This is a genomic window from Pseudomonas sp. MPB26 (genome assembly GCF_046605355.1).
Lineage (GTDB): Bacteria > Pseudomonadota > Gammaproteobacteria > Pseudomonadales > Pseudomonadaceae > Aquipseudomonas > Aquipseudomonas cedrina.
In genome coordinates this window covers 3,354,250-3,467,462 of the sequence record NZ_CP176793.1, presented here as the reverse complement: position 1 = coordinate 3,467,462, position 113,213 = coordinate 3,354,250, and the positions used below count along the sequence as shown (strand labels likewise).

The window sequence follows — 113,213 nt, the reverse complement described above, 5'->3', positions numbered from 1 at the left end:
CAGGCACAAACGGTAAATCGAGGCTGACCAATAGAGGGTAAGGACATTAATCATATGGAGACACCCTCATGAAAAATTCCAAGTTTGCCGCCCTCGCCCTCACGGGTCTGTTGTCTGCCGCGTCGCTGAGCGCCTTTGCTGCCAGCTCGACCACGGGCCCAACCGACCCAGTCGGTACCCCTCCGAGCCCTGCCACGCAGGAATCTCAGGATTCGATGGGCACCGGTCTCGACACCAATGGTGGTGCTATTATCGATAACGGTGCCGACCCACGTACCAAGGGCAATGACACCCAGCGCCAGGCACCCTCCGCTGTCGGCAACGGCAAGATGGGCCCAGGCGTCAACCAGCCTGGCATCAACAAAGGTGACGACTCCAACGTCCCGGGCGCGCCAAAACAACCTGCGCCTTGAACCCTCCAACGCAAGACGAACGCCCGATCATTTACTAATGAAGAGGTACGCATGAACGTCGATAGAAACCTTGAAAAAGAAGTCCTCACCCGCCTGCTGCACGCTCATCCGCAAGGCCTGGGCAAGGAGGTGCTGGACAACTACCGCGGTGAAAAAGAGGTCGCCAGTGTCTTGGCGTTCCTGCAGGACCGCGGGCTGATCAGGGACGGGAATGTGGCCACTGACGATGCCGGTGAATACTCGTTGAACTTGCCCATCAAGCTGACCGCGTCCGGAGTGGATGAGGCGCGCAAGCTAGAGGGCGAAAGCGCTCATTAATTCATTTGTCAGGTCTGGCCCCGTTGTCCGGGGCCGGAAGGAGTATCGCGATGCCTCGTGGAAGCAAAGCCAAATACACCGCCGAGCAGAAACGCAAGGCCGCTCATATCGAAGACAGCTATGAGCATAAAGGTGTGCCCAGCGAAGAGGCCGAGGCGCGTGCCTGGGCCACCGTGAACAAGCAGTCCGGCGGAGGCGAAAAGGCCGGTGGCTCGGGCCAGCGCAAGGCTCCCGCCAGCAAAGCCACGGACAGGCATGAATCGGCCAAGCGCGCCGCCGCCAGCCGTGAGGGAAAACCACGCAGCAGCCGTGCTTCGCTGGGCACCCAGACCAAGGAGAGTCTGCTTAAGGAAGCGAGGGCGAAGGATATTCCGGGGCGCTCGACGATGCGCAAGGACGAGCTCATCGAAGCACTGAAAAAAGCCGGGTAACCACCAATCCAATGTGGGAGCGGGCTTGCTCGCGAAAGCGGAGTGTCAGGCAACAAATCTTGCACTGATACACCGCTTTCGCGAGCAAGCCCGCTCCCACATTTTGATCTCGGTTTAGCCAGTGATTAATGCATCGACTTCAGCGGCGCCCGGCGAAGTCGCAGGCCCCCAGCGTGTCACCGCCAAGGCCGCCGCCGCATTTGCGCGCCGTGCAGCAGCGGTAGGACTCAAGCCACTGGCCAAGCCCGCCACAAACACGCCCGCATGCGCATCCCCCGCACCATTGCTGTCCACCGCCTGCACCTTGAAGCCGGGCACATGCTCAACCGCACCCGCACGCCCTACCCAGCAGCCATTGGGCCCATCGCGAACCACCAGCAAGGTCTCGGCGGCAAGATGTCGGCCCAGTTCGGGCAGCGCGCTGGCGATATCCCCAGCGCCAGTAAATGCCAGGGCTTCGGGGCCATTGCTGGTCCAGATGTCGATACGTGGCAGTAACGCGCGCATCAAGGCCGAGTCCGGCGCCTTCACCAGCGGGCCGGGGTCGAACACCACCACGATCTCCCGCGGCAGCGCCAGCAGCCAATCGATCAGGGGCTGCGCCTTGCCCTCCAGCAGCAAGCTGTAGCCGCTGACATACACATAATCGTCAACTTGTGGCGACACGGTGGCCAAGTCCTCGGCACTCAACTCACCCTCGGCGCCGATGTGGGAGATGAAGGTGCGCTCGGTGCTGGCTTCGGTCAGGGACACACACAAACCGGTGTCCTTGCCATCGCTCGCCGCCAGCGCCATTTCAATGCTCTCCGCCTGAATCGCCGCACGCGCCAGGTCGCCGAAGCGGCCGTTGCCGTGACGGCCCAGATAAACCACCGGCAGGCCATTGCGTCGCGCGGCCGCCATCACATTGAAGCCACCGCCGGTTTCGAAGTTGGCCGATCGCGCCAGCACGTCGCCGCCCGTCGCGGGCAAGGTATCGAGGGCCATGACCAGATCGACGATGACCTGGCCGGTGTGCAGCAATCTAGACATTAGCGCGCTCAACCACGGCCGGGCGACGGTCCGAAGCGCCGCCCAACACTGCATAAATCCCGCCGGCCACCAGGAACGTGACAATCCAGCCCAGGCCATTGTGGCCCAGCCAGGAGTCGGACAACGGCCCGGCGAACCAGATGTTCTCGGCGGTGGTGCCGATGGTGGTGAAGCTGAACCCCAGCACGATCGCCAGCGCCCAGGCGCCGAATGCACGCCACTCCACGCCACCGCGATACCAATAGGCGCTGCTCGGGCTTACGTCCAGCAAGTCCTTGGGGCTGTAGTAGTGACGATGCATCAGGTCGACCACAAAGATGCCGACCCACGCCGTGATCGGTACCGCCAGCAACGAGATGAAGGTGATGAACGGGCCGTAAAAACTGTCGGCGATCAGCATGAAGTAAATCGAGCCGGCGAAGATCGCCACGATGTCGACGATCACCGCATGCACGCGCTTGACCTTCAAGCCGAGGGTCAAGGTGGTGAGGCCGGCCGAATACACCGACAGGTTGTTGGACAACAGCAACCCGCCAAAGGCGGTGATCAGGTACGGCACCGCCATCCAGGTCGGCAGCATGTCGCGGATCGCGATGATCGGGTCGGTGGCCGAGGCCAGGTCGTTATTGCCCACCGACAGCAGGCCGCCGAGGGTGATCAGCAACACCAGCGGAATGCCCGCGCCAAACGCAGCGGACGCCACCAGGCGCGCCGCCTTGACACTGCGGTGCTGGTAGCGCGACATGTCGGCACCGGCATTGGCCCAGCCGATACCGGTGCCGGCGGCCATGGTGCCAACGCCGATGATCATCGCACTCAGCGGTGCCGGCGTGGCGTTGAACACGGCGCTCCAGTCGATGGTGGCGCAGAGAAAGCCCCCTACCAGAATGTTCAACGCGCCAAACACGTAGGTCGCCCACTTCTGGATCACCAGCAGGGTGGCATGGCCCAGGCCCGAAACGGCCAGGGTCAGCAACACGAAAATGGCGATGAACAGCAGCGTGAGCCCCGGTGCGCTTTTGGCCTCGATCGCCGTACCGAACAGGATCGAACACAGCGACAGCAGCACAAAGGCCGCCGTGGTGGTGTTGACGGTTTCCCACCCCAGGCGCGACATCAACGACACCAGCGTGGGGCCGATATTGCCGCGCACGCCGAAGATCGCGCGCGACAGCGTCAGGCTCGGCGCGCGGCCGCGACGACCCGCGATGGAGATGATGCCCACCACCGCAAAGGAGCCGGCGGCGCCAAGAATCGCCACGATGACCGCCTGCCAGATCGCCAGCCCGCGAAACGCGACCAGTGTCGCCCCGAGCGGCAAGCCGAGGATGCTGATATTAGCGGCGAACCACACCCAGAACAGTTGCAGTGGATGGCCGTTGCACTCGCCTTCCGGAACCGGTTCAATGCCGCGTGTTTCCAATTGCCCGGCGCTTTGGCCGGAAGAGGTGCTGCTCATGTGGGAGTGCTCCTGGTGCCTGTATTGTTGTGGTTGTGGCAAATACTTCCTGACTCAACTCGGTCAGAGCTGTGGCGCTTATCGAAGTGTGAGCAGGCGCTGAACCAGCGGCGCAAGATCCAAACCATTGACCTGCTTGACCTGCTCGATCATCCCCTGCGGCCAGCACTGCATGCCCAGACACGCCCCCAGCATCGCGCCGAGAATGGCAGCAATGGTGTCGGTGTCACCGCCCAGGCTGGCGGCCACGCACAACGCTTCAAACGCATCCATCTCGCCCACCGCTACTTGCTGGGCCAGGGCGAACGACACCACCACCGATTCCTGAGAAGCCACGGAGGTGCCGATCAATTCGTACAGCAGGTCCACGAACAGGGCTTTGTCACCGCTGCCGACGCTCAAGGTCCGTGCCCAACTGATACGCGTGGAAATTCGCCCGCCAGCTATCCAATGGCCATAGCCTTCCGCCTGTTGGGCAAGCTGGGTACCGATGTTCAGCGCTTCGCCCAGGTCGACGCCGTTAATGCCGGCCGACACTACCGCCGCCACCGCCGCCGCGCTGGAGATGCCCAGCGAGGTGTTATGGGTGACCTGACAGGCCTGGATTACCGCCTGAATAAACCGCACCGGGTCGCTGACATCGGCCGCGATCCCCACCGGCGTGATACGCATCGCTGCGCCATTGGTGGTGCCATAGCGGCCGGACTCTTCCGGCGTATGGCCAGCAAGGATCATGTCGATCGCACGCTTGGTGGAAGGGCCGAGCAAATCCTGCGAGCCCCTGGCGCGCATCACTGCTTCCCAGTCGATAAGGCGCTGGGCCAGCACCGCGGGGTCGATCTTGCCCCGGCCTTCGACCAGCAACTCGCCCACCAGGATCGCCTGCTCGGTGTCATCGGTGATGGAGCCGGCGGGCATATTCGGCGCAATGGGCTGGTCGGCGTCGGCGGCTTCCAGGCCAGTGATGGCACCGAAACGTGCCCGCACCTGCTCGCGGCTCAAGGATTGGGTGGGCATGCCCAGGGCATCGCCCAGGGCCAGGCCGTAGAAGGCGCCGAGGGCGCGATCGTGGGAAGTCATTTCGAATGTCCAAATTGAAGGTGCAGGCGAAAATGCAGAGGGTCGAGCAAGCTTTCGACGTATTCCATGAAACGCTCGCGCCGGTCGTAGGTGGTGCGCGATGCCTTGAGAAACACCGTGCCCGCCGGACGACCCAGCAGCTCGGCGTCTTCATCGCTGAGGGGCTCGGCGCCGATCCATTGGTCGCCTTCGGCGCCTATGTAACCGTAGGCCGCCAGGGTGATGGTCAGCGAGTTATCGATCAGGCCTACGTTCGGCAAGCTCTCCAGGCCGCCGGAGGCCGGCATCAGCGAGCGTTCCAGGGACACTGCGGTGCCGTCGGCGTTGCGGCGATGGCGATCGAGGGCGATGAATTGGTCGCTGCCGAAACGACTGAACAGGTCCGGTCGAGTGACCGCCTCCAGGCGCAGGACATCGGTGTTCACCCGCGCGCCCGTGTCGGCCAGCGCCTGGGCCCAGCCGCTGCGCTGGTCGAGCACCATGCCGTCAAAGGTGACGATGGAGCCGACGCCGCTTTGGGTCGCGATGTAGTGGCGTCGCTTGAGTTCAGCCAGGGCTTCACGCAGGGTGCCACGGCTGACCTCGAACTCTTGCGCCAACTGGTGCTCGCCCGGCAGCAGGAAGCCATCGGCCATTACCCCACCCTCGATACGGCGGATGAGTTCGTCGACGACGCGTTTTTTCTTATCAAATCGCACATGTCTAATCATGTACAAATTGATAACCGAAAGCATCCATTGCCAGCAAGCGAATATTTCAGGGAAATGAAAAAACCGACCTCAGGGCTCCAGGCCGATACGGAAAAACTCTCCGGCGCTCCAAACGCCCAGCCAGTTCTGACCGTTGATCGGTCGGCTCACCGCCAGTTCCACCAATTGATAGAACACGTTGCGATGTACCAGGGCCTCAAGGTTGGTGCGTACCCGAAGGTACGGCGAAGGTTCCTGGGTGACTGGATCGATCACCACCCGTAACGGGTGTTCGATGTCGGCGTCGACCTGTTCGTCGACATTGGTGGTAAAGCGCAGCACCTGGCTTTCGCCCTGCCCTACGGCCTCCAGGGTGACCGCCACGAACGGCGCGTCATCGACGCGAATGCCGACCTTTTCCACCGGTGTGATCAGGAAATAATCATTGCCATCGCGGCGGATGATGTTGGAGAACAGCTTGACCATCGGCTTGCGCCCGATCGGCGTGCCTTGGTAGAACCAGGTGCCGTCTCGGGCAATGCGCATGTCGATGTCGCCGCAGAAATCCGGGTTCCACAGGTGCACCGGTGCCGGTCCCTTGCCTTTGGGCAGTTGGGCCAGCAGGTCGTTGGCCTTGGCGGAATCGGTCATGGGCTTCTCCGTTCTTTACTGATTACTCATGCCCAGCAAGCCTCGGGCGTATTGGGCCAGGGGACGCGCAATCAGGTCTTCTGGCTTGTTGTCGTGGAACGTCAGTAAACCGCCACGACTGCGAATACGTGCGGTATCAATTAAATACTGGGTGCTGGTCTCGATCAACATGATCTGGATAACGCCGTTGTCCAGGCCGAGCCGGTCCAGCGCCTCCTGATCGGCCCATTCATCCGCATTGCCGATACGGTCATCGGCCTTGGCGAAGCGGCAGTACAGCAGGTAGTGAGCGCCGGCTGCGCGGGCCTCGGACATCGCCTGCTCCAGGCTTTGCGGCTGACGGGCGCGGCGTACCATGGGGAAATATTCGACGAAGCCGTTAAAGGCTTCTTCAGCCACCACGTTCGGGCGTGGATAGGCACTGCCCGGTGGCACGAAGGCGCCTTGGGCGATGAAGATAAAGGAGTCCGGCTGTACGCGAATCGAGGCGGTACGACGGGTGTCGCTGTGGTCCAGCAACCCGGCATCGCTCATCTGATAGCGGGTGCCTTCGGCCATATCGCTGACGGTCATGCAACCACTCAGCGTCAACGACGCCAGCAACAAAACCAGACTACGCATCCTAATCCTCCAGAGGCCGGTGACGGAAAACCGGCGAATGGGCGTGAGATGCAGAATCCGCGCCATTCAGCGACGCCGCCAATCAAATGTGGGAGCGGGCTTGCTCGCGAAAGCGGTGTATCAGTGAAAGATGTGTTGCCTGACACTCCGCTTTCGCGAGCAAGCCCGCTCCCACAGGGGGATTGTGTTGGGTCGGGGATTGGTGTCAGCCGCCGATGATTTTCATGATGGTGGCGCCGCCAGAGAACGCCACTTCCTGCTTGTCGCCCAAGGCTTTCATCAACAGGCCTTGCAGCGCCGGCAGTGCCTGATGGCGCGGCTTGTCCAGCAAATCGCCGACGTAGTGACGATTGCTCGACGACAGGCAGCCATGCAACCAGCCGGTGGACGACAAGCGCAACCGTGAGCAGGTACGGCAGAACGGCACGCTCTCGTTGGCGATCACGCCGAAGAAGCCCTTGCCCGGCACTTCGTAGCGCACCGCGGTGGCGTCCACGGGGGCATTGGCCTGCAGGTATTCATGCTGTTCGCCGATCAGGCCCAGCAGCTGCTGCAGGCTGACGAATTGTTGCAGGAACGCGTTGGAATCCTTGGCCAGGTGGCCCATGCGCATCAGCTCGATAAAACGCAACTCGTAGCCACGTTCCAGGCAGTAATCGAGCAGCGGCATGACCTGGTCGAGGTTCTGGCCACGCAACGGCACCATGTTGACCTTGATCTTGATCCCCGTGGCGCGGGCCTGGTCCATGCCATCGAGCACGGTCGCCAGGTCGCCGCCACGGGCGATGCTGCGGAAGGCGTCGGGGTTCAGGGTGTCGAGGGAGACGTTGATGCGCTTGATCCCGGCCTCCACCAGCAACGGCAGTTTGCGCGCCAACAGCTGGCCGTTGGTGGTCAGGCTGATGTCACTGAGGCCCATCTGCCCGACGGCGCCCATGAAGGCTTCCAGCTTGGGGCTGACCAGCGGCTCACCGCCGGTGATACGCAGGCGATCTATGCCTGCGGCCTCAATTAGGTACGCCACACCACGCGCCATGGCCTCGGCCGAGAGTTCGTCCTGGGCAGCCACCAGCCGCTTGCCGTTAGGCACGCAATAGGTACACGCGTAGTTGCAGGCTGAGGTCAGGCTGATCCGCAAATTGCGAAAACGCCTGCCTTGACGATCAACGATCATGAATCACTCCGGCAGAGGATAAAACGGGACGCACTAAAAGCTGACTGAATCCGATACTGTAGGAGCGAGTTTACTCGCGAAAAACGTCAACGGTAACGCATGCATCTTGGATAAACGCGGTGCCTGTGAGTTCTTCGCGAGCAAGCTCGCTCCTACACGTGGCAGCAAATCATTACGTGGAGGGCGATTCGACGGCCGGCGTTTCGGAGCTGTGCTTGCGCTTGTTGCCCATGCGCACGCCAATATCCATCAGGAATTGGAAGAAACCTTCCTGATCTTCCAGCACATTGCTCCAGAACGGCGAGTGGTACAGCGCCACGGCGCCGTGTACCAGGGCCCAGGCGGCGCAATAGTGGAAATACGGCGGCACGTCTTCGAGCTTGCCTTCGCTGATGCGGCCCTTGATCAGCAAGGTCAGGCGTTCGAAGTTCGAGGCGCGGATCTTGTGCAACTCCTCGACCATTTCCGGCACTTGATGGCCCTTGACCACCTTTTCTTCCAGGCGGTCGAACAGGCGGTAGCGCTGCGGATCGCGCATGCGGAACTCGAAATAGGCGCGGGACAGGGCTTCCTTGTCCTTGTCCACATCCGCCGAATGCAGCAGTTCGTTCAAGTCGCGCTCGTAGTCGAGCATCAGGCGCAGGTAGATCTCGGCCTTGGACTTGAAGTGCTTGTAGATCGTGCCTTTGCCGATACCCACGGCATCCGCGATCATCTCGACGGTGACGCTGTCTTCACCTTGTTCGAGGAACAGCTTGAGCGCGGTGTCGAGAATTTCCTGCTCACGGCGGCGAAACTCACGGACCTTACGGGGTTCTTTGTGCATGAGGAAGAGGTCTGCAAAGGTCGAAATAGGAAGGGTTGCGCAGGCCACGGACACGCGGCGATACGATTTACCCGCTGCGAGGGATTATCCCGACTGAACGGTCGTTGGGCAATGTCTATGTGAACCCGCAACCCACTTTACTTTCAACACGCCAACGTTTTCGCTGATATCAGTCAGAAATAATACGCAACAACCGCACCTGTGTACCTGCCTGATGAGAACTCAAGGGAAGTACCCGTATTCCAAATCTGTTTAAAAAACGACCAATTGCGACTGGACTGAACCGGATACTGATCAATACTTCAAAGGTCGGCGTGACATCTCCCCCAAGTGAAGCGCCGACCTGGGTACCAACGGACCGCGTGCCCTTGTTTTACTCCTAATGGTCTTAACCCGGATTCACCCCCCAGAACCCGGGTTTTTTTTGCCTGCGATTTGCTCGCGTCAGCCAGCTACATGCGCCAGCGGGAACAGGCGCTTGAAGTTCTGCGTGGTCTGTTCGGCAAAACGCTCGTAGGACTCACCGCGCAGCATCGCCAGGTAATCCGCCACATCGCGCACATACTCCGGCAGGTTCGGCTTGCCGCGATGGGGAATGGGCGCCAGGTACGGAGAATCGGTTTCCACCAGCAGGCGATCGGCCGGCACCTGGCGCGCGACGTCGCGCAGAGCGTCGGCGTTGCGGAAGGTGACGATGCCCGACAGGGAAATGTAGAACCCCAGGTCCAGAGCCGCCCTGGCCATGTCCCAGTCCTCGGTGAAGCAGTGCAACACGCCGGCCTGGGGCAACGCGGCTTCACGCAGCAGGGTCAGGGTGTCGGCGCGGGCGCCACGGGTGTGGACGATCACCGGTTTGCCGGTCTGCCGGGCGGCTTGCAGGTGCAGGCGGAAGGAAGCCTGCTGCAGCTCGGCGGCTTCGGGTTCGTAGTGGTAATCCAGGCCGGTTTCGCCGATAGCCACCACGCGCGGGTGGTTGAGTTCGGCCAGCAGCCAATCCAGGGCTGGGGCCTCACCCGGCTTGAGGTCAAGCGGGTGGATGCCCACCGAACAATCCACATCGGCATAGCGATCAGCCAGGGCTTTGACGTCGGCCGCGTTTTCGGCACTGACACCAATGCACAGGAAGTGCCCTACCCCGCGTTGACGCGCAGCGTCGAGGGCAGCGTCAAGGGAACCGCCGTGCCGGGCAAGGTCGAGGCGATCAAGATGGCAATGGGAATCTACGAGCATAGGGGTCTTCAATCACAAAAATGTCTGGCCAACGATACACCCGTCGGCCACGGAATTTAACGCCGGCCGAGCAAGCCAACCCACTGCACCAGCAGCGCTTCAAGTAACAGCACGCGGTTGAGGTTGGCCTTGCCGAGCACCTTCTGGCGTTGGGCGAGGATCCAGTCCTGGATAGTCAGCACCTTGTCCTGGGCGCTCTTTTGCGCGAGGTACTGCACCACTTTGCGCATGTCCGGCAGGCCCAGGCCGTTTTCATCCTGAGTCAGCTGGTAGCGCAGGATCAAGCTCGACCAGTCACAGAACCAGTCGAACAGCAGCAACAGGGGAATGTCCTTCCAGGCGCTTTCAGCCAACTGGGTGGCGGAGACTTCCTGCTTGATCAATTTCTTTACGCCATCCACTACCAGCGCCCGCTGCTCGCGCACGCCCTGGGCGTGCAGCTTGACCGCAGCCAGCGGCGAGCCCGCCGCCAGTGTCAGCAACTCGACCCGTTCTTCCTGGCCGCACTCCGGCAACGCCTGCGCCAACCACTCAAGGCTCATGGCCTCGCTCGGCAATGGGCACGCCTGTTGTACGCAGCGGCTGCGGATGGTTGGCAACAAACGGCTGGACTGGTGGCTGACCAGCAGCAACACGGTATCGCCGGACGGCTCCTCCAGGCTCTTGAGCAAGGCGTTGGCGGCGTTGATGTTCATTGCCTCCACCGGCTCGATCAACACCACCTTGCGCCCGCCCATTTGCGCGGTCTGCACCACGAAGCTGACGAGGTCACGCACCTGGTCGACCTTGATCGCCTTGTCGGCTTCCTCGGGTTCGAGCAGGTAGTTATCCGGGTGGCTGCCGGCCTTGAGCAACAGGCAGGATTTGCATTCGCCGCAGGCTTCCAGATTGACAGGGTGCCGGCACAACAGGCTGGCCATCAAGCGCTCGGCGAGCGCGCGCTTGCCGATGCCGATCGGGCCATGCAGCAAATAGGCGTGGGCGTGCTGGGCACGCCCGGCCAGTTGTTGCCACAGGCTGTCTTGCCAGGGGTAGGCTTCAGCCACGGGCGCGCTCCAGCAGGTCCGGCAACAGCGCATCGATGGCGTGCTGCACATGGGCCAGCGGTTGGGCGGCGTCCAGCAGGAAATAACGCGCAGGCTCGGCGGCGGCACGCTTGAGGAACGCCGTGCGTACGGCGTCGAAGAAGGCCTGGCCTTCCAGTTCGAAACGGTCGAGACGACCTCGGGCGCTGGCGCGAGCCAGGCCCACTTCCACCGGCAGGTCGAATACCAATGTCAGATCTGGACGCAGGTCGCCCTGGACGAAGGTTTCCAAGGCAGCGATGCGCGCCAGGGACAGGCCTCGCCCCCCGCCCTGGTAGGCGTAGGTGGAGTCGGTAAACCGGTCGCAGATCACCACGGCACCGCGCGCCAGGGCCGGGCGAATCACCTCGGCCAGGTGCTGGGCACGGGCGGCGAACACCAACAGCAACTCGGTGTCCGGGTTCATCTGCTCTTCCCCCGGCGTCAGCAGCACTTCGCGGATACGCTCGGCCAGCGGCGTGCCACCGGGCTCGCGGGTCAACACCACTTCGATGCCTTGGGTGCGCAAGCGCTCGGCCAGGTAATCGCGGTTGGTGCTTTTGCCGGCGCCTTCGGGGCCTTCCAGGGTTATAAACAAGCCAGTCACGGGCAGTCCTTAGTCAATTATTGCGAGCTTTGCGGCGCGGCGGTGTCCGGCACAGGTTCGACCTGCGTCTCAGCTGGCACAGGTTCGGCTGGCGGCGTGGGTTCTTCCAAGGGCTTCACCACCGGTGCCGGGCTGGAGCGGTAATCGGCGCGGCGCTTGAGCTGGAACTCGCGCACGGCGGCATTATGCGCATCCAGGTCGTCGGAGAAAATATGGCTGCCGTCGCCCCGGGCAACAAAATACAGGCTGCTGCCCGCGACCGGGTTCAGCGCGGCGTGGATCGCCTCGCGGCCGACCATGGCGATGGGTGTCGGCGGCAGCCCTGCAACCATGTAGGTGTTGTAGGGGTTGGCTTCCTTGAGGTGGGCACGGGTCAACTTGCCGTTGTAGCGCTCGCCGAGGCCGTAGATGACGGTCGGGTCGGTCTGCAACAGCATGCCAACCTTCAAGCGCCGCACGAATACCCCGGCGATCTGCCCGCGCTCTTCGGGCACGCCGGTCTCTTTCTCGACCAGGGAGGCCATGATCAGCGCTTGATAAGCGTCGGTGTACGGCACATCGGCGGCGCGCTTGCTCCACTCTTGGGCGAGTACATCGTCCAGGCGGCTGTAGGCTTTTTTCAGGAACTCGACATCGGTCATGCCACGCACGAAGCGGTAGGTATCCGGAAAGAACCGACCCTCGGGGAACACACCGGGATGACCGAGCCTGTCCATCACTTCGCTGTCGCTCAGGCCCGAGAGGGTCTGCACGATCTTTTCATGCTTGGCCAGCGCTGAGCGCACCTGGCGAAAATTCCAGCCTTCGACCAGGGTCAGGCTGTATTGCACCACTTCGCCACGCTGCCACAGACCGATCAGGCCCTGCGCGGTCATGCCGGGGGTCATGCGGTATTCGCCGCTGTGCAAGGGCTGGCCGTCGAGGTTGAAGCGCCAGTACAGGCGCAACCAGAAGGCGCCTTCCAGCACCCCGTCCGCTTCCAGGCGATTGAAGGTGCCGGTCGGGGTCGCCCCGGCCGGAACATCGAGCAATTGCTCCTGGGTCAGGTTCAAGGGCTGCTTCAAGGCAGAATCGACCTTCCAGGCGCCGTAGCCCAACAGCAACGCCGCCGAGAACAGACCGATCAGCAGCAGTACAACCAGTTTTCGTATCAACTCAAATATCCAATAGCGCGCGAACAATGCCCTGCAGTTTACGGGTGAGCGGGCCAACCGGCCAGCTCATCGCAGCGTACCCGCGCACCGGCCAAATGCCATACACACTGTTGCAGACGAAGACTTCGTCGGCCTGCTGCAGCTGTTCAAGACTGATGTCGGCCACGGCCACCGGGAGGCTCAACGTTTGGGCCTGGGCCAGGATCTCGGCACGCATCACCCCGGCAACGCCGCAACGCGTCAGATCAGCGGTTAGTAACAAGCCGTTGCGCACCAGGAACAGGTTGCTGAATACACCCTCGATGACGCGTCCGGACAGATCCAGCATCAAGCCTTCGGCATGCTCAGCGTCCTGCCACTCGGCGCGGGCGATCACCTGCTCCAGGCGATTGAGGTGCTTGAGGCCGGCCAGCAGCGGCTGCTCGGCCAAACGGGTAGCGCATGGAAACAAGCGGATGCCGTCGGTTCCATGGGCGTTGGGATAGGTAGCAGGCGGATTGCCCTGCAAGAGACGGCGCACCGGCGCGCCGGGGTTGACGCCATACCCGCGCAGGCTGTCGCCGCGGGTGAGGATCAACTTGAGAACACCGTCGCCCAGGGCGGCGGCATAGGCCAGCACTTCGCTGCGGACCAGCACGTGATCCACCACCAGTGCGAGCCGCCTGCAACCCTCTTCGAGGCGCTGCAGGTGACGGTCGAGCAGCAGCGGCTGCCCGGCCTTGACGGCGAGGGTCTCGAACAGCCCATCGCCGTACGCCAGGCCACGGTCTTTCAGGGGCACGCTGTCCGCTGGCTGACCGTTGACCCAGCTCTCCATCACTCGGCGAACCGGCGGAACACCAGGGAACCGTTGGTACCGCCAAAACCGAACGAGTTGGAGATCACCACGTCGATCGGCATCGGCTGCGCTTCGTGAGGCACGAAGTTCAGGTCGCAGCCTTCGTCCGGCTCATCGAGGTTGATGGTCGGCGGAGCGACCTGATCCTTGATCGCCATGACGCTGAAAATCGCCTCGACCGCGCCCGCAGCACCCAGCAAATGGCCGGTCATGGACTTGGTGGAGCTGACCGCCAGCTTGTAGGCATGCTCGCCGAACACCGACTTGATGGCTTCGGCTTCCGCCAAATCGCCGGTCGGGGTCGATGTGCCATGGGCGTTGATGTACTGCACCTGGTCCGCATTGACCTTCGCATCACGCAAGGCGTTGGTGATGCAGCGCGCGGCACCGGCACCGTCGGACGGTGGCGAGGTCATGTGGTAGGCGTCGCCGCTCATGCCAAAGCCGATCAGCTCGGCGTAGATGGTGGCGCCACGCGCCTTGGCGTGCTCCAGCTCTTCCAGCACCAGGGCACCGGCGCCGTCGGACAGTACGAAGCCATCACGGCCCTTGTCCCAGGGACGGCTGGCACGGGTCGGCTCGTCGTTGCGGGTCGACAGCGCACGAGATGCGCCGAAGCCGCCCATGCCAAGCCCGCAGGCCGCCATTTCGGCGCCGCCGGCGATCATCACGTCGGCTTCGTCATAGGCGATGTTGCGCGCCGCCATGCCGATGCAGTGCGTGCCGGTGGTGCAGGCCGTGGCAATCGCGTAGTTGGGCCCCTGTGCGCCCAAGTGGATGGACAGGAAACCGGAAATCATGTTGATGATCGAGCCCGGCACGAAGAACGGTGAAATTCGACGGGGGCCGGAATCGTGCAACGTGCGGCTGGTTTCTTCGATATTGGTCAAACCGCCAATACCCGACCCCATGGCCACACCGATGCGCTCACGGTTGGCGTCGGTGACTTCCAGGCCGGCGTTACGTACCGCCTGGAAACCGGCCGCCAGGCCGTATTGAATGAACAGGTCGAGCTTGCGGGACTCCTTGATCGAGAGATATTCCTCGACATTGAAGCCCTTTACCGAGCCGCCAAAACGGGTGGAATAGGCAGAAAGGTCCGTGTGTTCGATCAGACCAATACCACTGCGGCCAGCCAGAATGCCCTGCCAACTGCTTGGCACATCCGTGCCCAGTGGCGACAACATACCCATACCGGTGACTACGACGCGTCTACGCGACACAGCACTCTCCTTTTTCTTGATGACGACACTGTGCATCAGAACCGACTTTTCATCAGTGCTTAAAGAAAAAACCGCACGCCGTTACAGCAGTGCGGTTTTTCCCTGACAGCAAGCGACGACTACAAACTATTACGCCTGGTGGGCGGTAACGTAGTCGATAGCAGCTTGAACAGTAGTGATTTTTTCAGCTTCTTCGTCCGGGATTTCGGTCTCGAATTCCTCTTCCAGAGCCATCACCAGCTCAACGGTGTCAAGGGAATCGGCACCCAGGTCTTCTACGAAGGAAGCCGTGTTGACCACTTCTTCTTCCTTAACGCCCAATTGCTCGGCGACGATTTTCTTGACGCGCTCTTCGATGGTGCTCATACCTTGTTTAACTCCTAATGGACAAATTCAGGCAGCTGGCCAGTGGGTAAGTGTATAGAAAGCCATTTCAGCTTTTCAACTGAAAGCTTTACCCTGTACCCGGTCGGCCACCTGCCTATAAATTAAGTTGCAGCTTTATAACGGATTTTAGACAGCTCGTATGACATTTTTTTGAAGCGATCCGTCACAATTTAACTCATATACATCCCGCCGTTCACCGGGATTGTAGCCCCAGTCACGTATGCCGCACCGTCGGATGCCAGGAAAGTGACCACATTCGCGATCTCTTGAGCCTGGCCCAGGCGGCCCAGCGGAATCTGCGCCAGCAAGGCGTCACGCTGTGCTGACGGCAGTTCACGGGTCATATCGGTGTCGATGAACCCTGGGGCCACCGAATTGACCGTAATCGCCCGCGAACCGACTTCACGCGCCAATGCACGGCTGAAACCTTCCAGACCGGCCTTGGCGGATGCGTAGTTTACTTGGCCTGCGTTGCCCATGGCACCCACTACGGAGCCAATATTGATAATTCGACCCCAACGCGCCTTGGTCATGCCACGCAAAACGCCCTTGGACAGGCGAAACAGACTGTTCAAGTTGGTATCGACCACGTCGTACCATTCGTCGTCTTTCATGCGCATCACCAGGTTATCGCGGGTGATACCGGCGTTATTCACCAGAATGGCCGGCGCGCCGAACTGTGCAGTGATCGCGGCCAGTACCGCGGCCACGGACTCATCGCTGGTCACGTTCAGTTCAAGGCCGGTGCCTTGTACGCCGTTTTCCTTCAGGGTCGCGGCGATACGCTCGGCGCCTGAGGCGGAGGTGGCGGTGCCGATCACCACGGCACCCTGACGGCCCAGCTCCAGGGCGATCGCCTGGCCAATGCCACGGCTGGCGCCGGTAACCAGTGCAACTTTACCTTGCAGACTCATGCAGGCTTCTCCTAAGTTCGGAAATTAAGGCTCAGGCCAGGGCTGCACGAGCGGCAGCAAAGGCGTCAGGTGTATTGAGGTTGGCCGTCGACACGCCGTCGGCGCAGCGCTTGTTCAAGCCGGCCAGGACCTTGCCCGGGCCGCACTCGACCAATTCAGTGGCGCCATTGGCGGCCAGGGTCTGCACCGATTCAACCCAGCGTACGGGCTTGTAGAGCTGCTCCAGCAGGTCGCGCTTGAGGGTGTCGAGGTCGGCGGCCACGGCAGCGCTGACGTTCTGCACCAGCGGAATCTGCGGCGCCTGCCAGTTGATGGCGGCGATGGACTCGGCAAACCGCTCGGCCGCCGGGCGCATCAGCTCGCAGTGGGACGGCACGCTTACCGGCAACGGCAAGGCACGCTTGGCACCACGCGCCTTGCAGCCTTCGATGGCGCGCTCGACCGCCGCCTTGGCACCGGCGATGACCACCTGGCCAGGGGAATTGAAATTCACCGCGCTGACCACTTCACCCTGCGCCGCTTCGGCACAGGCCTCAATGACTACGGCGTCGTCCAGGCCCAGGATAGCGGCCATGCCGCCCTGCCCGGCCGGAACGGCTTCCTGCATCAATTGGCCACGACGCTCGACCAGCTTGACCGCCTCACCGAGGGTCAGGCTGCCCGCCGCCACCAGGGCGCTGTACTCGCCCAGGCTGTGACCGGCCACGAATGCCGGGCGCGCGCCGCCTTCAGCCAGCCACAAGCGCCACAGGGCGATCGAGGCGGTCAGGATGGCCGGCTGGGTTTTATCGGTTTGATTGAGCTGCTCTTCCGGCCCCTGCTGAGTCAGCGCCCACAGGTCGTAACCCAGGGCGTCGGAAGCTTCCTTGAAGGTGTCCAGGATCAGCGGGTATTGCGCGCCCAGCTCGGCCAACATACCGAGGGACTGCGAACCCTGCCCTGGGAAGACGAATGCGAGGGATGTAGACATGTAACAAGCCCCTAATGATCTGGTCGTCAAAAATGCGCACGCCTACGGTGGGCGCGCACGAAACTGACAGATTGGATGGTCAATTGAACTGGCCGGTCACATTTAAGCACTCCCGGGCCGATTCGCCTAAGGCAACAGGTCCTCGAGACGGCCACGCAAGCGTTGCGGCAAGTTTTCCTGAATCTCGATCACGGCCCGCGCAATCGCGCTCTGAAAGCCTTCGACGCCTGCCGAGCCATGGCTTTTTACAACAATGCCCTGCAACCCCAGAAAACTCGCGCCATTGTGCCGCGCCGGGGCCAGGTCGGCCTGCAGGCGGCGCATCAACGGCAGCGCCAGGGCGCCGACCGCACGCGAGATCAGGTTCTGCTTGAACAGGGCCTCGATACGCGTGGCAATCATGGTCGCCAGGCCTTCGCTGGACTTGAGCAGGATGTTGCCGACAAACCCGTCGCACACCACCACATCGGCTTCGCCCCGGTACAAACCATCACCTTCGACAAAACCGATGTAGTTCAAGCCCCGCGCGCCCTGCAACAACGCAGCGGCGAGCTTGACCTGCTGATTACCCTTGATGTCTTCGGTGCCGATGTTCAACAAGGCCACCCGCGGACGGGCCACGCCCAGTGCTTCGGCGGCCACGGAGCCCATCACGGCGAACTGGTACAGGTGCTCGGCACTGCAATCGACGTTCGCACCCAGGTCCAGCAACTGGCAGTAGCCTTTCTGCGTCGGAATCGCCGCCACCATCGCCGGCCGGTCAATGCCGGGCAAGGTCTTGAGCACAAACCGAGACAATGCCATCAAGGCCCCGGTATTGCCGGCGCTGACACAGGCCTGCACCTTGCCGTCGCGCAACAGCTCCAGGGCCACCCGCATCGAAGAGTCAGGCTTGCCGCGCAGGGCTGCCGCCGGCTTTTCATCCATGGTGATGGTTTCGCTGGCCGGCGTAATCGTCAGGCGCGCGCGATCCACCGCCGGATGGCTGGCAATCAATGATTCAAGTAAGGAGGGTTGACCGACGAGGGTCAGGTGCAGCGAAGGTGTTGCAGCCAGGCTGGCAATGCAGGCCTGAACAATGCTGCGGGGACCGAAGTCCCCGCCCATTGCGTCTATCGCGATGACTAGAGCAGACAAGTGATTACTCGTCAGCGCCCTTGTCGATCACTTTACGGCCACGGTATACGCCTTCTGGCGATACGTGGTGACGCAGGTGAACTTCACCGGTGGTCTTTTCCACGGACAGGGTGCTAGCCTCGAGAGCGTCGTGCGAACGGCGCATGTCACGGGCGGAGCGGGATTTTTTGTTCTGCTGAACAGCCATAATTGATTAACTCCTAAACGTTTGGGTCACGCTTTAACTGCGCCAATACACTGAACGGGTTGGACCGCGTTACCTCGTCCTCGCTCGGTTCGGGCTCGTCATCGAGGCCCGCCGGCTGCTGGCATTCTTCCGGATGATGAGCAGGCACAATGGGCAAGGCGAGCAAAAGCTCCTCCTCGATCAGTGCATGCAGATCCAAAGGATCTTCGCCCAGTTCCAGCACGTCATAACCTTTCGGCAACGACTGGGTATTCGCACCCTCCTTCACCACGGCATAACTGCACTCGCTGTGGATCGGCAGGGTGACCAGCTCAAGACAACGCTGGCAAACCATTTTGACTTCGGTGTCGATAAGGCTGTGGATCACCACAGATTTACGTTCATCTCGTTCAAAAACGAATTTGGCCTGGACCGCACCGACAGTGTCGGAAAGCGAGTCGCAGAGTCTCTCCAAATCGGCCAGCGGCAATTCACCTTGAAGGGAAGTGCCACGATCAGCCAATTTGCGCGGGTCAACGTGAGGTGGAATCGGGTCATTCAACATAGGCGCAGCATTATAGGGATGCACCCGGCCATGTCAAAGGAAATTCAGCCCTGTGCGTCAGCCGGTCGCCCCGCTAGAATCCGTGGCCGCCCAGAGGAGACGCCCATGCTGCCTTTATTACTCGCATCCAGCTCGGTTTATCGCCGGGAATTGCTCAGCCGCCTGCACCTGCCATTCATCTGCAGCTCGCCGGATATCGACGAAAGCCATCGCGAAAATGAATCCGCTGAGGAGCTGGTCAAGCGCCTGGCCGAACAGAAGGCGCGGGCATTGGCTGCCAGTCATCCAGGGCACCTGATCATCGGTTCGGATCAAGTCGCCGCGCTGGACGGTCGCATTATCGGCAAGCCCCACACCTTCGAGAACGCCCGTGAACAGCTGCTGGCCGCCAGCGGCAAGCGCGTGAGCTTCCTCACCGGGTTAGCGCTGCTGAACAGCGAGACAGGGCACTGCCAGGTCGATTGCGTTTCTTTTACCGTGCACATGCGCGAGCTGGATGCAAAGCGCATCGAACGCTACCTGCGGATCGAGCAACCGTACGACTGCGCGGGCAGTTTCAAGGCTGAAGGACTGGGGGTGAGCCTGTTTCAGAGTACCGAAGGGCCTGACGCTACCAGCCTGGTCGGCCTGCCGCTGATTCGCTTGGTGGACATGCTCCTGGCCGAAGGCGTACAAATCCCCTAAGAACACCACAAAACCAATGTGGGAGCGGGCTTGCTCGCGAATGCGTTGAATCAGTCGCTATAAATGTCGACTGGTAGACCGCTTTCGCGAGCAAGTCGAATCGTCGCACCGCCGCTCCCACATTTTGAACGGCGTCAGCGCTGAAATATCAGCGCAGCGTCGGGCCCTGGAAGCCCATGTACAACGCCAGCTTTTCAGCCACGCTCGAACCAAGCTTCTTGGAGAACCGATCAAACGGCGATTCCTCAACCGTGAAATCCACCAACTCCTTCTCGCCAACCACATCCCGCGCCACCGAACTGGCACTGCCCAAAGCGTCGACCAAGCCCAGCGGCAACGCCTGCTCGCCGGTCCAGACCAGCCCGGAGAACAATTCCGGATGGTCTTTATCCTTCAACCGATCACCGCGCCCCTGCTTCACGCTGGCAATGAACTGGCGATGGGTGGTGTCGAGCACGCCCTGCCAGAACTGGGTTTCATCGGCCTTCTGCGGCTGGAACGGGTCAAGGAACGCCTTGTGCTCGCCCGAGGTGTAGATGCGCCGTTCCACGCCCAGCTTCTCCATGGTGCCGACAAAACCGTAACCGGCCGCCGTCACGCCAATGGAACCCACCAGGCTGGCCTTGTCGGCGTAGATCTGGTCCGCGGCGCTGGCAATGTAATAGGCACCCGAGGCGCCCAGGTCGGCAATCACCGCGTACAGCTTGATCTCCGGGTGCAGGCCGCGCAGGCGGCGAATTTCGTCGTACACATAACCCGACTGCACCGGACTGCCGCCCGGGCTGTTGATGCGCAGGATCACGCCCTTGACCTTGGGGTCTTCAAACGCCGCCCGCAAGCTGCTGACGATATTGTCGGCACTGGCAGGCTCCTTGTCGGCGATCACACCGCGCACTTCGATCAACGCGGTATAACCGGCGCCACGGGTCGCGCTTTTTTCCATGTCCATCAGCGGACTGAACAGCACCAGCATGGCGATCAGCCAAGTAAACGTCAGCAGCTTGAAGAAAATCCCCCAACGCCGCGCGCGGCGCTGCTCCTGGACACTGGCCAGGAGGGTTTTCTCCAGCAGCTTCCAGCTCTTGTCATCACCGCTTTCAGCCTTTTCGGGCGCTTTCCACTCGTCACTCATGCCATCAACCCCAGCAAAGACTTATAGAGCCCGGCTGAGCCAGGCCTGCAATTCGGAAAAATGATCAATCGTCAGCCTGGGCTCATAGCGCTGCAAGGCCTCGGCAGACTGGGCGCCATAGCTGACCGCCACGCTGTCCATGCCTGCATTGCGCGCCATCATCAGGTCAAAGGAAGCATCGCCCACCATCAAGGCCTGGCGCGGCGATACACCGCAGTGCGCCAGGATCTGCTCCAGCATCAGAGGGTGAGGCTTGCTGGCAGTTTCATCGGCGGCACGGGTGATATCGAAATAATCCTCCCACCCATGGGCCTTGAGCACTCGATCCAGCCCGCGACGGGCCTTGCCGGTGGCGATTGCCAGGTGATAGCCCTCGGCACGGAACGCCTCCAGGGATTGCACCACACCCTCGAACAGCGGCGAGGGCTCAGCTTCCAGGGCAATGTAATGTTCGGCGTAGTGCTCACGGAACACGACCAGCTCGGTGTCGCTGATCTCAGGATACAAGCTGCGAATCGCCTCAGGCAGTCCAAGGCCGATGATGCCCTTGACCGCGAAGTCGCTGCACAGGTCGAAACCCGAGCGGGTCGAGGCCACGTGCATCGATTCGACGATACGCCCGATGGAGTTGGCCAGTGTTCCGTCCCAGTCGAAAATCAGCAGTTTGTAATCAAGGTGCGACACTCAAGCGCTCCACGGTCTTGGCCCACATATCATCGACCGGCGCCTGCAACTTCAATTCGCCGCCATCGGGCAGCGGCACGGTAAGCATGTAGGCATGCAGGAACAGGCGCTTGCCGCCCAGGTCGCGGATCTCCCTGGAGAAATCCTCGTCGCCGTATTTGGTATCGCCCGCAATGCTGTGGCCCGCGTGCAGGGTGTGCACGCGAATCTGGTGGGTGCGCCCCGTGACCGGCTTGGCCTCCACCATCGTGGCGAAGTCACCGAAACGACGCAGCACCTTGAACAGGGTCAGGGCCTCCTTGCCCTCCTCGTCCACTTCGACCATGCGCTCGCCGGAACGCAGGTTGCTCTTCTGCAACGGCGCGCGGACGCTTTTGATCGAGCTGGCCCAGTTGCCGCGCACCAGCGCCATGTAGCGCTTGTCGACGCCATCGCCGCGCAGGGCGGTGTGCAGATGGCGCAACATGCTGCGTTTCTTGGCGATCATCAGCAGGCCGGATGTGTCGCGGTCCAGACGATGGACCAGCTCCAGCTCCTTGGCATCAGGGCGCAACTGCCGAAAGGCTTCGATCACGCCGAACGTCAGGCCGCTGCCGCCGTGAACCGCAATGCCGCAGGGCTTGTTGATCACGATGAGTTTGTTATCTTCGAACACGATCGACGCTTCCAGGCGCTGCAACAGGCCCTGGGCCAATGGCACGGGCTCGTCGCGCTCAGGCACGCGCACCGGCGGCACACGGACGATATCGCCCGCCTGCAGCTTGTACTCGGGCTTGATGCGGCCCTTGTTCACCCGCACTTCACCTTTACGCAAGATGCGGTAGATCAAGGTCTTGGGCACGCCTTTGAGCCTGGCCAGGAGAAAATTATCGATGCGTTGGCCGGCATATTCCGGCGAGACCTCGAGCAGCTGGACGCTGGGGGTCTGGGGGGCGGTAGTGGTCATGGCGGCGATGATAACAATTTTTTATGGAATTGAAGCACTTAATCATTGCTGCTATAGTCGCGAACGCCGCCAAAAGCGGCCTGGACAGAGGACTTGCGGCAAACTGCCGGCCCTGACCATCGCAATTCATCAGGACGCGAGGCCGTCCTACGGGGTGTTCGCCACCTTGGAAGGCTCAGGATTGTAACGAGCGCAGGTGACATGAGGCCTGAAGCGAGTGCGATACGCAGGGTGAATACTCGCGTGTTGCGCCGATATTTACGGCCAGTTCACAAAGTGCAGTCAGTCTTGGACCAGACCATGGCGAATGCTTCGGAAACAACGCCTGTTAAGAGCCGGGTGAGAGCGCAATCGCCCACACCCGGTCTTGTTTAGCCATGAGCGTGGACTCCCCATTGGAGAACACGGTAAATGCCAACCCGCTGCGGATTCTGCGCGCGGCAGCACCCGAATTATCAGGGATACGTGTAGGGTGGAGATGCACAACCGTCGGACCGTGTAGCACTAGGCTTATATTTAGACGCTTCATCTCGTCCACAGTCGCCGGTTGATTCCTCCTCCTGACCTTAGCTTTTGTTGAAGTGGTGCCTTTGTCACCACCGCTAACAAGCAGGACGCGTCCGTCGCGATACCGGCCCAATTGGCCTGTTATTGCTGGACACTGGAGTGGCCAACCACTCTTGACGCACCTGACACCGACCGTGAGAAGTCGTGTGTGCCGAACGCCGTTTCCGGCAGCCCGGAAACCGACGGTACAACATGAAAAGAATGCTGATTAACGCAACTCAACCCGAAGAGTTGCGTGTTGCGCTGGTAGATGGCCAACGCCTCTACGACCTGGACATCGAGTCCGGTGCACGCGAGCAAAAGAAGGCCAACATCTATAAAGGCCGGATTACTCGCATCGAACCAAGCCTTGAGGCTGCCTTTGTCGATTTCGGCTCCGAGCGCCACGGCTTCCTGCCCCTCAAAGAAATCTCCCGCGAGTACTTCAAGAAAGCCCCTGAAGGCCGCGTCAACATCAAGGACGTCCTGAGCGAAGGCCAGGAAGTCATCGTCCAGGTCGAAAAAGAAGAACGTGGCAACAAGGGCGCTGCCCTGACCACCTTCATCAGCCTCGCCGGCCGCTACCTGGTCCTGATGCCGAACAACCCACGTGCCGGCGGTATTTCCCGCCGCATCGAAGGCGAAGAGCGCAATGAACTGCGCGAAGCGCTGAACGGCCTGGTCGCCCCCGCCGACATGGGCCTGATCGTTCGCACTGCCGGCCTTGGCCGCAGCAGCGAAGAAATGCAGTGGGACCTCGATTACCTGCTGCAACTGTGGACCGCCATCAAGGAAGCGTCCCTGGATCGTTCCGCGCCGTTCCTGATCTACCAGGAAAGCAACGTGATCATCCGCGCGATCCGCGATTACCTGCGCCAGGACATCGGCGAAGTGCTGATCGACAGCGTTGAAGCCCAGGACGAAGCCCTGACCTTCATCCGCCAGGTGATGCCGCAGTACGCCAGCAAGATCAAGCTGTACGAAGACAGCGTTCCGCTGTTCAACCGTTTCCAGATCGAAAGCCAGATCGAGACCGCCTTCCAGCGCGTGGTCGAACTGCCTTCCGGCGGCTCCATCGTGATCGACCCGACCGAAGCCCTGGTGTCCATCGACATCAACTCGGCGCGTGCGACCAAAGGCAGCGACATCGAAGAAACCGCCCTGCAGACCAACCTGGAAGCGGCTGAAGAAATCGCCCGCCAGCTGCGCCTGCGTGACATCGGCGGCCTGATCGTGATCGACTTCATCGACATGACCCCCGCCAAGAACCAGCGCGCCGTGGAAGAAAAAGTCCGCGAATGCCTGGAAGCCGACCGTGCCCGCGTGCAAGTCGGCCGTATCTCGCGCTTCGGCCTGCTGGAAATGTCCCGCCAGCGCCTGCGTCCATCCCTGGGCGAAAGCAGCGGCATCGTCTGCCCGCGTTGCAACGGCACCGGCATCATCCGTGACGTTGAATCGCTGTCGCTCGCGATCCTGCGCCTGATCGAAGAAGAAGCCCTGAAAGACCGCACCGCCGAAGTCCGCGCGCAAGTGCCGATCCCGGTTGCTGCGTTCCTGCTCAACGAAAAACGCAATTCCATTACCAAGATCGAACTGCGCACCCGTGCCCGTATCGTCATCCTGCCGAACGATCACCTCGAAACGCCGCACTTCGAAGTGCAGCGCCTGCGCGATGACAGCCCGGAAGCCCACAGCGGCCAGTCCAGCTACGAAATCGCCGCTGCCGCCGCCGAAGTGGAAGAAGTGCAGCCGGCCGCCGCGACCCGCACCCTGGTTCGCCAGGAAGCTGCCGTGAAGACCGCGCCGGCCCGTGCCAACGCGCCAATGCCGGTTGAAGCCGCCGCTCCGGTTGCCGCACCGGCCGCGATGCCTGAGCCAAGCCTGTTCAAGGGCCTGGTGAAGTCCCTGGTCAGCCTGTTCGCCACCAAGGAAGAGCCCGCCGCTCCGGTCGTGGTTGAAAAACCTGCCGCCGAGCGTCCGGCGCGCAACGAAGAGCGTCGCAACGGCCGCCAGCAGAGCCGCAACCGCAACGGCCGTCGTGACGAAGAGCGCAAGCCGCGCGAAGAACGTGCGCCGCGTGAAGAGCGCGTCCCACGTGAAGAACGCGCACCTCGCGAAGCCCGTGAAGAAACGCCAGCCGCAGCCCGCGAAGAACGTGCACCACGTGAAGAGCGCGCACCACGTGCCCCACGCGCTCCGCGTGAAGACCGCAAGCCACGTGGCGAGCGTGAAGAGCGCGTGCGCGAACTGCGCGAGCCGCTGGACGCCGCCCCAGCCGTTGCCGGTGGCGCCGTTGCTGCAGAAGAACGTCCGGCTCGCCAGCCGCGGGAAGAACGTGCGCCACGTGAAGAACGTCAACCTCGCGCTCCGCGTGAAGAGCGTCAACCACGTGCCGAACAAACCACCGCGGCCAGCGAAGAAGAAGAGCTGTTGGCCGGCGAAGAGCAACTGCAGGAAGACGGTCAGGACAACGCCGAAGGCGATCGTCCACGCCGCCGCTCCCGTGGCCAGCGTCGTCGCAGCAACCGTCGTGAGCGCCAGCGTGATGCCAATGGCAACGTGATCGAAGGCTCCGAAGAAGCCGGCGAACACGCAGAAGCAACCAGCAACGAACCGACTGGCGCCGAACTGGCTGCCGGCCTGGCCGTTACCCCTGCCGTTGCCAGCACGGTCATCAGCGCACCGGCTGAAGCCCAGGCTCACGAACAGGCTGAACGCGCTACCGCGGCTATTGAAGAAACCGCGGTTGTGCAAGCACCTGCTGCCGACACACCTGCTGCTGACACCCCAGTGGCTGAAACGCTGGCTGTTGAAGCGCCTGCCGTTGAAGCTCCAGTGGTTGAAGCACCGGTTGTCGAAGCGACTACCCCGATCGAAGCGCCAGTCGTTCCGGAAGTGGAAGTTGCACAGGCGCCGCACGCCCAGCCGGAAGTTGAAGTGGCCGCTGCAGAACCCGCCACCGTGGTTGAGCCTGAGCCAGTGGTTGAAGCACCGGTAGTCGAAGCCGTCCCAGAAGTGCGTCACGCTTTTGAAGAAAAGCGCGAAGAACAGACCGCCTTCCAATGGACTGCCGAGCCTGCCGCTGCGGTTGAAGCGCCCGCCCCTGCCCCGGTGGTAGAGGAAGCGCCGGCACCGGTTGCCGAGGTCGAGGTTGTCGAGCCTGCCCCGGCGGTTGAGCCCGCTCCGTTCGTAGAACCTGCGCCCGTTGTCGAAGCGCCGGTGGAAGCCGAAGTGGTTGCGCCAGTGGTTGAGGCCGCACCGGCCAGCGCCCTGACCGAAAACGGCCGTGCGCCGAACGATCCACGTGAAGTGCGTCGTCGTCGCAAGGAAGCTGAGGCAGCTGCTGCTGCGGCGGCGGCACGGGAAGCAGAGCACGAGACCAAACCGCTCGCCTGATTCCAACCGCTGTAAAAAAGCCCCGCCTGAGTGATCAGGCGGGGCTTTTTTATGCCAGTCTTGAAGCTGGTGGAATTCAAGTGTAGGAGCGGGCTTGCTCGCTCCCACAGTTGGATCATCTGAAATTCAACAAATGTGGCACGTCCACATCCCACAACACACCGGGATCATCTACCAGCACCTGCGTCACCGCAGCCTGGGCAAACAGAGACTTGGCCCCACGATCCCCCGTCAACCCCATCAAGCCCGGCCCACACGCTCGGCCAAACGCCACAGGATGACCATACCGACCCTCCTGCACCGGTACGCTGATGCCATCGTCCTCCAGCCCATCGATCACCCGCTCAATGCTCGATGGCTGAATAAACGGCATATCCCCGAGTACAACCAGCCAACCGTCCACAGAGCCGCTGGCGGCCACCGCTGCCGCAATACTCTCGCCCATACCGGCCGAGCGCAGCAGCAGCACTTCGCAGCCATACGCTTGGGCCAATCGAATGACTTCCGTTCGCTGCGGTGATGTCACCACCCAGCGCCTTGCGATACACCCGGGCAGGTTCACCAGCACCTGCTCGATCACCGGCCGAGTCACGCCATCCAGGCCGACACAATCAGCCAACAACTTATCCCGATCTGCCCCCGCTGCGGCGCGGAAACGACTGCCCTGCCCCGCCGCCAGTACAATCGCCGTCACTGTCACTCGGCTACCACCGGCAACGGTTTCTTCTGCATCGGCGCCACGCCGTTCTTGATCGCGACGATTTCCGCCATCAGCGATAATGCGATTTCCGACGGGGTGTGGCTGCCGATATGCAAACCGATCGGCCCGTGCAGACGCGCAATCGCCTGCGCCGACAGCCCCAGTACCGCGAGGTTTTCCCGGCGTTTCTGGCTGTTGACCCTGGAACCGAGCGCACCGATGTAGAACGCGCTGGAATTGAGCGCCGTCAGCAGCGCCATATCGTCCAGGCGCGGGTCATGGGTGAGGCAGACAATGGCCGTGCGCTCATCGGTCTGAATGTTAAGCACCGCTTCATCGGGCATGCCTGGTACAAAACGGCCGTGCTGTTCTTCCCAGCCGTAGACGAACTCTTCGCGTGGGTCGCAGATCAGCACTTCGAAATCCAGCAAGCGTGCCATTTCGGCCACGTAGCGCGACAGTTGCCCGGCACCGATCAGCAGCAGGCGCCAGCGTGGGCCGTAGATCGCACGCAGGCGTTCGCCATCAAAGCTCACCACGTCGGTCTTGCTCGCGCTGCTCAAGGTGACTTGGCCGCTGGCCAGGTCCAGCTCACGTGCGACGATCTGATGATCTTCACAGCGCGCCAGCAACTCCGCGACCCACGCCCACTCATCCACACGCTCCTCGGTCAGGCGCAGCGTACCGCCACACGGCAGGCCAAAACGCGCAGCCTCATCACGGGTGACCCCGTAGGTCACCAACTGCACCGGCGGCCCGTCTTCAGGCAATCGGCCATCCTGCAGTCGCGCGATCAAGTCATCCTCGATGCAACCACCCGACACCGAGCCAATCACCACCCCGTCGCCACGCAACGCCAGCATTGCCCCCGGCGGGCGCGGCGCGCTGCCCCAGGTCTGCACCACGCTGTACAACACCACGCGATGCCCGGCGCGACGCCATTCGAGCACGCTACGCAGGACATTCAGATCCACACTGTCCACACAACCTCCTGCAAGCGTTTCAACCGATTCACTTACTGTAAAACAAAAGCCACTGACGTGATGTGCCGGAAACGCAAAAGCCCCGAACCAGTCGGGGCGTTTGTGTGTTGCTGACGGCGTTAGTTCACGCCATCTGCCACTTACTTGACCACAGGTGCCGGGCCTTCGGCCACACCCAGGTCATCGATTTCGCGGGTTTCCGAGATACCGGTACCGCCGGACGCCAGCTCGCTCTGCAGCTTGTCGGTGTCCAGTTCCTTGACCCACTTGGCCACAACGAGGGTGGCAACGGCGTTACCCACCAGGTTGGTCAATGCGCGGGCTTCGGACATGAAGCGGTCGATACCCAGGATCAGCGCCAAGCCGGCAACCGGCAGGTGACCAACGGCGGACAGGGTTGCAGCCAGTACGATGAAACCACTACCGGTCACGCCTGCAGCGCCTTTGGAGGACAGCAACAGCACCAGCAGAAGGGTGATCTGGTGGGTGATATCCATGTGGGTGTCGGTCGCCTGGGCGATGAACACGGCCGCCATGGTCAGGTAGATCGATGTACCGTCCAGGTTGAACGAGTAGCCGGTCGGGATCACCAGGCCAACCACGGATTTCTTCGCGCCCAGACGCTCCATCTTGATCAGCATGCGCGGCAGTGCCGACTCGGAAGACGAAGTACCCAGCACGATCAGCAGCTCTTCACGGATGTAGCGGATCAGTTTGATCACGCTGAAGCCGTGGGCGCGGCAGATACCGCCCAGCACCACCAGCACGAACAGCAGGCAGGTGATGTAGAAGCAGATCATCAACTGGCCCAGTTGCACCAGCGAACCCACACCGTAGGCACCGATGGTGAACGCCATGGCGCCCAGGGCACCGATAGGCGCGAGCTTCATGATCATGTTGATGATGTTGAACATCACGTGGGCGAAGCGATCGATGAAGTCCAGCACCGGCTTGCCATAGGCACCCAGGCGATGCAGGGCGAAACCGAAGATCACCGAGAACATCAGCACTTGCAGGATGTCGCCGTTGGCGAAGGCGCCGACGATGGTGTTCGGGATGACGTTGAGGATAAAGCCGACGATGCTCTGGTCCTTACCGGCGGTGACGTAGGCCGCTACTTTGGAAGCGTCCAGCGTCGCTACGTCGATGTGCATGCCGGCGCCCGGTTGCACGACGTTGACCACGATCAGGCCGATCAGCAGCGCAATGGTGGAAACGACTTCGAAGTACAGCAGCGCGTAGCCGCCGGTCTTGCCGACCGATTTCATGCTTTGCATGCCAGCGATGCCGCTGACAACGGTGCAGAAGATGATCGGGGCGATGACCATTTTGATCAGTTTGATGAACCCGTCACCCAGTGGCTTGAGGGCCACGCCGGTCTGCGGGTAGAAGTGACCGAGCAAAATGCCGATTACGATTGCAACGATCACCTGGAAATACAGGGATTTATAGATTGGCTGACGAGTCGTCATTGCAAAGTTCCTCAATCGTCCCGTGTGGCAAATATCCGCCATTGCCCACGACACTTGAATTGCGAACCCTCCTGCACTGGAGGGATTTGTTGTTTGCGAGACCGGAAGGGCCAGGCCTGCGCTGTAGTCCTTATCGCAAACGCCGTGCCACTTTGCTGAAAAAGGTTGGAGGCCTTTGGACATCAGGGCTTCGACCGTTCATGCCCCCTCACCAGCGCCGATTCAAGTGGCGGTTTTCCGCCGGACTGTCCGATCCCATCCTACAATTTGGCGGATATCCGCCTTGTGATTCTATCGGGGAGGTGTGCTGCCTCTACTGGCGCTTTCGCGAACAAGCCCGTTCCCACATTTGGAATGTATTCACCATTTTAAGTGTGGGAACCCGGTCAAATGTGGGAGCGGGCTTGCTCGCGAAGAGGCCTGCACCGCCAATGGAGATCACAAGGCCGGAAAATGAATCTTGAACGCCGCCCCGCCCAACGGTGAATCGACCAAAGTCAGCCGCGCGCCGTAGCTTTCAATGATGTCCTTGACCACCGCCAGCCCGATCCCCTGCCCCGGATGCTGGCGGTCCAGCCGTTCGCCCCGCTGCAGGATCCGCGCACGCTGGTCCGGCGGTACACCCGGCCCATCATCTTCTATACACAGCTCACTGCCTTCCTCGCTCTGCACCAGGCTGATACGCACTTGGCTCAAGCACAGGCGATAGGCGTTTTCCAGCAGGTTGCCGAGCAATTCGAGCAAGGCGCCCTTCTCGATGGGCACGTCGCAGTCTTCCGGCAGCTCGTAGGACACCGTAACGCGCTTGTCGCGGTAGACCTTGTCCAGCGTGTCGCACAGGCTTTGCAGCACCGGGGCCAGGCGCACCTGGTGGCGCACCAGGCCGCTTTTGCGCAGGCTGGCGCGTTGCAACTGGTAGCTGATCTGCTGGCTCATGCGCTCGATCTGTGACTGCAGCACCCAAGCCTGCTCGCGGTCTTCGGGGCGCTGGGCCATGTCTTCGCTCACGCCCTGCAGCACCGCCAGCGGGGTTTTCAGGCTGTGGGCCAGGTCGTCGAGAGAGTCACGGTAACGCGCACGTTGTTCGCGCTCGCTGTACAGCAAACGGTTGAGGGAGCCGGTGAGGCGCAGCAGTTCGCGCGGGTGTTGTTCGGAAAGACTCTCGCGGGTACCGCCTTCGATCTGGTCGAGTTCCTGGCTCAGCCGGCGCAGGGCTTGCAGGCCCCAGGTCAAGCCCAGCCAGAGCAGGGTCAGCAACACGAGCAGCGCCGCGCCGAAGCCCAGGTAAAGGTTTTCGCGCAGGCCTTCGAGGGTCAACTGGTATTCGCGCACCGGTTGCAGGGCCACGATGCTGAACGCGGCACTCTTGCCGCCCAGCAGCCTGACCTCGACGTCATACACGAAGAATTCCTGGCCATCGGCCTCGCGAATCCGTGCAAACTCATTGCCGCGCCCGTCGTAGCGCGGCTTGTAGTTGATGTTTTCTTCCTTGGTCGCCCGCGAGCGCCAGACCAGGTGGCCTTCGCGGTCATAGATGTAGCCGAGCAGCCGGCTGTCGGTGAGGTTGAAGCGTTCGTCCGGTAGCTGCGCGGGCATTTGCAGGTGGTTGTTCTCCACCCGTGCGGCGGAAATCAGCGTGGTGACGTCCGACGCCAGGCGCTGCTCGATGGAATCCTGCAACGCCAGGCTGAAAGCCCCCTGCATGGCGGGCAACAAGCCCAGCATGAACAGCACGGCCAGGGTGGCGGCCGCCAGCATCAAGCGCACGCGTAGCGAGCGAATCAACGGCAGCGCTCATTGAACAGATAGCCCAGGCCACGCACGGTGTCGATCGGCTTGAACCCGGCCGGGCCTTCCAGCTTGCGGCGCAGGCGCCCGACCAACACTTCGATGACATTCGGATCGCGCTCGTCGTCATCGGGGTAGAGCTGTTCCATCAAGCGGTCCTTGGGGACCACCTGCTGGTGATGGCGCATCAGGTATTCAAGGATGCGGTATTCATAGGCCGTCAACGCCAGCGGTTGTTCGTCGAGGGACGCCTGCTTGCGGTTGAGGTCCAGCAATAAGGGCCCAGCGACGATGGTCGACTGGGTAAAGCCACTGGAGCGGCGCAGCAAGGCGTTCATTCGCGCCTCCAGCTCTTCGAACTGGAACGGCTTGACCACGTAGTCGTCGGCGCCGGCGGCCAGGCCTTCGACCTTATCCTGCCAGTTGCCACGAGCCGTGAGGATCAGGATCGGGAAGGTCTTGGCCAGGGTGCGCAGCTGGCGGATCAGGTCAAGGCCGCCCATGCCGGGCAGGCCCAGGTCGATGATCGCCAGGTCGTGGTTGAACTGGCCGGTCTGGTACAGCGCCTCTTCGGCATTGGCCACGGCTTCGACCACATGGCCGCTGTCGGTCAGGCGGGTAAACAGGTGATGACGCAACAGCGCCTCATCTTCCACCACCAGCAATTTCATAAGGCTCTCCAAGGCAAATCAACTGTCCGACAGAGGGATATCATAGCGGCCCTGCAGGTCTTGCGGGCGCAGTTTAATGCCATTGAACTGGCCGCTCAGGTGTTCATAGCCGGCGCGGTAACCCGGCTGCGCGGTTGCCAGGCCCAGGGACTGGCCCCAGGGCGTCGCTTGGCTGCCAACGTTTTCAAAGCTCACACGCTGGATCAGGCTGCTGGTTTTCCTGGTTTTTTCCCTGCCGAACTCGGCGAACCCACCTTCAGCGGCCTGGGCTCCGGCGGTGGCACTGAGCAGGGTCAAGGCCAGTATCAGCTTTTTGATCGCAGTCATGGTGTGTTACCTCATACGCGTTTTGGCTGTTGCGCTCAGCCTACGCAAACGCCGCTGAACTGCCCCTGAACAAGCGCCGAACCGCTGCAGGCTATGCGCGGCAAACGCAACTGTGCAAAATACCGCCCATGAATCCCCTACCTGCTTGCTGCACCCCGCTTGACACCCACTGGCCGCTGCCCGAACCCTTGCCCGGCACGGTGTTTTTCAGCACGCGTTTTGACCCGGCCCTGTTAGCGGCGGGCGATTTCCAGCGCAGTGCCGTGCCGCCGCCGGCCAGCATCCAGCGCTCGGTGGCCAAGCGCCAGGCCGAGTTTCTGGCCGGCCGGCTCTGCGCGCGCGCTGCGCTGCAACAGCTCGATTACCTCGACTGCATCCCCGCCATCGGCAAAGACCGCGCGCCGGTGTGGCCTGTCCCTATCAGTGGTTCGATCACCCACAGTACCGGGCATGCCGCGGCGATTGTCGGGCGCAAGGCGCAATGGCGCGGGCTGGGGATGGACCTGGAGAATCTGCTGTCACCGGAGCGGGCCGAGCGCTTGGCCGGGGAAATTCTGACCGCGGATGAATTGCAGCGCATGGGTGCGCTGGACCGCGAACAGATCGCCTTGGTGGTGACATTGACGTTTTCGACCAAGGAGAGCCTGTTCAAGGCGCTGTATCCGATCGTGGGCAAGCGCTTTTACTTTGAGCATGCCGAGGTGTTGGAGTGGTCAGGGGCCGGGTATATAAGGCTGCGGTTGCTGACGGACCTGTCCAGCGAATGGTGCCATGGCAAGGAACTGGTGGGGCAGTTTGCGGTGGATGGGGGGCAGTTGTTGAGCCTGGTGGCTGTCGGCGCCTGATAGATCGCTATCGCAGGCAAGCCAGCTCCCACCTTGGAATGCACTTTAACCTATGGGAGTCGGGCTTGCCCGCGATGGCGATGTCAGGGTTTTCCCTGCTCCCTGGGCCAGCTCAGGCTGAAGCACGCCCCACCCAGATTATTGCTCTTGCCGATCAGCGCCCGCCCGCCGTGCCAGTAGATGATCCGCCGCACGATCGACAACCCCAGGCCATGCCCACCCGAGGCGCGGGTGCGGCTGTCGTCCAGGCGCAGGAACGGCGTGAAGATGCGCTCCCAAGCGCTTTGCGGCACGCCCGGGCCGTCGTCTTCCACATCGATGCGGCAACGCACCTGGCCCACCTGATAACTGATCAGGACCCGACCCTGGGCGTGACGCATGGCATTGCTCACCAGATTCTGCAGGGCACGGTGCAGGTAACGCGGTTCGGCGTCGACCCAGGCGTCGTCCCAATGCGCCGAAGACAGGCAGATACCTCGTGCCACCTCTATCTGCGCACGCAATGGCGATAATTCGCCGATCACCTGATCAAGCAGCGCATTGAGGTCGACCCGCTGGAAATTCAGTGCCGGCGAGCCTTGTTCCAGGCGTGCGTAAGTGAGCATTTCGTCAACCAGGCCATCGAGGTCCTGGATATCGCTGTCCATGCCGTCCAGGTATTTACGCCGCGCCTCGGCGGTGGTGGCATCGCCGACCATCTCCAGGCCGAAACGCAGGCGCGCCACCGGAGTGCGCAGTTCGTGGGACACCGCGCGCACCAGTTCGCGCTGGATCGCCAGCAACTGCTGCAGGTGCTCGGCCATGCCGTTGAACGCTGCGGCCAGGCGCCCTACCGAGTCGGCGCCGCGAGCCGGTACGCGGACCTCCAGATTGCCCTGGGCGATGCGGGTGGCGGCGGCTTCCAGGCCCTTCAAGCGGCGCTCCAACTGACGCACCAACAGATAGACGATCAACCCGATCAGGGTCAACCCGATCAAGGCAATCAGGATCAGCCAGTGTGCCGGGTAAGGGTTCATCTGATACAGCGGGCCGATTTCCAGCACCCACGGCGTACCGACCATGCCGGCAAACACACGGATGGAATCGCCGCCCTTGCCCAGAGCCATCACCGTATCGCCCTCCGATACACGGCGGCGCTGGTCTTCGTCCATATCGGCCTGGTCGAGCCTTATCAGGTGCATATCGAAGCCAAACCCCTTGGCCTCTTTTATATCCGCCAGCCGCTGTGGCTGCTCGGCCACCGGGAAGCGCACCAGTTCGTCAGCGAGCAGGTAGATCGTCGCGCGCGCCAACTGTTCGCTGATTTGCTGCACTTCGCCTTCGAGCACAAGCGGCTCCTGGCCACCGACCCAGCGCAGTACCCGCGCCGCATGAGGGCCGGTCTGCTCCACCAGCACCTGGCCGCGTTGCAGGCGATTGCGCTGGCTCAGGTCCAGCGGCGTATCGGCGAGGGCGCGCAATGCCAGCGGAATTCCCAGCAACCGCTCCCACACCGCCAGGGCACGCTGGCGTTCGATGGGGCTCATGGGCTGCAAGTTGTCGCCCATCAAGGCAAAGGTGCCGTGGGCCAGGCGCTCGCGGTATTGGCCGCTGCGCACTTCGTTGAGCAGGTGCAATGCCAGCACGCCGAGCAGCGCCACGAGAATCAACGCGGCACACATGCCGCCGTAGATACGCAGGAAGATCGAGTTCACAACGGCGTGTCGGCGCAGGCTTCGGGGACGAACAGGTAGCCTTTGCTGCGGATGGTCTTGATCAGGCGCGGGTGGATCGGGTCATCGCCGATTTTCGGGCGAATCCGTGAGATGCGCACGTCGATGGAGCGGTCCTGGCCGTCATAGCCGATGCCGCGCAGGGCGATGAAGATCTCTTCGCGGGACAGGATTCGCCCGGCATTCGCCACCAGCAGCCACAGCAGGTCGAATTCGGCGCTGGTCAGTTCGATACCTGCAGTATTCAGCCAGGCCTCGCGCAGGGCGTTGTCCACCACCAAGGGGCCGAACTGCAGACGGCGCTGATTCTCCACGGCCACAGGTTCCGCCGGTTCGCTGCGCCGCAGCAAGGCCTGGATGCGTGCCAGCAGCAAACGCGGGCGCACGGGTTTGTACACATAGTCGTCGGCGCCCATGTCCAGGCCCAGCACTTGGTCCATGTCGTCGGTGCGCGCGGTGAGCATCAGGATCACACCGTCATAGCGCTCGCGCACTTTGCGGCAAATGCTCAAGCCGTCTTCGCCGGGCAGCATCAAGTCGAGAATCACCAGGTCCGGCTGCTCGGCAATGATGCGCGTCGCCGCCAGCGCGCCGTCGCCTTCCACCGAGACCCGCAGGCCATGGCTCTGCAGGTATTCGCGGGTCAGTTCGGCCAGCCGCTGGTCGTCCTCGACTATCAGTATTTGCCAGGCTTCCTGCTCCATGCGCTACCTCATTGTTATTGGATTTTTTGGCTGGCGCGGTCGAATGTGGGAGCGGGCTTGCTCGCGAAAGCGGTGGATCAGTCAACTTATCTATGATTGACACAACGCCTTCGCGAGCAAGCCCGCTCCCACATTTGGATCTTCGCCACGCGCACACCTAATTTGTCATGTTTGGAGGGCATAACGGGGGTCGATTGTAGCCATGCTCCAACCCTCAAGCACAAGCCGGGAAATGCATTCGGTGAACGCGTTTTTTTGTGATAGGGTTCGCGCCCTTCGAAAATGGCCGGGTTGTTTTTGGTTCGAAACATTTAATGACAAACGGTGCAATACCGCTGCAATGCGGCCTACACGCCCGTTTGACCTTTCTTACACATTTTACCCACAGCGTTATCCACAGGTTACTCCGTTGCTAACCCCTCGAAAACGCATTATCTTGTACCTCGGCGCTCAAGTAGACCCTACATGTAGGGTTTTCAACTAAAGCGCCCAACCACACAAGTGGCTCGAAACTCAAGCGTTTTATTGCTTGCGCAGCGTTGAACAAACAGATTTTCAGTAGACCAAACCGCTCACGCGGATGGCAGCTGTTCTCCATCCCGACATGGAAAACGGTACGGGTGTTGCAGGAAAAACCTGACACTCGCAATCAAATATAGAACGTGGAGACAACCCCCCATGCAAACCGACACAACTCGCGAGAACCCGCAAGGCTCCGTGCCGCAGGCTGCTGATTCGAACCAGGATCTGGCCGCCACCGCACCTGGCCAATTGCGCGTGATCAAGCGTAACGGCACTGTCGTTCCTTACACCGATGACAAAATTACCGTCGCCATCACCAAAGCGTTCCTTGCAGTTGAAGGCGGCACCGCTGCCGCTTCGTCGCGCATCCACGACACCGTTGCCCGCCTGACCGAACAAGTCACCGCCACCTTCAAGCGTCGCATGCCTTCGGGCGGCACCATCCACATCGAAGAAATCCAGGACCAGGTCGAACTGGCCCTGATGCGTGCCGGCGAACAGAAAGTCGCCCGCGACTACGTGATCTACCGTGATTCACGCGCCAAGGAGCGTGCCGTGCGCACCCCGGCCGAAGAGGCTGCCGTACAGGCTCACCCGTCGATCCGCATCACCCTGGCCGACGGCAGCTTCGCGCCGCTGGACCTGGGCCGCCTGAACACCATCATCACCGAGGCCTGCGAAGGCCTGGAAGAAGTCGACGGCGACCTGATCCAGCGCGAAACCCTGAAAAACCTGTACGACGGCGTGGCCCTCACCGACGTCAACACTGCCCTGGTGATGACCGCCCGTACCCTGGTTGAACGCGAGCCGAACTACTCGTTCGTGACCGCGCGCCTGCTGATGGACACCCTGCGCGCCGAAGGCCTGGGCTTCCTGGGCGTGGCCGACAGCGCCACCCACCACGAGATGGCCGACCTGTACGCCAAGGCCCTGCCTGCCTACATCGCCAAGGGTATCGAATTCGAATTGCTCAACCCGATCCTGGCCACCTTCGACCTGGAAAAACTCGGCAAGGCGATCAACCACGAGCGTGACCAGCAGTTCACTTACCTGGGCCTGCAAACCCTGTACGACCGTTACTTCATCCACAAGGACGGGATCCGCTTCGAACTGCCGCAAGTGTTCTTCATGCGCGTGGCCATGGGCCTGGCGATTGAAGAGAAGCACAAGGAAGACCGTGCGATCGAGTTCTACAACCTGTTGTCGTCCTTCGACTACATGTCGTCGACCCCGACCCTGTTCAACGCCGGCACCTTGCGTCCACAGCTGTCGAGCTGCTACCTGACCACCGTGCCGGATGACCTGTCGGGCATCTACCACGCGATCCACGACAACGCCATGTTGTCCAAATTCGCCGGTGGCCTGGGCAACGACTGGACCCCGGTGCGTGCACTGGGTTCGTACATCAAGGGCACCAATGGTAAATCCCAGGGCGTTGTACCGTTCCTGAAAGTGGTGAACGACACCGCCGTAGCCGTGAACCAGGGTGGCAAGCGCAAGGGCGCCGTGTGTGCCTACCTGGAAACCTGGCACATGGACATTGAAGAGTTCATCGAGCTGCGCAAGAACACCGGTGATGACCGTCGTCGTACCCACGACATGAACACCGCCAACTGGATCCCCGACCTGTTCATGAAGCGCGTCTTCGATGACGGCCAGTGGACCCTGTTCTCGCCGTCCGAAGTACCGGACCTGCACGACCTGACCGGCAAAGCCTTCGAGGAACGCTACGAGTACTACGAAGCCCTGGCCCAGTACCCTGGCAAGATCAAGCTGTCCAAGACCATCCAGGCCAAAGACCTGTGGCGTAAGATGCTCTCGATGCTGTTCGAAACCGGCCACCCATGGCTGACCTTCAAGGACCCGTGCAACCTGCGCAGCCCGCAGCAGCACGTGGGCGTGGTCCACAGCTCGAACCTGTGCACCGAGATCACCTTGAACACCAACAAGGACGAGATCGCCGTTTGCAACCTGGGCTCGATCAACCTGCCGAACCACATCGTCAACGGCAAGTTGGATACCGCCAAGTTGGAACGTACCGTCAACACCGCCGTACGCATGCTCGATAACGTGATCGACATCAACTACTACTCGGTGCCACAGGCGCAGAACTCCAACTTCAAGCACCGTCCGGTCGGCCTGGGCATCATGGGCTTCCAGGACGCGTTGTACCTGCAGCACATTCCTTACGGTTCGGATGCGGCCGTCGAGTTCGCCGACAAGTCCATGGAAGCGGTCAGCTACTACGCGATCCAGGCTTCCTGCGACCTGGCCGACGAGCGCGGCGCCTACGAGACGTTCCAGGGTTCGCTGTGGTCCAAGGGCATCCTGCCGCTGGACTCGCAACAGATCCTGATCGAACAGCGTGGCCAGAAGTACATCGACGTTGACCTGAACGAGTCCCTGGACTGGGCACCGGTACGTGCCCGCGTGCAGAAAGGTATTCGTAACTCCAACATCATGGCCATCGCACCGACCGCGACCATCGCCAACATCACCGGCGTATCGCAGTCGATCGAACCGACCTACCAGAACCTGTATGTGAAATCGAACCTGTCGGGCGAATTCACCGTGATCAACCCGTACCTGGTTCGCGACCTCAAGGCCCGCGGCCTGTGGGACTCGGTCATGATCAACGACCTGAAGTACTACGACGGTTCGGTGCAGCAGATCGAGCGCATCCCGCAGGAGCTCAAAGAGCTCTACGCGACCGCCTTCGAAGTGGACACCAAGTGGATCGTTGACGCGGCCAGCCGTCGTCAGAAGTGGATCGACCAGGCGCAGTCGCTGAACCTCTACATCGCCGGCGCTTCGGGCAAGAAGCTCGACGTGACCTACCGCATGGCCTGGTACCGTGGCCTGAAAACCACCTACTACCTCCGTGCCCTGGCCGCGACCAGCACCGAGAAGTCGACCATCAACACCGGCAAGCTGAACGCTGTGTCCAGCGGCGGCAACCACGGTGATGATTCGGTACTCGCCGCTCCAGCCGGCCCGGCACCCGTGCCTAAGGCTTGTGCGATCGATGAGCCGGATTGCGAAGCTTGCCAATAAGCTGAGCGGGTTTCGGGCTTAGCTGCCCGCGACTTGAAAACCGATCAACCCTGCACAGCTGGGTTGATCGGTTTTTTTTGCCTGTAATTCAGGTAAGAACGGTGATGATGCCTTGGCTGTGAGCCGTATTATTTCCCCTCTGGCCCCACAGCTCCAGACGATTGGTAATAACCGCCATGGAGTGTCCGCCGTACTCCCACGTACCCACGGCACCGTTGCGTAGATCGGCTTCGAAGCCTGGCATGTGGTGGTTTTTCAGACCCAGCCGGTCCAACCCTTCCCGCGAATGCTCACCGTCGTTCAGACTTTTCAGTGCGTCGGTAAAACTACGACGGGCATTGTGGTCGTTCTCGTCCCAGCCACCCGCGTTGCCTTCCATTTGCGCCCGTTTCGCGCTGGCCGCATACATGAAATTGGCATCGGTCATCATCGCCGGATCATCTCCCTGGAACCTCGCATTCTCGGCAGCTTGCTTCACTTCATCCTTGGATACATGCAACTTGAAACCATCGCGCATCGTCACGTCATAGCCATCGCCAGATTCCTTTACGTCCTTGAAAACATCGGTCGGCTTCTGGCCAAAACGCATCATCGCGGCCTTGATCGACGAAACAGTGACGCAATTACCATCCTCTCCCTGCTTGAAACCACTCCAGATGTTGCCGGGCTCATTACCGGTGCCTGGTTTTTTCCCTGGGTTAGAGAGGTCAGGTTTGTAGTTATAGTGGTTGGCCCCCTCGGTAAATGGCTTGGTGTTCATCGGTTGGCTGGGGCCAAAATCACTCGGATTGACAGGCCTCCCACCGCCCCCACCGCCGCGCTGCATAGGCGGCGCCGGTGGTGTCGGCGTCTCATCATCCATCTCCGGAAACAGACTTTTCATCAGACGCCGCAGAAATTCCATCCAGGATGAATCTGCCTGCTCCATCAGCGCCTTCATGATCTCCTTGAATTTTTCATCGCCCAGTTCTTCGCGCTTCTTATCCAGCTTGTCGCGAAGATCCTGAACGGTCTGGTTCTTGGAGGTTTTTTCAGCGTCCAGCAACTGTGCCAGCAATTGCCTGATTGACTCAGTGTCGGCGCGCGTGTCGCCCTTGCCGGAGTCCTCCAGGGTTTGCCGCCCTTGCAATCCGGCATACATCGTTGCGTCATAACGGCTGCTGGTTGCCGCACGCCCTTCCCACACTGCATAACCTGACATATTCACCTCATTCGCAATCGTTGGACGATCGACGTCCGCTGAAGCGTCTGTGGCGACTGGAGAATAATGCGTTCCAGCGCGATGCCTCTTCCAAACAGAACCATCACGAACGAAACGACAGATCAAAAAAAACCCCTCGAGATGAGGGGCCTTTCAAGACAGCGCTGAAGCATCAGCGTCGTTATCAGGTCATCTGAATGATGGTCTGCATGATGGTGCTCTGGGTGGAGATGGTCTTGGCGTTCGCCTGGTAGTTGCTCTGGGCCTTGATCAGGTCCACCAGCTCGTTGGTCAGGTTGACGTTGGAGTTCTCCAGGGAGTTGGCCACGATCGAGCCGAGGGTACCGGCTTGCGGGGTGTCGTAACCCGGCTGGCCCGAGGCGAAGGTCTCTCTCCAGGCGGTGCCGCCCGATGGCTGCAGGCCTTGCTCGTTGTTGAAGCTGGCCAGGGAGATCTGGCCGATGGCCTTGCTCTGCTGGTTGCTGAACGTTGCGAACAGTACGCCGCTGCCGTCGATTTTCAAACCGGTGATCTGGCCGGTGGCGTAGCCATCGGTGACCGGTGGGTTGCGGTAGCTGGCCGAATTGTACTGGGTGATATTGGACATGTTGACGGCAATACCACCTGGGTTGGCGGCAGCGCCGTTATCTGCCCAAACCCCATTGACCATGGCACCCGGCTTCCAGTCAGCGATGGTCAGGGTGGTGTTGGAGACGGTAGCCGGCGGCGTTGTGATCGTCGAAAGCGTGCCTGCGGTATCAAATGTCAGCAGCTTTCCTACAGGCGGCGTGGCGGCCAGCGTCGATCCATCCGGGTTGCGCCCGTCGATCGTGGTGTAGGACATCCACTTGTTGGAATCGGTCTTCACCATGTACTGGACCATCGAGTGCGCGTTGCCCTGGGTATCGTACAAGGTGGTGCTGTATTGCGTGGTAAAGGTGCTGGTGTCGGACGGATCGAACGGCTTGGTGGTCTGGTTGATCGCCGGTTCCGAAGAGTTCAGGTTGCTGGTGGAATCCACCTTGCTGGACGCCTTCGGCGGCAGGTTCGACAGATTCAGCTGCAGGTCGACGAGGCCGCCCTTGGTGACCTTGCCGTTCTCATCCGCCGCGTAGCCTTGCAGGCGCGAGGTCCCGGTGTTGTTGGTGATGTAGCCGTCCTTGTCGGCACGGAAAGCGCCGCTGCGGGTGTATTCCAGCGAACCGTCGCTGCCCTTCTGTACGAAGAAGCCGCCGCCCTGGATCGCCATGTCCAGCACGCCGCCGCTGCCATTGACGTCACCCTGGGTGAACTGCTGGGACACGGCCGCCAGGTTCACACCGTTGCCGATGCTGTTCTGGCCGGTACCCAACTTGGACGCGGCGTAGATGTCGGCGAATTCCGCGCGGGACGACTTGAAGCCAGTGGTCGCGACGTTGGCAATGTTGTTGCCGGTCACGTCCAGTTGTTTGTTGGCCGCATAGAGGCCGCTAAGGCCGATGTTAAAAGACATGTTTCTCTCCCTCTGCCGTAGTTAGCCGGCTCTATGTACCGATAGTCTGAATTTGCGACAGCTTGACGCTGCCCATGCCGCCTGCAAGGTTCAACAGCATTTCGCCGCCGGTCTTGCTCAGGGTCACGCTCGTTACCGTCGCCGGCAGCGAAGTGGCCAGGGCAACGGCGTCGCCCTTGTCGTTCTTGGTGGTGGCCGTGAAGGTGTAGGTGCCCGCGGGAGCGACCTCGCCCTTTTCGTTCTTGCCGTCCCAGATAAAGTCGGAAGTGCCCGCGCTCTGGGCGCCCGTATCGATAGTGCGCACCACATTGCCGTCTTTGTCGGTGATCTTGATGGACACGTTGCCCGTGGCCGCCGTGACGGCCACCGAGCCGGTCATGCTCTTGCTGGTATCGACCAGCGCCTTGTCGGTCTGGGTGATGATCGAACGTCCTACCAGCGACGACGCCTGCAGCGCTTGCGAAGAACTGAAGTTGCTCGAGATGTTATTCACCGAGTCGTTCAGGGTGTTGATGCCTTCCAGGCTGCTGAACTGCGCCAGCTGGGCCACGAACGCGCCGTTGTCCTGTGGCGACAGCGGGTTCTGGTTTTTCAGCTGGGTCACGAGCAGTTGCAGGAACGCGTCCTTGCCCAGCGACTGGCTGCCCGTCGCCGTCTTGGTGGCGTCGCCGACGCCGCTGTTATTCGTGGCAGTCTTGACCTTGTTGTTGAAAAGGTCCTGGACTGCCGTATTGTTTGAAGTATCAACGATGGCCATTATTTGGCGCCCCTTATCACTGACCCAGGGTCAGGACCTTCTGCATCATGGTTTTGGCGGTGTTCATCATTTCCGCGTTGGTCTGGAACGAGCGGCTGGCGGAAATCATGTCGGCCATTTCCTCGACCACGTTGACGTTGGGGTAGTAGACGTAACCCTTTTCGTTCGCGGCGGGATGGTTGGGTTCGTAGCGGGCTTCGAGGTTACTCTGGTCTTCAACCACGCCGAGTACCTGCACGCCGGAGCCTGCGGCGCCCTGGTCCTGGAACAGCGAATCGCTGCCGCCGTTCTGGCCGCCCTGGAACATGGTGGCAAACACCGGGTGACGGGCGCGGTAGGTCTGGTCAATGCTCGAAGACACGGTCTCGGCGTTGGCGATGTTACTGGCGACGGTGTTCAAGCGCGTGGTCTGCGCGCTCATGCCACTGCCGGCAATATTGAAAACACTGGACAGGGACATGGCTTATTCTCCACGCAGGGCTGACATCAGCCCTTTGAATTTGCTGTTGAGCAGGGTAAAGCTGGCCTGGAAGTTCACCGAGTTCTCGGCGTAGGCCGATTGCTCCAGCTGGGCGTCGACGGTGTTCTGGTCGATCGACGGCTGCATCGGCGTGCGATACAGCAGCGACTCGTCACCACTGCTCAGGCCTTGCGCTTCGATATGACGGTTGTTGGTCATGTTCAAGGCGAAGGTGCCGTTCTTGGTCTTGTCCTGCTGTGCGGCGAGCACGGCGGAGAAGTCCAGGTCCCGAGCCTTGTAGTTCGGGGTGTCGGCGTTGGCAATGTTGTTGGCCAGGACTTCAGCGCGCTGGGCGCGGAAGCCCAGGGCTTGTTCGTGGATACCGAGCGCTTTATCGAAGCTGATGCTCATGGCGGAAACCTTTAGGCTGACCTGCTGTTCGTTAACAGGGTTATAGCAAGGTGCATGCCAATTCTGAAAAAGCCCGTATTCCGGGGCTTTGCGGGCAGGTTGCCGGCGGCGATGCCAGAAAAGCGGCAAGGGGTTTCCGCGTGGCGCCAGTAAAGCGGCAATGGGGTGTTGCCGCTATTGGAAGGATTGCCGCAAAAAAAAGTGGGAGCTGGCTCCCACACAAAGCCTGGCTCCCACTTTTTTGACCTGCGAATTACTTGGCCTGGTAAATGATCCCAGGGCTGCACTGCACCATCTGGTAATGGTCCGGCAAACCGTTCAGCGCTTCGGAAGCACCGAGGAACAGATAGCCGCCACGCTTGAGCGTGCCGTGGATGCGCAGCAGGATGTCTTTCTTCACCTCGGCCGAGAAGTAGATCAGCACGTTGCGGCAGAACACCATGTCGAACTTGCCCAGGCTGGCGTAGCTGTCGAGCAGGTTGAAGGAGCGAAACTCCACACGGCTCTTGATCGGCGCCTTGATCGCCCAGCGCCCCGCCCCTTTCGGGTCGAAGTAACGCTGCAGGCGCTCCTGGGATAAACCGCGGCCCAAGGCCAGGCTGTCGTACTCACCGGTCTTGCAGTTGGTGAGCATGGTGCCGGACAGGTCGGTGGCGACGATTTGCGCCCCGGCCTTCAACTGGCCCATGTTGGTTCGCTCGAACTCGTCGATTGACATGGAAATCGAGTACGGCTCCTGCCCCGAGGAACACGCGGCCGACCAGATGCGCAGGCGCTGGCCCGGGCTGGCCTTGATGGCTTCCGGCAGCACTTTGCTTTTGAGCACCTCAAAGGGGTAGGTGTCGCGAAACCACAAGGTTTCGTTGGTGGTCATGGCATCGACCACCATTTCCTTGAGACCACTGCGTGGCTGGCCCTGGATCCGCTGAACCAATTCGCTGAGGGACTTGATGCCCTGCTGCTCCATCAGTTTATTGAGACGGCTGGAAACCAGGTATTGCTTGTTTTCACCGAGCAATATGCCACAGGCTTTTTCCAGGAATACCCGGAACTGTTCAAAATCCAAATTACCTGTAGACACTGATACCGCCTCTAAAAAAACGTATGACCGCCGGGGAAAAAACCCTAGCTGTGATCTGCTGCCTTGATCCGCTCAACGACCCGGGATGCCAGGTCATCAGGACGGAATTTGGCCAGAAAGTCATCGGCACCGACCTTCTTGACCATCGCCTGGTTGAATACACCCGACAATGAAGTATGCAGGATGATATGCAATTTTTGCATGCGCGGGTCGCTGCGTATCTCGGCCGTGAGGGTGTAGCCGTCCATTTCCGGCATCTCGATGTCGGAGATCATCATCAAGAATTCTTCTTCTGGCTTCTTGCCTTCATCGACCAATTTGCGCAGGTAATCCAGCGCCTGACGGCCATCATTGAGGGCCACCACCTCCACGCCGACCGTTTGCAGGCAACGCGTCACCTGCTTACGCGCCACCGAGGAGTCGTCCACCGTCAGTACGCGCAGGGAGATTGCCTTGTGCGCCGTGTCGGCATCGACCACACCGACCGAGATCGTTTCGGACGTCGGCGCCACTTCGGCAAGAATTTTCTCGACGTCGATGATTTCCACCAACTGGTTATCAACCCGCGTCACTGCCGTGAGGTAGTGATCGCGGCCAGTGCCCTTGGGTGGCGGATGGATCTCTTCCCAGTTCATGTTGACGATGCGTTCCACCGAGCGCACCAGGAAACCCTGGGTCTTGGTGTTGTACTCGGTAATGATCACGAACGGGTTCTCGCGGTCCTGCAAACCCGCCGAACCGGTGGCCAGGGCCAGGTCAAGAATCGGGATGGTGGCGCCACGGATATTGGCAACGCCACACACCACCGGACTGGACTTGGGCATGATCGTCAGCTTGGGGCATTGCAACACTTCCCGCACCTTGAACACGTTAATGCCATATAGCTGCTTGCCATCCAGGCGAAAAAGCAACAACTCGAGGCGATTCTGCCCTACCAGCTGTGTGCGCTGGTTTACTGAATCCATTACTCCTGCCATGCCCAGACTCCTACGCTAAAACCTTTGGGGGTGCGACGCGCACCCAACACGAAACGGCACGAGCTTTGCTATTTACTAGATCATGGATATTAAAACGACGGTTTCCCGACGCCCCACCCTGACACGGTTTTGCAGATGCCTCTGCGTACCGCTGGCGCTGCTTGCCTTGGGCCTGGGCGCCACGGCCCGCGCTGATAACGTCACACTGCCTGATGTACTTATCGGCGTCACTCAGGGCTTTCTTGAGTTCACTGTAGAAGATTATCTGGCGACCACACAGACACCGGGGCGTTATGAAATCCAGGTCAACCAGTTGGACCCGCGCCTGCGCATGCCAATGTGCGACAAGGAATTGACAGCCACCCTGGAAAGTCCGGCCCAGCCCATCGGCCGCGTGACGGTCAAGGTGCGCTGCGAAGGCGCCTCGCCCTGGACCGTGTTTGTGCCCGCCCAGGTCAAGCTGTTCCGCGATGTTGTGGTGGTTGCCCGCCCGCTCAAGCGCACCGGCATCATCGGTTTTGAGGACGTCGTGTTGCGCGAGCGGGACATCAGCATGATCAGCCAGGGCTACCTGACCTCTATCGATCAGGCCGTCGGACAGAAACTGACCCGACCAGTGGTCACCGACCAGGTGATTACCTTGGTACATCTTGAGCAGGCCGAAGTGATTCGCAAAGGTGACCAGGTGGTGATTTCCGCCAGCAGTGGCGGGTTAAACGTAAAAATGCCTGGGGAAGCGCTGGCCAACGGTGGCATGAGCGAGCAGATCCGGGTCAAGAACCTCAACTCAAACCGCGTGATCAAGGCGCGGGTTACAGCCCCAGGGCAAGTGGAGGTCGCTTTATAGATCACTGGTACAGGACGCCGGCATTTCCTACACTGTGCACGAGAAGTCCCGTGTGGAGATTTATTGTCATTCGCGCCTAAAGTTTGTTTGGGTATGGCCGAAAACATGGCAAGCGTCCAAATACCCAGAGGTTTTTTGATCATGGTCATCGATTTCAGCCGTTTGAATAACACCCCGACGACGTCAGGCACTGCGCGTACTACCGGCAAGGAAAACGTAGAAGCCAAGGCACCACCACTGCCCGCCAAGGCAGAACAGGCGAGCGCCAGCCAGAGCGGGGAGTCCGTACACCTGAGCAATGAGGCTCAACAGTTGCAGAAGGTCACTGACTCGCTGCGCGATCAACCGGTGGTCAATAAAGCCCGTGTGGCCGAATTGAAACAGGCAATCGCCGATGGCAGCTATAAAGTCGACAGCAACCGTGTAGCCAGCAAGCTGCTCAATTTCGAAGCCGAGCGCTAGGCAAAGGCCTGCGCCGGGCTTTTGGACGCTTAAACCCCAAGGCCAGCCATGCATCACGACGAAAATCTGCTTCAACTGATCCTTGATGATCTTGAGCCGACGCAACAGCTGCTCGAGCTGCTCAAGGAAGAATCCCTGGCCCTCTACGGCCGGGACATGCCGCTGCTGGAAGAAATTCTGGCGCGCAAGCAGTCGCTGATTGTCCTGCTGGAACAGCACGGCAAAAAACGCAGCCAGATCCTAATCAGCCTGGGCCTGCCGGCTGACCATGACGGCCTGGCGCAACTGGCCAGCCACTCCTCGGTCGGCGATCAATTGCTCGCCCAGAGTAAAGAACTCAATCAACTGCTCAGCCAGTGCCAGGAAGCCAACCTGCTCAACGGCCAGTCGATCCAGCTTCAACAAGCTACGACCGCCAACCAGCTGCGTATACTTCACGGCGGCGAGCCTCCAGCGCTCTACAACGCGCAGGGTTCCACCTCGCGCCTGGTCAAGCCAAGCACCCGCAGCCAAGCCTGACGCGGATTTTACAGCGCGGCCTATCCAAGCCGCGCCACATACTGGCAGAATGCCTGCTCTTGCGTGTAGTCGTATTTTGTCTGGAGATGGAAGAACCGTGTTCAACGCCCTTAATGCGGAAGATGCCCCGCAGCCCCCCAAGGTCCTCACCACGCCTCTGGAAATCGCCAGCACCTTGCGGATGCTGCAAGAAAGTCACGACCCGCTGATCATCACCTTCCACGAACGCAGCCAGCGCTTCCAGAGCTACCTGGTGGACGTGGACCGTGACGGCCACAAGCTGATTCTGGATGAGATGATTCCCCGCGACGGTGAACGCCACCTCGAAAGCGGCGAACCCTTTCGCATCGAAGGTTTCCACGACGGCGTGCGTGTCGCCTGGGAAAGCAAAGGCACCCTCACTGTCAGCGAAAAAGACGGCCACCGTGTCTACACCGGCAGCATGCCTGACGAGGTGGTCTACCATCAGCGTCGCAATGCCTTCCGCGCCGCCTTGAAGCTGGCGCAGTTGGTCAACATCGAACTCGATGGCGAGAAGCTCCAGGCACCTGTGCGCGGCAAACTCCTGGATATTTCCGCCACCGGTTGCAAACTGCGCTTTGAAGGGGACATCTCTGAGCGCCTGCAGCTGGGCCAGGTCTACGAGCGGTTCATGGCCGCCCTGCCCTTTGGCAGCATGACCACCTCGGTCGAGCTGCGCTACCTGCACTTCGAAGAAAGGATCAACATTACCTTCGCCGGCGTGCGCTTTCACAACATGAGCGGCCTGGTGCAGCGCCAAGTCGAACGTTTTGTCTACCAGCTGCAACGCGAAGCGCGGCGCTTCGACAAAGACGACGATTTTTAACCTGAAATCGCGATAAAAAAAACGGGCGGTTCCTGATGGAAACCGCCCGTTTTTGCGTTCAGGGGCGCGCCCTGCTCAAGTCATGCGGATGCTCTTCGGGACCCAGCGGCTCCGGCGGCCCTTCGAAGGGCGGCTCATCGGTCGATGGCTGCGCATCGTCTTGCGGTTCCGGGTCGGGCACACTCACCTGCATCTGCTCCTGCACCACCTGCTCGTCTACCCGTGGATCGAGCGCAGCCACCAACGGCGAACTGGACATGCTGTCGGGCATTGCCACGTGATGCAGCGGCGCGTCTTCCACCTGATGCAGGTTGGTCACGGCTTTGGGGCGGATTCGCCACACCAGGATCAGCGCGCACAGGCTGAAAAACGCGTACAGCATCTGGTTGCCGAAGAGCTTCATGATCACCCCCGCCAGCAGCGGCCCGATGCTGGCGCCGATACCATAGGTCACCAACAGCATGGCCGTCAGCGATACCCGGCGATCACCTTCCACATGGTCGTTGGAGAACGCCACGGCCAGCGGGTACAGGCAGAATTGCACCAGCGAACACAGGAAGCCCGCCACGAAAAGCACTTCCAGCGGCACGTGGGTCATGATCGCCAGGGGCAGTGCCGCCACGGCCAGGCACAAGGCAAAGCAGCGGATCAACAGCGCTCGGTCATACCGGTCCGATAACCAACCCAACGGCCACTGCACCAACAGGCCGGCAAAAATGCAGCTACCCATGAACAAACCGACCTGCTCGGTCGTCAGCCCTTGCTGGGACGCATACAGCGGCGCCAGGCCGTAGAATGAGCCGACGATCAATCCGGCCCCCAGCACCGTACTCAGCGACTGCGGCACGCGCTTGATAAAGAAGCGCGGCTCCATCGGCGCAGGATGCAGCGCCGCTGGGTGAATGCGCCGGGTCATTGCCACCGGCACAAGGCACAGGGCAAAGCACAGCGCTACCAGCATCAACAGCTCAAGGCCAAGCTGGGGATGCAGCACCAGGATCAATTGCCCCAGCACCAGCCCCAGGTAGGACGCGATCATGTACAGGCTGAATACCACGCCACGCTGCTTGGCGTCCGCCTGCTCATTGAGCCAGCTTTCGATGACCATGTACTGGCACATCATCCCCAGGCCCACGATCACCCGCAACACGATCCAGGCCGGCAGCCAGTCGACCAGGCCGTGGCCCAGCACCGCGGCACCGACGATGCCGGCGCAGGTAGCGTAGGCACGGATATGCCCGACCCGGGCAATCAGGCGGTGCCCGATCTTGCCGCCCAGCACCAAACCAAAGTAGTTGGCGGCCATCAGCGCACCCACCCACAGGCTGTCGACATTGTCGGCCGCCAGGCGCAAAGCCAGGTAAGTGCTGAGCAGGCCGGAGCCAATCAACATCATCAGGGACGCGAAATAAAGGGCTCGAAAAGATTTCCAGATCTGGCGCATCGGCGTTCCGAGCGGCTCCTTGCGGTGAGAATCAGGGCTATCGGCATGATAGTCCGGGGTAGTCAGTTCCGGACAGGCGGTTTGCGCCGTTCCGGGGATTATTTTGCCTACAGCTCAGACGCTGCCCGGCTGCTTGCAAGGTACATGGATTGCGATAAATACACCGCGCACGTGCTGTGAACCCTGAACACCGGCAAGGTTCGACCCGAGTGTGAAAAGCGCGCACAAAAAAGCCCTGCCAGAAGGTCTGGGCAGGGCTTTTTAATCTGGTGTCCCAGGGCCGGTTCGAACGGCCAACCTTCCCCTTAGGAGGGGGATGCTCTATCCAATTGAGCTACTGGGACAAGTGACAGCCGTGGCGCCAAGTGCGCGGCGACGGACGGCGTGCATGTTAACGGCCAAGGTGGGTTTTGTCATGTCGTCCTTAGGCTTTTTCAGTGTAGGCCGTTCCCGGGACGGGCGAGCATGGTTTGGCCCCGTAAAAACGGGCTCCTGGGGGGCGTCGTGCAAAATGCACTCCTGCACGATGCCATCATTGCAAATTGCAACCTTCCGGCCCTTTAGAGCGACCTTAAGACATTGATTTTATTGATTTATTACCTTGGCACGACAACTGCAATACTTCTCCTACAAATCCAACCAGCCACGACGTTAAGCGGAGAACATGACCATGAACAGTGCCTTTCTGTTAGCCCTCAACACCGTAGCCCTGGCTGCATTGGTAACCTTTCACTTTCAATCGTCCGGCAATAACGATCCTGCGCAGCTCAGCCAGGCGGTGCCACACCACTTGCAGCAGCGTCCGCAACTGGCGGTGATGACGCCAAACGCACAGCTGCCGGTACGTGTGGCCCAAGGCACTCAGCAAGCGGCTGCATCCGAACGCTGGGTTTTCTGAGGAACTTGGTGATGAGCAAATTTGCCTGGCTGTTTATGTGCCTGACCGCATTCACCGGTCTTCTGGGTTTGAGCGCTGAGTCGCAAGACGGCCAGACCACCGCATTTATCGCCAGCGGCGTATTCGCCAGCCTGTTCCTGCTGACCCTGATCATGGGTCGTCGCTTCAAGTTCGACCCCATCCTGCGCTGAACCCCTTCCGCTACCTTATGTCGCCTCGCCCTCGCTAATCGGCAAATTGCCACTAGTCTTAAAGACCAGGGGCAAAAGGCCACTTTGCGATAGGATGTGCGGCCTCAAACCCTGTGGTGGCCTGGACTTACGAGAAGTTCCCTCAGGGAAGCACGCGTAGCCCGGTTTTCCAACCAGTCCGCAAAAATGCAAATGAGTGCTGGCATAAAGCCTTTAGTCAGTTCAATATTTGTCACAGAATTGACGCCAAGGAACTGGCCAATGTGAGGCATGATGCGGCCTCTTTGCAATTCGGGTTGAACTTTGGTCGTGAGCCTTGTCTTAACACTCATCTTGCGGCCAATTCCAGAAACCGCTCCCCTGAACTAACCGGTTAAATATATGCGCCCATTGAAACAGGCAATTTATTCCAGCCGTACGGCTGACAAGTTCGTCGTACGTCTGCCAGACGGAATGCGGGAACGCATTGCCGAGGTGGCTCGCAATCATCACCGCAGCATGAACTCCGAAATCATCGCGCGCCTGGAACAAAGCCTCATTCAGGAAGGTGCCTTGGGCGAAGAGTTGAGCATGCGCCTGGACAGCCCCGAGCTGTCGCTGCACGAACGCGAACTGCTGCAGCGTTTTCGTCAGCTCTCCCACCGTCAGCAAAATGCTCTCGTCTCGCTTATCGCGCACGACGTCGAGGCGGCCGCAGAAGCCAATTGATTCGCGACTGAAAGCCGAAGCCAGCTAAATGCTGGCTTTTTTTTGCGTGGAATTTGGGGTCAGCCGTAGGAGCGAGCTTGCTCGCGAAAAACTTGAGCGCGCCGCAGGCAGTCAGGGTTTACGCGTTATCGTTGACGATCTTCGCTGGCAAGCCAGCTCCTACAGGGGAGCCGGCCAGCGTGCAGGGTTTAGAGCAGGAAGATCGTCGCCAGGCCCAGGAAGATGAAGAAGCCACCGCTGTCGGTCATGGCGGTGATCATCACGCTGGCACCCATGGCGGGGTCGCGCCCGATGCGGGCCAGGGTCATCGGGATCAACACGCCCATCAGCGCCGCCAGCAGCAGGTTGAGGGTCATGGCGGCCGTCATGACCACGCCGAGTGACCAACTGCCATACAGCAAGTAAGCCACCACGCCGATCACTCCACCCCAGACCAGGCCGTTGATAAGGCCTACGGCCAGCTCTTTGCGCAGCAGGCGCGAGGAGTTGGCCGTACTCACCTGATCCAGCGCCATGGCGCGCACAATCATGGTGATGGTCTGGTTACCGGAGTTACCACCAATACCGGCCACGATCGGCATCAACGCCGCCAGGGCGACCAGTTTCTCGATCGAGCCTTCAAACAAGCCGATCACCCGGGAAGCGATAAACGCGGTAATCAGGTTGACCGCCAGCCAGGCCCAGCGGTTACGCAGCGAACGCCAGACCGATGCAAAGATGTCTTCCTCTTCACGCAGACCCGCCATGTTGAGAACTTCGGTTTCACTCTCTTCACGAATCAGGTCGACGATTTCATCGATGGTCAAACGGCCAATCAATTTGCCGTTCTTGTCCACCACCGGCGCCGAGATCAAGTCATAACGCTCGAATGCCTGCGCGGCATCGTAGGCGTCTTCATCCGGGTGAAAGCTCACGGTGTCGCTGGCCATCAGGTCCGCAACTTTCTTGTCCGGATCATTGACCAGCAGACGCTTGATCGGCAGGACGCCCTTCAGGATGCCTTCGTAATCGACCACGAACAGTTTGTCGGTATGGCCGGGCAGCTCCTTGAGACGGCGCAGGTAACGCAGGACCACTTCCAGGCTGACGTCTTCGCGGATGGTGACCATCTCGAAGTCCATCAGCGCGCCGACCTGATCGTCGTCGTACGACAGTGCCGAACGCACACGCTCACGCTGCTGAGTGTCCAGCGCTTCCATCAACTCATGGACAACATCACGGGGCAGTTCAGGCGCCAGGTCGGCCAGTTCGTCGGCGTCCATCTCCTTGGCGGCGGCCAGGAGCTCATGATCGTCCATGTCGGCGATCAGGGTTTCACGGACCGAGTCGGATACTTCGAGCAGGATATCGCCGTCGCGGTCGGCCTTGACCAACTGCCAGAGGGTCAGTCGATCATCCAGCGGCAAGGCTTCGAGAATATAGGCGACGTCGGCGGAGTGCAGGTCATCGAGCTTGCGTTGCAGCTCAACGAGGTTCTGGCGGTGAACCAGGTTTTCGACCAGGTTGTTATTCGGGCCTTCCTGGCGGTGCGTGAGGTCTTCGACCACGCGCTGGCGCTGCAGCAACTCGATGACTTGAGCCAGGCGATCCTGCAGGCTTTCCTGTGTTTTCTTTACTTCTACTTCGGTCATAGGCGAACTCCACTCCCAGCAGCGGGGCACGCCGGAAGGATCAATCAGTCAATTCATGATTGGTAAAACGAGGTACTGAGCAGCTACTGGGTAAGTCCATGGAGGTATTCCACAAGCCCCGGCGGGGCTGACGGGCGCAATGATACACCGCCCGGCCACTTTAAACGTTAAAAAACTGGAAAGAACAAGCGCTTGCGAGCCAATGCTGAGTAATGGCTGCATCTATGAACTGCGACGACGCAGCGGGAAGGGAAAACACATGGGAGCGCGCGCAAAAGAGAAAATCCTACACAAACCCCAGACGGCAAAAAGCCCGCACTTGGCGGGCTTTTTGTTTGTATGGTGCACTCGACAGGATTCGAACCTGTGACCGCTCGGTTCGTAGCCGAGTACTCTATCCAGCTGAGCTACGAGTGCATATTGTGTTTTTAGACCAGATCACAACTGGTTGTAACCGAATCACCTGCATCACTGCAACTGACTCTTAAATGGTGCACTCGACAGGATTCGAACCTGTGACCGCTCGGTTCGTAGCCGAGTACTCTATCCAGCTGAGCTACGAGTGCATTTGTTGCCGCGCATTATAGGCCGTTCAATCTCTATGTAAAGCTATTTTTTCGAGCAATTTCAATAAGTTACTGAAAAAACCAGATTGCAACGTACTAAGCAAATAATGGCGGAGAACGGGGGATTCGAACCCCCGACACCCTTTTGAGGTGTACTCCCTTAGCAGGGGAGCGCCTTCGGCCACTCGGCCAGCTCTCCGCAACACGGGGCGTATATTAACCACGTTCATCCCCGTTTGCAAACATAAAAAACGATAAAAATTAAAGGCTTGGTTCTTCGTCCTTCTCTTTCTTGATCCGCAGGTAAATTTCCTCGCGGTGCACCGCCACCTCTTTCGGAGCGTTAACCCCGATACGTACTTGATTGCCTTTGACGCCGAGCACGGTCACGGTGATTTCGCCATCACCGATAATCAGGCTTTCTGCGCACCGACGAGTCAGAATCAGCATACCTTTCTCCTCACGCATTTCAATTCAGGAACAACAGTCTGCAAAAAAACGGCTTTGGACCTACAACCAAGAGGCCATAGACCTACCCGCCTAAGTATTGTCGAGCGCGTGTAAAAGAACATGCGCCCTACAAAAAAAGGAAAGGCGCGGTAAAACCGCGCCTTTCTGGCACTGCCTCACTCGCCCTGTCGGGCCGGAGCGTCCAGCTCAAAAGCGGTATGCAACGCGCGCACTGCCAGCTCCAGATACTTCTCTTCAATGACCACCGAGACTTTGATTTCCGACGTGGAGATCATCTGGATATTGATGCTTTCCTTGGCCAGGGCCTCGAACATGCGGCTGGCAACGCCTGCATGGGAACGCATGCCCACGCCCACGATCGACACCTTGGCAATCTTGGTGTCGCCCACCACTTCACGCGCACCGATCTCCTTCGCCGTGTTCTGCAGGATCCGTTCTGCCGCATCGTACTCGTTGCGGTGCACGGTGAAGGTAAAATCGGTGGTGTTATCGTGCGACACGTTCTGCACGATCATGTCGACTTCGATGTTCGCGCCGCTGATAGGGCCCAGGATCTTGAACGCCACGCCCGGGGTGTCTGGCACGCCACGGATAGTCAGCTTGGCTTCATCACGGTTGAAAGCGATACCGGAAATGATCGGCTGTTCCATGGATTCCTCTTCATCAATAGTAATGAGGGTGCCCGGACCCTCTTTGAAGCTGTGCAATACGCGCAGCGGAACGTTGTACTTGCCGGCGAACTCCACCGCGCGGATCTGCAACACCTTGGAACCGAGGCTGGCCATTTCCAGCATCTCTTCAAAGGTGATCTTGTCCAGGCGCTGGGCCACGGACACCACACGCGGATCGGTAGTGTAGACGCCATCCACATCGGTGTAGATCTGGCATTCATCCGCCTTCAGCGCCGCTGCCAGCGCCACGCCGGTGGTATCCGAACCGCCACGCCCGAGGGTGGTGATGTTGCCTTGCTCGTCCACGCCCTGGAAGCCCGCTACAACTACCACGCGTCCGGCTTTCAGGTCCGTACGGATTTTCTGATCATCGATCTGCAGGATACGCGCCTTGGTATGTGCGCTATCGGTGAGAATGCGCACCTGGCTGCCCGTGTAGGACACCGCCGGCACACCGCGCTTGTTCAGCGCCATGGCCAGCAAGGCGATGGTCACCTGCTCGCCGGTGGACACAATCACATCCAGCTCACGCGGCAGCGGCTGTTGATCACCACTGATTGCCTTGGCCAGATCGATCAGGCGATTGGTCTCGCCGCTCATGGCTGACAGCACCACCACCAGGTCGTCGCCGGCATCGCGGAACTTCTTAACCTTGTCGGCCACCTGCTCGATTCTTTCAACAGAGCCGACCGAGGTACCTCCAAATTTCTGTACGATCAAAGCCATTTCTAAGCCGCCTCAGCCCGTAAAGGGGCGCCTGATAACCAATCCACCAGCACCGAACCTGCCCGCGACTGGACCACGGGCCGGTTAACAGTGCCTTAAATACCTGCCTCGACAAACGGCACGGTCAGGGCCAGGGCCGCGTCCAAGGCGCCAGCGTCCACACCACCGCCTTGCGCCATGTCCGGACGACCACCGCCCTTCCCGCCGACTGCCGCGGCGGCTTGCTTCATCAAATCACCAGCCTTGAGTTGGCCAGTCAGGTCCTTGGTTACACCGGCAACCAGAACGACCTTATCCTCATGGACACTGCCGAGCAGGATCACTGCGCGGCCGAGCTTGTTCTTCAACTGATCGACCAAGGCCAACAGCGCCTTGCCGTCCTGACCGTCCAGGCGTGCGGCCAAGACCTTCACATCCTTGACGTCCACCGCGGCAGACGACAGATCGTCGCCCGCGGCGCTGGCCGCCTTGGCTTGCAACTGCTCCAGCTGTTTCTCCAGTGCGCGGTTGCGCTCCAGCACGGCGGACAGCTTGTCGATCAGGTTGTCGCGGCTGCCCTTGACCAGGCTGGCCGCCTCCTTGAGTTGTTCCTCGGCCGCATTGAGGTAGGCCAGGGCCGCAGCGCCGGTTACTGCCTCGATACGCCGCACACCAGACGCCACGCCGCCTTCGCTGATGATTTTCAGCAGGGCGATGTCGCCGGTACGGTTGGCGTGGATACCGCCACACAGTTCCACCGAGAAACTGCCGCCCATGCTCAGTACGCGTACGTTGTCGCCATACTTCTCGCCGAACAGCGCCATGGCGCCCTTGGCCTTGGCGGTCTCGATATCGGTTTCTTCGGTTTCCACCGGGGTGTTCTTGCGAATCTCTGCGTTGACGATGTCTTCCAGGGCCTTGATCTGCTCAGGCTTGATCGCTTCGAAGTGGCTGAAGTCGAAACGCAGGCGCTGGCTGTCGACCAACGAACCTTTCTGCTGGACGTGCTCGCCCAGTACCTGGCGAAGTGCAGCGTGCAGCAAGTGGGTGGCCGAGTGGTTCAGCGCGGTGGCGTGGCGCACGTCGGCGTCTACCTGGGTCTCCACCGGCGCACCGACGGTCAGGTTGCCCGACGCCAATACGCCGTGGTGCAGGAACGCGCCGCCGGTCTTGGTGGTGTCACGCACATCAAAGCGACCGGAAGCCGCCTTGAGGAAACCGCAGTCGCCGATCTGGCCACCGGATTCGGCATAGAACGGGGTCTGGTCCAGGACCACCACACCGTCATCGCCTTCATTCAAGACGTCGACCGACTGGCCTTCCTTATAAAGGGCAACCACTTTGGCCGAACCGCCGGTGGCCTTGTAGCCGGTGAATTCGGTGGCCACGTCGACCTTGACCAGCGTGTTGTAGTCCAGGCCAAAAGCGCTGGCGGAACGCGCACGCACGCGCTGGGCCTCCATCTCGCGCTCGAAACCCGCCTCATCGATGGTCAGTTCGCGCTCACGGGCGATGTCGGCGGTCAGGTCCATCGGGAAGCCGTAGGTGTCGTAGAGCTTGAACACTACGTCACCCGGCACCACGGTGCCTTTGAGCTCGGCCAGGTCCTGCTCCAGAATTTTCAGGCCGTGTTCCAGGGTCTTGGAGAACTGCTCCTCCTCGGCCTTGAGCACGCGCTCGATGTTGCCCTGCTGCTGCTTGAGCTCCGGGAAGGCGTCGCCCATCTCGGCCACCAGCGCGGCCACGATCTTGTAGAAGAAGCTGCCGGTGGCGCCCAGCTTGTTACCGTGACGGCAGGCGCGACGGATGATGCGGCGCAGCACATAGCCACGGCCTTCGTTGGACGGCAGCACGCCGTCGGCGATCAGGAAGCCGCAGGAGCGGATGTGGTCCGACACCACCTTGAGCGAAGACTGGCTTTCGTTGGGGCAGCCAATGGCCGCCGCCGAGGCGCTCAACAGGTTGGTGAACAGGTCGATTTCATAGTTGGAGTGAACGTGCTGCATCACCGCACTGATCCGCTCCAGGCCCATGCCGGTGTCGACCGACGGCGCTGGCAGCGGATGCAACACGCCATCGGCGGTGCGGTTGAACTGCATGAACACGTTGTTCCAGATCTCGATGTAACGATCGCCGTCTTCTTCCGGCGAGCCTGGCGGGCCACCCCAGATATCGTCGCCGTGATCATAGAAAATCTCGGTGCACGGGCCGCACGGGCCGGTATCGCCCATGGTCCAGAAGTTGTCGGACGCGTAGGGCGCGCCTTTGTTGTCGCCGATACGGATCATGCGCTCGGCAGGTACACCGATTTGCTGGGTCCAGATGTCATACGCTTCGTCGTCCGTGGCGTACACGGTGACCCAGAGTTTTTCCTTGGGCAGCTTCAGCACGCCGGTGAGGAAGGTCCAGGCGAACGTAATCGCGTCTTTCTTGAAATAGTCACCGAAGCTGAAGTTACCCAGCATTTCGAAAAATGTGTGGTGGCGAGCGGTGTAACCGACGTTTTCCAGGTCACTGTTCTTGCCGCCGGCGCGTACGCACTTCTGGCTGCTGGTGGCGCGGGTATAGGCGCGCTTTTCCTGGCCCAGGAAGCAGTCCTTGAACTGGTTCATCCCCGCGTTGGTGAACAGCAGGGTAGGGTCATTGCCTGGGATCAAGGAGCTGGAGGCGACACGGGTGTGACCTTGCTCTTCGAAGAAGCGAAGGAAGGCTTCACGGATTTCTGCGCTTTTCATTAGGTTCTTCCACGGAGGCTGCGGCCAAAGGCCAGTGCGCAACATCATCAGACGGAGCGACGGCAAAGGGCCGCATTATATCGGCCCTTTGCCGGTGGTACAGCGTGTTTATACGATAGAAACGTTCAATTGGACGGTCTGCACGGTCATTTACGCGAAAACTCGACGAATGCCTGCACCACTTGCTCGATCTGCGCCCGGCTCACATCCATGTGCGTGACCATGCGCAGGCGTGGCGCGACGCTCAACTTGATCGCGCGCTCGGCGGCGAAGGCCTTCAAGGCCTCGGCCCGATCACCGATCTGCACATAGACCATGTTGGTCTGCACCGGCTCCACCTCATAGCCGGCCTTGCGCAGCTCATCGCCCAGCCATTGTGCGTTGGCGTGGTCGTCGGCGAGGCGCTGGACCTGGTGATCCAGGGCGTACAGCCCGGCCGCCGCGAGGGAGCCGGCCTGGCGCATGCCACCACCGACCATCTTGCGAAGGCGCCGGGCCTTGGCGATCAGGGCCGTGGAACCGCACAACACCGAGCCAATCGGCGCGCCGAGGCCTTTGGACAGGCACACCGACACCGAATCAAAGTGCCGCGCTATCTCGCGCGCATCCACGCCCAGCTTGACCGCTGCGTTGTAGAGCCGCGCGCCATCCAGGTGCAGGGCCAGGCCATGTTCACGGGTAAACGCCCGCGCCTGGGCCAGGTAATCCAGCGGCAATACCTTGCCTTGCATGGTGTTTTCCAGCGCCAGCAAACGGCTGCGGGCAAAATGGAAGTCGTCCGGCTTGATCGCCGCCAATACCTGGTCCAAGTCAAGGGAACCGTCCGCCTGCACTTCCAGCGGCTGCGGCTGGATCGAACCCAACACCGCTGCGCCACCGCCTTCGTATTTGTAGGTGTGGGCCTGCTGGCCGACGATGTATTCCTCGCCGCGCTCGCAATGGGCCATCAACGCCAGCAGGTTGCTCATGGTACCGGTGGGCACGAACAGCGCGGCGGCAAAGCCCAGGCGCCTGGCCAGTTCGGCTTCCAGGCGATTGACGCTGGGGTCCTCGCCATACACGTCATCGCCGCTGGCGGCCGTGGCCATTGCGTCGCGCATGCCGGGCGTGGGTTGGGTCACGGTGTCGCTGCGCAGATCAATCACGGACATGAATCAAGCCTCTGACGATTTGGATAAGTGCCTCATGGAGATGATTACTGCGGGCAAAACCATGGAATATCAAGCCCCGGATGCATTCAATCGAATACCAACCAAACAAACCGATATAGCTTATCGATAGAGCGCTCGTGCAGTTTTCGAAAAACCGTGTTAAAAACGCTTCGCCGCCAGGGTTCTGGCGGCAACGTTCTCAGGGCGGGGTGCAATTCCCCACCGGCGGTAATTACACGCAATGTGTATAGCCCGCGAGCGCTTGGCGCCTCGAACTGCTCACGCAGGACGGCGACAAGGTCAGCAGACCCGGTGTGATCCCGGGGCCGACGGTCATAGTCCGGATGAAGAGAGAACGGGATTGGCACCTAAGGGCCGCGCACCTCGTGTGCTTGCGTACCCTTAAATCCCATTCGATTCATAACGCCCTGTTTTTTTCTTAAACAGGAGTCAGAACATGCAACCCACCGCAATCGACAGCAAAAGCAAAAACCACCACGGCGAGCGCGTCGCGTTTATCCAGGCCTGCTGGCACAAGGATATTGTCGATCAATCCCGCAAAGGCTTCCTCGCCGAAATGATCGCCCAGGGCTACCAGGAATCGGACATCGATTTCTTCGAAGTCGGCGGTGCCTTTGAAATGCCCCTGCACGCCAAACTGCTGGCAAAGACCGGCCGTTACGCCGGTATCGTCGCTGCCGCCCTGGTGGTGGATGGCGGGATCTACCGTCACGAGTTTGTCGCCCAGTCGGTGGTCAGCGGCCTGATGCAGGTGCAGCTGGAGACTGAAGTGCCGGTGTTCTCGGTATCGCTGACGCCGCATCACTTCCATGCCGGCACCGAGCATCACACCTTTTTCTACGAGCACTTCGTGCACAAGGGCCAGGAAGCCGCGCGCACCTGCGCCGATACGCTGCACAAGGTCCGTGCGATCCGTCGCAGCGAGCCGCGTGCTGTAGCGGTCTAAGCAACACCGCACCCCCAAATGTGGGAACAGGCTTGTGTGGGAGCTGGCTTGCCTGCGATGCGGGCACCTCGGTCTATCAGTCACACCGAGGTGATGCTATCGCAGGCAAGCCAGCTCCCACATTGTTTCCGGTAAGCCTCAAGATCTAAGCCAAGCCCGCATCCGTGGTCGGCACGATCAATATGCCCGCGCGCAAACCGTTCTTCACCTTCGGGTTGGGGAAGATGATACGGGCACCCTCTTCTTCGATGACCCAGCGGGTCTTGGCCACGTCTTCGGCCAACAGATAACCCTTTTCCAATTCCGAAAAGTTCTCGACGTCCGCCGGCAGGTGCAGCAGGAAGGCGTCACTGTGCTTGATCACTTCGCGCGCCACGGCGAACAGCTGCATACCGTCAAGGCTGTCGGTCTCGGGCTCGGTGCCTTCGATGATCTGCTTGAGGCGCAGCTCCAGGCGTGAAACATCCACCCCCTCGTTGTGCCCGAACGGCCGCGCCTTGCCCAGTTCCAAGGTGAAGGCCTCAGCCTCCAGCTGTTCGTAGGTAAACGCGGTGAAGGTGATCGACGCCTTGTTCTGCAACAGCACCGCTTGCATGCCGGCGGCGTGCAGGCGCGCCAGTTCACGACGTGAGTGCTGGCGGCCTTCCTTCCACGGGTACAGCGCAAACTGCTCGATCTTCGAGCCGCGAATGGCCGTGTGCAGGTCGTAATGCAGGCGCGAACGGCCCGGCAGGCTGAAGAAACTGCGGGCCAATTGCTCAAGCTCGGCGGCACGCATGGCTTCGGGGCCGATGTTTTTTTCGTGACGGCCGTTGAACAGCCGGTTGATGTCCAGCTCGAGGTAGCGCTCGCCGCGGCGCATGGCCTCGGGGTTGCCGAACAGGAACAGAATACGGGCGCGCGGCTTGATCTCCCCACGGGCGATGCCATGCAACAACCGGTCGAGCAGTTCGATCGGCGCCGTTTCGTTGCCATGGATGCCGGACGACAGCAGCAAGTCGCTGCCATTGTCCCGGGCCTGCGGCGGACGCACTTCAAGCGCGCCCTCGCTGAGCCAGCGCATCTGCACGCCGTCGACAGTCAGTTGAATTTTTTGCGCCGGTTCGCGACCGGCGAGGGTCAGTTCAAGCAATTTGCCGAGGGCGAGCATACGCAGCTTCCTTAGTGGTTGCAGCCTGGGCCGTGGACGTGATCGTCGTCATCACCTTCAACCTCGGCCGGTTCCATTTCCAGTTGCAGGCTCATCAGGTTGGTGGCCAGTGGGCGCATCAGCAGGTTGGCGTACTCGGCGTCGCCTTCTTCCACGTCCACACCGATCAGCAGTTGGCCACGGCCGTCGTGCTGGATCCAGATCTCCTTGCCCTGCCAGACCACGGCGACGCGGGTGCAGGAGGTTTCCAGCTGGGTGCCGTCGGTGTCTTCAAGGATCAGTTTCAGGGTGTCGGTCATAAATAAAATATCTCAGCCACGTGGCGTTAATTGATCTGGAAAGGATAAACCGAGCCCAGTTTAAGGATTTGCGTCAGTTCATCCAATGCCGTGCGGCACTCAAGCAACAATTGCGGATCAGCCAGGTCGGTTTCGCGCAGGCTGTCGCGGTAGTGCCTGTCGACCCATTGGGTCAGGGTGTCGTACAGCGGCGCGGTCATGATAACGCCTGAGTTCACCGCCGCCAGCTCCGTTTCGTTCAGGGCTACGCGCAAGCGCAGGCACGCCGGGCCACCGCCGTTCTGCATGCTTTGCTTGAGGTCGAACACCTTTACTTCGCGGATCAGCCCACCGGCAGCGGTCAAGCCTTGCAGGTAATCCCACACGCGCTGGTTGGCACGGCACTCTTCGGGCACGATCAGCAGCATCGAGCCATCGGGGCGCGTCAGCAACTGGCTGTTGAACAGGTAGGAACGCACCGCGTCCTCGACGCTGACCTGGGCACGGGGCACGCAGACGGCCTGGAAGTTGCCGCCAAGCGTGCCCAGTTTGCCCTGCAACTCGGCGAGCATCTGTTCGGTATGGAGGAACGCGTCCTCGTGATAGAACAGCACTTCGCCGTTGCCCACCGCGATCACATCGTTGTGGAACACACCGGCATCGATCACCGCCGGGTTTTGCTGGGCGTAGACCACGCCGTCGGCCTTCAAGCCGTGCAGGCGCGCAACGGCCTGGGACGCCTCGAGGGTCTGGCGCGCCGGGTACTTCTGCGGGGCGGGATAACGGGGGTCGAATGCGCTGCGGCCGAACACGAAAAACTCAACGCCCGCCTCGCCGTATTCACGGCAAAAACGCGTGTGGTTGGCCGCGCCTTCGTCGCCGAACTGCGCCACCGCCGGCAAGGCGGCGTGGTGGGCAAAGTGTTTGGCGTCGGCAAACATCGCTCCCAGCACGCGGCTGGTGGTCGGGTGTTCGATGCTGCGGTGGTATTTGCAGTTGAGGTTGGCGGCGGTGAAATGCACGCGGCCGTCTGCCGTGTCGGCGCTGGGGCTGACGGTGGCGGCATTGGCGACCCACATGCTCGAGGCGGAGCAGCTGGCCACCAGCAAGGGCATGGCCTGCCTGGCCGCTTGCTCGATCACCTGGGCGTCGGTGCCACTGAAACCAAGGGTGCGCAAGGCAGCCACATCAGGACGTTCCTGGGGCGCCAGAATCCCTTGCACAAAGCCCATGTCCATCAGGGCCTTCATTTTCTGCAGGCCCTGCAACGCCGCTTCCCTGGGGTTGGAATGCTGCTGGCTGTTGCTCTGGGAGGCGACGTTGCCAAAGGACAACCCGCCGTAGTTATGGGTCGGCCCCACTAGACCGTCAAAATTGACTTCATAGGATTTCATCGGCGAGGCTCCACGAACATCTGTTTTTATAGGCTTCAAATTACTTGACTGCACCACTGGTCAATGTGGGAGCTGGCTTGCCTGCGATGCAGGCGACTCGGTTTGTCAGTCAGACCGAGGTGATGCCATCGCAGGCAAGCCAGCTCCCACATTAGATCGGTGTCACTCTCACTTGAGCGTAATGCCAGGGGTCAGCGTGGCCGGCACCACCAAACTCGGGGTCTCCAGCGAAGCCACCGGATACGCGCAATAATCCGCCGCGTAATAAGCGCTGGCGCGGTGGTTGCCCGAGGCCCCTACCCCGCCAAACGGCGCGGTGCTGGCGGCGCCGGTCAGTTGTTTGTTCCAGTTGACGATACCGGCGCGGCTTTCCAGCCAGAACTGTTGATAACGCGCTTCGGAATCCGACAGCAACCCCGCCGCCAAGCCGTATTGAGTGTTGTTGGCCTCGGCAATCGCCGCTGCAAAATCCGCGTAGCGGATCACCTGCAACAGCGGGCCGAACAACTCTTCGTCCTCGCGCTCGGTCACGGCGGTGACGTCGATGATGCCTGGGGTCAGCAACGCGGCCTGGTGCCGGGGTTGAGTCATTTCCAGCAGCGCGACGGCGCCATTGGCCAACATCAGTTCCTGGGCGTCCATCAAGGCTTTGGCGGCACCGAGGGAGATCACCGAGCCCATGAACGGTGGCGGTTGCTGGTCGAACGCGCCCACCTCAATCGTCGCGCTCACCGCCACCAGGCGTGCCAGCAAGGCATCGCCCCAGGCGCCTTCCGGTACCAGCAGACGGCGTGCGCAGGTGCAGCGCTGGCCAGCGGAGATAAACGCCGACTGAATGATGGTGTACACGGCCGCATCCACGTCGGCGACTTCGTCGACCACCAGCGGGTTGTTGCCGCCCATTTCCAGGGCCAGGATCTTGTCCGGACGCCCGGAAAATTGCTGGTGCAGATGGTTGCCGGTGCGGCTGGAACCGGTGAAGAACAAGCCGTCGATACCAGGGTTGGCCGCCAGGGCGATGCCGGTTTCCCGCGCGCCTTGCAGCAGGTTCAACACACCTGCCGGCAAACCGGCTTCGATCCAGCACTGCACGGTCAGCTCGGCGACTTTCGGCGTGAGCTCGCTCGGCTTGAACAGCACGGTATTACCCGCGAGCAGCGCCGGGACAATATGCCCGTTCGGCAAATGGCCAGGAAAGTTGTAAGGCCCGAACACCGCCACCACGCCGTGGGGCTTGTGGCGCAATACCGCGGTGGCATCGCCCAGGGGGCCGCTCTTCTCGCCGGTACGCTCACGGTAGCTTTGCACCGAGATGGCGATCTTGTTGGCCATGCTGGTGACTTCGGTGGCCGATTCCCACAGCGGCTTGCCGGTTTCCTCACCGATGCAACGGGCGATTTCATCGGCGCGTTTTTTCAGGACAGCGGCGAAGGTTTCCAGCACGCCGATGCGATCTTCCAACGAACGTCGTGCCCAAGCGGGGAACGCCTGGCGCGCGGCCTGCACGGCGGACTCTACCTGCTCGGCCGTGGCGCCGTTGCCGGCCCACAGCACCTGCTGGGTCACCGGGTTACGCGATTCAAACAGTTCACCCTGGCCGGCCAGCCAGCTACCTGCGATATACAACGCATTCATTATTTCGACTCCCGGGCTGCGGACAACGGTACGGCGCGCACTTGATCGCCGACGACCAACTGGAGGCGCCTGGCCGTCTGAGGATCGACCACCAAGGTACCTGCGGCCAGGCGGGCCGGTGCGGCCGTGATGCGGCAGTCTTCGCGCTTGCGGTTATGGATCAGGAACGGCGTGGCGTCGTCCCCCGGCGTGCCGATGGCGAGCACCAGCGACTGGCTGTCGCGCACCGCACGGATCTTGCTGGTTTCGCATTCCACCGCAGGGCCCGCATCGAAAATATCGACATAGCCCTGGTAGCTGAAGCCTTCGCTCTTGAGCATGCTCAGCGCCGGTTCGGTGTCCGGATGCACCTTGCCGATCACGTTGCGCGCGTCCTCGGAGAGGAAGCAGCTGTACAACGGAAACTTCGGCATCAGCTCAGCGATAAACGCTTTGTTGCCAACGCCGGTGAGGTAGTCGGCCTGGCTGAACTCCATCTTGAAGAAGTGCCGGCCCAGGCTTTCCCAGAACGGCGAACGCCCGGCGTCGTTGGACACACCGCGCATCTCGGCGATGATCTTGTTGCCGAACAGTTGCGGGAACTCGGCGATGAACAACATCCGCGCCTTGGCCAGCATGCGGCCATTGAGGCCGGTGCGGTAATCGGCGTGCAGGAACAGCGAGCACAGTTCGGAGTTGCCGGTGAGGTCGTTGGCCAGGAACAGCGTCGGGATTTCGCGGTAGATGTTCAGCTCCTGGGAGGCGCTGACGGTCAGGCCGACCCGGAAGTTGTACCAGGGCTCACGCAGGCCGACCGCGCCGGCAATCGCGGAAATGCCTACCACCCGGCCTTCGTCGTTTTCCAGCACGAACAGGTAGTCGGCGTCGCCCCGCCCGGCGTCGCCGCGAAAGGTTTTTTCGGCCCAGCCCACGCGATGGGTCAGGCGTTCCTCGTTGGCCGGCAAGGTGGTAAGGCCGGTGCCGGTGCTGCGCGCCAAATCGATCAGGGCCGGTAAATCGCTGCTGCGTACGGGACGAACAATCATGCTATCTCCTCAAACGGGCCGCCTGCTCCAGGCCACCCGCAAAACTCTGCTTAAACCGCAACCAGGCGCACGCTGGCACCTTCACCGACGCCCAGCGCTTCGGCCGCGTCCAGGTCCAGGGTCACCGGTTTGCCGGGCGCATAATCCAACTCCAGCATCACCGCACGGTAATCCTGCAACTGGCCGTTGCTCACCAGGTATTGGCGGCCGACACCCTTGACCATCTCGCCGATCTTCACCGGCACCACGCGGCTCTGGGCAATCGAGCGAATGCCCGAGACCCGCGCGTGCAGCGTCGGGCCGCCGTCGAAGATATCGATGTAATGGTCGGTCTCGAAGCCCTCGCGCATCAGGATGTCGAAGGTGATCTGCGCACGCGGGTGCACCTGGCCCATCGCCTCTTGGGCGGCGTCCGGCAGCAGCGGCACGTAGATCGGATAATGAGGCATCAGCTCGGCGAGGAAGGTACGGCTTTTCAGGCCGCACAGGCGCTCGGCGGCGGCGTAATTGAGGTCGAAGAAGTTGCGGCCGATGGCGTCCCAGAACGGCGAATCACCGTTCTCGTCGCTGTAGCCGACGATCTCGGTCACCACCGAATCGGCAAAGCGCTCGGGGTGGCTGGCGACGAACAGCAGGCGGCCACGGGAATTGAGTTCCGACCACGGCGAACCGACCAGCGCAGGCTTCACGTAGAAACTGGTGAGCAGGCTGTTGCCGGTGAGGTCGTGGCACTGGGAAAGCACGTGGATCTTGTTGTGGATCTTCAGCTCGCGGGAGGCGTGCACGAAAGTTTCGTTGCGGAAACTGTAGAACGGCTCCGAGTAACCGGCCGACGCGACGATGGCCGAGCAACCGGCAAGCTTGCCGGTGTCAGTGTCTTCGAGCACGAAGAAATAACTTTCTTCGCCGTTGAAACTGACCTCGGCCGCGAACGACGCTTCGCTGGCGGCGATCTTGTCGCTCAGGCGTTCCACGTCGTCCGGCAAGGAGGTGACACCAATCGGGCTGTCCGCAGCCAGACGCTGTACCTCGCCCAGATCAGCCATTTGCGCGGGGCGCATCACCAGCATGGTGTCACTCCTTAACTCGAAAACTTCATAGAGAAAATGTCCTGCACCACATCGGGATTCACCCGAAGACCAGTGTGGGAGCGGGCTTGCCCGCGATAGCGGTCGGTCAGTCGATGTTGGGGTGACTGAACCACTGCAATCGCAGGCAAGCCAGCTCCCACATTTTGATCTGCGGTGCGGCAGATAAATGTGTTGCTATCAGGCTTGCGTCAACGTCTTCACAGCCCGCTCAAAACGATCCAGACCTTCGTTGATGTCCGCCTCTTCCACCACCAGGCTCGGGGCGAAACGCACCACGTCCGGGCCGGCTTGCAGGATCATCAGGTTTTCTTTTTCGGCCGCGTTGAACACATCCTTGGCCTTGCCTTTGAATGCATCGCTCAGCACGCAGCCGATCAACAGGCCCAGGCCACGCACTTCGGTGAAAATGCCGTATTGCTTGCCGATCTGTTCCAGGCGCGCCTTGAACAGGTCGTGCTTGGCGTTCACGCCGGCCAGGACCTCAGGGGTGTTGATCACGTCGATGACCGCCTCGGCCACCGCGCACGCCAGCGGGTTGCCGCCGTAAGTGGTGCCGTGGGTGCCGACCACCAGGTGCTTGGCCAGGTCTTCACGCGTCAGCATCGCCGCGATCGGGAAACCGCCGCCCAGGCTCTTGGCGCTGGTGAGGATGTCCGGTGTCACGCCGTAATGCTGATAGGCAAACAGATGGCCGCTGCGGCCCATGCCGGTCTGCACTTCGTCGAACACCAGCAGCGCGTCGTTCGCGTCGCACAGTTCGCGGGCACCTTGCAGGTAGGCCAGTTCGGCCGGCAGTACACCGCCTTCGCCCTGGATCGGTTCGAGCACCACGGCGCAGGTCTTCTCCGACACGGCGGCTTTCAGCGCCGCCAGGTCGTTATAAGGAACGTGGGTGATGCCGGTAATTTTAGGGCCGAAGCCATCGGAGTACTTGGACTGGCCACCGACGTTGACGGTGAACAGGGTGCGGCCGTGGAAGCTGTTCAGCGCGGCGATGATCTCGTACTTCTCCGTGCCGAAACGGTCGAACGCCACACGACGGGCCAGCTTGAAGGCGGCCTCGTTGGCCTCGGCGCCGGAGTTGCAGAAGAACACGCGCTCGGCAAAGGTGGCGTCGATCAGCTTATGGGCCAGGCGCAGGGCCGGTTCATTGGTGAAGACGTTGGAGACGTGCCACAGCTTGTTGGCCTGCTCGGTCAATGCACCGACCAGCGCCGGGTGAGCGTGGCCCAATACGTTGACCGCGATGCCGCCGGCAAAGTCGATCAGCTCGCGACCGGTCTGGTCCCATACGCGGGAACCTGCGCCACGCACAGGGATGAACGCGGCAGGGGCGTAGTTAGGCACCATGACCTGGTCGAAATCGGCACGTTGCACCGGGGCTTGCTCAACGGACATCGGAGTCTCCTGAAGAGGAACGCCCGCCTGGAACTGGCGGACGATGCAGGGATTGTAAGGACAGTTTTCAGCGCGGCCTTGCCGCCAAGCGACAACTTCTTATAGCGCCAACCCCCGTTTTACGCGGGTTTACGCCAATGCGACAAATAGCGTCGCAATGGCGCAGTTTAAACTGCCCGAGGTTTTTACGGCAGGGCCAATACACCCGGCATACGCCCTAACTATCTAGAGCCGCACAAGTGAAACGCGCTGATCTACTCCTGTGCTTTATGCCACTGACGAGTTTCAGCATGACTACCCACCAACCCGACAGCCATTACCTGCCCCTCAAAAACGCCATTCCGGCCTGGTTGGGCAAGGCCACCGCCGCCAAACGCCAGGCCTTTGCCGTTGCCACGCCTACGCCACTGCCCACCGCGTCCGCCGCCCAACGCGCCGAATTCAAGCGCTTGAGCGGCGCGCACTGGACCGCGCAGAACGCCGTGGACAACGCGCTCAAGCAGGTGCAGGACGCCAGGACCTTCGCCCGGCCGATTCTGGAAGACGCGTTAATTAATCAGTTTGGCGTGGACCTCGACGCCCAGCGCACTTGCCTGCGCCTGTACAGCCCGAAAAACATCCCCTGGCTGCCGATTGCTTCCGGCGCGGCGCGCCCCTGGACCATTTCGCTGCTGGACGCGGCGCTGGTCAACTTCGACCATGGGCAGGCCCAGGAAAACGGCTTCGAGCCCGCCTCCACGTTTATCACCGAGCCGGACGCCAACGGCCAGTTCGTCACCCTGCCGGCGATCCGCGAAAAAATCAGTGTCGCGCGCTTCGCCCGGCTATGCCGCGAATTGGATATCGGCGCGCGCTACCAGCGCTACCTGAAGGACGCGCTGGGCTTGAACGAGCCGGTGGCCGGCGCGGCCTTGCAATTGAAAGTCGAGGCCAGCCAAAAGGCCGCCTTGCGCAGCGCCTTGCACCTGGCCCAGTTGCGTGGCGACATCCAGCCCGACTTCGCCCAAGTCGTCACCGCGCTGATGGACGGCCGCTCGGAGCCGCGGCTGGACGACCAAACAATACGCCTGCAGACGCTGAGCGTGATGCAAGCCCCACTGACCGGCATCCTGTTATTCGCCGCCGACCTGGAACAGGCACGCGCCGTCCCGCGCCTGGTCGCTTATATCCCCAACGACCCGCACGCACCGCTCAAGGAATATCCTTCGCCACTGGCCTTCAAGCAGGCCCTGACGCAACGGTTGCGAGGCGCTGACTATCAGGCGTTCTTCAGCCGTTTTGTCGCCCATGAACACCGTGGTTTATTTTTTTCCGGCCTGAGCCAGCGCCTGGCGCGCATCAAATGGCACCCGCCGCAAGCCGGCAGCGGCCTGGCGCCTTGGCGCAAGACGCCGACCGATGATCCCAAGCTGCAATTTTCGTCCACGTCACTGTCAGGTGACGTATGGCAGACGATTTACCAACAGCAGATCAACAAGATCCTCAACGACGCCCGCACAACCGCCGTGCCCACCGCCGCCGTGGATCTGAAAGCCCGCTGGGCGCTGTGGGATTCCTTCGTCAATGTGGCGTCATCCATTCTCAATGCGGCATTGTTCGTGGTCGCGCCGTTCATCCCCGGCCTGGGCGAGCTGATGCTCGGCTACATGGCCTATCAATTGCTCGACGACGTGTTCGAAGGCATTGTCGACTGGGCTGAAGGCTTGCCCCAGGAAGCGTTCGGCCACTTGATGAGCGTGCTGCAGGCGCTGGTGCAGGTGGGCGCATTCGCGGCGGGCGGCACGATTGGTGCGGCCGAACTGCGCAAGGTATTGCCACAGTCAGTGCTGGATTTCGTCGACCGCCATACACCGGTGACACTTGCCAACGGTGCCCGCCGCTACTGGAAACCGGACCTCGCCCCCTACCGGCAAAACATCGACTTGCCGGCAAACCTGGGCATCGACCACCTGGGCCTGCACCAGGTTCGCGGCGAATCGATCCTGCCACTGGACGGGCATTTTTACGCGGTGCAACGCCTGGCCAACGACGCGGGTTACGCGATCAAGCACCCCACCCGTAGCGACGCCTACATGCCCAGGTTGCGGCATAACGGCGCGGGCAGTTGGCACACTGAACTGGAGCATCCGTTGCAGTGGGATTGCCGCACGCTGTTGCAGCGCATCGGCCATCGTGCCGAGGGCCTCGGCGCGGCCGACCGCGAACTGGCCCTGAGCCTCAGCGATGTGCCCGAAGGCGCGCTGCGCAAGATGCACCTCAACAGCGAACCGGTGCCGCCGCTGCTGGATGACAGCCTGGCGCGCCTGCGCATTGACCGCTCGATCCAGACCCTGATCGAGCGTCTCAACAGCGACGACCCAGCGCAATACGGCCAGGTCGACCCCCAGGACCAACTGCAATTGCTCACCGCCTTTGGTGACTGGCCCCACGCCCGTGGCTTGCGTTTCCTGAATGCCGCCGGTGAAACCACCTGGGCCTTTGGCGACCAGGACGCCCCGGTCGTGCAGATCCATGAAGCCCAATTGACTAACGGCGAGCTGCTCAAGACTGTGCTTGAAAGCCTCAGTGAAGAGGAAATTCGCAGCCACTTCGGCGAACGCGCCAGCGACCCGCGGTTAAGCCTCGAAACCCGCGTCAAACACCTGCGCAAGCGCCTGGCGCGGATCGCCGAACGCAATCGCGCCCCGTTGTTCGATTCCCGCTACGGCCTGCTGCAACAGACCCAGGCACCTGCCGTGCGCCAACTGCTGGACACCGTCCCCACATTGCCGGCGCGCTGCGCCGAGCGCCTGATCGATCACGCCAGCGGTGAAGAACTGCAAGCCTTGGAAGAGCGCCGCACCCCCGAGCGCCTGGCCGATCAAGCCGCGCAAGCGCTGGATGCGCTGCGCCTCAATCGCGCTTACGAAGGCCTGCACATGGACGCGGTACAGAGCCTGGACAGCGACCGCCTGGCGCTCAACAGCCTGAGAATCCAGCCAGGCTGGTCAGGCCGGATTCGGCTGGAGCTCAAACACCGCTCGCCCCACAGCCCCAGCTGGCACCGTATCGGCCCCGATGACGCACCCCTGCTGCGCAGCCTGGTGCGTACCGAAGCGGGCCGTTATGTGCCCCATGACGAGAAAGGCCCGCTGTCCGGCGAAACCGACCTGTACAGCGCCATTCTCGGCGCCCTGCCCGACGCCCACCGCGACGCGCTGGGCATTCAGATTCACCAGGCTGCCGAACTGCGCGAGCGCTTGCGCCAGCATCCGCTGCCGCGTGCCGAACTGCGCAAAGTGCTCGAAAATGGTACGCCGCGTCCACCCCGGCGGGTAACCATGCGCCTGCTGGGCCAGGATGCGGGCTTTTCCCGACAGGTGACGGCCCACGTGCTAATGGAGCGCGCGCAGCGGTTGTTTCCCGGGCTCGGCGAACCGCAACTCAACGACCTGCTGGCACACCTGAACACCCAGCCTGGCGGTGCGGCGAACCAACTGGCTGCGCTGGCGGCGGAATATCAGCAACTGGAGCACCAGCTCGGCACCTGGCAAAACGAAGTCCAGACCCACCACCCACGCTCCGGCGCGCTACTGACCACTCGCCAGCGCCGTTACGAGCAACAGAACCGTCGACTGATCAGCGACCAGTTCAAGCGCTGCTGGCGTCGCGAAACTGACATCGACGATTATTACGAGGACCCCAATCGCGACGGCCACAGGCTGCGACTGGATTATCCGATCACCGGAGCGTTGCCCCGCCTGGGGGCGAATTTCGACCATGTGACCTTCCTGTCCCTTACCGGCAGCGTCGATACCCATGGCGCACAGGGGTTCCTCGGGCATTTCACGCGGTTGCGCCATCTGGAAGTCAAAGGCATTCCCTTGGGCGACATCCCCCCGTCTATCAATAGCCAGAGCGCCTTGAACAACCTGATCTTGAGCAACTGCCAGATCCGCCTCACCGAGGCGAGCCACACCCGGCTGGCTGCCATGAGCCAACTGCAGACACTGGTGCTGCATAGCAACCCGTTGGGCCGTGCGCCCAGTGTGCAAGGCATGCCGCGCTTGAACGCCCTGGACCTGTCGGAAACCGGCATCGGCCAATTGCCCGCAGGGATCCTCGACCGGCCGCAATTGCTGGCCGCATTGCTGGGGGACAACCAGATTACCGAGCTGCCCGACGCACTGTTCGAACTGCCCGCCGAGACCAGTAAAAAGTTCGACCTCAGTGGCAACCCGCTGTCGTCGGCCACCCTGGAAAGGGTCAAGGCCTATTTCCAGCGTCACGACACGTACTGGGAAATCGACGCACCGGCCGTCGATACGCGCGATGCCAACCTGCTGTTCCCGGCCATGGACCACGACGAGCTCAATCGCCTGGTGTACGCGCTGCCTGGCGACATTGAAGCGGGCCGGCGCGAGCTGGCGCGGCTGGCGCAGGAACTGGACACCTTGCAACAACAACTGGACGAATGGGCGCGTGGGGATTCGCTGGCGGCCGCAGAGCACGGTCGCAGGCAGGCGCTGCGCCGGGTGCTGGAGGCCAGTTGGCGGCGCTACCCGCAGCCAAACACGCATCATGTTCACGTCCTGCGCATTCCTCGCTCGGTGGCCGGTGACCTGCCGAGCCTGAACGCACGGTTCAATCACATAACGACGTTGTTCGTGGAAGGTGACGGTACCGCCGCGCAGGTGGACAGGTTCCTGCACAGTTTTCCGGCGCTGGAGATCCTGGAGATGAGCCACACCCCGCTCGGCGACATCCCGCCGACCGCGCTTGCCATGCCGCAATTGACCTTCCTGGTCCTGCCGCGCTGCTCGATCACCCTGACCGCCGCCAGCCGCAGTGGCCTGGAGCGCATGGCTCAACTGCAGTATCTGGACCTCAAACACAACCCGCTCGGCGAGTTGCCGGACTTCAGCCAACTGCCCGGCGTCGCCACCGTGCTGCTCAAAGACACCGGCCTGAGCGAATTGCCCGACAGCCTGTTCGGCGACTTCGCACGGCGCGAAGTCGACCTCAGCGACAACGCACTGCACACCCTGCCCCAGGCATTGTTCAACCTGCCATCAACCAGCGCCCATGCGTTCAATCTCGCCGGCAACCCGTTGTCGCGGGCCAGCCTGGAACAGATCAAGAGCCATTATCGCCGGACATTCCAGCACTTCAACGTCGCCGCCCCACTGGCCGACCGCACCCGGGCGCAAGCGCTGTATCCCAGGCTATTGGAGCAAGAAGCCGACCGTTTCATCTTCAGCCTGCCGGGTGACCTGGATGCCGTTGCGCCGACGCTGACACGCCTGGAGGCTGAATATCAGCAACTGACCATCGACCTGCAGCGGTGGGCAAACGTTCCCGAGCGCCATCCGATAACCGACGAGCCCCTGGATGAAGCCACGCGAGCCCGCGAGCAATTGGCGCGGGATGAGTTCAAAAGCCTGATGGAGCAAGCCTGGCGCCGTGAAAGCCCGGAGGACGAAGAAAGCATGGACGACGCGGTTACCCATGCGCTGACCTTTGACGTGCCGATCATGGGCGCACTGCCTGAACTGAGCGCGCGGCTGGACCACGTCAGCTCGTTCGAATTGCGCGGCGGTGGCACCGTGACAGCGGTCGATGGCACCTTGCAGTGCTTCACCCAGTTACAAAGCCTGTTTATCAACCAATGTGCGGTGCACGAAGTGCCCCAGTCGATCTTCAGCATGCCGCGGTTGAGCAACCTGGATTTGTCGCAATGCGATATCCGCCTCACTGTCGCCAGCGCGAGCAGTTTTCGCGACCTGCACGCGCTGGAGTTCCTGGAGTTGAGCCATAACCCGCTGGGCAACGCGCCTGATGTCAGCGGCTTGAACCAGCTGGTGTCGCTGCACCTGCACGACTGCGAACTGCGCGAACTGCCGCATGCGGTATTCCAATTACCGCAGCTGTATACGCTGGACCTGAGCAACAACCTGATCAGCGAGCTGCCCGCCGACCCGTTCGAAAGGGCAGAGGCCTACCAGGAGGATTCAGACCTGAGCGGCAACCCGTGGTCCTCGAACAGCCTGGATTACCTGCGCCAGTACTTCCAGCGCACCGGGGTAGACTTCCAAGTGCCGGAGGCGACGGTGGATGCCGAGGGCCAAGTTCTGCAACCGCCGTTCCCGGACCCGATGGAGGAATAAACTCAGCCGCGCTCGGACGGCACCGAAGACAATTCGAACGGGCTGCTGCTGCGGCGCTGGTTGCGGTCTTCACGGGGCGTGGCGCCGAAGAAGTTGCGGTAGGCGCTGGAGAAATGCGGCCCCGAGGAGAAGCCGCACGACAGGCCGATCTGGATGATCGACTTGCTGGTTTGCATGAGCATCTGGCGCGCCTTGTTCAGGCGCAACTCCAGGTAGTACTGGCTGGGAACACGGTTGAGGTATTGCTTGAAGATGCGTTCGAGTTGTCGTCGCGACACGCAAACGTGCTGGGCGATTTCGTCGGTGGTCAGCGGTTCTTCGATGTTGGCTTCCATCAGCAACACCGCCTGGGTCAGCTTGGGATGGCTGGAGCCCAGGCGGTTTTGCAGCGGAATGCGCTGGCGTTCGCCGCCTTCGCGGATGCGCTCCACCACCAGTTCTTCGGAGACAGCCCCGGCCAGTTCGGCGCCGTGATCACGGGCCAGCACCGCCAGCAGCAGGTCGAGCACCGACATGCCGCCACACGCGGTGAGGCGGTCGCGGTCCCAGTCGAACAGGTGGCTGGTGGCGATGACCTTGGGGAAACGCTCGGCGAAATCGTCCTGCCAGCGCCAGTGCACGGCGGCGCGGTAGCCGTCGAGCAGGCCGAGCTGGGCCAGCGGGTAGACACCGGCCGACAAGCCACCGATCACACAGCCTGCGCGCACCAGCTGCTTGAGGGCGGAGCTTAATTGGGAAGCGATGACGGTCGGCGGTTCATCCGCCAACAGGAACAGCTTCTGGAAACCTTCGAGTTTGCCGGCCCATGGCTCACCCGGCAGTTGCCAGGCACCTTCAATCACTGGCTCGGCTTGCAGGAACGACAGCTCGTAGATCACGTCCGGATGCACCCGCTGGGCAACGCGCAAGGCCTCCTCAGCCAGCGCAAGCGTCAGTGCCTTTGTGCTGGGCCAAATCAGGAAACCAATTTTGTGGGCGGTCATGGAGTGCTATCCGAAGCGAGGAACGGTAATGAAGACAAAGGCCAATGCTAGCTGGTAAACCCACACAAATCTCAAAAACGATCAAGATCCGCCCTGCTGTAGGAGCGAGCTTGCTCGCGAAAAACCTGAGAACGCCGAGGGGTGTCATGTTGCCCGCGTTATCGTTGACGATTTTCGCGAGCAAGCTCGCTCCTACAGGAGGGGGGTTATTTCAAGCTGCCCGACAAGAACTGCTGCAAGCGCTCGGACTGCGGGTTCACCAGCACTTCGCGCGGGTTGCCGCGCTCTTCGACGATGCCTTTGTGCAAGAACACCAACTGGTTCGACACTTCACGGGCAAAGCCCATTTCGTGGGTCACCACCACCATGGTGCGGCCTTCCTGGGCCAGGTCCTGCATCACCTTGAGTACTTCGCCGACCAGTTCCGGGTCGAGTGCCGAGGTCGGCTCGTCGAACAGCATCACCTCAGGTTCCATCGCCAGGGCACGGGCGATCGCCACGCGCTGCTGCTCACCGCCGGACATGTGCCCGGGGAACGCATCCTTGCGATGGCCCACGCCGACCTTGGCCAGGTAGTGCTCGGCCTTGTCGCGGGCTTCTTTTTTCGGCATGCCCAGCACGTGCACCGGGGCTTCCATCACGTTTTCCAACGCGGTCATGTGCGACCACAGGTTGAAATGCTGGAACACCATGGACAGGCGCGAACGCATGCGCTGCAACTGCTTGGGGTCGGCGGCCTTCATGGCGCCGTCCTTGTTGGCCACCAGTTTCAGCTCTTCGTTGTTGAGCAGGATCTTGCCGGCGTGGGGCTGCTCCAGCAGGTTGATGCAGCGCAAAAAGGTGCTTTTGCCCGAACCGCTGGAACCGATGATGCTGATCACATCACCGGCCGCGGCGGCCAGGGACACGCCTTTGAGCACTTCATGACTGCCATAGCGTTTATGCAGGTCTTGGACTTCAAGCTTGTACATGCGGTCGGTTCTCACAGAAACAGGTGGTCAGTCGTTGAGCAAGCGCCCGTGACGCAGCGCTTCGCGCCCCGCCACCTTGGCCAGCCAGAAACCCGCTTGGGCATAACGTAGCCGTTCAACGGCAAACAACACCCCCGAGGTGCCCGCGTAAAGGGTGCTTACGCGGTCTTCCAGGGGGTCAATCACTTCAAAAATCGGCTCGCCCTTCTCGACCCGGTCACCGGCTTTACGCAGGTAACTGATCACCCCGGCGTGGGGCGCGAACAACAATTCGGTGCCTTCAAAGGGCAGGCCTTCACACGGCTCGTGCTGGGGCGCAGGCCATTCGCCCTTGATCAGGCCTTGCTCGGCAAGAAACGCCAGGATGCCTTCGGCGTGGAAGATGGCCTCGTCACGGCCGGTGTCGGCCTGGCCACCCAACTCCAGCGTTGTCGCCAGGCAGGCCAGCGGAATCTGCGCGTCGGGGAAGGCACGGGACAGGCGCAGCCACGGCAAGGAGCAGGCTTCATCGAACGAGCTGCCGCCGGAGTCTTCCGCCAGCAGGCCGACTTTCACATTCAGATGCGCCGACAGCGAACGCCACTGCGGCCAGTGCTGGGGCAGCGCATACATGTGCAGCGCGGCTTCGGCGTCGCAGTGCAGGTCAAGGACGATATCGGCCGTGCAGGCGTGGCTCAGCAAAATACGCTGCATGCCTTGCAGCTGGCTGCTCGGCGCGGGCAATGCGCTGAGCACATCGCTCATCGCCTGGCGGATCATGCGCACATTGGCGTGGGGATCATCGGCCAGTTTGCCTTTGAGCAACTCGGCAACCGGCTCGCTCAACTCCACGAAGTCGCGGTTGAAATTCTTGCCGCTACCGACCTCGAAACGTCCCTGGTGACTGCCTTGCAGCAACTGGCCCAGGCCCATCGGGTTGGCCACCGGCACCAACTCGATCACGCCGTTCAGGGCGCCTTGCTGCTCCAGCTCGGCGAGACGCTTCTTCAGCTCCCACGCCGCGCGCATGCCGGGCAATTCATCGGCATGCAGGCTGGCCTGGATATACGCCTTGCGCTCGCCCTTGCCGAAACGGAACACGCTCAGTTGGCGCTCGCAGCCCAGGTGGCCCCAGGGCAACAGATGATCGATACGTTGCATATCAGTGCTTCCTTGGCGCCAGGTAGCTCAGCCAGCGGCGCTCGGCCAACTTGAACAGGCGTACCAGGATAAAGGTCAGGCACAGGTAGAACGCGCCGGCGGTGATATAGGCCTCGAACGGCAGGTAGAATTGCGCGTTCACCGTGCGCGCGGCACCGGTGATGTCGATCAAAGTGACGATGGAGGCCAGGCTGGTGGTCTGCAGCATCATGATCACTTCGTTGCTGTACTGCGGCAGCGCGCGGCGCAGGGCCGACGGCAGCAGAATGCGGCGGTACAGCTTGTAGCGCGACATGCCCATGGCCTTGGCCGCTTCGATCTCGCCATTGGGCGTGGCCTTGAGGCTGCCGGCGATGATTTCGGCGGTGTAGGCGCTGGTGTTGATCGCAAACGCCAGGCACGCGCAGAACGTGGCGCTGGACAGCAGCGGCCACATGAAGCTTTCGCGCACGGTTTCGAACTGCGCCAGGCCGTAGTAGATCAGGAACAGCTGCACCAGCATCGGCGTGCCGCGGATCACGTAGGTATAGAGCCAGGCTGCGCCGTTGACGATCGGCTGCTTGGACACGCGCATCAAGCCCAGGGGCAAGGCGGCGAGCAGGCCGAAGAACAACGAGATGGCGAGCAGTTTCAGGGTGGTCAGCAAGCCGCCGAGGTACAGCGGCATGGCCTCCCAGATGACGTTGTAGTCGAAGATCATAGATCAGCCGCCCTTACGCCTACCGAGTAGCGCTTCTCGAGGTAGCGCAGCGCCAGCAACGACACGCTGGTGATCACCAGGTACATCGCCGCCACTGCGAGGAAGAAGGTAAAAGGCTCGCGGGTGGCGTCGGCCGCCTGCTTGGCCTTGAACATCATGTCTTGCAGGCCCACCACCGAAATCAGCGCGGTGGCCTTGGTCAGCACCAGCCAGTTGTTGGTAAAACCGGGGATCGCCAGCCGGATCATCTGCGGCACCATCACCCGGAAAAACACCTGGAAACCGCTCATGCCATACGCAAGGCCGGCTTCGGCCTGGCCCTTGGGGATGGCCATGAAGGCGCCGCGGAAGGTTTCCGACAGGTAGGCGCCAAAGATGAACCCCAGGGTGCCGATACCGGCGGCCAGGGGGTTCAAGTCGATATAGTCGTCGTAGCCGAGCATCGGCGCGACGCGGTTGAGCAGGTCCTGACCGCCGTAGAAAATCAGCAGGATCAGCACCAGGTCGGGGATCCCGCGGATCACCGTGGAGTACAAGTCACCCAGCCAGGCCAACCAGCGCACCGGCGACAGGCGCAACGCGACCCCGATCAGACCCAGAACAATGGCCAAGGCCATGGACGACAAGGCGAGCTGAAGCGTCAACCATGCGCCATCGAGGATGACGGCCCCGTAGCCTTTCAACATGATTCAGGTCCTCGAAAAGGGGGATGAAAAAATGGCGCAAACTTCAGAGTGTTCTGTTGCTTGCGCCATTTCGGACAGACAGCTGCGACGGTTTACTTGGCGTCAGCGCCGTAAATGTCGAAGTTGAAGTACTTGTCCTGGATCGTCTTGTACTTGCCGTTGGCACGGATCGCCGCGATGGCCGCGTTGATGCGCTCCAGGTTTTCCTTGTCGCCCTTGCGTACCGCGATGCCGATGCCGTCGCCGAAGTATTTGGCGTCGGTGAAGGCCGGGCCGGTGAACGCGTAGCCTTTGCCGGCCGGGGTGTCGAGGAAACCTTCCTGCAGCAGGGTGGCGTCAGCCACGGTGCCGTCGAGGCGACCGGCTTCCACGTCCAGGTAGATTTCGTTCTGCGAGCTGTAAGGCACGATGGTGGCGCCTTTAGGGGCCAGGACTTCCTTGGCGAAACGGTCATGGATCGAACCGCGCTGCACGCCGATTTTCTTGCCTTTCAACTCATCCAGGCTGTCGCTGACCGCCGTGCCTTCCTTCATCACCAGGCGCGCCGGGGTCAGGTAGTAGCGGTTGGTGAAGTCCACGGACTTCTTGCGGTCGTCGGTGATGGACATGGACGATAGGATCGCGTCGATCTTGCGCACTTTGAGCGCCGGGATCAGGCCGTCGAACTCCTGCTCGACCCAGGTGCACTTGACCTGCATTTCTTCGCACAGCGCATTGCCGATGTCGTAGTCAAAACCGACGATGCTGCCGTCCGGCGCCTTCGAGGCAAACGGAGGGTAGGCCGCTTCGATACCAATTTTCAGCGGCTTGCCTTCGGCAAAAGCCTGCATGGACAGCACGGACAGCGCCAGGGCGCCCAACAGCACAAGTTTCTTCATCTTGGGACTCCATCGGTATAGGGCAAAACAGCAGTATGAGCCATGGCCCACGATGCGGCGAAGGTGAAACCGAATAGCAGTGCTGCGTCCCACACCAGATCAAGCCTGGAGACGACGAGCGAGTGATCGGCATTCTAACGACAGGCCGGAAGCCGATATTTCCTCAATGCGACAACAATTTACAGATGCACCGAGAAAGCGGTTCCAGCTCATTGACAGCCTCTGGATTTTATGCAGAGACAAAAGACATTCAACCTGTAGATGCTGCAAATTGCGGGCCTATTATTCGCAAACCCTTCTGGGACGGCAAGTGGGGCGTTTGATCTTATTTCCATGGGTGTCTAAAAGGCGGCTTTCAGCGGCGCTGGCGTAGCGCATTGCCTCATGTTTGGGCGTGGGGTTACACATTTGGTCAAGGCGGTAACATTCTGAAACTTCCGGTGAGAGAAACCGATATTTATTCGGCTGGTGGTTGTACCACCGATGCTCGCCATGAAATGCAATCCAACCTGTGGGAGCTGGCTTGCCTGCGATAGCGGCGGGTCAGTCAGCCGGTCTGTGACTGATACACCGCCATCGCAGCATAGGTATCTACACATTTCTGTAGTGAGCGGGCTTGTCCCGCGCTGGGTGGCGAAGCCGCCCCAACAAAGACACCGCGCAGTTTCAGATAAACGCAATTCGCCTGGTTTGGGGCCGCTTCGCAGCCCAGCGCGGGACAAGCCCGCTCACTACAAGGAGATTTGTCAGCGTTTGAAAGTTGTGTAGATACTTATGGCCATCGCAGGCAAGCCAGCCTCCCACAGTTTGATCTCCACTGATTTCGATGACCCACAAAAAAGCCCCACCCGGCTCACACCGAATGGGGCTTTTTCCCACCTACCCCGCCTTACGCGACGTTCATGGTCTTGTGCGTCTCAATCAAATGCGCCACCACCCCCGGGTCGGCCAAGGTGGAGATATCCCCCAACCCGTCATATTCCGCCGTGGCAATCTTGCGCAGAATCCGCCGCATGATTTTCCCCGAGCGCGTCTTCGGCAAGCCCGGCGCCCACTGGATCACGTCCGGCGAAGCAATCGGCCCGATCTCTTTACGCACCCAGTTCTTCAACTCCAGGCGCAACTGCTCGCTGGGCTCTTCGCCGCCGATCAAGGTGACGTAGACATAAATGCCCTGCCCCTTGATGTCGTGCGGCACACCCACCACCGCCGCTTCGGCGACTTTCGGGTGGGCGACCATGGCGCTTTCGATCTCGGCGGTGCCCATGCGATGGCCGGACACGTTGAGCACGTCATCCACGCGCCCGGTGATCCAGTAGTAACCGTCTTCGTCGCGGCGCGCACCGTCACCGGTGAAATACATGCCACGGAAGGTCTTGAAGTAGGTGTCGACGAAGCGGTCATGGTCGCCAAACAGCGTACGCGCCTGGCCCGGCCACGAATCGAGGATTACCAAGTTGCCTTCGGCCGCGCCTTCGATCAGGTTGCCCAGGTTGTCCACCAGCGCCGGCACCACACCAAAGAACGGCCGCGCCGCCGAACCCGGCTTGAGCGCATGGGCGCCCGGCAACGGGCTCATCATGTTGCCGCCGGTTTCGGTCTGCCACCAGGTGTCGACAATCGGGCAACGGGATTGGCCGACGTTCTTGTAGTACCAGTCCCAGGCTTCCGGGTTGATCGGCTCGCCCACCGAACCCAGCAGGCGCAGGCTGCTGCCGTCGGCGCCTTCGCAGGCGGCAGTGCCGGAAGCCATCATTGCGCGGATCGCGGTCGGCGCGGTGTAGAGGACGTTGACCTTGTGCTTGTCGACGATCTTCGCCACCCGCGTGATATCCGGGTAGTTCGGCACGCCTTCGAACAGCAAGGTGGTCGCGCCATTCGCCAGCGGGCCGTAGACAATATAAGTGTGGCCGGTGACCCAGCCAACGTCGGCGGTGCACCAGTAGACTTCGCCCGGGCGGTAGTCGAATACGCGCTCATGGGTCAGGGCCGCATACAGCAGGTAGCCGCCGGTGGTGTGCTGCACACCCTTAGGCTTGCCGGTGGAGCCGGAGGTATAGAGGATGAACAGCGCTTCTTCGGCGCCCATTTCTTTGGGCGCGCACACGGTGCCCGCCACTTTCATCAGGTCTTCGTACCAGATGTCGCGGTGCTGGTTCCACTTGATCTGGCCATTGGTGCGCTTGCACACGATGACCTTCTGGATGCTGCTGGTTTCCGGGTTGGTCAGTGCGTCGTCGACGTTGGCCTTGAGCGGAATTTTCTTACCAGCGCGGATGCCTTCGTCAGCGGTGATCACCACCTTCGACTTACAGTCGATGATGCGACCGGCCAGGGCTTCCGGCGAGAAACCACCGAACACCACCGAGTGAATCGCACCGATGCGGGTACAGGCCAGCATGGCGACCACGGCTTCGGGGATCATCGGCATATAGATAGTCACCACGTCGCCGCGGTGCACATCCTGGCCACGCAGGGCGTTGGCGAACTTGCAGACTTGTTCATGCAGCTCGCGATAGGTGATGTTGCGGCTCTCGGCAGGGTCATCGCCCTCCCAGATGATCGCAATCTGGTCGCCACGCTCGGCGAGGTGACGGTCCAGGCAGTTGTAGGAAACGTTCAAGGTGCCATCGGCGAACCACTTGATGTCGACATGGTGATCGTCGAACGAGGTCTGCTTCACCGTGGTGAAAGGCTTGATCCAGTCGAGACGCTTGGCTTGCTCGCGCCAGAAACCATCGGGGTTGACCACCGATTGCTGGTACATCGCCTTGTAGGTCGCCTCGTCGGTCAGCGTGTTGGCTGCTACTTCGGGGCGGACGGGGTACAGGGAAGCCGCACTCATCTTTCTTACCTCGGTGACAATAGTTGTTGTTGTATGGCCCCTGTTGTAGCCGGGGTGGGCCTATAGAACCATTCGACGATGGTAGTAACAAGACCCTACAAATTGCCCTGCCATGCCCGAACACCGCTCTGGCCCGCGGCCTGTGGCGCATTGCGGCCAGGTGAAAAAACCTTCATCGGCCGATTGTTACAAAAACCGCCAAAAGTGTTTATCAAAACCACGGGTATATGAATAGAACCCAGGCGCCTAAAATCAACTCCGCCCACCAAGGCATTGTGATTAACACCGTAACAGCCCCCACGAAGGCAACGTTAATCCTAACTTCCCAACTCTCAAGTTACACACGTGGCCTCACAAGGGCCCCGTGACCCCTTTCGCCCTGAAGAAGGTAAATAGAGAATGAAAGCTTTAGTAGTGTTGGCCCTCAGCAGCCTGTGCGCCACCGCCGCCCTGGCCGACGAGGCCCCGACCGAGCTGGCCGGCCGCAACGCGCCGATTGTCGAGGACTACACCTACAGCACCCACTTGGACGTCGCCAAAGTATTGTCCATGAGTGATATTCCGCAAGTGTGCGAAGTTGTACCGGTGAAGATGGAATATGAAGACTCGCAAGGTCAGCGTCATATTCTTAATTATCATGTGATGGGCAATGGTTGCTCTAACGGGTAATAACTTGGTTATTTAGTTTCAACCCGGATCTTGGTCGCCGCAGGAAATCGTTCTTGCGGCCAAGAACCCACTCGACCGCCACGCGGATCAAATAGGGTAGCTGGCCTGCCGACCACGCTCTGGCACCCCGCCATTCAAATGTGGGAGCTGGCTTGCCTGCGATGGCGATTTCAGCCATACCATTCGCTCCTGTTAGTGAACCCAATCCTCGTAAGACAACCCCGACACGCGACTGAACTCCCGAATGTTGTTGGTCACCAACGTACACCCCGAAGCAATTGCATGCCCTGCAATCGCAGTATCATTTTGGCCGATGATCGACCCTTGCTCGGTTAGGCTTCGTTTTACTTCAACCGTCGCGTCCACCGCCGCCATGCCCCACGGCAGGACTTCATCGAGCCGCTTCACAAACTCATCGACTAACATCTTGTGTTTGGGCGATGCCTTTTTCCCAATCTGTCCATATCGCATTTCGGCATAAGTAATGGCCGAAATCACGATTCGATTGCTCCTCGCAACCTCCAATGCCAGTCGCTCAAGCACACACTCGGGCCGCTCACGCATGATGAACGAGCAAATGCAGGTATCCAGCATGTATGTCGTCACAGATTGAACCTGCCTTCATCGCCAACAACGTCCTGACGCTCCTGAAGAAAATCTTCGTCCGCCTTGGGCAACTCACTCAGCGACCCCCAGCTAGGCCGGACAGGTCGCAATGTGATCGTATCTCCATTGCGGGTGATTTCGAGCTCGCCGACTCCCTCGTAGGCCATGTCGTTTGGAAATCGAATAGCCTGATTCTTTCCGTTTTTAAAAATTGAGACTGTGCGCATGATTCAACTCCTACCTATGCGTGACATATGCAATGTAGGGATACGTAGAAGCCTATGCAAGGCATATGGCAATTTGCCGACGATTGGACATGTGTGCCAGTTGCCAAAAAAATCCGCCGCAGCAACACCCCGTAAACGCTTACTCCGGCTCAAAAAGCAGCCTTTTTGTCTCTGATCCGTGACCATCAGTCACAACACAAACCCGAATTTTTCCCTATAATGCGCGGGTAAATCGGGCCTGCAATATCCCTTTACACAGGGACGAAGAGCCAGACCTGAGGCCACCGCCGGAGCCTGCACCACCCGCTCCGCCCCTCAAGCCTCATGCAGTACCCGTTACCCCATTACGTTTATTTGCCTGCGCGAGCTGCTGCAACAAACGATTCCTTAAGATCCACCGCGGCCCTGGGGCCGTGTGAACACCCAACCATCCGGTTTCACACGGGCACCTTGAGCCCTCACGCAGGAGACGACACGTCATGCTGAGCTGGGACGAATTCGACAAAGAAGAAGAAGGCGAAGTAACCGCCAAAGGCGCCAACGCCGGCCACGCCACCGAAGCCAACATGGACCGCCTCGACGGTGCCGGCGCCGCCGCCGCCATCGAAGCCCGCGCCGTCACCGCCAGTGACTCCGCCGCCATCGCGCGCGCCAAGGCCGAGCTGGACAAACTCGACGTCGCCGAAGGCCTCGCCGAACTCGAAGGCGCCTCCGCCCGCGTCGCCGTCGACGAAAAGCGCATGATCAACTGCCGCGCCGACCTCAACCAACTCGTGCCCTTCAAGTACGACTGGGCCTGGCAAAAGTACCTCGACGGCTGCGCCAACCACTGGATGCCGCAAGAGGTCAACATGACCGCCGACATCGCCCTGTGGAAAGACCCCGAAGGCCTGACCGACGACGAACGCCGCATCGTCATGCGCAACCTCGGCTTCTTCTCCACCGCCGATTCGTTGGTCGCGAACAACCTGGTGCTGGCCGTCTACCGCCTGATCACCAACCCGGAGTGCCGCCAGTACATCCTGCGCCAGGCCTTCGAAGAAGCGATCCACACCCACGCCTACCAGTACTGCATCGAATCCCTGGCCATGGATGAAGGCGAGATCTTCAACATGTACCACGAGATTCCATCGGTCGCCAAAAAGGCAGCCTGGGGTTTGAAGTACACCCGCTCGATCTCCGATCCGAAGTTCGAAACCGGCACCGTCGACACCGACAAAGAGCTGCTGCGCAACCTGGTCGCCTACTACTGCGTGCTGGAAGGCATCTTCTTCTACTGCGGCTTCACCCAGATTTTGTCCATGGGCCGCCGCAACAAAATGACCGGCGTGGCCGAGCAGTTCCAGTACATCCTGCGCGATGAGTCGATGCACCTGAACTTCGGGATCGATGTGATTAACCAGATCAAGATCGAAAACCCGCATTTGTGGGATGCCGAAATGAAGGAAGAAGCGACCCAGATGATTTTGCAGGGGACGCAGCTGGAGATTGAATATGCGCGGGATACCATGCCGCGCGGGGTGTTGGGGATGAATGCGGCGATGATGGAGGATTACCTCAAGTTTATTGCTAACCGTCGCTTGTCGCAGATTGGTCTGAAAGAAGAGTATCCAGGGACGACCAACCCGTTCCCGTGGATGAGCGAGATTATGGATTTGAAGAAGGAGAAAAACTTTTTCGAGACCCGTGTAATCGAGTACCAGACCGGTGGAGCGCTGAGCTGGGACTGAGTACTACAGCAATTAACACCAAAAAGCCCTGACACTAGTTCAGGGCTTTTTTATACACCCTGAATTGAACAGGACCCTTCCTACAAGACGATCATCCATGGGAGCGTTGATGCATATTTCGATGTTACCTAGGCTAGTCCGCCGGTGCCTAAGAAACGCCCAACGTAGAAGCAAGCCTTAATCACACAGCAAAAATCCCGCTCGACATCAGTCGCGCGGAATTTAACGCTGCAATGAGGCTTAGTCGGTTGGGGTTTCCTAAAACCGTATTCTCTACGTTGGGTTCTGGTCCTTCAGAAGTCACGTAGAGGTCATAGGGAATGTCCAATCAACATCTATCCAACTTAACTGTCGGCAAAGAAGTAGTCGGGGCTGAACCGTTTATCGCCGTTGTCTTCACTCGTCACAGTCTTCATTTACATACTCTTCTCCTGGAAAACCAACCCTGGTTCTGCGCTCGCGATCTTGGGCGCTTAATGGATGGCATTTGGATGAGCGAACGACTCGCAAGCTTGACGAAGACCAAAAGAGAACCGTAAACCTGCTGTTCCATGGCCAACCTGAAGAAATGCTCATGATCAGTGAGTCCGGCGCTTATGCGCTGCTGGTCTATCACTACGTACCGGGAAACCGCCTGTTACGTAGCTGGCTGACTCATGAAGTCGTTCCGACGTTGCGTGATCAGCGCCAGATGCGATCGATGGAGCGGCCGCTACTGAGCATGCTGGACTGGCCGGAGATGTCTTTGAACCTGCTGCATTGGCAGGATGAGGGCTGGATACGTCTTCGAGACATGCCGTATTTGCTGGTAAATAGAACCTATCGAAGAGAGCCAGAAAAAAACCCGTGGTGGCGGAAGCTCATACAACCTTTTCTAACCAAGCAGCGAATCTACTAACGAAGACTACGGCCGATTCCGGCCGACTTGTAGGAAATTTCGTAGACGCACTAACGACCACTCAGTATCGTCCGAGGGTTTTCCACCCTCGGCGGCTGCATGGACATTACGAAAGACAAAACGGACTGGAGCGACGCGGAACTGGCAGCGGCGGTCGAGGCTTACCTAAAGATGCTGGCCTGGGAAAAGAGTGGCCAACCTTTCAACAAAGCCCTCGAAAACCGACTTCTGCGCGAAGGCCCGGTGGCGGGCCGTGCGAAGGGCTCCATTGAATTCCGCATGCAAAACATTTCCACCGTGCTTGTCCGTATGGGCTGGGACCGCATCGAAGGTTATAAGCCCGCCAAGAACGTAGGCTCCGGCGTAGAAAAACGCATCCGCTACGCCCTCGCCGCACAAGGCATATTCGAATCCGAAGACGCCGCCCAAACCGCCGATGAGCAAACGCTCATCCGCCGCGCGTCCAAACTGCAGCAGCAAACCTTCCGAAAACTACCGGTCGGCATTGCCAAACCACAGAAAGTATCCACGTTCAGCACAGCCTTCGTTCGCGACCCAAAAGTTCGCGCGTGGGTGCTCAAGCAAGCTAACGGCATCTGCGAAGGCTGCGGTTCAAACGCGCCGTTCGAGGTCGACGGTTTGCCATTTCTTGAAGTACATCACGTCAAGCACCTCGCCCAGAAGGGTTCGGATCGCATCAGCAATGCTGTAGCCTTGTGCCCCAATTGCCATCAGCGTTGTCACCGGTCGAGTGACCGGGAAGCCTTCACCAAAGGGCTCTATGCCAAAATCGGAAGATTGGCACGGGAGTAGACTCCCGCTGTCACACCTGATGCATATTCAAAAAATACTAGATAGGACCGAGGCCAACCCGTGAACCCAGACATGCTCGAAGCCGGCCCCGTTGACGCCAAAGTACTTTCCGTCTTTGACTTCGACGGCACCCTCACCCACCACGACAGTTTCGTGCCCTTCCTCAAGTTTGCCTTTGGCACTGGCGAGTTCTATGGCCGGATGGTCAAGCTGGCGGTGCCGGGGCTGCGCTTTTTGGTGCGGCAGATCAGCCGGGATGAGTTGAAGGCGCAGTTGATCCGCACGTTTATGACCGGGGTGGAAAAGGCGTGGGTGCAGCAGAAGGCCGAGGAGTATTGCCAGCGCAATTGGGCGCGGTTGATGCGCCCGGCGGGCGTGTTGTCGGTGGAGCAGGAGTTGGGCTCGGGGGCGGTGGTGACGCTGTGTTCGGCGTCGCCGGCGTTGGTGTTGCAGCCGTTTGCCGATCGGCTGGGGATCCGCTTGATCGGGACTGAGCTTGAGGTGGTGGATGGGGTTCTGACCGGCAAGCTCACCGGGAATAATTGCCGCTGTGAGAACAAGGTGCTGCGGCTCGAGGCGGTGTATGGGGACCTGGGGGAATATCGGCTCAGGGCCTGGGGCGATACGCGCGGGGATCGGGAGTTGCTGGCGGCGGCGCAGGATGCGCATTTTCGGCATTTTCATGCGAAGAAGAAAAAACGGGCCCGGTTGCAGCGGTGATGCGGGGCATGGGGATCGGCGGGGACACCGAGTCGATCCCATCGCTGCCTCGCTGGGGCTCGAGAGCTCCCACAGGTTGATGGATGCCAGGCGCGATAGCGCGTCCGGGGGCTGTCTCGATCACTCGTCGGCGCTATCCGACTCTCGTTCTTCAAACGCAGAGCGCACTGCTTACACAACCCGTTCGGCCAAGGGCGCTGCGTCCAACTGCGGATAGGCTTTCTTCAGTTTCCCCGATACCTGCCAGCCATTTTCCTTTAGTGCTCAACGGATCCTCGATTATGGCCATAGTACTTGGCGATCACGTGGGCAAACCGTTGGATTCTGTCGGCTTTGTCGGCCTCTCTCTCGATCAGAAAGCTGGCACGCGGCTCTTTGAACGTCAGCCAACTGGCCGTACGCATCAGGATATCGGGGCCAAAGGTATTGGGTGTTCGCGAAAACACTAATGCACACTCAAATTTGTTAACGAATCCACTTTTTCGGTGAAAACGCTAACGACCCGTACCAAGGCGATACGGGTTTATGGGCCCGACAGGAAACCGAGGCGATCCCTTCGCAGCCTCGCTGGGGCTCGACAGCTCCCACATTTGAACGATGTTAAGGCTTCTGAGCGGGCGCCGCGTGGCTGTGAACCCGCCCCCTTCAGCACCGCTGCCCTAATGTGGGAGCTGTTTGCCTGCTCCCACATTTGATCTTTGTACCTACGGATATTTGCGTAATATCCAGCTAAACATCTCACGGACCTGAGCCCATGAAATTCGACACGGCCTACAGCCTGAGTCTCGATGAAAAGCTGTCGATCTACGACGTACGCGAGCTGAATTTCGACGAAACCGTCGATTTCGACTCAGACCAGGACAGCTTCCTCTGCCCCAACGATGCATGCCGCGCTGCGTTCGATCCGGGCAACGCGCTGAGCACGTTCAATGCAAAAAACGTCAATTACCTGCGCACGCCACACTTCAAGAACAAGACCACGACCCGGCATATCGACGGTTGCCGCTACGCCAGCACCCATAAGACGGCGACCGGTGAAAGTGACGACGATCGCGAAGAAAATTTCCCCTCGGAATGGGTATTGACCCGCCGTCAGTACCCGCGCAAACCGTTACTTACCGGTGTAGGCGCAAGCGTCCCACAGGACCCAGCGAAAGTACCGTCAAACCGTACCGCCACATCCCACGGCACCAACGACAGCACCCCAGACAAAACCAGCGTCTTCGCCCACCCGGTGGAGTGCTTTGTGTCCAACATCGACGACAAGGACAAGCTCAAGCGCATGCCCTTGAAGATCGGCGAACACACCGCGACCTACTGGACGTTTTTCAAAAAGATCGAATACCTGCAAGACAACAAAGGCCTGATCTACTGGGGCAAGATCAAAGCCATCAAGGACTACACCAGCAGCTTTCGCATCGACTTCGAAAAAAAGGTGTGGCTCGACAAGAAGCCCTACTCGGTCAACGTCTACCTGAGCAAGAAACTCATCGAGAACTACCGCAAGCGCAAGGCGTTCCTGGAGCAGATCAAGGCCGCGGTGGACAATGAGCGGGCGCTGTATTGCTTCTTTTACGGGGTGACGCCGGAGCTGAAACAGGTGCCCAGCAAGAAAAACCCCGAGCAGACGTTTGGGGTGTTCAGTGCGAATATCGAGAACCTGGACCACCTGATCATTCGGGAGGCGCCGGGGGTGCAATAGAGGCAATCTTGTAGCGTCACGGCCAGCACCTAGCAAATCGCGAGCCCTTGCACGGGAAACGGGTCAGAGCCCCGCCATTAAAAAGCAGTTGATGAGCGGTCAAAACAACTGTACAAAAACACAGTATAGTTAGCCCTCCCCGTCGAACCCTGGAGAAAACCATGTCCTCTCTGGCAATGAGCTCTTTCGTAGAACAGCAGATCGTCCTGCATCAATTCACCGCCAAGCACAGCGTGCAAGCCCGCGCGATGCTGGGCTGGAGCCGCGAAGACCTGGCCCTCCAGGCCGGCGTGGCGGTGGAGGCGGTTCAACAGTTTGAAAGCCAACGCGACGTGGGGGATGAAACCCGCTTGGCATTGGCGTTTCGGTTGGAGGCCGAAGGGCTGGTGTTTTTCCCGGGGTTTGCGCCGGGGTGGGGGATGAGTGTGCGTCGGTTTGACACCGCGGTAACCGAGCCCTCAACACAAGGCATCATCTCTCGCTTGATCGGCACAACATCGGTATCACTTGACTCACCAACCCCTCAACCGAATGGTGCGTAGAGTCCAACCGTATCACCGGGCAGGTCAGTGTTTTCAACCAGGTTTCGTGCCTGCGCAGACTGCGTAGGCTGTGGTTGCCGCCGTCGTAGCGCGCAGCCCAGGCCAGAAAGGCGACGCTGTTTTCATGCCGGTTGCCGCCTGGCAGGACTTCATCGCCGTAACGCTGAAGTTCCCGCAGGCGCAGGCGGTGCAGGCGTACTTCAGGGTCCAGGCGCAGGAACACTGCATGGGTGAAAAGCGGGATCATCGGGTCGCCCCAACCACACAGTGAACCGGACAGCACCCAGCCGTCGAGGCCGCAGGTCTGTTCTTGTAGCAATCGAATCCGTTCATCCTTGGCGCGTGGGACGGTAAAAGGCGCTGCAGTCTGTTGCCAGTAGAAGTCGTCGGAATCGAAATAGGCGACGTTCAGGCGCTCGGCCAGTGCCTTGCCCAAGGTGGTCGTACCGGCGCCGGCGGCACCGAGGATGTGGATTCTGTAGGTCATTGTTCAAGTGTAAACCGTGACGTCAAAGCGCAGGCTTGATCGCAACCTCGACTGCCTGCTCATACCCATGGGCCACCGCCAGCAAGGTAGGTTCGGCCCAACGGGTGCCGAAGAAGTAGGCACTGGTCGGTACACCGTCCTCATCCTTACCGGAAGGTACGGCAATTCCCGGGTAACCCGCCGCTGCGACGCCAAAGTAACTGTTGGTGTCGAAATCCGACACCATGGCGTCAAGGTTTGACGACTGGATCGGCTCGTCAATGGAGTTGCGGAAATCTTGGATGAGCGTATCCCAAAGTGGCTTGCTTTGCTCCGGCGTCAGCGTAGAGGCGCTGATCTCCTTGAGTACCGGCTGATGATCCTCCACAGTGCCATCACGGTCTTCATTGAACTTGATCAGCTCGGTCAGTGATTTGACCGGCAACCCCGATCGCTTGCCCAGGTAACCATTCAACTCCTCTTTCACATCCGAAAGCAGCAACTCGCCGTAGCGTGAATCATCAGCCATGCGCAGGTTGACCGGCACCAAAACCGCACCCTGCTCACGCAGCACCTCAAGTGTCCGGCTGAACTGCGGACTGTTCTCGACCGACAGTGATTCGCCGTTTTTCGAAAACGTCGCAGGATAGCCAATACGCTTGCCTTTCAAGGCGCCGGGAACCAGTAGCGCGGTGTAATCGATGCCTTGGGGCGCCCCCACGCTCGCTGGATCCTGAGGATCGCTGCCCGACATGGCATTGAGCATCAGCGCAACATCGAACACCGAGCGAGCCATCGGCCCCGGTGTGTCCTGCCGTTGGCTCGCGGGAATAATCCCGTTGCGGTCCAGCAGGCCGACGCTGGGCTTGAGACCAACAACGCCGTTGCGCGCTGCGGGCACGATGATCGAACCACTGGTCTCCGCCCCCACCGCCAAGGGCGCCAGCCCCGCAGCCACTGCTGCGGCGGAGCCGGAACTGGAACCTCCGACGTCGGCCTCCGGTTGATGCGGGTTAAGGGTTTGCCCGCCCCGACTGCTCCAGCCATCGGGACCACCACGAAACCCGGCCAGTTCAGTCATATTGGTTTTGCCCAGGATCACCGCGCCTTGCTGGATCAGGTAGTCAACCAACGGGGCGTTCTTGCCGGCAGATGTACCTACCAGACCAAAGGCGCCTGCGCTGGTCTGCATGCCGGCGGTTTCGATCGTGTCCTTGAGCAGGATGGGAATGCCATGCAGTGGCCCTCGCACCTTGCCGCTGGCTCGCTCGCGATCCAACTCTCGCGCGGTCGCAAGCGCCTCAGGGTTCAGTTCGATGACGGAACGCAATTGCGGATCCACTTTGCGGATCCGTTCCTGCAAGTAAGTGACCAGGTCCGCCGAGGTAAGCCCGCCCGGCCGGGACATTTGCGCGCCCAGCTCTTTGACACTGAGGTACTCGGTACCTGGAGGGACGGGCGTTGAAGCGGCAGAGGAATAGTCATCAGTGAAGGACTGTACGAATTGCCGGACGAGGGAGCCCATTCCATATGCGATACCTAACATAAGACCTCTTGAGGAGTAAGAAATGACGAAGGATCGACGTTGATCCTTTGGCCAGTCTAAAAACTCCTCTCCTCCCAGGCTGCGCGACACGGGCCATTCACGGCGTGGGATAGTTCAACGCAGCGGGTGGCTCCTGGTGTAGCGCCATCAAGCGGTGAATGTTTCGATAAGCCTGCACCAGGCTTGCCAGCCAATCCTTAGCCAATCGTGCGCCGTAGAACCACAGCGTCGCGCCATCCTCGAGTGGCTCGCCAATTCCCGGATAGTCACTCCCGCAGGTTCCATGAAAAGCACTGCTACGGCTGTCGGACACCAGGGCGTCCAATCGATATTCACGCACAAGCTCATCGATTTCATTACGGGCATGGGGGGTGTGGTTGGCCAAATGCGCATGCACCGGTACCAGTTCAGCACCCGCTCGACGCAGGACATCCAGCGCTCTCAGAAAAGACGGGGCGTGTTCGATCAGCCCCTGTTCCTGGGTATCCACAAACCGCTCGGCAAACCCTAAGCGCCTGCCGCGCAGTGCGTGAGTCGCTGTAAAGGTCGTGTTGTTTTGAACCAGGGGGACTTCCACCATTACCGGGCCTGACGGATCGACGCCACTCAAGGCAATCAGTGATAGCGATGGGTCGCGCAGGGGTTTCAAGGGAAGCCCTGGAGCATCGTATCCCGGGATCGGGACGCTCGCCCCCGGCTTGCCGGGGGCGTGGGGATCTACACCAAAAGCGACACCTTTTGGGCTCGCAAGGTCGCCGGACGTCGCTGCCAGACCTGACAGCGCAGCGAGTACAGAGGCAGGTTCGCCCGCAGGGCAAGGGATCCCGGCTCGCCAATATTTCGTACATTTACTTTCCATAAAACCCTGCGCCACGACCAATGAATTTCCGGGGATCATCGCACCCTTGCCTGGCGTCTGTCGCAGCGCTGAAACAGCTTGAAAACCCCTTTTTTCCGACGCCGCTTCCTTCAGCTGGCGAGGTGTTCCTGCGCGCCTTGGGTTTCAACCTCCAGCCACCACGCATACCCACGTTCAGGTTGGGTCAAACTGAACACCTGCCCCATCGGCGGTGTGGTGATCGACACGTTGCGCTCCCAGGCCAGGGCCATGATGCGGTCGAACGGCTCATGCCAGGCATGGAACGCCAGATCGAAGGTGCCGTTGTGAATCGGCAGCAACCAGCGACCCTTGAGGTCGATATGGGCCTGCAGGGTTTGCTCCGGCTGCATGTGCACATGGGGCCAATCGACGTTGTAAGCACCTGTTTCCATCAGGGTCAGATCAAACGGGCCGTACTGTTCGCCAATGCGCTTGAAGCCATCGAAGTAGCCGGTGTCGCCGCTGAAAAAAATCCGTCGGGCGCCATCGATCATCACCCAGGAACACCACAGGGTCTGGTTGGCGTCAAACAGGCCGCGCCCGGAAAAATGTTGCGCAGGTGTGGCGACAAACCGAATGCCCTCCACCTCAGTACCCTGCCACCAATCCAACTGGCGTACTTTGCCGGCCTCCACGCCCCACTTTATCAGGAGGTCGCCCACACCCAGCGGCGCAAGGAAATAGCGGGTTTTCTCGGCCAATAGAACGACTGCCGCGCGGTCAAGGTGGTCGTAGTGGTTGTGGGAAAGAATCACCGCTTCTAACGGTGGCAGCGCTTCAATACTGATAGGGGGCGCATGGAAACGTTTGGGCCCGGCCCAACTGAACGGTGACGCACGTTCGGCAAACACCGGGTCGGTCAGCCAGAATTTGCCGCGCAGTTTCAGCAAAACGGTGGAATGCCCGAGGCGAAACACGCTGTGATCCGGGGCCGCCAGCAACTGCTCGCGGGTCAGCGCCTGCACTGGAATCTGCCCCACCGGCCGCGTGCTGCGCGGCTTGTTGAACAGCATGTTCCAGAAAATACGCAAAGTCTTGCCGAAACCACCCTGCGGCACGGGGGCATCGTTGTGGAAGTGCCCCTGGGCCTGCTTGGGCGCCGCTGGTGAAGCATCGACACGGGATGAGATCGTGGCCATTACCGGGTGACTCCTACGGATCGCTGATAAACTACACTGCACAGTGTAGTTTCAAGATTGCAACAAAATCCGCAGCAAGTAAACTACCGAGTGTAATTTCCTCAAAGAGCCGAACGCCACCCATGACCGCCCCTCAACGTCTCACCGACCGTAAACGCGAAGCCATTGTGGCAGCAGCCATCGCCGAGTTTCGCGAAAACGGTTTCGAGGTCACCAGCATGGACAAGATCGCCGCCACCGCCGGCGTTTCCAAGCGCACGGTGTACAACCACTTCCCCAGCAAGGAGGAGCTGTTCGCCGAAATCCTCCATCAGCTCTGGGCCAGCAGCGTCGCGCAACTCGACGTCACCTACGCCAGCGACCGCCCGCTGCGCGAACAATTGCGCGGTTTGCTGGAAGCGAAGATGCAGATGATGGCGGATGCCAATTTCCTCGACCTAGCCCGGGTCGCCATCGCCGCCACCATTCATTCGCCGGAACGTGCGCAAGACATGGTCAGCCGCCTGAGCCAGCGCGAAGAAGGCTTTACCCAATGGGTACGCGCCGCCCAGGCAGATGGCCGGCTCAGTTGCGCCGACCCGGCCTTTGCCGCGCACCAGATACAGAGCCTGCTCAAGGCTTTCGCCTTCTGGCCGCAGATCACACTGGGCCAACCGGTGCTCGACGCCGCCAGCCAGGCCAGCGTGATCGAGTCAGCCATTGACCTGTTCCTGGCCGGCTACGAAATCCCGCCTGACCGCCCTCATTAATCCCCGCGCCCTCGGCCGCGCCGGAAGCCTCATCGACCTGGCAAATTTGCCAACTCTGCAGCAAATAAAAATCAAAATGCCACCATTGGTCGTCTACCCAAAAAAGGACCTGCCCCTTGGGCGAACTTCTTGTCAGGCTGATCACTCTGAACCCGTTGTTCCATCCCCCTCTGTCAGTGCAAGGACGCTGACAATGAGCTAGTCAACCGTAAGGCGGATACCTTACGGGGGCAGGCGCATACCCAAGGAAACCCCAGAAGGCTGCTTGCCCGAGCATCGAATATGTTATTCACCGCCCATAAAAAAACCGTCAACACCCTGCAACACACCATCGCGCAACAGGCCAGCCTGCTGGACGCCATCGAGCGCTCCATGGCAGTGATCGAATTCGACTTGTCCGGCACCGTGCTGCGGGCCAACGCCAACTTCCTCCAAACCATGGGCTACCGCGCCGAGCAGGTCCAAGGCCAACCCCATCGGATGTTCTGTACGCCCGCGTTCGCCCGTAGCGCGCAGTACAGCCAGTTATGGTCGAACCTGCGCAATGGCCAGTTCCAGTCCGGCACCTTTGAACGGGTGGCCGGCGACGGCCAGTCGGTGTGGCTGGAAGCCAGCTACAACCCGGTGCGTGATGACATGGGCCAAGTGACCAAAGTGGTGAAGTACGCGATGGACGTCACCCCGCGCCTGCAGGCCGAAAGCGAAGCCAATGCCAAGTTGGAAGCCATTGGCCGTGCCATGGCGGTGATCGAGTTCAACCTCGACGGCACCATCATCACCGCCAATGCCAATTTCCTGCAGCGCATGGGTTACAGCCTGGCGCAGATCCAGGGCCAGCATCACCGTCTGTTCTGCACCGCCGAGGTGGCCAACAGCTCGGCCTACAGTGATTTCTGGCAGCGCCTGAACCAGGGCGAGTTGTTCAGCGGCCAGTTCGAACGCGTGGACAAACACGGCCACACCGTGTGGCTCGAAGCCAACTACAACCCGGTCTACGACGCCAGCGGGCGCCTGTGCAAAGTGGTCAAGTTCGCCTCGGACGTCACCGCCATGGTGCAACAACACAGCGCCGACGCCGCCAGTGCCGCCCAGGCGTACCACATTTCCCTGAACACCCGGGACATCGCCGAAAAAGGCGCCGAGGTGATCCAGCAAACGGCCAGCGGCATGCGCGACATTGCCGCCGACATCGACGGTTCCTCGCAACTGATCGCCAAGCTGGGCGAGCGTTCGCAGCAGATCACCACCATCGTCAACACCATCCGCGGCATTGCCGACCAGACCAACCTGCTGGCACTCAACGCTGCCATCGAGGCCGCGCGTGCCGGCGAACAAGGCCGCGGGTTTGCCGTGGTGGCGGATGAAGTACGGCAACTGGCGGCGCGCACCAGCGGTTCGACGGCGGAAATTTCCAGCATGATCGCGATGATCCAGGACGAAACCCGCCAGGCCATCCACAGCATGGACGGCACCCGCGACCGTGCGGCGCTGGGTGTCGACCTGGCCAACCGTGCGGGCGCTGCGATCCTGCAGATTCGCGAAGGCACCAGCGAGGCCGTGCAGGCTGTGAGTGCGTTTGCCAGCGAGCGGGGCGGCAGCTGACCCGGTCTTGCACAGACTGAAAATGCACCACGATGATCTGTGGGAGCTGGCTTGCCTGCGATAGCGCTGGACCAGCCAATTATTTCTGTGGCTGACACACCGCTATCGCAGGCAAGCCAGCTCCCACATTCATCTGCACATGCCGGCCCAATTCATCGAACAGCGTCACCACCGAACGCAACGCACGGCAATCGGGGCGCGTGAGCAACCACAATGCCGTGTCGTACCCCGCCAACGCGGGGCCCAGCGGTTGCAGGCCGGCCTCCAGCAGAAAGTCCGGCAACGCCGCCACGCCCAACCCCGCGCGCACTAATTCAGTCACCGACAACAGGCTGTTGCAGCGATAGCTGAGGCGTATGCCGGGCAGGTGCTCGCGGCGCCAGACGACTGTGGGGTGGTCGGGCAGGAAATCATCCGGGGCGATCCAGGGCAGATCTGCCAACGCGCGTCCCTGGTGCTGGCGGGCAAAATCCGGGCTGGCGCAGACCTGATAGGCCACGCGCCCGAGGCAACGGCCAACCAGATGTTCCGGCGGCGTGCGGGTCAGGCGCAAGGCGATATCCGCGTCGCGACGGCTGAGGTTGGCGAAATCATTCGACGTGCTCAGCTCAAGCGTCAGCGCCGGGTAGTGCGGCATGAACTGGGCCAGGGCTGGCAGCAACAGGCCTTGCAGGACCGAATCGGTGCAGGTCAGGCGCACCGTGCCGCTGATCACTTCCGCGCCCTGCTCCACCCCCATACGCGCCGCTTCCAGGGCTAGTTCGGCGCGTTCCGCCTGCTCTGCCAGGTTGCTGGCCAGGCTGGTGGGCAGGTAGCCGGCGCGGCTTTTTTCAAACAGCGTCTGGCCCAGCGCCGCTTCCAGGCGCCGCACCGCGCGAAACACCGTGGACACATCCACCCGCAATAATGCCGCAGCCCGCGCCAGGGTGCCGCCGCGCACCAGGGCCAGGATCAGCGACAGGTCAGGATAGTCAATTGAATAGTGCGTGGCTGCATTGAGCATGTGGGCAAACGCCAATATTGATTGCGTGGACGCCAATCTATAATGCGCCCCAGGACACCACAAGCGAAGGGATGTACACGATGAAAACCACGCCTCTGCACCTCGCCCTGATCGGCGATTACAACCCGGATGTGATCGCCCACCAGGCGATTCCCGTGGCGCTGCAACAAGCGGCCGACGCCTTGGGCCTGACCGTGCATGTGCAATGGTTGGGCACGGATGCCATGCCGGCAACCCTCCACGGCTTCGACGGTTTCTGGTGCGTCCCCGCCAGCCCGTACCGCGACACCGACGGCGCCCTGCGGGCGATCCGTTTTGCCCGTGAGCAAGGGCGACCGTTCCTGGGCACCTGCGGCGGTTTTCAACACGCGGTGTTGGAATATGCGCGCAACGTGCTGGGCTGGGCCGACGCCGAACATGGCGAACTCGCTCCAGAGTCCAAGCGCGCAGTGATCGCGCCGCTCAGTTGCGCGCTGGTGGAAGCCATCGACACCCTACGCCTGGTGCCCTACACCCGCATCGCGGAAGCCTACGGCCGCCTTGGCGCGCAGGAAGGCTATCGATGCCGCTACGGCGTGAACCCTGAATTCCTCGATGCCCTGCTGGAAGGCGACCTGATCCCCAGCGGTCACGATTCGGCAGGCGACCTGCGCGCGGTGGAACTGCTCAATCATCCGTTCTTCGTCGCCACGCTGTTCCAGCCCGAACGCGCCGCGTTGAAGGGCGTCACTCCGCCCTTGGCGCTGGCCCTGCTCAAAGCCTGCCAGGCGGTGTCGGCATGATTGCCAGTACGCCCGCCCCGCCTTACTACGCAGTGATTTTCAGCTCACTGCGCACCGAGGGCGATCAAGGTTACGGCCAGGCTGCCAAGCGCATGCTGGAACTGGCGCGCGAGCAACCGGGGTTTCTCGGCGTGGAATCGGCACGGGAAGACGGCCTGGGGATCACCGTGTCGTACTGGGAAAGTGAGGCGGCGATCCTGGCCTGGAAGCAGCAGGCCGAGCATCAAGCGGTGCGTGAACAAGGGCGTGCCAGTTGGTACTCGGCCTTCCACACTCGGGTGTGCAAAGTCGAACGGGCCTACACATTCCAAACCTGAAAAGCTGCCGGTAAAACACTGCAAAACCCTGTGGGAGCTGGCTTGCCTGCGATAGCGGTCTGCCAGTTAACCCATCAGTGACTGAACCACCGCCATCGCAGGCAAGCCAGCTCCCACAATTAGCTCACAAGACTGCGCAACGCACTGATTTGCGGAAGCTCAACCCGGCGCATATACACCCGCAGCGGCTCGGTAATGTTGATGCGGTCGTCGATGTTCTGGTCCAGCAACAACTGGATGCGCTCGCGGGACAGGGTCATGGTCTGCTCCGGGCCCGGCAGCCAAACGAATTCCGCAGTGGGGATGATGCCGTCATCGGCCACGTCCATGCCGAACGCGTCTTCGCTGAAACGCACAATGTACTGGCCGGTCTTGCGGTTGAGGCCGACAAAACCGTGGAGGTGGTCGGCGGCCTGGCAGATAAGCTCGGAGGTGATGCGCATGGTAAACCTCACTGAAAAGTCCTACGCGGACTGGAAAGATGGTTTACACGCGTGGCGGAAAGTACCGCCCTCTGACGGGGCAGCTAGGGGCAAGAGTACTGCAATGGGTCCCCAGAGAACCCGATTTTTTTTGCCCGCGCGCACGTTAATGTCGGTTTGGTGATAGCGCCTTACGCAATCAATTGTTAAAAAGGAGACCTTCTCAAAGCTACCTTCATGAAAGGACTTCGCATATGCCTGCCACGTTTACCAAGAGCGCCCTGCTGCTGGCCCTGATGCTCGGCCTTGGCCAGGCACAGGCTGCCGACCCGATCAGCCCGGCTGAATTGGCGACCAGCGAAGGCATCCCCTACCCTGCCGTGATCGCCCACCGTGGCGCTTCTTACGATGCCCCCGAGTCCACCGCCGCAGCCTACAAGATCGCGCGTGACTTGGGCGCCGACTACCTGGAACTGGACCTGCAGCGCAGCAAGGACGGCGTATTGTTCGCCCTGCATGACAACAACCTGCAGCGCACCACCGACGTGGCAACCAAGTTCCCCGACCGCAAGGACGCCCCGGCCAACGAGTTCACTTGGAAAGAACTGCAAACCCTCGACGCCGGCAGCTGGTTCAACGCCGCCTACCCGGACCGCGCGCGCCCAGGCTTTGTCGGCCTGAAGATCCTGAGCCTGGACGACATCATCAAGATCGCCGAAGGCAACCCGCAGCACAAACCCGGCCTGTACATCGAAACCAAGGAGCCCAAGCAATTCCCGGGCATCGAAGCCGACCTGAAGAACAAGTTGCTGGATAAAGGCTGGCTGAGCTCCGCCGGTTCCAAGCTGGGCAAGAGCAACACCGGCGTCGGCCAGGGCAAGGGCCGCGTGGTGCTGCAGACCTTCGAAGTGGCCAGCCTCAAAGAGCTGCAGAAAGAAATGCCCAACACCCCGAAAATCCTGCTGTTGTGGGTGGGTGAAGGCAGCATCGAACCCAAGTCCAAGGTGACCTTCGCCGAATCCGGCGAACCGACCAAGGCCGCCTACTACGCCAAGCAAGAGCCGAAGGATGCCGCCGAGTTCGAAAAATGGGTCGACCAGGCCAAGAGCCTCGGCGCCATCGGTACCGGCCCATCAGCCGAGCTGACCGACCACGGCGACCAGAGCTACACCGACCTGGTGAAGCCTGAAATGAACAAGCTGACCCACGACAAAGGCCTGCTGGTGCACGTCTACACCGTGGATGAGCCGGTCGATTTCGACAAAGTGATGAAGGCCGGCGTCGACGGCATCTTCACCAACCGCGCCGCCGAACTGCTGAAGTTCTACAAGCGCTGGCCGTCGTCCAGCGTGCAGGATCTGCTGAACGACTATAAGTACTGAGTGAGTCGGCGTTGGTATCAGTGCGCCATTAAGGATGAGTTAAGTTGCGCCGGTTAATCTGGCGCCACTTAAACAGCTCAACCAGAAGGACACACCATGAAAACCCTGACCGCTTTGTTCGCCGCCACCGCCCTGACCCTGACTGCCGGCCTGGCCCAGGCGGATGTTCGCCCGGACCAGATTGATGGCCTGCTCAAGTCCGGCGCCGTCATGCCTTTCGAGAAACTCAACGCGGCCGCCGTAGCCAAACATGCCGGCGCCACCATCAACGACACCGAGCTGGACCACAACAACAGCGGCACGCTGGTCTACGAAGTCGACCTGACCGACACCGCCGGCAAGAACTATGAAGTGAAGCTCGACGCCAAGACCGGCGCCGTGCTGGAAGACAAACTCGATACCTGAGTTGCAGAGATAAATAAAACGCCAACTTAGTTGGCGTTTTTTTTACCCCAAGCCATCAGATGCACTCACTTAAATCAAAGCAAGAGCAACCGCGCTCAACGCGTACCCACGTCAGGTATAGCGACATTTGGGCATTCGTCCATGAGTCGTTTTTTACACGCCTTCGTTCAGCACATGTAAAGTTTCAGAGCTTGCTTCTTCACCCAAGCTAAATACCTTATACCTGATAGATTGCCAACAGCACCGCACAGCAAATGGGAGAATAGTAATTGGAATAGGATTTATATCGTTGGGATTCACGATAACTCTCTCTACTACATTATTATCAATAGACAACTCGATCATAGTGTCACCCCACGAGGGATTACTCGGAGGGATAGACACCAAAACGTTCAGTGAGTCAAAAGGTCCATTTTGTATAGTCACGCCATATGCATTTGGCTGACTACCCGGAATAACAGGCGGGGGAAGTATAGGGTTTTTCATCGCGCTCATCCTTTTAACTGAAAAACAAACTACAACCCCATTCAACCCTCACAACATTCATACGTCTACTGTCAAAAATAACAGGTATAGACCAGCACTCAGAGATCACATCAACAGCGGCGTACTGGTCTACGAAGTCGACCTGACCGACACCGCCGGCAAGAACTATGAAGTGAAACTCGATGCCAAGACCGGCGCCGTGCTGGAGAACAAGCTGGACACTTGATTCGAACCGCAGGAAATAACGCCACCCTCGTGTGGCGTTTTTTATGCCCGATCGTGCCGTGCCAGCGCCTTCTTGAACGGTTGCTGAAAAACAGTCAAGTAAATGTCATCACGGCGAAGCAAGCCGCAAACGGTCACAAAACTGTCAAATATCCTTGCAATGATCGCCCTATGAACCTGTGAAACGTCCTACAGGCGCTTTCTTTGCGAGCCCCCATGAACCACAGCATCGACCACAGCCATCAGGACTCCGACCTGTTTGGCTTGCTTTACGGTTTCCGTTTTCGCCCAGGTGAAAAAGGCGAACAGATAGACTCGGCCACGGCGCTGCAGACCCTGCAACAGCCGGGCGATCCGGAAGAGTTCTTATGGCTGCACCTGAACCTGGCCCACGCTGCGTGCGAACGCTGGATGCAGGCGCACCTGGACCTGCCGGAGGAGTTCTTCGAAGCCTTGCATGAAGGCTCGCGCTCCACCCGCATCGAACACGTCGACTCGGCCTTGCTGGCGGTGGTCAACGATGTGGTGTTCAACTTCAGTAGCATGGTGTCGTCGGACATTTCCACGCTGTGGGTGTGCGCCCGCAGCCGTCTATTGATCAGCGCGCGCCTGCAGCCGCTGCACTCGGTGGACAAACTGCGTTCGTCGGTCAAGGCCGGCGAAAGCTTTCGCTCGCCCCTGGCCTTGCTGGTGCACCTGTTGCGCGACCAAGGTGAAGTGCTGACCCAGATCGTGCGCAAGACCAGCATCAGCGTTGACCATATCGAAGACCAACTGCTGTCCTCGCGCTTGTCCACCAACCGCGCCGAACTGGGCGCGGCGCGCCGGGTGCTGGTGCGCCTGCAACGCTTGCTGGCGCTGGAGCCGGGCTCGCTGCTGCGCCTGCTCAACCGTCCGCCGCAGTGGCTGCAAAAGGAAGACGTGAAGGAGTTGCGCAAGTCCACCGAAGAGTTTGCGCTGGTGATCAACGACCTGACGGCGCTGGGCGAACGCATCAAGCTGTTGCAGGAAGAGATCGCCGCCAACCTCAACGAGCAAAGCAGCCGCACGCTGTTTACCCTCACCGTGGTCACGGTGCTGGCGCTGCCGATCAACATCATCGCCGGTTTTTTCGGCATGAACGTGGGCGGCGTGCCGCTTTCCCAGGACCCGGAAGGGTTCTGGATATTGGTGGCGTTGGTCGCGACGTTTACCTTGATTGCCGGGCGTTGGGCCTTCCGCAAGTTCTCGACTTGAAATGAAATCCCCTTGTGGGAGCGGGCTTGAACTGGCCTAATGATTTTGGACACTTCATTCGGGCGCTATGATAGCGCCCAAATTTGAGGTGTTTGGATATGCGTAAATCTTATTCGAGTGAGTTCAAGCTCAAGGCCGCCAGCATGGTGTTGGATGAAGGTCAGCCAGTTACCGAAGTCTGTGCCAGCCTGGATATCGGCCCCACAGCGCTGCGTCGCTGGGTCGATCAAGTGCAAAAAGAACGCTTGGGCTCGACTCCCGTAGGGGCCAAGGCGATTACCGCTGATCAACGAGAAATCCAGAGGCTCAAAGCTCTGCTCAGAGAGAAAGACCTGGATATCGAAATCCTAAAAAAGGCCAGTGCTCTCCTGCTTTTGGACGCCAAAGATCATTCACGTTGATCGATGAGCTGGACGAGCAGTACGGCGTTAAAAGGTGTTGCCGGGCGTTCGGGGTCAACCGCAGTAGTTTCTACGCTTGGCGCCAGCGCCAGGGCAGAGCAAATCCTGAACGGGACAAGCTCAAGGCCGCGCTGGTCAGGCACCACAAGGCGTCCAGAGAGTCGGCCGGCGCACGTACATTGTCCAAGGAGCTACAAGCCAAAGGGCATCGTATCGGACGTTATATGGCTCGCAGTTTGATGCGCGAAGCTGGCATCGCTAGTCGTCAGCGCAGGCGCCATAAGTACAAGTCGCCGGGCGCGGAGGCCTTGGTGGCGCCACACGTGCTCAAGCGGAAATTTGATGTGACGGCGGTTAATCAGGTGTGGTGTGGCGACGTGACTTACATCAAGGTCGGCAAGCGGTGGATGTACTTCGCCGCCGTTCTGGATTTGTACGCTCGCAGGATCGTAGGCTGGTCGTTCTCGATGATTTCTGATGCCAACCTGACCTGCGAAGCGCTACGCATGGCGGTTGAGCTACGCGGCCATCCCCAGAATGTGTTGTTTCATTCTGACCAAGGTTGTCAGTACACCAGTCATAAGTTTCGAAACGAGCTGCTCAAACAGGGTTTTAGGCAAAGCATGAGCCGTAAAGGCGAGTGCTGGGATAACGCCCCGATGGAGCGTTTCTTTGGCAGTTTGAAATCAGAGTGGGTGCCTGAAACGGGCTACAAACTGGAACATGAGGCCCGAGCAGACGTGCAGCGCTATGTCTCTCGCTACAACATCAGCAGGCCTCACAGCTACAACGACTACCGGTCGCCGGTCATGAAGGAAAGGTTGGCGGCGTGAACCGTAATCAGTGTCCAAGATTACTTGACCAGTTCAGCTTGCTCGCGAAAGCGGCGTGTCAGTTAAGGAATTTATCTCTGACACACCGCATTCGCGAGCAAGCCCGCTCCCACAGGGGTTCTGCGGCGCCTACTGGACCAGCGGCATAACCAATCCCGCCAAACACTGACCTGCCGCAGCATCTCTGTAACATTCTGCAATGAATATGAACGACATCCTCCCCAACACTGGATGCCCCGGCATGGCCACGCCTTCCCTGACTGCCTCCCCTCACACCTCATCCGCAAGCCCCCAAACCAGGCTCGACAAGAAACCCGGCCTGGTGACGGTGATCATCTTCTTCGCCGTGCTCGCCATGGGCCTGTTGTTCACCGCTTACAGCCTGATGCATGACATGCGCGAAATGGGCGCCCAAGTCACCACCTGGACGCCGTTCCTGTTGCTGGGCGTGGCACTGTTGATTGCCTTGGGCTTCGAGTTCGTCAACGGTTTCCACGACACCGCCAACGCCGTCGCGACGGTGATCTACACCAACTCGCTGCCGCCGCATTTTGCGGTGGTGTGGTCGGGCTTTTTCAACTTCCTCGGGGTGCTGCTTTCCAGCGGCGCGGTGGCGTTCGGCATCATTGCCTTGTTGCCGGTCGAGCTGATTCTGCAGGTGGGCTCATCGGCTGGGTTTGCGATGATCTTCGCCCTGCTGATCGCCGCCATCCTGTGGAACCTCGGCACCTGGTGGCTGGGTTTGCCGGCCTCCTCTTCCCACACTCTGATCGGCTCGATCATCGGCGTCGGCGTGGCCAATGCCTTGATGCACGGGCGTGACGGTACCAGCGGCGTGGACTGGAGCCAGGCGCTCAAGATTGGCTACGCGTTGCTGCTGTCGCCGCTGATCGGTTTTGCCTTTGCGGCGATGCTGTTGCTGGCGCTGCGGGCCTTCGTCAAGAACCGCGCGTTGTATAAGGCACCCAAAGGCGACGCCCCGCCACCGTGGTGGATCCGCGGCATGCTGATCGCCACCTGCACCGGTGTGTCCTTCGCCCACGGCTCCAACGATGGGCAGAAAGGCATGGGCCTGATCATGCTGATCCTGGTCGGGACCCTGCCGATGGCCTACGCGCTGAACCGCACCATGCCGGCCGAACAGTCGTTGCAGTTTGCGGCGGTGGCTGAAGTCACCCAAGTGGCCCTGGTGAAAAGCGCACCGCAGCCGCTGGCGGGCGACCCGCGACCGGTCCTTTCGGCCTACGTGCGCACCAAGGAACCCACGGCGGAACTGGTGCCAGCCCTCGCCGCCCTCACCGGGCATATCGGTGAGGAGGTCAAAGGCTACGGCTCCCTGGCCAAAGTGCCCGCCGAGGCCGTGGGCAACGTGCGTAACGACATGTACCTGACCAGCGAAACCATCCGCCTGATGGACAAGGGCAAGGTGGGTAACTTCGATGCTGACACCCAGGGCAAGCTGCAACTGTTCAAGCAGCAGATCGACGACGCCACACGCTTTATTCCGCTGTGGGTGAAGATTGCCGTGGCGATCGCCCTGGGCCTGGGCACCATGGTGGGTTGGAAGCGCATCGTGGTGACCGTCGGTGAAAAGATCGGCAAGACGCACCTGACCTACGCCCAAGGCGCCTCGGCCGAAATGGTCGCGATGCTGACCATTGGCGCGGCGGATATGTACGGGTTGCCGGTGTCGACCACCCATGTGTTGTCCTCCGGTGTGGCGGGGACGATGGTGGCCAATGGCGGTGGTTTGCAGATGCGGACCATCCGTAACTTGCTGATGGCCTGGGTGCTGACATTGCCAGCGGCAATCCTGTTATCAGGAAGCCTGTACTGGCTGTTCACCCAACTCTTCTGACACACCACCGGACAAAACTGTGGGAGCTGGCTTGCCTGCGATAGCCATAGGTATCTACACATTTTTGTAGTGAGCGGGCTTGCCCCGCGCTGGGCTGCGAAGCGGCCCCAATAAAGCCACCGCAGAGTCCAGATAGAACCAGGTCGCCTGGTTTGGGGCGGCTTCGCCACCCAGCGCGGGGCAAGCCCGCTCACTACACGGAATTTTTTTTCAGCCTTTGAACGTTGTGTAGATAGCTATGCTGCGATAGCGGTATATCAGGCCCTGCAAGGGGGACTGACAAATAGCTATCGCAGGCAAGCCAGCTCCCACATGGGTGTTGCATCTATTCAGTGGATGAAGAGTCCCGCCATTGCCTTGAGGCGCTTCTTGTACACCCGCCGCGCCTCCAACGCCTCTTCCAGCGTCACCGCCACAAACCCCGCCCGCTGGTTCGGCTGCATCTGCCCGATCAGGTCCAGGTCGGCACTGATCACCGTGCCGATCATCGCGTAGCCGCCACCCGAGACCGCGTCCCGGTGCAGCACAATCGGCTCCAGACCCGCCGGCACCTGGATCGAACCGATCGGGTAGCAACTGTCGACGATATTCGACGGGTCCGATCCCGCGCCAAACGGCTGCTCACGTGGCTGGAAACTCAGCGCACTGCCGCCCTTGAACCGATAGCCAATGCGGTCGGCCTCGGAGCCTACCGTCCAGGGCTCGGCAAAAAAACTGCGTTTGGCCGCCTCCGTCAGCCGCTCGTAATACAGCCCCGGCACCACGCGCAGGGTCACATCGCCGCCGACCGAGCGGCGCAACGCCATCGGCAGGCTGTTGCCCGCGCGGCCCGTGTCGCTGGCCTCACCGATGGGCAATAGATCGCCCTCCTGCAAGCGCCGACCGTGGAACCCACCGAGTGCGCCGAGGGTGTAGGTCGAGCGGCTGCCGAGCACCAGCGGCACGTCGATACCACCGGCCACCGCCAGATAAGTCCGCGCGCCGGCCCTGGGGAATTCAAAGCGCAACACCTGCCCGGCGCGCACTTGGAAGGCGGTGTCCTGATGCACCACGTCGCCGTCCAGGCGCGGCGACATCAGCGCGCCGCTGAGCGCCACCAAGGCATCCCGTTGAAACTCCAATTCGGGGCCAATCAATGTGCATTCCAGCCCCGCCGCGCCCAGCGGATTGCCCACCAGGTGGTTGGCCGCGCTCAAGGCGTATTGGTCCAAAGCACCCGACGGCGGGATGCCCAAGTGGTAATAACCTTCGCGGCCAAGGTCCTGCACAGAGGTGGCCAGGCCGGGTTTGAGGACCTTGATCATGCGAGCGCCTCCTGCAGGGATTTCGGATAACCCACGGGGTCGGCTAGAAAGGCATCGAGGGAAAACTCCACTGCACGGATGCGCAAATCGAAACGTCCTGCGTCCACGTCGGCGACGGCCAGGTCGTAGGCATCGCGCTCGATCGGTTTGAACTGCACGATATCGCCGGGGCGGAAGAACACCATGTGTTCCTTGAGGTAGTCCAGTTGCTGCGCCGGGTCGTAGATCGGCGCCGGGGTCACGCCGAACATCTGGTAACCACCGGCACCGCGCACCGAATAAATGCAGCCAAAACAGCCGCCGTGGCCGAGGGTAAGTTTCGGCGTGTCGGTGCGCGGGCGCAGGTATTTGGGCACCTGCAATTGGCGCTCGCGCTCTACCATCTGGAACATGAACGGCAGGCCCGCGACAAAGCCGACCATCGACACAAACCACGGCGCGCCGCTGTGGGCGGCGATAAACGCGTCGACATCGGCCAGGCCATTGATGCGGGCGGCATACTCCAGGTCGGTGCCGCTGGGGTCTTGGTGACGGTCGCGAAAACGCATGAGGGTTTCGTGCGTCCACGGGTCGTTGTAGAGCACCGGGATTTCGATAATGCGCGTGTGCAAGGTGCGTTCGGCCACGGCCTGGGCTTCGGCGGTCTGCACCGCATCCAGCAGCGCATGGGGCGCGATGCGGTCGGGGTCGAAGCGGATCTGGAACGACGCGTTGGCCAGGCACACATCCAGCACGCCCTCCAGCGCCAGGCGCTCCACGGCGCGGGTCACCGCCATGCCTTTGAAAAAGGCCTCCAGGGACATGCTCTCGCTGACCTCGGCAAACAGGTGTTCATCACCGCCGAAGCTGTAGCGGATGGGGGACGTTTCAGCCATGTCTGTTCCTCTTGGAATCATTGTAGAAAGGCAGGCAAAAAAGTGATGGATCGATCTTATTGGGGGGCCCTGACCACGATTCCCGCCTGGTCCAGCGCTTCGCGGGTGGCTTCCACTAGCTCCAACGCGCCGGGCGTGTCGCTGTGCAGGCAGATGGAATCGAATTCGATAAACAGGTCTTCGCCTTCCACGGTACGCACAAGCCCGCTCTGGCAGGCGCGCAAGACGCGTGCCGCCACCGTCGCAGGGTCCAGCGCGCGCACGTTGCGGGTAAACACGATGGAACCGGTGAGGTCGTACTCACGGTCGGCATAGAACTCGCGCACCACCGGCTGCCCGAGTTCCTTGGCGACACGCCAGATTACCGAGTTGGGCATGCAGTAGAGCAACAGCGTCGGCTCGATGATCTGCAGGTTTTGCACCAACAGCCGCGCCGCTTCTTCGTCGCGGGCCAGGTGCATATACAGCGCGCCATGGGGCTTGATGTGTTGCAGGGGCACGCCCTGGGCACGGGCGATTTCACGCAGGGCGCCGAGCTGGTAGAGCATGTCGTCCACCAGTTCCTGGGCCGGCGCGTTGATGTGGCGACGGCCAAAGCCGACCAGATCCCGGAACCCCGGATGCGCACCGATGGCCACGCCCAGTTGCTTGGCGCGCTCGACCGTGCGGCGCATGGTGCCGGGGTCGCCGGCGTGGAAGCCGGTGGCAATATTGGCCGAGCTGATATAGGCCATCAGCTCTGCGTCGACGCCATCACCGATGGTCCAGGGGCCGAAGCCTTCGCCCATGTCCGAGTTGAAATCCACTGCCTGCATTGAAGTCGCTCCGCCTGGGTGATGCAGGAAAAGTAGGCTGTGGCTTGACCCCTTGGGAAGATCTATTATCAGATGGCCCATCTTCTGAAAATCAGATAGCCAGGAGCGGCAGATGTCCCTGACCTTGCGCCAAATCCGTTATTTCGTCGCCACCGCCGAGATCGGCCAGATTTCCCAGGCGGCCATCCACCTGAACATCTCCCAGTCGGCGGTGACCACCGCGATCAAGGAGCTGGAGTCCATGCTCGGCGTGCAACTGTTTGTGCGCTCGGCCCAGGGCATGAACCTGACCGACGCCGGCCGGCACTTTCTCAACCGCGCCTATGTGATCCTGCGCAGCGTCGATGACGCGCTCAACAGCCCGCTGCCCGACTACCGTGCCCGCGGCGTGTTGCGCCTGGCTGCCAGCTACACGGTGCTCGGCTACTTCCTGCCGCACCACTTGCAGCGCCTGGAACACTGGCACCCGGATGTGACCATCGAAGTGTTCGAGCAAGAGCGCCAGGCCATCGAGCAAGGTTTGCTCGACGGCCAGCTCGACATGGCAGTGGTGCTCACCGCCAACCTCACCCACCCGGCGATCGTCTCGGAAATCCTGTTCAATTCCGAACGCCGCCTGTGGCTGCCCAGCCATCACCCGTTGTGCGAGCGCGGCGCGGTGAGCCTGGCCGATGTGGCCCGGGAACCCTATATCCTGCTCACCGTCGACGAAGCCGAACACAGTGCCATGCGCTATTGGGAACAGGCCGGGCAAACGCCCAAGGTGCGCTTGCGCACCAGTTCGGTGGAAGCGGTGCGCAGCATGGTCGCCAATGGCAGTGGCGTGGCGATCCTGTCAGATCTGGTGCACCGCCCCTGGTCCCTGGAAGGCAAACGCATTGAAACCCTGACCGTCACCGACCCGGTCACGCCAATGAGCGTGGGGCTGGCCTGGCACCGCGAGCGTGCGTTCACCCCGGCGATGCAGGCGGTGCGCGATTATTTCCACGACGCCTTCCTCGCGCCGCAGCAGCTGTCGGCGCGGCGCTAGAGCTGGGATTGCAACGTCGCGGCGAGCCAATCCATGAACACTCGCACCCGCAACGGTAAATGCCGTTGACCGGCGTAGAGCAGCGACACATCCAACGGCGGTGCCTGATAATCCGGCAGCACCGCCACCAGCTCACCGCTGGCCAATAACCCGCGAATGCCCAGCAACGGCACCTGGGTGATACCGAACCCGCCCAGGCACGCGGCCTGGTAGGCATCGGTACTGTTCACGGTGACACGCCCCGCCATCACCACCCGCTGCACTTTGTTGCCATGCTGGTATTCGAAACCCGCCGAGCGCGCGCCCAACGGCCGCACGTAGTGCACCAACTGATGCTGCGCCAGGTCGGCCAACGTCTCGGGTCGGCCGTAGCGCTTGAGGTACCCGGCGCTGACGCAGTTGACCATCGGCATGCTGCACACCCGCCGCGCCACCACCGTTTGGTCAGGCTGGGCGCCGACCCGCAATACGCAGTCAAACCCTTCGGCGATCAGGTCCACCTGACGGTCGGAGCTGCTGATCTCCAGGGCGATCAACGGGTGCGTATCCATGAACGACGGCAGGCGCGGCAGGATCAATTCGCGCGCCATCACGTTGGGCATATCCACGCGAATGCGCCCGTTCAGTTGCGCTTCATCCTGGCGAAACAAACCTTCCAGTTCTTCCATGTGCGCCAGCAGATCCTTGCTGCGCTCGTACAACACGCGGCCGTCCTGGGTCGCCTGCACCTTGCGCGTGGTGCGCTGCAACAGGCACGCACCGAGCAGTTCTTCCAGCGCCTGCACATGCTCGGACACCGTGGAACGCGGCAGGCCCAGGCTCTCGCTGGCGGCGGTGAAACTCGACAGTTCGGTGACACGCACGAAGGTGCGCAACAGTTCAAGCTTGTTCATGGGATTGTTCGCCTTATCCGGCCAGTGATTCCGGTATAGCGCTGTTTATCACGCCTGGCTCGGACAAATACACTCGTTTCACTATCACTGACCTGAGGCACCCACCATGACCCGTAAAATCGCACTGATCACCGGCGCCAGCCGCGGCCTGGGCAAAAGCGCCGCGCTGCACCTGGCGGCCCAAGGCGTTGACATCATCGGCACCTACCACAGCAAGGCGGATGAAGCGCAGGCGGTTGTCGCGCAGATCGAGCAACTCGGTGGCCGCGCCGCGATGTTGAAGCTGGACGTGGGCCAGAGCGCGACCTTCGGTGACTTCGCCCATGAGGTGGCCGGCGTGCTCAAGGCCGTGTTCGCACAGGAGCACTTCGATTTCCTGGTCAACAACGCCGGCATCGGCATTCACGCCAGTTTCGCCGAGACCACCGAGGCCCAGTTCGACCACTTGGTGGCGGTCCACTTCAAGGGGCCGTTTTTCCTTACCCAGACACTGCTGCCGTTGATCCGCGACACGGGGCGCATCCTCAACATTTCCAGCGGCCTGGCGCGCTTCAGCCTGCCCGGCTATGCGGCTTACGCGTCGATGAAAGGCGCGATGGAAGTGCTGACCCGCTACCAGGCAAAAGAGCTCGGCGCGCGCGGCATCAGCGTCAACATCCTCGCCCCCGGCGCCATCGAAACCGATTTCGGCGGCGGCGCCGTACGCGACAATACCGCCCTCAACAGCATGGTCGCCAACAACACCGCCCTGGGCCGCGCCGGCTTACCGGACGATATCGGCGGTGCCATCGCCAGCGTGTTGGCCGACGGCAGCCATTGGATCACAGGGCAGCGGATCGAGGCGTCGGGCGGCATGTTTTTGTAAAAGCCGTTCACGCAGCACGTCATAACCCCAGTGGTAGACATAGGTGTACGGCAGGAAGAACAGCAACACGCCGATGTCGAGGATGAACGCCTGCAACAGGCTGATGTTCAACCACGCCGCAATCAACGGCACGCACACCAGGATCAGGCCACCTTCGAACAGCAGCGCATGCAACGTGCGCGTCCAGCCGTTGGTGGCCAGGTGCAGGTGCGCCTTGAGACGGTCGAACAGGTCGTTGAAAATCACGTTCCAGGCCAGCGCCAGCAGGCTGATCGCCAGGGTGACCAGGCCCATCTCCATCGCGGGTTTGTTCATGATCCACGCCAGCATCGGGGTGCAGATCAACAAGGCGAGCGCCTCGAAGCCAATGGCTTGGCACACGCGTTCTTTTGTCGATTTAAGCGGATTCATGACGAGGCTCCATGGGTGATGACGGTTGCCATCATTACCCTGCGCATCGATACTTCATAATTAATAACCATCGACCAAGGCGATAGTCATGGCCTCCCACGAAGTGCTGCAGGCGTTTGTCCAGGCCGCCACCCAAGGCTCGTTTTCGGCGGCGGCGCGCAAGCTGGGCAAGAGCCAATCCACCGTCAGCGCGGCGGTGGCAAGCCTGGAGATTGACCTGGATGTGGCGCTATTCGACCGCAGCAGCCGCAAGCCGACGCTGACCCCGGCCGGCCATGTGTTGCTGCAACGCGCCGAGCAGGTGCTGGAGGCCAACAGTCGCCTTGAATTGGCGGCGAGCCAGTTGTCTCACGGGTTGGAGCCGAAGCTGAGTATCGCCATGTCGGATACTTATCAGTCCGACCGTTTCGAAAGCACCCTCAGCGCCTTTGAACAGCGCTATCCGGACCTTGAACTCGAGTGCCTGATCGCCGAATGCGATGACCTGATCGCCCTGGTGCAAAGCGGCCGAGCGCAGATCGCCTTTATCGAACAGCAGGCCGATTACCCCCCGGACCTGACCGGTTCGCCCGTCGAGGAACGCACCGAAATCGCCTTGTTCGTGGCCCCTGGGCATCCACTGGCAGGCCTGCGCAACATCACTGCGCAGGCCTTGCAGCAACACCGTGAACTGCGCCTGGCCAGCATTCTCAACCCGAATGAAACCCGCGCCACCGGCCGCGTATGGTCGGCGCCCAGTTACTTGATGCTGCTG

At 60.7% G+C, this 113,213-nt stretch carries 107 protein-coding genes, 4 tRNA genes, 4 pseudogenes and 1 riboswitch (1 of these 116 running past the window's edge); of the genes and pseudogenes, 37 read left to right on the top strand and 78 right to left on the bottom strand.

The genetic code is table 11. The features are described 5' to 3' along the window. Positions 1-68: 68 nt before the first annotated feature. From ACLH0H_RS16060 to ACLH0H_RS16050, 3 genes are read left to right on the top strand one after another with little or no spacing between them, the layout of a single operon-like run. Entirely contained in the window at positions 69-413 is a 345-nt protein-coding gene (locus ACLH0H_RS16060; protein WP_411378749.1) for a hypothetical protein, read from the top strand. Positions 414-464: 51 nt separating this feature from the next. Beyond that, positions 465-731, top strand: a complete 267-nt coding sequence (locus ACLH0H_RS16055; protein WP_186693390.1) for a hypothetical protein — start codon at positions 465-467, stop codon at positions 729-731. 50 nt (positions 732-781) lie between these two features. Then, positions 782-1,162: a Rho termination factor N-terminal domain-containing protein gene (locus tag ACLH0H_RS16050; RefSeq protein WP_411378748.1), complete on the top strand. Its 381-nt coding sequence runs from the start codon at positions 782-784 to the stop codon at positions 1,160-1,162. A gap of 114 nt (positions 1,163-1,276) precedes the next feature. On the opposite strand, the gene ACLH0H_RS16045 is transcribed toward ACLH0H_RS16050, so the two are convergent. The 20 genes from ACLH0H_RS16045 to ACLH0H_RS15950 all read right to left on the bottom strand — a co-directional run bounded on the left by ACLH0H_RS16045 (position 1,277) and on the right by ACLH0H_RS15950 (position 18,949). Further along, on the bottom strand, positions 1,277-2,194 hold the full coding sequence (locus tag ACLH0H_RS16045; protein ID WP_411378747.1) for a PfkB family carbohydrate kinase: 918 nt from the start codon (positions 2,192-2,194) through the stop codon (positions 1,277-1,279). Beyond that, on the bottom strand, positions 2,187-3,653 hold the full coding sequence (locus tag ACLH0H_RS16040) for a purine-cytosine permease family protein (protein WP_411378746.1): 1,467 nt from the start codon (positions 3,651-3,653) through the stop codon (positions 2,187-2,189). Before ACLH0H_RS16040 ends, ACLH0H_RS16045 begins: the two co-directional genes overlap by 8 nt. Before the next feature lie 78 nt (positions 3,654-3,731). After that, positions 3,732-4,733: an ADP-ribosylglycohydrolase family protein gene (locus ACLH0H_RS16035; RefSeq protein ID WP_411378745.1), complete on the bottom strand. Its 1,002-nt coding sequence runs from the start codon at positions 4,731-4,733 to the stop codon at positions 3,732-3,734. Further along, complete coding sequence (locus ACLH0H_RS16030; RefSeq protein ID WP_411378744.1) at positions 4,730-5,443, bottom strand: GntR family transcriptional regulator; 714 nt, start codon at positions 5,441-5,443, stop codon at positions 4,730-4,732. Before ACLH0H_RS16030 ends, ACLH0H_RS16035 begins: the two co-directional genes overlap by 4 nt. 69 nt (positions 5,444-5,512) lie before the next feature. Beyond that, positions 5,513-6,073, bottom strand: coding sequence for a DUF1285 domain-containing protein (locus ACLH0H_RS16025; RefSeq protein WP_411378743.1), 561 nt, complete (start codon positions 6,071-6,073; stop codon positions 5,513-5,515). A gap of 15 nt (positions 6,074-6,088) precedes the next feature. After that, on the bottom strand, positions 6,089-6,694 hold the full coding sequence (locus ACLH0H_RS16020; protein ID WP_076949573.1) for a DUF4823 domain-containing protein: 606 nt from the start codon (positions 6,692-6,694) through the stop codon (positions 6,089-6,091). A gap of 205 nt (positions 6,695-6,899) precedes the next feature. Further along, positions 6,900-7,868, bottom strand: coding sequence for a GTP 3',8-cyclase MoaA (locus tag ACLH0H_RS16015; RefSeq protein ID WP_411378742.1), 969 nt, complete (start codon positions 7,866-7,868; stop codon positions 6,900-6,902). A gap of 172 nt (positions 7,869-8,040) precedes the next feature. After that, positions 8,041-8,694, bottom strand: coding sequence for a TetR/AcrR family transcriptional regulator (locus tag ACLH0H_RS16010; protein WP_411378741.1), 654 nt, complete (start codon positions 8,692-8,694; stop codon positions 8,041-8,043). A 444-nt stretch (positions 8,695-9,138) separates the two neighbouring features. Continuing rightward, complete coding sequence (locus ACLH0H_RS16005; protein ID WP_411378740.1) at positions 9,139-9,924, bottom strand: TatD family hydrolase; 786 nt, start codon at positions 9,922-9,924, stop codon at positions 9,139-9,141. Positions 9,925-9,980: 56 nt separating this feature from the next. Next, positions 9,981-10,970 carry a DNA polymerase III subunit delta' gene (locus tag ACLH0H_RS16000; RefSeq protein WP_411378739.1) on the bottom strand — a complete coding sequence of 330 codons (990 nt, stop codon included), beginning with the start codon at positions 10,968-10,970 and terminating at the stop codon, positions 9,981-9,983. Then, positions 10,963-11,595: a dTMP kinase gene (tmk, locus tag ACLH0H_RS15995; protein ID WP_411378738.1), complete on the bottom strand. Its 633-nt coding sequence runs from the start codon at positions 11,593-11,595 to the stop codon at positions 10,963-10,965. Before tmk ends, ACLH0H_RS16000 begins: the two co-directional genes overlap by 8 nt. A gap of 17 nt (positions 11,596-11,612) precedes the next feature. Further along, positions 11,613-12,749 (bottom strand): endolytic transglycosylase MltG, encoded by a 1,137-nt coding sequence (mltG, locus tag ACLH0H_RS15990; RefSeq protein ID WP_411378737.1) that lies wholly within the window; start codon positions 12,747-12,749, stop codon positions 11,613-11,615. A 1-nt stretch (position 12,750) separates the two neighbouring features. Beyond that, entirely contained in the window at positions 12,751-13,566 is an 816-nt protein-coding gene (gene pabC, locus ACLH0H_RS15985; protein WP_411378736.1) for an aminodeoxychorismate lyase, read from the bottom strand. Beyond that, positions 13,566-14,810: a beta-ketoacyl-ACP synthase II gene (gene fabF / locus ACLH0H_RS15980; protein WP_186693420.1), complete on the bottom strand. Its 1,245-nt coding sequence runs from the start codon at positions 14,808-14,810 to the stop codon at positions 13,566-13,568. The genes pabC and fabF overlap by 1 nt, the downstream gene beginning before the upstream one ends. A 129-nt stretch (positions 14,811-14,939) precedes the next feature. Continuing rightward, the gene (gene acpP / locus ACLH0H_RS15975; RefSeq protein ID WP_007987170.1) at positions 14,940-15,176 is read right to left on the bottom strand and encodes an acyl carrier protein; all 237 of its coding nucleotides are present in this window, start codon (positions 15,174-15,176) and stop codon (positions 14,940-14,942) included. Positions 15,177-15,367: 191 nt separating this feature from the next. Then, positions 15,368-16,111, bottom strand: a complete 744-nt coding sequence (gene fabG / locus ACLH0H_RS15970; RefSeq protein ID WP_411378735.1) for a 3-oxoacyl-ACP reductase FabG — start codon at positions 16,109-16,111, stop codon at positions 15,368-15,370. 31 nt (positions 16,112-16,142) lie between these two features. Next, a complete protein-coding gene (fabD, locus tag ACLH0H_RS15965) occupies positions 16,143-17,081 on the bottom strand; it encodes an ACP S-malonyltransferase (protein ID WP_021491483.1) in 939 nt (312 codons plus the stop codon). 126 nt (positions 17,082-17,207) lie between these two features. Further along, positions 17,208-18,218: a phosphate acyltransferase PlsX gene (gene plsX / locus ACLH0H_RS15960; protein WP_411378734.1), complete on the bottom strand. Its 1,011-nt coding sequence runs from the start codon at positions 18,216-18,218 to the stop codon at positions 17,208-17,210. A gap of 4 nt (positions 18,219-18,222) precedes the next feature. Next, on the bottom strand, positions 18,223-18,405 hold the full coding sequence (gene rpmF, locus ACLH0H_RS15955) for a 50S ribosomal protein L32 (RefSeq protein ID WP_003179396.1): 183 nt from the start codon (positions 18,403-18,405) through the stop codon (positions 18,223-18,225). A gap of 13 nt (positions 18,406-18,418) precedes the next feature. Further along, positions 18,419-18,949, bottom strand: a complete 531-nt coding sequence (locus ACLH0H_RS15950) for a YceD family protein (protein ID WP_057721115.1) — start codon at positions 18,947-18,949, stop codon at positions 18,419-18,421. A 105-nt stretch (positions 18,950-19,054) separates the two neighbouring features. On the opposite strand from ACLH0H_RS15950, the gene ACLH0H_RS15945 reads away from it, so the two are divergent. Continuing rightward, the gene (locus ACLH0H_RS15945) at positions 19,055-19,633 is read left to right on the top strand and encodes a Maf family protein (RefSeq protein ID WP_411378733.1); all 579 of its coding nucleotides are present in this window, start codon (positions 19,055-19,057) and stop codon (positions 19,631-19,633) included. Positions 19,634-19,781: 148 nt separating this feature from the next. Here the strand turns inward: ACLH0H_RS15945 and ACLH0H_RS15940 are convergent, their stop codons facing one another. From ACLH0H_RS15940 to rluC, 3 genes are read right to left on the bottom strand one after another with little or no spacing between them, the layout of a single operon-like run. Next, complete coding sequence (locus ACLH0H_RS15940; RefSeq protein WP_411378732.1) at positions 19,782-20,765, bottom strand: S49 family peptidase; 984 nt, start codon at positions 20,763-20,765, stop codon at positions 19,782-19,784. A gap of 21 nt (positions 20,766-20,786) precedes the next feature. Then, positions 20,787-21,449 carry an HAD-IA family hydrolase gene (locus ACLH0H_RS15935; RefSeq protein WP_411378731.1) on the bottom strand — a complete coding sequence of 221 codons (663 nt, stop codon included), beginning with the start codon at positions 21,447-21,449 and terminating at the stop codon, positions 20,787-20,789. Further along, the gene (rluC, locus tag ACLH0H_RS15930) at positions 21,436-22,395 is read right to left on the bottom strand and encodes a 23S rRNA pseudouridine(955/2504/2580) synthase RluC (RefSeq protein ID WP_411378730.1); all 960 of its coding nucleotides are present in this window, start codon (positions 22,393-22,395) and stop codon (positions 21,436-21,438) included. Before rluC ends, ACLH0H_RS15935 begins: the two co-directional genes overlap by 14 nt. Positions 22,396-23,163: 768 nt before the next feature. Here rluC and rne point away from each other — a divergent pair. Then, the gene (gene rne / locus ACLH0H_RS15925) at positions 23,164-26,337 is read left to right on the top strand and encodes a ribonuclease E (protein WP_411378729.1); all 3,174 of its coding nucleotides are present in this window, start codon (positions 23,164-23,166) and stop codon (positions 26,335-26,337) included. A gap of 115 nt (positions 26,338-26,452) precedes the next feature. On the opposite strand, the gene ACLH0H_RS15920 is transcribed toward rne, so the two are convergent. The 6 genes from ACLH0H_RS15920 to ACLH0H_RS15895 all read right to left on the bottom strand — a co-directional run bounded on the left by ACLH0H_RS15920 (position 26,453) and on the right by ACLH0H_RS15895 (position 32,278). Further along, positions 26,453-27,037 (bottom strand): NTP transferase domain-containing protein, encoded by a 585-nt coding sequence (locus tag ACLH0H_RS15920; RefSeq protein ID WP_411378728.1) that lies wholly within the window; start codon positions 27,035-27,037, stop codon positions 26,453-26,455. Next, entirely contained in the window at positions 27,034-28,020 is a 987-nt protein-coding gene (locus ACLH0H_RS15915; RefSeq protein ID WP_411378727.1) for an XdhC family protein, read from the bottom strand. The genes ACLH0H_RS15920 and ACLH0H_RS15915 overlap by 4 nt, the downstream gene beginning before the upstream one ends. A 140-nt stretch (positions 28,021-28,160) precedes the next feature. Then, a complete protein-coding gene (locus ACLH0H_RS15910; protein WP_076949593.1) occupies positions 28,161-29,492 on the bottom strand; it encodes a dicarboxylate/amino acid:cation symporter in 1,332 nt (443 codons plus the stop codon). A gap of 438 nt (positions 29,493-29,930) precedes the next feature. Beyond that, a complete protein-coding gene (locus tag ACLH0H_RS15905; protein WP_411378726.1) occupies positions 29,931-31,277 on the bottom strand; it encodes an ATP-binding protein in 1,347 nt (448 codons plus the stop codon). Further along, positions 31,274-31,951: a response regulator gene (locus tag ACLH0H_RS15900; RefSeq protein ID WP_411378725.1), complete on the bottom strand. Its 678-nt coding sequence runs from the start codon at positions 31,949-31,951 to the stop codon at positions 31,274-31,276. The genes ACLH0H_RS15905 and ACLH0H_RS15900 overlap by 4 nt, the downstream gene beginning before the upstream one ends. An 18-nt stretch (positions 31,952-31,969) precedes the next feature. Continuing rightward, the gene (locus tag ACLH0H_RS15895; RefSeq protein ID WP_411378724.1) at positions 31,970-32,278 is read right to left on the bottom strand and encodes a hypothetical protein; all 309 of its coding nucleotides are present in this window, start codon (positions 32,276-32,278) and stop codon (positions 31,970-31,972) included. Between the two features lie 128 nt (positions 32,279-32,406). Between ACLH0H_RS15895 and ACLH0H_RS15890 the strand changes: the two genes are divergently transcribed. After that, a complete protein-coding gene (locus ACLH0H_RS15890; RefSeq protein WP_411378723.1) occupies positions 32,407-33,123 on the top strand; it encodes a 4'-phosphopantetheinyl transferase family protein in 717 nt (238 codons plus the stop codon). Between the two features lie 83 nt (positions 33,124-33,206). On the opposite strand, the gene ACLH0H_RS15885 is transcribed toward ACLH0H_RS15890, so the two are convergent. Continuing rightward, on the bottom strand, positions 33,207-34,817 hold the full coding sequence (locus ACLH0H_RS15885) for an ATP-binding protein (RefSeq protein ID WP_411378722.1): 1,611 nt from the start codon (positions 34,815-34,817) through the stop codon (positions 33,207-33,209). Next, on the bottom strand, positions 34,814-35,539 hold the full coding sequence (locus tag ACLH0H_RS15880; RefSeq protein ID WP_411378721.1) for a response regulator: 726 nt from the start codon (positions 35,537-35,539) through the stop codon (positions 34,814-34,816). The genes ACLH0H_RS15885 and ACLH0H_RS15880 overlap by 4 nt, the downstream gene beginning before the upstream one ends. 678 nt (positions 35,540-36,217) lie before the next feature. On the opposite strand from ACLH0H_RS15880, the gene ACLH0H_RS15875 reads away from it, so the two are divergent. Continuing rightward, the gene (locus ACLH0H_RS15875) at positions 36,218-39,115 is read left to right on the top strand and encodes a ribonucleoside-diphosphate reductase subunit alpha (protein ID WP_076949600.1); all 2,898 of its coding nucleotides are present in this window, start codon (positions 36,218-36,220) and stop codon (positions 39,113-39,115) included. Between the two features lie 88 nt (positions 39,116-39,203). Here ACLH0H_RS15875 and ACLH0H_RS15870 read toward each other — a convergent pair whose 3' ends face one another. The 7 genes from ACLH0H_RS15870 to ACLH0H_RS15840 form a co-directional block, all read right to left on the bottom strand. Next, a complete protein-coding gene (locus tag ACLH0H_RS15870; RefSeq protein ID WP_411378720.1) occupies positions 39,204-40,316 on the bottom strand; it encodes a hypothetical protein in 1,113 nt (370 codons plus the stop codon). A gap of 184 nt (positions 40,317-40,500) precedes the next feature. Further along, positions 40,501-41,808 carry a flagellar hook protein FlgE gene (gene flgE, locus ACLH0H_RS15865; RefSeq protein WP_411378719.1) on the bottom strand — a complete coding sequence of 436 codons (1,308 nt, stop codon included), beginning with the start codon at positions 41,806-41,808 and terminating at the stop codon, positions 40,501-40,503. A 31-nt stretch (positions 41,809-41,839) separates the two neighbouring features. Continuing rightward, entirely contained in the window at positions 41,840-42,565 is a 726-nt protein-coding gene (flgD, locus tag ACLH0H_RS15860) for a flagellar hook assembly protein FlgD (protein ID WP_411378718.1), read from the bottom strand. A 16-nt stretch (positions 42,566-42,581) separates the two neighbouring features. Continuing rightward, positions 42,582-43,025, bottom strand: coding sequence for a flagellar basal body rod protein FlgC (gene flgC, locus ACLH0H_RS15855; protein WP_076949604.1), 444 nt, complete (start codon positions 43,023-43,025; stop codon positions 42,582-42,584). 3 nt (positions 43,026-43,028) lie between these two features. Further along, positions 43,029-43,436 carry a flagellar basal body rod protein FlgB gene (gene flgB / locus ACLH0H_RS15850; RefSeq protein ID WP_017529461.1) on the bottom strand — a complete coding sequence of 136 codons (408 nt, stop codon included), beginning with the start codon at positions 43,434-43,436 and terminating at the stop codon, positions 43,029-43,031. 253 nt (positions 43,437-43,689) lie between these two features. Beyond that, on the bottom strand, positions 43,690-44,517 hold the full coding sequence (cheR, locus tag ACLH0H_RS15845) for a protein-glutamate O-methyltransferase CheR (RefSeq protein ID WP_076949605.1): 828 nt from the start codon (positions 44,515-44,517) through the stop codon (positions 43,690-43,692). A 44-nt stretch (positions 44,518-44,561) separates the two neighbouring features. After that, positions 44,562-45,494 (bottom strand): chemotaxis protein CheV, encoded by a 933-nt coding sequence (locus tag ACLH0H_RS15840; protein ID WP_411378717.1) that lies wholly within the window; start codon positions 45,492-45,494, stop codon positions 44,562-44,564. A gap of 82 nt (positions 45,495-45,576) precedes the next feature. On the opposite strand from ACLH0H_RS15840, the gene flgA reads away from it, so the two are divergent. The 4 genes from flgA to ACLH0H_RS15820 all read left to right on the top strand — a co-directional run bounded on the left by flgA (position 45,577) and on the right by ACLH0H_RS15820 (position 48,169). Then, positions 45,577-46,341, top strand: coding sequence for a flagellar basal body P-ring formation chaperone FlgA (gene flgA, locus ACLH0H_RS15835; protein ID WP_411378716.1), 765 nt, complete (start codon positions 45,577-45,579; stop codon positions 46,339-46,341). 141 nt (positions 46,342-46,482) lie between these two features. Beyond that, positions 46,483-46,803, top strand: coding sequence for a flagellar biosynthesis anti-sigma factor FlgM (gene flgM / locus ACLH0H_RS15830; RefSeq protein WP_076949987.1), 321 nt, complete (start codon positions 46,483-46,485; stop codon positions 46,801-46,803). A 48-nt stretch (positions 46,804-46,851) separates the two neighbouring features. After that, a complete protein-coding gene (locus ACLH0H_RS15825; protein WP_076949608.1) occupies positions 46,852-47,322 on the top strand; it encodes a flagella synthesis protein FlgN in 471 nt (156 codons plus the stop codon). Between the two features lie 97 nt (positions 47,323-47,419). Next, a complete protein-coding gene (locus ACLH0H_RS15820; protein WP_411378715.1) occupies positions 47,420-48,169 on the top strand; it encodes a flagellar brake protein in 750 nt (249 codons plus the stop codon). Positions 48,170-48,227: 58 nt separating this feature from the next. On the opposite strand, the gene ACLH0H_RS15815 is transcribed toward ACLH0H_RS15820, so the two are convergent. Both ACLH0H_RS15815 and ACLH0H_RS15810 read right to left on the bottom strand, forming a co-directional pair. After that, positions 48,228-49,613: an MFS transporter gene (locus ACLH0H_RS15815; protein WP_076949610.1), complete on the bottom strand. Its 1,386-nt coding sequence runs from the start codon at positions 49,611-49,613 to the stop codon at positions 48,228-48,230. 267 nt (positions 49,614-49,880) lie between these two features. Beyond that, positions 49,881-49,957: transfer RNA gene (locus tag ACLH0H_RS15810), tRNA-Arg, on the bottom strand. 326 nt (positions 49,958-50,283) lie between these two features. Here ACLH0H_RS15810 and ACLH0H_RS15805 point away from each other — a divergent pair. From ACLH0H_RS15805 to ACLH0H_RS15795, 3 genes are all read left to right on the top strand, one after another. Beyond that, a complete protein-coding gene (locus ACLH0H_RS15805) occupies positions 50,284-50,511 on the top strand; it encodes a hypothetical protein (protein WP_411378714.1) in 228 nt (75 codons plus the stop codon). A gap of 11 nt (positions 50,512-50,522) precedes the next feature. Then, positions 50,523-50,702 (top strand): PA3371 family protein, encoded by a 180-nt coding sequence (locus tag ACLH0H_RS15800; protein WP_411378713.1) that lies wholly within the window; start codon positions 50,523-50,525, stop codon positions 50,700-50,702. Positions 50,703-51,083: 381 nt separating this feature from the next. After that, positions 51,084-51,410, top strand: a complete 327-nt coding sequence (locus tag ACLH0H_RS15795; RefSeq protein WP_003193592.1) for an Arc family DNA-binding protein — start codon at positions 51,084-51,086, stop codon at positions 51,408-51,410. Between the two features lie 188 nt (positions 51,411-51,598). Here the strand turns inward: ACLH0H_RS15795 and mgtE are convergent, their stop codons facing one another. The 8 genes from mgtE to ltaE all read right to left on the bottom strand — a co-directional run bounded on the left by mgtE (position 51,599) and on the right by ltaE (position 59,340). Next, positions 51,599-53,041, bottom strand: coding sequence for a magnesium transporter (gene mgtE / locus ACLH0H_RS15790; RefSeq protein WP_169378104.1), 1,443 nt, complete (start codon positions 53,039-53,041; stop codon positions 51,599-51,601). 340 nt (positions 53,042-53,381) lie between these two features. Beyond that, positions 53,382-53,458, bottom strand: a tRNA-Arg gene (locus tag ACLH0H_RS15785). A gap of 72 nt (positions 53,459-53,530) precedes the next feature. Then, a tRNA-Arg gene (locus tag ACLH0H_RS15780) sits at positions 53,531-53,607 on the bottom strand. 108 nt (positions 53,608-53,715) lie between these two features. Beyond that, a tRNA-Ser gene (locus ACLH0H_RS15775) sits at positions 53,716-53,806 on the bottom strand. A gap of 62 nt (positions 53,807-53,868) precedes the next feature. Next, positions 53,869-54,057, bottom strand: coding sequence for a carbon storage regulator CsrA (gene csrA, locus ACLH0H_RS15770; RefSeq protein WP_003175645.1), 189 nt, complete (start codon positions 54,055-54,057; stop codon positions 53,869-53,871). 176 nt (positions 54,058-54,233) lie between these two features. Continuing rightward, positions 54,234-55,475, bottom strand: a complete 1,242-nt coding sequence (locus ACLH0H_RS15765) for an aspartate kinase (protein ID WP_010208327.1) — start codon at positions 55,473-55,475, stop codon at positions 54,234-54,236. 95 nt (positions 55,476-55,570) lie between these two features. Next, positions 55,571-58,189, bottom strand: a complete 2,619-nt coding sequence (gene alaS / locus ACLH0H_RS15760; RefSeq protein ID WP_411378712.1) for an alanine--tRNA ligase — start codon at positions 58,187-58,189, stop codon at positions 55,571-55,573. Between the two features lie 146 nt (positions 58,190-58,335). Beyond that, positions 58,336-59,340, bottom strand: coding sequence for a low-specificity L-threonine aldolase (gene ltaE / locus ACLH0H_RS15755; RefSeq protein ID WP_411378711.1), 1,005 nt, complete (start codon positions 59,338-59,340; stop codon positions 58,336-58,338). A gap of 191 nt (positions 59,341-59,531) precedes the next feature. Continuing rightward, a riboswitch (FMN riboswitch) is annotated at positions 59,532-59,701 on the top strand. Positions 59,702-59,797: 96 nt separating this feature from the next. Between ltaE and ACLH0H_RS15750 the strand changes: the two genes are divergently transcribed. Further along, positions 59,798-60,307: a 6,7-dimethyl-8-ribityllumazine synthase gene (locus ACLH0H_RS15750; RefSeq protein ID WP_065874001.1), complete on the top strand. Its 510-nt coding sequence runs from the start codon at positions 59,798-59,800 to the stop codon at positions 60,305-60,307. 145 nt (positions 60,308-60,452) lie between these two features. Here the strand turns inward: ACLH0H_RS15750 and astE are convergent, their stop codons facing one another. The 7 genes from astE to ACLH0H_RS15715 form a co-directional block, all read right to left on the bottom strand. After that, complete coding sequence (astE, locus tag ACLH0H_RS15745; RefSeq protein ID WP_411378710.1) at positions 60,453-61,457, bottom strand: succinylglutamate desuccinylase; 1,005 nt, start codon at positions 61,455-61,457, stop codon at positions 60,453-60,455. An 11-nt stretch (positions 61,458-61,468) separates the two neighbouring features. Then, positions 61,469-61,756: a topoisomerase II gene (locus ACLH0H_RS15740; protein WP_076949617.1), complete on the bottom strand. Its 288-nt coding sequence runs from the start codon at positions 61,754-61,756 to the stop codon at positions 61,469-61,471. Positions 61,757-61,782: 26 nt separating this feature from the next. Continuing rightward, positions 61,783-63,129 carry an N-succinylarginine dihydrolase gene (gene astB / locus ACLH0H_RS15735; protein WP_411378709.1) on the bottom strand — a complete coding sequence of 449 codons (1,347 nt, stop codon included), beginning with the start codon at positions 63,127-63,129 and terminating at the stop codon, positions 61,783-61,785. 168 nt (positions 63,130-63,297) lie between these two features. After that, positions 63,298-64,767, bottom strand: coding sequence for a succinylglutamate-semialdehyde dehydrogenase (gene astD / locus ACLH0H_RS15730; RefSeq protein ID WP_411382420.1), 1,470 nt, complete (start codon positions 64,765-64,767; stop codon positions 63,298-63,300). Next, a complete protein-coding gene (gene astA, locus ACLH0H_RS15725; protein ID WP_411378708.1) occupies positions 64,764-65,789 on the bottom strand; it encodes an arginine N-succinyltransferase in 1,026 nt (341 codons plus the stop codon). Before astA ends, astD begins: the two co-directional genes overlap by 4 nt. Positions 65,790-65,839: 50 nt before the next feature. Next, complete coding sequence (gene aruF, locus ACLH0H_RS15720; protein ID WP_186694291.1) at positions 65,840-66,859, bottom strand: arginine/ornithine succinyltransferase subunit alpha; 1,020 nt, start codon at positions 66,857-66,859, stop codon at positions 65,840-65,842. A gap of 198 nt (positions 66,860-67,057) precedes the next feature. After that, positions 67,058-68,278 carry an aspartate aminotransferase family protein gene (locus tag ACLH0H_RS15715; RefSeq protein WP_411378707.1) on the bottom strand — a complete coding sequence of 407 codons (1,221 nt, stop codon included), beginning with the start codon at positions 68,276-68,278 and terminating at the stop codon, positions 67,058-67,060. Positions 68,279-68,568: 290 nt separating this feature from the next. Here ACLH0H_RS15715 and ACLH0H_RS15710 point away from each other — a divergent pair, with 290 nt between their 5' ends. Continuing rightward, on the top strand, positions 68,569-74,424 hold the full coding sequence (locus tag ACLH0H_RS15710; RefSeq protein WP_411378706.1) for a dermonecrotic toxin domain-containing protein: 5,856 nt from the start codon (positions 68,569-68,571) through the stop codon (positions 74,422-74,424). 2 nt (positions 74,425-74,426) lie between these two features. On the opposite strand, the gene ACLH0H_RS15705 is transcribed toward ACLH0H_RS15710, so the two are convergent. The 8 genes and pseudogenes from ACLH0H_RS15705 to acs all read right to left on the bottom strand — a co-directional run bounded on the left by ACLH0H_RS15705 (position 74,427) and on the right by acs (position 82,627). After that, positions 74,427-75,407: a GlxA family transcriptional regulator gene (locus tag ACLH0H_RS15705; protein WP_307389965.1), complete on the bottom strand. Its 981-nt coding sequence runs from the start codon at positions 75,405-75,407 to the stop codon at positions 74,427-74,429. A 52-nt stretch (positions 75,408-75,459) separates the two neighbouring features. Then, positions 75,460-75,591 (bottom strand): annotated as a pseudogene (locus tag ACLH0H_RS15700) (outer membrane lipoprotein carrier protein LolA); the annotation flags it as partial. A 22-nt stretch (positions 75,592-75,613) separates the two neighbouring features. Next, a complete protein-coding gene (locus ACLH0H_RS15695; protein ID WP_186694285.1) occupies positions 75,614-76,378 on the bottom strand; it encodes an ABC transporter ATP-binding protein in 765 nt (254 codons plus the stop codon). A 27-nt stretch (positions 76,379-76,405) separates the two neighbouring features. Beyond that, positions 76,406-77,518, bottom strand: coding sequence for a succinylglutamate desuccinylase/aspartoacylase family protein (locus ACLH0H_RS15690; RefSeq protein WP_411378705.1), 1,113 nt, complete (start codon positions 77,516-77,518; stop codon positions 76,406-76,408). A 1-nt stretch (position 77,519) separates the two neighbouring features. Continuing rightward, positions 77,520-78,218 (bottom strand): ABC transporter permease, encoded by a 699-nt coding sequence (locus ACLH0H_RS15685; protein ID WP_076949627.1) that lies wholly within the window; start codon positions 78,216-78,218, stop codon positions 77,520-77,522. Then, positions 78,215-78,904 (bottom strand): ABC transporter permease, encoded by a 690-nt coding sequence (locus tag ACLH0H_RS15680; RefSeq protein ID WP_057723729.1) that lies wholly within the window; start codon positions 78,902-78,904, stop codon positions 78,215-78,217. Before ACLH0H_RS15680 ends, ACLH0H_RS15685 begins: the two co-directional genes overlap by 4 nt. Positions 78,905-78,996: 92 nt before the next feature. Beyond that, the gene (locus ACLH0H_RS15675; RefSeq protein WP_411378704.1) at positions 78,997-79,782 is read right to left on the bottom strand and encodes an ABC transporter substrate-binding protein; all 786 of its coding nucleotides are present in this window, start codon (positions 79,780-79,782) and stop codon (positions 78,997-78,999) included. A gap of 889 nt (positions 79,783-80,671) precedes the next feature. Then, positions 80,672-82,627 (bottom strand): acetate--CoA ligase, encoded by a 1,956-nt coding sequence (acs, locus tag ACLH0H_RS15670; RefSeq protein ID WP_411378703.1) that lies wholly within the window; start codon positions 82,625-82,627, stop codon positions 80,672-80,674. A 399-nt stretch (positions 82,628-83,026) separates the two neighbouring features. Between acs and ACLH0H_RS15665 the strand changes: the two genes are divergently transcribed. Then, entirely contained in the window at positions 83,027-83,296 is a 270-nt protein-coding gene (locus ACLH0H_RS15665; RefSeq protein WP_411378702.1) for a DUF2790 domain-containing protein, read from the top strand. On the opposite strand, the gene ACLH0H_RS15660 is transcribed toward ACLH0H_RS15665, so the two are convergent. From ACLH0H_RS15660 to vapB, 3 genes are read right to left on the bottom strand one after another with little or no spacing between them, the layout of a single operon-like run. Further along, positions 83,286-83,474, bottom strand: coding sequence for a hypothetical protein (locus ACLH0H_RS15660; protein ID WP_411378701.1), 189 nt, complete (start codon positions 83,472-83,474; stop codon positions 83,286-83,288). The two genes, ACLH0H_RS15665 and ACLH0H_RS15660, sit on opposite strands and share 11 nt — an antisense overlap. Positions 83,475-83,488: 14 nt before the next feature. Then, on the bottom strand, positions 83,489-83,902 hold the full coding sequence (locus tag ACLH0H_RS15655) for a type II toxin-antitoxin system VapC family toxin (protein WP_411378700.1): 414 nt from the start codon (positions 83,900-83,902) through the stop codon (positions 83,489-83,491). Continuing rightward, entirely contained in the window at positions 83,899-84,129 is a 231-nt protein-coding gene (gene vapB / locus ACLH0H_RS15650; RefSeq protein WP_124424705.1) for a type II toxin-antitoxin system VapB family antitoxin, read from the bottom strand. Before vapB ends, ACLH0H_RS15655 begins: the two co-directional genes overlap by 4 nt. A 479-nt stretch (positions 84,130-84,608) precedes the next feature. On the opposite strand from vapB, the gene ACLH0H_RS15645 reads away from it, so the two are divergent. The 4 genes and pseudogenes from ACLH0H_RS15645 (at position 84,609) to ACLH0H_RS15630 (ending at position 88,290) form a co-directional block, all read left to right on the top strand. After that, positions 84,609-85,859: a ribonucleotide-diphosphate reductase subunit beta gene (locus tag ACLH0H_RS15645; RefSeq protein WP_307389951.1), complete on the top strand. Its 1,251-nt coding sequence runs from the start codon at positions 84,609-84,611 to the stop codon at positions 85,857-85,859. Between the two features lie 320 nt (positions 85,860-86,179). Continuing rightward, a pseudogene (locus tag ACLH0H_RS15640) lies at positions 86,180-86,757 on the top strand (Bro-N domain-containing protein). Between the two features lie 99 nt (positions 86,758-86,856). Next, positions 86,857-87,570, top strand: a complete 714-nt coding sequence (locus ACLH0H_RS15635) for an HNH endonuclease (RefSeq protein WP_411378699.1) — start codon at positions 86,857-86,859, stop codon at positions 87,568-87,570. 72 nt (positions 87,571-87,642) lie between these two features. Beyond that, entirely contained in the window at positions 87,643-88,290 is a 648-nt protein-coding gene (locus tag ACLH0H_RS15630; protein WP_411378698.1) for an HAD-IB family hydrolase, read from the top strand. 262 nt (positions 88,291-88,552) lie between these two features. On the opposite strand, the pseudogene ACLH0H_RS15625 reads toward ACLH0H_RS15630, so the two are convergent. Further along, positions 88,553-88,718 (bottom strand): annotated as a pseudogene (locus ACLH0H_RS15625) (cell filamentation protein Fic); the annotation flags it as partial. Between the two features lie 326 nt (positions 88,719-89,044). On the opposite strand from ACLH0H_RS15625, the gene ACLH0H_RS15620 reads away from it, so the two are divergent. Together ACLH0H_RS15620 and ACLH0H_RS15615 are read left to right on the top strand one after the other, a co-directional pair. Next, a complete protein-coding gene (locus ACLH0H_RS15620) occupies positions 89,045-89,992 on the top strand; it encodes a hypothetical protein (RefSeq protein WP_411378697.1) in 948 nt (315 codons plus the stop codon). Between the two features lie 161 nt (positions 89,993-90,153). Then, positions 90,154-90,534, top strand: coding sequence for a helix-turn-helix domain-containing protein (locus ACLH0H_RS15615; protein WP_411378696.1), 381 nt, complete (start codon positions 90,154-90,156; stop codon positions 90,532-90,534). On the opposite strand, the gene ACLH0H_RS15610 is transcribed toward ACLH0H_RS15615, so the two are convergent. The 4 genes from ACLH0H_RS15610 to ACLH0H_RS15595 form a co-directional block, all read right to left on the bottom strand. Further along, complete coding sequence (locus ACLH0H_RS15610; protein WP_411378695.1) at positions 90,464-91,021, bottom strand: AAA family ATPase; 558 nt, start codon at positions 91,019-91,021, stop codon at positions 90,464-90,466. The genes ACLH0H_RS15615 and ACLH0H_RS15610 overlap by 71 nt on opposite strands. A 22-nt stretch (positions 91,022-91,043) precedes the next feature. Further along, entirely contained in the window at positions 91,044-92,546 is a 1,503-nt protein-coding gene (locus ACLH0H_RS15605) for an amidase family protein (protein WP_411378694.1), read from the bottom strand. Positions 92,547-92,643: 97 nt separating this feature from the next. Then, positions 92,644-93,195 carry a hypothetical protein gene (locus tag ACLH0H_RS15600; RefSeq protein WP_411378693.1) on the bottom strand — a complete coding sequence of 184 codons (552 nt, stop codon included), beginning with the start codon at positions 93,193-93,195 and terminating at the stop codon, positions 92,644-92,646. A gap of 320 nt (positions 93,196-93,515) precedes the next feature. Beyond that, complete coding sequence (locus ACLH0H_RS15595) at positions 93,516-94,565, bottom strand: MBL fold metallo-hydrolase (protein WP_411378692.1); 1,050 nt, start codon at positions 94,563-94,565, stop codon at positions 93,516-93,518. Positions 94,566-94,687: 122 nt separating this feature from the next. On the opposite strand from ACLH0H_RS15595, the gene ACLH0H_RS15590 reads away from it, so the two are divergent. Together ACLH0H_RS15590 and ACLH0H_RS15585 are read left to right on the top strand one after the other, a co-directional pair. Continuing rightward, positions 94,688-95,314: a TetR/AcrR family transcriptional regulator gene (locus tag ACLH0H_RS15590; protein ID WP_411378691.1), complete on the top strand. Its 627-nt coding sequence runs from the start codon at positions 94,688-94,690 to the stop codon at positions 95,312-95,314. Positions 95,315-95,596: 282 nt separating this feature from the next. Then, positions 95,597-96,916: a methyl-accepting chemotaxis protein gene (locus tag ACLH0H_RS15585; RefSeq protein ID WP_411378690.1), complete on the top strand. Its 1,320-nt coding sequence runs from the start codon at positions 95,597-95,599 to the stop codon at positions 96,914-96,916. A 79-nt stretch (positions 96,917-96,995) separates the two neighbouring features. Here the strand turns inward: ACLH0H_RS15585 and ACLH0H_RS15580 are convergent, their stop codons facing one another. Next, entirely contained in the window at positions 96,996-97,919 is a 924-nt protein-coding gene (locus ACLH0H_RS15580) for a LysR family transcriptional regulator (protein WP_411378689.1), read from the bottom strand. A gap of 80 nt (positions 97,920-97,999) precedes the next feature. Between ACLH0H_RS15580 and ACLH0H_RS15575 the strand changes: the two genes are divergently transcribed. Together ACLH0H_RS15575 and ACLH0H_RS15570 are read left to right on the top strand one after the other, a co-directional pair. Then, positions 98,000-98,701: a CTP synthase gene (locus tag ACLH0H_RS15575; protein ID WP_411378688.1), complete on the top strand. Its 702-nt coding sequence runs from the start codon at positions 98,000-98,002 to the stop codon at positions 98,699-98,701. Continuing rightward, entirely contained in the window at positions 98,698-99,018 is a 321-nt protein-coding gene (locus ACLH0H_RS15570; RefSeq protein WP_411378687.1) for an antibiotic biosynthesis monooxygenase family protein, read from the top strand. The genes ACLH0H_RS15575 and ACLH0H_RS15570 overlap by 4 nt, the downstream gene beginning before the upstream one ends. A 119-nt stretch (positions 99,019-99,137) precedes the next feature. Here ACLH0H_RS15570 and ACLH0H_RS15565 read toward each other — a convergent pair whose 3' ends face one another. Beyond that, a complete protein-coding gene (locus ACLH0H_RS15565; protein ID WP_411378686.1) occupies positions 99,138-99,461 on the bottom strand; it encodes a DUF2025 family protein in 324 nt (107 codons plus the stop codon). A 233-nt stretch (positions 99,462-99,694) separates the two neighbouring features. Here ACLH0H_RS15565 and ACLH0H_RS15560 point away from each other — a divergent pair, with 233 nt between their 5' ends. From ACLH0H_RS15560 to ACLH0H_RS15530, 7 genes and pseudogenes are all read left to right on the top strand, one after another. After that, on the top strand, positions 99,695-100,822 hold the full coding sequence (locus tag ACLH0H_RS15560) for a glycerophosphodiester phosphodiesterase family protein (protein ID WP_411378685.1): 1,128 nt from the start codon (positions 99,695-99,697) through the stop codon (positions 100,820-100,822). Between the two features lie 96 nt (positions 100,823-100,918). Next, positions 100,919-101,227 carry a PepSY domain-containing protein gene (locus ACLH0H_RS15555; RefSeq protein ID WP_411378684.1) on the top strand — a complete coding sequence of 103 codons (309 nt, stop codon included), beginning with the start codon at positions 100,919-100,921 and terminating at the stop codon, positions 101,225-101,227. A gap of 589 nt (positions 101,228-101,816) precedes the next feature. After that, a pseudogene (locus ACLH0H_RS15550) lies at positions 101,817-101,939 on the top strand (PepSY domain-containing protein); the annotation flags it as partial. 215 nt (positions 101,940-102,154) lie between these two features. Next, a complete protein-coding gene (locus ACLH0H_RS15545; protein ID WP_411378683.1) occupies positions 102,155-103,174 on the top strand; it encodes a transporter in 1,020 nt (339 codons plus the stop codon). A 98-nt stretch (positions 103,175-103,272) separates the two neighbouring features. Further along, positions 103,273-103,575 (top strand): transposase, encoded by a 303-nt coding sequence (locus ACLH0H_RS15540; protein ID WP_014717988.1) that lies wholly within the window; start codon positions 103,273-103,275, stop codon positions 103,573-103,575. Further along, positions 103,572-104,408: an IS3 family transposase gene (locus ACLH0H_RS15535; RefSeq protein ID WP_411378539.1), complete on the top strand. Its 837-nt coding sequence runs from the start codon at positions 103,572-103,574 to the stop codon at positions 104,406-104,408. Before ACLH0H_RS15540 ends, ACLH0H_RS15535 begins: the two co-directional genes overlap by 4 nt. Before the next feature lie 241 nt (positions 104,409-104,649). Beyond that, positions 104,650-106,266 (top strand): inorganic phosphate transporter, encoded by a 1,617-nt coding sequence (locus ACLH0H_RS15530; RefSeq protein ID WP_411378682.1) that lies wholly within the window; start codon positions 104,650-104,652, stop codon positions 106,264-106,266. A gap of 329 nt (positions 106,267-106,595) precedes the next feature. Here ACLH0H_RS15530 and ACLH0H_RS15525 read toward each other — a convergent pair whose 3' ends face one another. Genes ACLH0H_RS15525 through ACLH0H_RS15515 form a run of 3 tightly spaced genes read right to left on the bottom strand, consistent with a single transcriptional unit; the run spans position 106,596 to position 109,260 of the window. After that, the gene (locus tag ACLH0H_RS15525; RefSeq protein WP_411378681.1) at positions 106,596-107,570 is read right to left on the bottom strand and encodes a biotin-dependent carboxyltransferase family protein; all 975 of its coding nucleotides are present in this window, start codon (positions 107,568-107,570) and stop codon (positions 106,596-106,598) included. Next, on the bottom strand, positions 107,567-108,445 hold the full coding sequence (locus ACLH0H_RS15520; protein ID WP_411378680.1) for a 5-oxoprolinase subunit B family protein: 879 nt from the start codon (positions 108,443-108,445) through the stop codon (positions 107,567-107,569). Before ACLH0H_RS15520 ends, ACLH0H_RS15525 begins: the two co-directional genes overlap by 4 nt. A 56-nt stretch (positions 108,446-108,501) precedes the next feature. Beyond that, positions 108,502-109,260 (bottom strand): 5-oxoprolinase subunit PxpA, encoded by a 759-nt coding sequence (locus ACLH0H_RS15515; RefSeq protein ID WP_411378679.1) that lies wholly within the window; start codon positions 109,258-109,260, stop codon positions 108,502-108,504. A gap of 112 nt (positions 109,261-109,372) precedes the next feature. Here ACLH0H_RS15515 and ACLH0H_RS15510 point away from each other — a divergent pair, with 112 nt between their 5' ends. Next, positions 109,373-110,290, top strand: coding sequence for a LysR family transcriptional regulator (locus ACLH0H_RS15510; protein WP_411378678.1), 918 nt, complete (start codon positions 109,373-109,375; stop codon positions 110,288-110,290). On the opposite strand, the gene ACLH0H_RS15505 is transcribed toward ACLH0H_RS15510, so the two are convergent. After that, a complete protein-coding gene (locus ACLH0H_RS15505) occupies positions 110,287-111,183 on the bottom strand; it encodes a LysR family transcriptional regulator (RefSeq protein WP_411378677.1) in 897 nt (298 codons plus the stop codon). The two genes, ACLH0H_RS15510 and ACLH0H_RS15505, sit on opposite strands and share 4 nt — an antisense overlap. A 106-nt stretch (positions 111,184-111,289) precedes the next feature. On the opposite strand from ACLH0H_RS15505, the gene ACLH0H_RS15500 reads away from it, so the two are divergent. Then, positions 111,290-112,048 carry an SDR family NAD(P)-dependent oxidoreductase gene (locus tag ACLH0H_RS15500; protein ID WP_411378676.1) on the top strand — a complete coding sequence of 253 codons (759 nt, stop codon included), beginning with the start codon at positions 111,290-111,292 and terminating at the stop codon, positions 112,046-112,048. On the opposite strand, the gene ACLH0H_RS15495 is transcribed toward ACLH0H_RS15500, so the two are convergent. After that, positions 111,947-112,459, bottom strand: a complete 513-nt coding sequence (locus tag ACLH0H_RS15495) for a multidrug/biocide efflux PACE transporter (protein WP_411378675.1) — start codon at positions 112,457-112,459, stop codon at positions 111,947-111,949. The two genes, ACLH0H_RS15500 and ACLH0H_RS15495, sit on opposite strands and share 102 nt — an antisense overlap. An 88-nt stretch (positions 112,460-112,547) precedes the next feature. On the opposite strand from ACLH0H_RS15495, the gene ACLH0H_RS15490 reads away from it, so the two are divergent. After that, positions 112,548-113,213, top strand: the 5' portion of a protein-coding gene (locus tag ACLH0H_RS15490; protein WP_411378674.1) for a LysR family transcriptional regulator. It continues 189 nt past the right edge of the window; 666 of the gene's 855 nt are visible here — the first part of the coding sequence; it begins with the start codon at positions 112,548-112,550; the stop codon falls past the right edge of the window.

Coding starts and splice junctions, on each gene's coding strand:
- ACLH0H_RS15585 (WP_411378690.1), top strand. CDS start 95,597: ATGTTATTCACCGCCCATAAAAAAACCGTCAACACCCTGCAACACACC.
- ACLH0H_RS15680 (WP_057723729.1), bottom strand. CDS start 78,904: ATGTTGAAAGGCTACGGGGCCGTCATCCTCGATGGCGCATGGTTGACG.
- ACLH0H_RS15495 (WP_411378675.1), bottom strand. CDS start 112,459: ATGAATCCGCTTAAATCGACAAAAGAACGCGTGTGCCAAGCCATTGGC.
- ACLH0H_RS15630 (WP_411378698.1), top strand. CDS start 87,643: ATGCTCGAAGCCGGCCCCGTTGACGCCAAAGTACTTTCCGTCTTTGAC.
- flgB (WP_017529461.1), bottom strand. CDS start 43,436: ATGAGCATCAGCTTCGATAAAGCGCTCGGTATCCACGAACAAGCCCTG.
- rpmF (WP_003179396.1), bottom strand. CDS start 18,405: ATGGCTGTTCAGCAGAACAAAAAATCCCGCTCCGCCCGTGACATGCGC.
- ACLH0H_RS15560 (WP_411378685.1), top strand. CDS start 99,695: ATGCCTGCCACGTTTACCAAGAGCGCCCTGCTGCTGGCCCTGATGCTC.
- vapB (WP_124424705.1), bottom strand. CDS start 84,129: ATGCGCACAGTCTCAATTTTTAAAAACGGAAAGAATCAGGCTATTCGA.
- ACLH0H_RS15545 (WP_411378683.1), top strand. CDS start 102,155: ATGAACCACAGCATCGACCACAGCCATCAGGACTCCGACCTGTTTGGC.
- ACLH0H_RS15530 (WP_411378682.1), top strand. CDS start 104,650: ATGGCCACGCCTTCCCTGACTGCCTCCCCTCACACCTCATCCGCAAGC.
- ACLH0H_RS15555 (WP_411378684.1), top strand. CDS start 100,919: ATGAAAACCCTGACCGCTTTGTTCGCCGCCACCGCCCTGACCCTGACT.
- ACLH0H_RS15800 (WP_411378713.1), top strand. CDS start 50,523: ATGAGCAAATTTGCCTGGCTGTTTATGTGCCTGACCGCATTCACCGGT.
- ACLH0H_RS15880 (WP_411378721.1), bottom strand. CDS start 35,539: ATGGAGCAGGAAGCCTGGCAAATACTGATAGTCGAGGACGACCAGCGG.
- ACLH0H_RS15750 (WP_065874001.1), top strand. CDS start 59,798: ATGCAACCCACCGCAATCGACAGCAAAAGCAAAAACCACCACGGCGAG.
- ACLH0H_RS16005 (WP_411378740.1), bottom strand. CDS start 9,924: ATGCTCGTAGATTCCCATTGCCATCTTGATCGCCTCGACCTTGCCCGG.
- ACLH0H_RS16045 (WP_411378747.1), bottom strand. CDS start 2,194: ATGTCTAGATTGCTGCACACCGGCCAGGTCATCGTCGATCTGGTCATG.
- flgE (WP_411378719.1), bottom strand. CDS start 41,808: ATGTCTTTTAACATCGGCCTTAGCGGCCTCTATGCGGCCAACAAACAA.
- ACLH0H_RS16060 (WP_411378749.1), top strand. CDS start 69: ATGAAAAATTCCAAGTTTGCCGCCCTCGCCCTCACGGGTCTGTTGTCT.
- ACLH0H_RS15580 (WP_411378689.1), bottom strand. CDS start 97,919: ATGCTCAATGCAGCCACGCACTATTCAATTGACTATCCTGACCTGTCG.
- ACLH0H_RS15500 (WP_411378676.1), top strand. CDS start 111,290: ATGACCCGTAAAATCGCACTGATCACCGGCGCCAGCCGCGGCCTGGGC.
- ACLH0H_RS16035 (WP_411378745.1), bottom strand. CDS start 4,733: ATGACTTCCCACGATCGCGCCCTCGGCGCCTTCTACGGCCTGGCCCTG.
- ACLH0H_RS16010 (WP_411378741.1), bottom strand. CDS start 8,694: ATGCACAAAGAACCCCGTAAGGTCCGTGAGTTTCGCCGCCGTGAGCAG.
- ACLH0H_RS15520 (WP_411378680.1), bottom strand. CDS start 108,445: ATGGCTGAAACGTCCCCCATCCGCTACAGCTTCGGCGGTGATGAACAC.
- rluC (WP_411378730.1), bottom strand. CDS start 22,395: ATGACCACTACCGCCCCCCAGACCCCCAGCGTCCAGCTGCTCGAGGTC.
- ACLH0H_RS15615 (WP_411378696.1), top strand. CDS start 90,154: ATGTCCTCTCTGGCAATGAGCTCTTTCGTAGAACAGCAGATCGTCCTG.
- ACLH0H_RS15605 (WP_411378694.1), bottom strand. CDS start 92,546: ATGTTAGGTATCGCATATGGAATGGGCTCCCTCGTCCGGCAATTCGTA.
- ACLH0H_RS15515 (WP_411378679.1), bottom strand. CDS start 109,260: ATGCAGGCAGTGGATTTCAACTCGGACATGGGCGAAGGCTTCGGCCCC.
- ACLH0H_RS15875 (WP_076949600.1), top strand. CDS start 36,218: ATGCAAACCGACACAACTCGCGAGAACCCGCAAGGCTCCGTGCCGCAG.
- ACLH0H_RS15575 (WP_411378688.1), top strand. CDS start 98,000: ATGAAAACCACGCCTCTGCACCTCGCCCTGATCGGCGATTACAACCCG.
- fabD (WP_021491483.1), bottom strand. CDS start 17,081: ATGTCTACATCCCTCGCATTCGTCTTCCCAGGGCAGGGTTCGCAGTCC.
- astE (WP_411378710.1), bottom strand. CDS start 61,457: ATGCTCGCCCTCGGCAAATTGCTTGAACTGACCCTCGCCGGTCGCGAA.
- astB (WP_411378709.1), bottom strand. CDS start 63,129: ATGAAATCCTATGAAGTCAATTTTGACGGTCTAGTGGGGCCGACCCAT.
- ACLH0H_RS15660 (WP_411378701.1), bottom strand. CDS start 83,474: ATGGCTGAAATCGCCATCGCAGGCAAGCCAGCTCCCACATTTGAATGG.
- ACLH0H_RS15590 (WP_411378691.1), top strand. CDS start 94,688: ATGACCGCCCCTCAACGTCTCACCGACCGTAAACGCGAAGCCATTGTG.
- ACLH0H_RS15870 (WP_411378720.1), bottom strand. CDS start 40,316: ATGTCAGGTTATGCAGTGTGGGAAGGGCGTGCGGCAACCAGCAGCCGT.
- ACLH0H_RS16030 (WP_411378744.1), bottom strand. CDS start 5,443: ATGATTAGACATGTGCGATTTGATAAGAAAAAACGCGTCGTCGACGAA.
- acpP (WP_007987170.1), bottom strand. CDS start 15,176: ATGAGCACCATCGAAGAGCGCGTCAAGAAAATCGTCGCCGAGCAATTG.
- ACLH0H_RS15505 (WP_411378677.1), bottom strand. CDS start 111,183: ATGAACAAGCTTGAACTGTTGCGCACCTTCGTGCGTGTCACCGAACTG.
- ACLH0H_RS15685 (WP_076949627.1), bottom strand. CDS start 78,218: ATGATCTTCGACTACAACGTCATCTGGGAGGCCATGCCGCTGTACCTC.
- ACLH0H_RS15635 (WP_411378699.1), top strand. CDS start 86,857: ATGGACATTACGAAAGACAAAACGGACTGGAGCGACGCGGAACTGGCA.
- ACLH0H_RS15890 (WP_411378723.1), top strand. CDS start 32,407: ATGAATCCCCTACCTGCTTGCTGCACCCCGCTTGACACCCACTGGCCG.
- ACLH0H_RS15910 (WP_076949593.1), bottom strand. CDS start 29,492: ATGACGACTCGTCAGCCAATCTATAAATCCCTGTATTTCCAGGTGATC.
- flgA (WP_411378716.1), top strand. CDS start 45,577: ATGGATATTAAAACGACGGTTTCCCGACGCCCCACCCTGACACGGTTT.
- ACLH0H_RS15675 (WP_411378704.1), bottom strand. CDS start 79,782: ATGAAGAAACTTGTGCTGTTGGGCGCCCTGGCGCTGTCCGTGCTGTCC.
- ACLH0H_RS15795 (WP_003193592.1), top strand. CDS start 51,084: ATGCGCCCATTGAAACAGGCAATTTATTCCAGCCGTACGGCTGACAAG.
- ACLH0H_RS15840 (WP_411378717.1), bottom strand. CDS start 45,494: ATGGCAGGAGTAATGGATTCAGTAAACCAGCGCACACAGCTGGTAGGG.
- ACLH0H_RS15595 (WP_411378692.1), bottom strand. CDS start 94,565: ATGGCCACGATCTCATCCCGTGTCGATGCTTCACCAGCGGCGCCCAAG.
- ACLH0H_RS15945 (WP_411378733.1), top strand. CDS start 19,055: ATGCTGCCTTTATTACTCGCATCCAGCTCGGTTTATCGCCGGGAATTG.
- ACLH0H_RS15620 (WP_411378697.1), top strand. CDS start 89,045: ATGAAATTCGACACGGCCTACAGCCTGAGTCTCGATGAAAAGCTGTCG.
- ACLH0H_RS15815 (WP_076949610.1), bottom strand. CDS start 49,613: ATGCGCCAGATCTGGAAATCTTTTCGAGCCCTTTATTTCGCGTCCCTG.
- pabC (WP_411378736.1), bottom strand. CDS start 13,566: ATGGAGAGCTGGGTCAACGGTCAGCCAGCGGACAGCGTGCCCCTGAAA.
- ACLH0H_RS16015 (WP_411378742.1), bottom strand. CDS start 7,868: ATGATCGTTGATCGTCAAGGCAGGCGTTTTCGCAATTTGCGGATCAGC.
- ACLH0H_RS15895 (WP_411378724.1), bottom strand. CDS start 32,278: ATGACTGCGATCAAAAAGCTGATACTGGCCTTGACCCTGCTCAGTGCC.
- fabG (WP_411378735.1), bottom strand. CDS start 16,111: ATGAGTCTGCAAGGTAAAGTTGCACTGGTTACCGGCGCCAGCCGTGGC.
- ltaE (WP_411378711.1), bottom strand. CDS start 59,340: ATGTCCGTGATTGATCTGCGCAGCGACACCGTGACCCAACCCACGCCC.
- ACLH0H_RS15740 (WP_076949617.1), bottom strand. CDS start 61,756: ATGACCGACACCCTGAAACTGATCCTTGAAGACACCGACGGCACCCAG.
- astA (WP_411378708.1), bottom strand. CDS start 65,789: ATGATTGTTCGTCCCGTACGCAGCAGCGATTTACCGGCCCTGATCGAT.
- csrA (WP_003175645.1), bottom strand. CDS start 54,057: ATGCTGATTCTGACTCGTCGGTGCGCAGAAAGCCTGATTATCGGTGAT.
- ACLH0H_RS16050 (WP_411378748.1), top strand. CDS start 782: ATGCCTCGTGGAAGCAAAGCCAAATACACCGCCGAGCAGAAACGCAAG.
- alaS (WP_411378712.1), bottom strand. CDS start 58,189: ATGAAAAGCGCAGAAATCCGTGAAGCCTTCCTTCGCTTCTTCGAAGAG.
- ACLH0H_RS15565 (WP_411378686.1), bottom strand. CDS start 99,461: ATGCGCATCACCTCCGAGCTTATCTGCCAGGCCGCCGACCACCTCCAC.
- ACLH0H_RS16040 (WP_411378746.1), bottom strand. CDS start 3,653: ATGAGCAGCACCTCTTCCGGCCAAAGCGCCGGGCAATTGGAAACACGC.
- aruF (WP_186694291.1), bottom strand. CDS start 66,859: ATGCTGGTGATGCGCCCCGCGCAAATGGCTGATCTGGGCGAGGTACAG.
- ACLH0H_RS15765 (WP_010208327.1), bottom strand. CDS start 55,475: ATGGCTTTGATCGTACAGAAATTTGGAGGTACCTCGGTCGGCTCTGTT.
- ACLH0H_RS16025 (WP_411378743.1), bottom strand. CDS start 6,073: ATGACCGATTCCGCCAAGGCCAACGACCTGCTGGCCCAACTGCCCAAA.
- ACLH0H_RS15950 (WP_057721115.1), bottom strand. CDS start 18,949: ATGTTGAATGACCCGATTCCACCTCACGTTGACCCGCGCAAATTGGCT.
- ACLH0H_RS15940 (WP_411378732.1), bottom strand. CDS start 20,765: ATGAGTGACGAGTGGAAAGCGCCCGAAAAGGCTGAAAGCGGTGATGAC.
- acs (WP_411378703.1), bottom strand. CDS start 82,627: ATGAGTGCGGCTTCCCTGTACCCCGTCCGCCCCGAAGTAGCAGCCAAC.
- ACLH0H_RS15665 (WP_411378702.1), top strand. CDS start 83,027: ATGAAAGCTTTAGTAGTGTTGGCCCTCAGCAGCCTGTGCGCCACCGCC.
- ACLH0H_RS15695 (WP_186694285.1), bottom strand. CDS start 76,378: ATGTACAAGCTTGAAGTCCAAGACCTGCATAAACGCTATGGCAGTCAT.
- ACLH0H_RS16020 (WP_076949573.1), bottom strand. CDS start 6,694: ATGCGTAGTCTGGTTTTGTTGCTGGCGTCGTTGACGCTGAGTGGTTGC.
- ACLH0H_RS15715 (WP_411378707.1), bottom strand. CDS start 68,278: ATGTCCGTTGAGCAAGCCCCGGTGCAACGTGCCGATTTCGACCAGGTC.
- mgtE (WP_169378104.1), bottom strand. CDS start 53,041: ATGACCGAAGTAGAAGTAAAGAAAACACAGGAAAGCCTGCAGGATCGC.
- flgC (WP_076949604.1), bottom strand. CDS start 43,025: ATGTCCCTGTCCAGTGTTTTCAATATTGCCGGCAGTGGCATGAGCGCG.
- rne (WP_411378729.1), top strand. CDS start 23,164: ATGCTGATTAACGCAACTCAACCCGAAGAGTTGCGTGTTGCGCTGGTA.
- ACLH0H_RS15805 (WP_411378714.1), top strand. CDS start 50,284: ATGAACAGTGCCTTTCTGTTAGCCCTCAACACCGTAGCCCTGGCTGCA.
- ACLH0H_RS15525 (WP_411378681.1), bottom strand. CDS start 107,570: ATGATCAAGGTCCTCAAACCCGGCCTGGCCACCTCTGTGCAGGACCTT.
- ACLH0H_RS15540 (WP_014717988.1), top strand. CDS start 103,273: ATGCGTAAATCTTATTCGAGTGAGTTCAAGCTCAAGGCCGCCAGCATG.
- ACLH0H_RS15825 (WP_076949608.1), top strand. CDS start 46,852: ATGCATCACGACGAAAATCTGCTTCAACTGATCCTTGATGATCTTGAG.
- ACLH0H_RS15645 (WP_307389951.1), top strand. CDS start 84,609: ATGCTGAGCTGGGACGAATTCGACAAAGAAGAAGAAGGCGAAGTAACC.
- ACLH0H_RS15610 (WP_411378695.1), bottom strand. CDS start 91,021: ATGACCTACAGAATCCACATCCTCGGTGCCGCCGGCGCCGGTACGACC.
- ACLH0H_RS15705 (WP_307389965.1), bottom strand. CDS start 75,407: ATGACCGCCCACAAAATTGGTTTCCTGATTTGGCCCAGCACAAAGGCA.
- ACLH0H_RS15710 (WP_411378706.1), top strand. CDS start 68,569: ATGACTACCCACCAACCCGACAGCCATTACCTGCCCCTCAAAAACGCC.
- ACLH0H_RS16055 (WP_186693390.1), top strand. CDS start 465: ATGAACGTCGATAGAAACCTTGAAAAAGAAGTCCTCACCCGCCTGCTG.
- ACLH0H_RS15570 (WP_411378687.1), top strand. CDS start 98,698: ATGATTGCCAGTACGCCCGCCCCGCCTTACTACGCAGTGATTTTCAGC.
- flgD (WP_411378718.1), bottom strand. CDS start 42,565: ATGGCCATCGTTGATACTTCAAACAATACGGCAGTCCAGGACCTTTTC.
- flgM (WP_076949987.1), top strand. CDS start 46,483: ATGGTCATCGATTTCAGCCGTTTGAATAACACCCCGACGACGTCAGGC.
- ACLH0H_RS15900 (WP_411378725.1), bottom strand. CDS start 31,951: ATGAAATTGCTGGTGGTGGAAGATGAGGCGCTGTTGCGTCATCACCTG.
- ACLH0H_RS15690 (WP_411378705.1), bottom strand. CDS start 77,518: ATGCAACGTATCGATCATCTGTTGCCCTGGGGCCACCTGGGCTGCGAG.
- ACLH0H_RS15510 (WP_411378678.1), top strand. CDS start 109,373: ATGTCCCTGACCTTGCGCCAAATCCGTTATTTCGTCGCCACCGCCGAG.